Consider the following 115,343-nt stretch of genomic DNA (forward strand, 5'->3'; position numbering starts at 1 on the left):
AAGGCAAGTGAAATTTTCAAAATAGCCCATGGGAATATGGTACTTGCCGATGATTCGGGATTAGCAGTAGAATCATTAAATGGAGCTCCAGGCATTTTTTCAGCGAGGTTTGCGGGGGAACACGGAAATACTAAAGCGAATAATGAAAAATTATTGCACCTTTTAGATGGCAAAACAGAAGAACAGCGAAAAGCTAAATTCATTTGCGCAATGGTACTTATAATTAATAAAGATGAAATAGTAAAAGTACAAGGAGAGTCAAAGGGGATAATCACAGCAGATTTTAGAGGTGAAGAAGGTTTCGGATATGACCCGCTATTTTTTGTGGAAAAATTCAATAAAACTTTTGCACAGATGGAAAGTAATGAAAAAAATGCTATTAGTCATAGGGGAAGGGCACTAGATAAACTAAAAGGTGAGCTTGAAAAATTAATATATGATGTATAATTATTAGGCATCTCAAAAAAAGTCTAAGATGCATACGTTATATTAATGAAGAGGGTGATTTTAAATGAGAATAGGTGTTATAAGCGATACACATGGCATTATTAGCAGCATAGAACGGCTAGGATGCGAAATAAAGGGATTAGATGTGTTGATTCACTTAGGCGATAATGTAGACGACATATCCATTATAAGAAAGCATTATAATGGAGAAATAATTAATGTTAAAGGCAATTGTGATTTTTCTACAAGTACACCTAATGACAGGGTAAAAGAAATTTGCTTGAAAAAAATTTTTTTAACTCATGGACATAGATATAGTGTAAAAGAGAGTTTGGCTAAATTAAGATATAAGGCTTTAGAAACGGGGGCTGACATAGTCTTGTATGGACATACACATATTGGAAAAATAGATTTTGAAGAAGGAATATGGTATATAAATCCTGGAAGTGCGTCACTACCAAGAGATGGAGCTAGGAGCTTTGCTATTATAAGTATCAACCAGGGATGCATAGAGCCAAATTTGATAAGATTCTAGTTGTTTATAGCTAGGTATTTTAAATGTGAACTTCTAAAATTTTAGTTTTTTTAATCAGACTAAAATAAGTTAAAATAAAAAATAACACGTTGATAAGATTTATTTTAATATTAAAATGAGAAAGTTTTAAAAAAAGTATTGACGTATTAAAACATATGGTGTAGAATAATCCATGTCGTCAGAAAAAATCATTGAATTTAAATGGTTATGAGGTCAGGATTAATTTAGGACATTAAATGGTTTTAAAGTTTAATGGGTAGCGGGGTGTAGCGCAGCTGGGAGCGCGCGTGGTTTGGGACCATGAGGTCGCAGGTTCAATCCCTGTCACCCCGACCACTATATGCGGGTATAACTCAATGGTAGAGTGTTAGCCTTCCAAGCTAATTACGAGGGTTCGATTCCCTCTACCCGCTCCAAATATATTAATGTTTATTTAAACACTAATATATAAGCATCTTTAGCTCAGTTGGATAGAGCAACGCCCTTCTAAGGCGTGGGCCAGGGGTTCGAATCCCTTAAGATGCACCATACGGTGGACGTAGTTCAGTTGGTAGAGCGCCAGTTTGTGGTACTGGTTGTCGTGGGTTCGAGTCCCATCGTCCACCCCATTTAATGCTGGGGTATCGCCAAGCGGTAAGGCACCACACTTTGACTGTGGCATCCGTAGGTTCAAATCCTGCTATCCCAGCCAATAAGGTTTACTAGCTCAGTTGGTAGAGCACATGACTTTTAATCATGGTGTCCGGGGTTCGATTCCCCGGTAAGCCACCAAAATAGTAATAATATGCAGGTGTGGCGGAATTGGCAGACGCACTAGACTTAGGATCTAGCGCCTTCGGGTGTATGGGTTCAACTCCCTTCACCTGCACCATTACTATTTACAAATTAATTACTATGTGTAAAAACAATAATATGCGGGGGTGGCTCAGTGGTAGAGCGTCACCTTGCCAAGGTGAACGTCGCGAGTTCGAATCTCGTCTCCCGCTCCAAATATGTTTATACATATTAGTTTAAGTATACAAGCATCTTTAGCTCAGTTGGATAGAGCAACGCCCTTCTAAGGCGTGGGCCGGGGGTTCGAATCCCTTAAGATGCACCAATATGCGTCATTAGCTCAGTTGGTAGAGCACCTGACTCTTAATCAGGGTGTCCGGGGTTCAAGCCCCCGATGTCGCACCATTTTTTAATATATGCCGGGGTGTAGCGCAGCTGGGAGCGCGCGTGGTTTGGGACCATGAGGTCGCAGGTTCAATCCCTGTCACCCCGACCATTAAAATATAATATGCGGGTATAACTCAATGGTAGAGTGTTAGCCTTCCAAGCTAATTACGAGGGTTCGATTCCCTCTACCCGCTCCAAATATGTTAACGTTCAACTGAGCATTAACATATAAGCGTTTTTAGCTCAGTTGGATAGAGCAACGCCCTTCTAAGGCGTGGGCCAGGGGTTCGAATCCCTTAAGACGCACCATACGGTGGACGTAGTTCAGTTGGTAGAGCGCCAGTTTGTGGTACTGGTTGTCGTGGGTTCGAGTCCCATCGTCCACCCCATTTAAAAATAAAGTTACAAATAAAGGGTATTGTATTAGAAAATAATATAACCTTAATAAATTTAAAATTCCCAATACGGTGGACGTAGTTCAGTTGGTAGAGCGCCAGTTTGTGGTACTGGTTGTCGTGGGTTCGAGTCCCATCGTCCACCCCATTAAAAATTGGGATGCCTTTCAAAACCGTAAGGCATCGGACTCTTTACTTAGATGTATAGGTTTGAATTTAACTAATAAGGTTTACTAGCTCAGTTGGTAGAGCACATGACTTTTAATCATGGTGTCCGGGGTTCGATTCCCCGGTAAGCCACCAAAATAGTAATAATATGCAGGTGTGGCGGAATTGGCAGACGCACTAGACTTAGGATCTAGCGCCTTCGGGTGTATGGGTTCAACTCCCTTCACCTGCACCAAATACTATTTATAAAAACAACAATATGCGGGGGTGGCTCAGTGGTAGAGCGTCACCTTGCCAAGGTGAACGTCGCGAGTTCGAATCTCGTCTCCCGCTCCAAACATGCGGGTATAACTCAATGGTAGAGTGTTAGCCTTCCAAGCTAATTACGAGGGTTCGATTCCCTCTACCCGCTCCAATAAAAGTCTTTAGTATTTATACTAAAGACTTTTTAAAAATTATTTTATTATGCGCCCATAGCTCAGTTGGATAGAGTGGCAGACTTCGAATCTGAAGGCCGTGGGTTCGACTCCCTCTGGGCGCACCACCAAAGCCTTGCAAACACTAAGTTTGTAAGGCTTTTACTTTTGCCCTCTTTTGACCCTTATAAAATTTTATGAAAAAATGAGGGTTATTTTGACCCCATATAATTATACAAGTCATTAAGTTTTGTATCAGCCTTCGCCTTCATAATCTCAAGTACATGAGTATAGGTGTTTAAGGTAATAGAAATATTACTATGACCTAGATGACTTTGTACTATTTTGGGCTCTTCTTTAGCTCAAATAGGAGAGTAGCATAGGTATGACTTAAATCGTAAGGTATTAATATAATAAAGATTAAATAGCTATAGTTGTAATTATACTTATTAAAGAAAATAATACAAATGTATTGACAATTTAATAATACGTTTGTATTATTAAATTAAAGGAGGCTTTAATGATGGATTTAAAAAAACTTCCACAAACAGAATTGGAAGTTATGAATTTAATTTGGAGTAATGAAGAAACTTTATCAACAAACCAGGTTGCTGAGATAATCACTCTTCAAAAGGGATGGAAAGCTGGAACAACAGCTACACTTCTAAAACGTTTAATAAAAAAGGATTTTCTTTCAGCAGAAAAACGAGGAAAGCAGTTTTACTATTTTCCAAAGGTAGAAGAAAAAGAATATAAGTCTTTAGAAACAAAGGAATTCCTTAAAAATATTCATGGTAATTCTTTAACTAGCCTTGTATCAATGTTACATGATACTAAGGACATATTATCAGACGAGGATTTAGAAAAACTAGATAGAATGATAAAAAATAGGTGATAATATGGTAAAAACATTGTTTGAATACATTATAGAAGCCTCATTAATAGGAACCTTTTGGATTTTATTGCTATTAATATTTAGAAAAAAGGTACTTAGTAAATATAGTGCAAATTTCAATTACTATATTTGTATAGTTATAATTTTAAAAATGGTTCTGCCCCTTAAAATTTCAATATATGTTCCTAAGAATGTGTTAATGGTAAAAGATAATGTAATTCCTAGTGGTATCTATGATAACATGGCTAAAATTAGTCATGTTATAAGTATAATTCCATATCTTTATTTCATAACATCTACAATAATATTTTTATTTATTATTTTATGTAACAAAAAATTTAATAGCAGTATTAAAAAGACTTCAAGAAATATATACAATGTAAAAATCATGAGAATATATAGCAAATCGAAAAATGAAATGGGTATCAAAAGAAATATTCCTCTTAAATTTTGCAGTAGTATTTCAACACCATTTATTATAGGTATAGTAAAACCAACAATTATATTACCAGAAAGAACATATGAAGATGAAGATTTAAAATGGATAATAAAACATGAATTGATTCATTTTAAAAGAAAAGATTGGATATATAAACTTCTAAGCATTTTAGTTATATCATTACATTTCTTTAATCCTTTAATTTATAAGTTAAAAAATATTTTAAATGAAGATTGTGAATTATCCTGTGATGAAAAGCTCTTAAAATCACTAGGAATAGATGAAAGAAAAAATTATGCCTTAACACTTATAAACTCAATGAAATTTAATAATCAGTTTAAATTATCAAATAGCTTAATATCACCCTTTAATGATGATAAAAATATAATGAATAGGAGAATTGAGAGTATGTTAAATTTGAAATCAAAGAAAAAAGGAATAATCACAGGAGCATTACTACTTGTAATATCAGGAGCATCATTATTTTCAGTAAATGTATTTGCGGATACTCCAGAAGAGCATATTAATGATGATATGAATAAAGTTAAACAGGAATTGCAGGATAATTTAGAGCAAGGAGCCAAAGAGGGGGATTTGAAGATTTTAAATAAAGATGGTACAAAAGTTTATTATAAAACTATTCAAGCATCATCAGAGATATCGCCTGAAGCATATAAATAACTACATAAAAAAAGGTCATTGAAATGAGGCAACTGAAAAAGTCTTGATATTTAAAATTTAACTTATTAAAAAAGTTAAAACTAGAAATTTATGAGCTATGATTTTGTGGTAAATTATGTTGACAGGGATTAAAATATATAGTATTATAAATAAAAGAATAAAGAACCTTTAATTTTGCCCGAGAGGCTGAGAAGGAAGTAGATTTTTTACAGCGATATTACTACGCCTTCTCATAAAAGAGATGGCGTTTTTTGTTTAAAAGAAAATGTAATATTAAAAGTACTATAGTACCTTTAAATTTAGCCCAGAGAGGCTGAGAAGGAGTGGATGTAATATGCTAAAAGGAAGACACTTAATTGAACCAATGGATTTTACAATACTAGAGCTTGAGGAGATTTTTGATTATGCAGATGAAATAATTAAAAAACCTGAAAATTTTTCTCATATCTGTGATGGGAAAGTTTTGGCAACATTATTTTATGAACCAAGCACACGAACAAGATTAAGCTTTGAAGCGGCAATGTTAAGACTTGGAGGTCAGGTTTTAGGTTTTTCTGAGGCGAAATCAAGTTCGGCAGCAAAAGGGGAAAGTGTAGCAGATACTATAAGGACAGTAGAATGTTATGCAGATATTGCAGCCATGAGACATCCCAAAGAAGGAGCTCCTAAAGTTGCATCTATGCACTCTCAAATGCCAGTAATAAATGCCGGTGATGGTGGGCATCAACATCCAACTCAAACATTAACAGATCTTTTAACCATAAGAAATATTAAAGGGTCATTATCAAACTTAACCATAGGAATTTGTGGTGATTTAAAGTTTGGTAGAACAGTTCACTCATTAATAAAAGCCATGTCAAGATATGAAAACATTAAATTTATACTAATTTCACCAAATGAATTAACAATTCCTAAATACATTAAATCGGAAGTATTGGAAAAAAATAATATGGAGTTCCTTGAAGTTGAAAAATTAGAGGATGTTATTGGAGATTTAGATATTTTATATATGACTAGAGTTCAAAAAGAAAGATTTTTTAACGAGGAAGATTATATAAGACTTAAAGATATTTATATACTGGATAAAGAAAAAATGTTAAAAGCTAAGAAAGATATGATAATTCTTCATCCACTACCAAGAGTTAATGAAATAGCTGTGGAAATCGACGCTGATCCAAGGGCATGTTACTTTAGACAAGCAAAATATGGTATGTATGCAAGAATGGCACTTATTGCTAAACTTTTGGGGGTGGATAAGTAATGGTAACAATAAATAGCATAAAAAGAGGAATAGTAATAGATCATATTAAAGCGGGTGTAGGACTCAAAATATTCAACTATTTAGGTCTTGATAATGCTCAATTTACAGTGGCACTTATTATGAATGCACATAGCGGGAAGCTCGGAAAAAAGGATATAATTAAAATAGAAAACGAGATTGATATAGATTTTACAGTGTTGGGGTTTATAGACCCTAACATAACAATAAATATAATAACTGGAGAAAAAATTGAAAATAAAGTTAAACTAAAGCTGCCAGATAAAATTGATAATGTTATAAGATGCAATAATCCAAGATGCATAACATCTGTAGAGCAAGAAATTTTGAATAGTTTCTACTTAGCAAATAGTGAAAAGGGCGAGTATAGATGTATATATTGTGATGAGATTAATAACCATACTACTGTATCGTAATAAAACACATAATTATTAATATAAAGTGTACGGTTTAAATTGTGACTTAGACCGTACAAAAAAATCGTAATGCAGTGTGAAGGGATGGTAGAACTATGGAATTGTTAATTAAGAACGCAAGGGTAGTTGATTCATCACAGGATTTTATTGGCGATGTTTATATAAATAAAGGAACAATATATGAAATAGGAAAAAAACTAGAAAAAGACTGTGAGGTAATAAATGGAGAGGGATATATTTTAGCCCCTTCTTTTATAGATCTTCACAGTCATTTTAGAGAACCGGGGTATACATATAAAGAAGATATACTGTCGGGAAGCCAGGCTGCAGTGCGGGGTGGATATACTGCGGTAAACCTTATGGCAAATACAAAACCAGTATGTAACTCAATGGATACAATAGATAAGGTGCTCAAAAAATCTAGGGAAATAAATCTCCTGGACATTCATCAATGTGCATCTATTACAGAGGATCTATTGGGGAAATCTATAGATCACCTAGGTCAGTTAACCAATGAAGTAAGATTTATATCGGATGATGGTAAAGGGGTTTATGATAGTCGTATAATGCTTGAGGCAATGGTTAAAGCTAAAGAAAAGGATTTAACAGTAATATCTCATGCTGAAAATGAAGAGTTAGTAGAAGTTGATACAAGGCTTGCTGAAAATATGATGACATGGAGAGATATAGCCCTTTCAAAATTCACAGGTTGTAAACTTCACTTAGCTCATGTTAGTACAAAAGAAGCTATGCAAGATATTATAAAAGGAAAACAGCAGGGGGGACGAATAACCTGTGAAGTTACGCCGCATCATCTAGCATTAACAGAAGAAACAAACTATAGGGTAAATCCACCTATGAGGAAAGTTGAGGATGTAAGCTTCTTAATACAAGCTATAAAAGATGGCTTTGTGGATGTTATAGCTACTGACCATGCGCCACATAGTGTTGAGGATAAAATAAAGGGCGCTCCTGGTATATCAGGACTAGAAAGTTCATTTCCTGTATGCTACACTAAATTGGTAGGAGAAGGTCATATTACTTTAAATAAACTTTCTGAATTGATGTCAAAAAACCCAGCTAAAATTATGGGATTTAACAAGGGCGAAATAAAAATAGGTTATGATGGAGACTTGGTACTGTTAGATACTAAATCTAAATATAACATTGATCCTTCGCAGTTTTTATCTAAAGGACACAATTCCCCATTTGAGGGTAAGGCTGTAGTAGGCAGGGTAATGTGCACGATTAAGGCAGGGAGAATAATTTATAAAGATAAGTAGAAACAAACAAAGAGTTGATTTGTAAATAAAACGGTAAAGGCGGAATAATCTTTGATTATAGATAAATTATTTAAAAGTGTAGAAAAAAACGGTCATGTATGCGTTGGGCTTGATACGGATTTAGAATATTTACCAGTAGAGTTTAGGAATAAGTTTATGCATGAGGAGCACGCGTTATACAGATTTAATCAAATGATAATTGATGCTACTTTTGATGTATCAGCTTGTTATAAGGTGCAAATAGCATATTATGAAGCTCTTGGATTAAAAGGTTTAAAAGTATACAAAGACACCTTGAGTTATATAAAAAGCAAAGGTGGCATAGTGATTGCAGATATTAAAAGAGGAGACATTGCAAAAACTGCACAAATGTATGCTAAAGCTCATTTTGAAGGGGATTTTGAAAGTGACTTTATAACTATAAATCCATACATGGGGATGGATAGTATTGAACCATATCTTCCTTATTTAAAAAATAAGGAAAAGGGATTATTCTCACTAGTAAGAACCTCTAATAAAGGAGCAGAAGATATAGAGTACATAGAGAATAAAGAAAATAAAAAGGTTTATGATATTGTGGGGGAAAAGTTATTAAAAATCGGAAGTGAATTTATTGGAGAATGTGGATATAGCTCCATAGGTGGAGTAGTTGGGTGCACGCATATAGATGAAGGATTAAAGATGAGAAATGATCTTCAAAAAATGTTCTTCTTAATACCAGGTTATGGAGCACAAGGTGGAGCAGCGAAAGATGTAGCCATATATTTAAAAAATGGAAATGGTGGAGTAGTAAATGCATCTAGAAGTATTTTGCTTGCATACAAGAAAGCAGAAAATGGGCAAATTCGTTTTGAACAGTGTGCTCGCGAAGAAGCTATAAAAATGAGAGACGAAATAAGAAAAGCCGCAAACCAAAAATAAGATATATTATTTATTAAAATGCTGGAGGGGTTTATTTGATATGTTCAGTAGAAAAGACATATGAAAATGTTGAAATAAGTGATGGTGTGTATAAGCTTTCTATAAAGGGAAAGTTTAACGTAAAACCAGGACAATTTTTTATGTTAAAGGTAGAAGACTCGGAGCCATTATTACCGAGACCTATAAGTGTGTATGATGTGGATGATGAGAAAATAAGTTTTTTATACCAAATAGTAGGTCAAGGTACAAAATATCTTAGTAAGCTTCGCGAAAATGATGAACTTCAGATAATGGGACCACTCGGAAATGGATTTGATGTGGAAAAAATAAAAGGGAAAATTGCTGTTGTATCTGGAGGAATTGGAATAGCACCACTTGTTTATCTGATAAAAAAACTTAGGTCGTGTGAAATAGATTTGTATGCAGGGTTTAGGTCTGTGGATTATTCTGTGGATTCTGTGGAAAAATATGTAAATAAAATTAACTTATCCACAGAAAGTGGTAAAATTGGTCATAAGGGATACGTAACAGACATAATAAATGTAAAAGAATATGAAACTGTTATTTGCTGTGGACCAGAAATTATGATGAAAAAGGTTGTAAATATGTGTCGTGATGCAAAAGTGCCAGTATATGTGTCTATGGAAAACCATATGGCTTGCGGAATAGGTGCATGTCTTGTATGTACTTGTAAAACCGTGGGTGGAAATAAGAGAACCTGCAAGGATGGTCCAGTCTTTGAAGGAAAGGATTTGATTTTTAATGACTAAAGTAGAATTATGCGGTGTGCATTTAAAAAATCCAGTCATAGCTGCATCTGGAACTTTTGGATTTGGCGAGGAGTATAGTAAGTATTACGATATTGGAAGACTTGGCGGCATATCAAGTAAAGGTCTTACGATAAATGAAAAGCAAGGTAATGATGGAATACGAATTTATGAAACCCGTGGGGGAATGCTAAATAGTGTAGGACTTCAAAATCCAGGTATTGAAAATTTTATAAATACACAACTTCCGCAAATGCAACAATATAACACAGCTATAATTGCAAATGTTGGTGGAGGTAGTATAGAAGAATACATGATGGCAATAGAAAGATTAAATAATGAGGCTATAGATATAGTCGAATTAAATATATCCTGCCCTAATGTAAAATGTGGGGGTATGGCTTTTGGAATTAAATCAAAGGTAGCATATGATGCAGTGAAAGAAATTAAGAGTATTTGCAAGAAACCTCTTATGGTTAAGCTTTCACCTAATGCAGAAGACATAGTAGATATGGCATATAAATGCTGTGAAGCTGGAGCAGATGCATTATCTTTAATAAATACTTTTAAAGGTATGGCAGTGGATATACATAAGCGTAAAGCGATTTTTAATAATATATATGCAGGGGTATCGGGACCGGCTATAAAACCTATGGCACTTAGGATGGTGCATGAAGTATGCAAGGTCGTAAATATACCAGTTGTAGGGATGGGTGGTATAACTAGCTTTGAAGATGCTATAGAATTTATAATGGTGGGAGCAGAGGCGGTTCAAGTTGGAACAGCTAATTTCATAAAACCGGATATTTGCAATGATATAATCGACGGAATTGAGAAGTATATGATAAAAGAAGGAATTAAAGATTTAAGTGAAATTAGAGGAATTATATAGGAGGAGATACTATGAATATTAATGTTTTAGATATATTAAAAGAATCAGGTGCCCTACTTGAGGGACATTTTCTGTTATCTTCAGGAAGACACAGCAATAGGTATTGCCAATGTGCAAAATTGCTTCAGTATCCAGACAAGGCTGAAAAGGTGTTAAGTGTAGTAGTTGATAAAATTAAAGATATAGATTTTGATGTTGTAGTAGGCCCTGCTATGGGTGGAATAATAGTAGCTTATGAAGTAGGTAGACAAACAGGAAAGCCTGCTATATTTACTGAAAGAGTAAACGGCACCTTCGAACTTAGGCGTGGATTTGAAATTAAAAAGGGACAAAAGGTTTTAATTACAGAGGATGTAGTGACTACTGGTAAGTCTTCTTTAGAAACAATAAAAGTCTTAAAAGAACTTGGGGCAGAAGTAGTTGGGATATGTTGCATAGTAGATAGAGGAAGTAGCACTATTGATTATCCTATCTATAGCTCAATAAAACTAGATATTGAAAGTTACGATCCATCAGAGTGCCCACTTTGTAAAGCTGGAACAGCTTACATAAAACCTGGTAGTAGAAATATAAAATAAATGTAATCTTTTTTTCTCAGAGAATGCTGTAATAAAGAGTATATATTGCTGAAATGCGCTCACTTTGCCAAGGAATTCTAAAATTAATATTATTTTAAGTTGCTAAAAAATGCAAACTCACTGTAATCTGTACCCTTTGTCAAGGACAATTAGAAAAAACTATATTGAATTATAAAGATGATTTCGGTATTGAACAGGAGTCATCTTTTTCAAATCCCATTGATATCTATATCTATTATAATAGATCATATATTTTTTAATTTCTTTCTTTAACTCTACTAATGTTTGACACTCTTTTATGTTTGCCTCATCTTTGAAATGACCGAAGAATGATTCCTGTGGAGCGTTATCCCAACAGTTTCCACGTCTTGACATAGATTGTCCTAGTCCACAACTTTTAACGAGATTTTGAAGGATTGGACTTGTATAATCGACTAAAGAAAAGGGATTGCTCCCTTCCCCTCGTCTAAGAACCGTACGTGAGAGTTTCCCGCTCATACGGCTCAAGCATTTCTTCACCTTTTCAGGCGGCATTCAGTGATTGTAGTTTCATTCTTCTTTTAACAAAATATTCCTTATGTAAAAAAGGATTTTGAGAGATTTTCAAATTTGGGTGTCGGACTATTTTGATTCGCCTTAAATTAATAAGAGAATAGTCTTCTGTCATAAAAACCCATATTTTGTATCCCTTCTGATGCCAATACTTATTAATTCGCCACCGTTTATTTTTATTTGGGTGTCGATGCTTTGCCCAATAATGTAATAAGTAATAAAGTGTGTTGTTAATGTAAGAAAAAACTTGACTGGCTACCGTGTGTTTATGATAGTTAGTCCAACCTCTTATTACAGAATTGAGTCTACGAATTATATCCGATTGAGTGCATGCTTTCCCTTCTTTAAGAATAATAGTGGAACATTTCCTTATCAAGCTTTTTATTGAACCTTTTGAAGGTTTAACAATAAGTTTTTCTTTGAATTTCCGAAATGTCCAACCTAGAAAGTCAAAACCTTCATTTATATGGGTAATTCTAGTCTTTTCTTCAGATAACACTAGTCCTCGAGTTTCAAGAAACTGACTAACAACTTCTTTAAGTTCTATTGCAACTTCTTTAGTATTTGCAGTTATTATAAAGTCATCAGCATATCGTACTAGATTTACTTTGGTTTTTGCACGATAGTGATTTTCGATATTCCCTTTTGTGTTACGATGGTATTTATCTTGAATCACCTTTTCAAGACCATCAAGTGCCATGTTTGCATAAAGACTTGATATGGCACCTCCTTGCGGAGAACATGTGTCCGTCGGAAATAACTTACCCTCGTATATAAACCCTGATTTCAGAAACTGTTTCATGATTCTTTTATCCATTGGAATGTTTTCTTGTAACCAACTATGGTTGATGTTATCAAAGCATCCCTTTATGTCTCCTTCTAATATCCATGTAGGAGAGCATTTTCTTGCTAGTACATTAAATATTTGTTCACATGCATCTTTGGCACTTCTTCCCTGACGAAACCCAAACGAGATGTTATCACCTTTGGTTTCAGCAATCGGTTCGAGTGCTAATGCATATAAAGTCTGCATTGCTCTATCATACATTGTCGGGATTCCTAAAGGTCGCTTCTTATTCTTGCCTTTTTTTGCAATATAAACTCTTTTGAGTGGTTTTGATTTGTAATGTTTACCATTAAGTTTAAGTACCGCTTTCATTTTTGAGGCAGAAGTGGACCATAGTTTTTTATCAACACCTGATGTCTTCTTTCCTTTGTTGGTGGTTACCTTTTTCACTGCATAGGCTTTTGCCGAAAAAGAATGTGTCAGTAAATATTGTAGCTGTTTTGCTTTGTTTTTATCACCTTTCACTGTTGCCTTAGCGATACGGGACTGTAGCCTATTAACATCATTTTGTACTTGTATCCAATCAATGGAATCCCATTTGTCTGCAAGTGTTTTAGTGTCTTTTAGCCTCTCGGTTTTATCCGTCGTTGAGTTATTAAAATTCATAAGTTTACCGTCCTTTCCTGACAAGAAATACCATAGGACAAGTCAGCACCCTTTCAGGTTAGAGCAAAGTTTGAACTCTTATCTGTTTTTATTACAAAAACGGCTTTCGCTTTTTATCCTTTTCTTCTGCCCTCTATATCATTTCTTCACCTTGCGGGTAGATACCTTATGTTTAAGGAATATATAGGGTTTACCAAGTTCCACGTAATATATAATTATGAATGCCTTAAGAGCCACCTTTAAACCGGGAGTGCTTCATCCAATCGCATTGGTTTAACAGTTGGCCTTTGCTTGACTCCGTACCTTTTGGTCAAAGCGTTTCAGCCTATTTCGCTTTCTCCAGCGTAACGATTCCTACAGTGATTCACTTTACGTTCTCCATAGCATTCTTACCCTAGCAGTTGTTCCAGATTAGGCTTCTCGAACTTCCACATCGTCTCATGAGCTTTCTAACCCAGACGTTACCATCCACGCTAGTCATGATAGGGTTACCCCGAATGGATAGGGTAGTCTTTCGACAATATATTACGCGACTTCTTGTCGCACATGACAACCTTGATCTGAGTGAATAAATGCATCTTTAGATATTTTAATATTTCTATTCTTTTTTAGCTTTAGTATAGTATCAGTGACTATATCCATCTTAATATTAGCTGACACATTATATGCCAGTATTTCATTTGTAGAGGAATCCTTAATCGTTGATAAATACGCCCTATGACCCTTTCCATAAAACAAATAAGTTATATCTGTAAGCAATACCTTGCCAGGTATATTTTGCTTGAAGTTTCTATTTAATAGATTTGGTAAAACAGCATGTTCGAGGGTGGCTTTCATCATCCTTTTATAAGGATTTGCTTTTCTAATAGGACATACAATTTGGTATTTCTTCATTATCCTACGGATACGTTTCAAATTGTAAACGATACCAAATTCGCCTTCTAACGTCATTTTAATTTGTCTAGCTCCTTTTTTGCGGCCTTTAAAGTTATATGCTTTTAAGATAGTATCTCGCACTATTTGATCATGATCGTCACGTTGATTCCTAACTCCTTGTGAACTAACTGAGAAATAGTTGTAGTAGCCTGAACGGGATACCCCCGACACACTGCATAAATGGCTAAGCATATTTCTGAGTTTATATTTTTTAATTTGTGAATTGATAAGAATATATTTTTCTTCTGCTACTAATATTATTTTTTCTTTACCAGCCTTCTTTCTAGGATGTCGATTTTTTTTAGTAATTCATTCTCAGCTTTAAGTAAATTAACTTGGACCTTAAGACGTTTATATCTTTCTTCTATGGGAAGATCTTTCCCACTTGATCTTCCGCACATTGATTTCCTTGTATCATTCAGTCCTATTACACCTTTTTTCTATATGCAGTCCGCCATCTGTAAGCTGCTGATCTAATTCGATCATTTCCAAGAACGTCTATATCAAAACCATATTCTTTAAATATTTCTTTTATAGATTTGCCCTTTTCATTCTCTGTTACAAAAATGCGTTTATATTCATCAGTGTAAGTTATACCTTTAATACTAACATTTGTTACATATTTATTTTTGGATAACACTTTCACTTCTTTTTCTGTAAAATTCTTAATGCTCATTTATTCACCCCTAATCCTTTATTCCATTATACATAGAAAAACCCCATAGGGTAGTTTTTTTTTAATCGTCTACTCTATAGGGTACATTTTACTGCGTTCAAACATGCATTTTTATTTACTCAACTGAAAATAATATTAATTAAGAATTACTAAGGCTTGCTCGAACGCATTCTACGCAATATATACTTTTATTAGCATTCTCTAAGAAAAAAGATATAATTGGGCTGCTAATAGTTGCTTAAGGAGATAACGCACTATGTTACTAAAATTATTCTTCTTTTGTAATTTCAAATATTCGAGTATAATCACATTTTTTCTCACTCAAGACTTTTAGAGAAAATTTTTCAATATATTCTTTTATGTCCAATTGTAAAAACTCTTTAAATCCCTTTGGTTCTAATAGTTTAATAATTAAAAATAGAAGTTTTTGAATAAGTTTTTTAGGTTGAGCCCATTCAACGACAACTATTTTGCCTTTGTTTTTTAATACTCTTTTGGCTTCTTTGATTATTTCATACCTTATATTATCATCAACTTCGTGTAAAACTAATGAAATTAAGACGACATCAAAATAATTGTCATCAAAGTTCATATTTGTTGCATCCATAACAAGGGTTTCGATATTTCTTATTCCCCTTTTTTCTATTTTCTCTTTGGCAAGTGCTAACATTCTTTAGATAAATCAATGCCAACTATTTCAGTGTTTATTCTATTATCTGCAATAATAATACTGTTGGTAACCGTTCCAATACAAACTTCCAATACTTTTGATTTTCCCTCTGATATAAAGTTAATATACCTTTTCTTGGATTGGTATTTGTACAATTAAAGTAGAAAACGTCTACTAAATCATAAAATTTTGAAATAATCCTATATTGTAAATTAATACTTTCCTCCCTTATTGAGTTAATTATATACTGGGTGTTTGTACTCAAATATATTCCTATATCGATTATAAATTCTATAGTTTCATATTTATGAGATACAGAATTAAATAAATGAAAACCTCCAATAACAAAATCTATATTTTTAATAATTCTTTAGATTTAGAATTGAGCAGAATGGAGATAAACTAGGGGATTAATGAGGGAATTGTCTTCTGATGGAGTTTAAGACATTTTTATACAAAATATGATAAGTTTATTTACAAAATTTATTAGATATTGTATAATAATATGCAATAACTCAATATAAAGGAATTAAAGTAAATGTGTTTTATAATTTCTATAATATTATTTATTTTGAGGAGGAAATTTAATGAAATCTTTAATGTCGGGAAATGAAGCAATTGCAAGAGGAGCTTATGAAGCTAGTTGTAAAATAGTATCATCATATCCAGGGACGCCAAGTACTGAGATAAGTGAAGCTATAAGTTTATATAAGGGTGTATATGCAGAGTGGGCACCTAATGAAAAAGTTGCACTAGAGGTAGTTGCAGGAGCATGTTTGGCTGGGGTTAGGAGTCTAACAGCCATGAAACATGTAGGGGTAAATGTTGCTGCTGATCCACTTTTTAATATGACTTATGAGGGGGTTAATGCAGGTTTAGTGATTATTTCCGCAGATGATCCTGGTATTCATTCATCCCAAAATGAACAAGATAATAGAATATATGCAAGCCATGCTAAAATTCCATTAATAGAACCATCAAATTCACAAGAGTGTAAGGATTTTATGATAGAGGCATTTGAAATAAGTGAGTTATTTAATACTCCAGTGTTGCTTAGAACAACTACTAGAGTATCTCATTCTAAGAGCATTGTAGAATTTCAGAAAGATAAAATAGCGGAAGAGGATTATAGAGAATATAAAAAGAATAACTTAGAGAGAATGTTGATACCAGTAATATCTAGAAGGAGACATCTTGAAATTGAAGAAAATTTAAAAGCAATTCAACATTACGCTAATTCTACAAGCTTAAATGAAATGGAATTAAATGAATCTTCAATTGGTATTATAACAAGTGGAATATCTTATCAGTACGTTAAAGAAATATTTGGACAAACGGTATCATATTTAAAGCTAGGAATGAGCTACCCATTTCCAAATATAAAAGCTAAAGAGTTTTCATCAAAAGTAGAAAAAATATATGTAGTAGAAGAAGGAGAGCCTTTTATTGAAACAGCATTAAAAACTATCGGAATAAGTTGTATAGGTAAGGAGATTATTCCTATATGTGGAGAGCTTAATCCGGATATAATAAGGAAAGCTATAAAAGGAGAAGAAAATGAGTGCTTTGATGAGATCAAAATTCCACCAAGAACGCCAAGATTATGTGCTGGCTGTTCATACAGAGGACTTTATCATGTAATAAAACAGCATAAGGATATTATTGCAGTAGGAGATATAGGGTGTTATACACTAGGTGGAATGGAGCCACTAAAAGCTCTAGATACAGTTTTATGTATGGGGGCATCTATATCAATGGCAATAGGAATGCAAAGAACACAAGATTTTAAACCCATGGGGAAAAGAATATTTGCATTTATTGGAGATTCAACATTTTTTCATTCTGGTATAACTGGATTGTTAAATGCGGTATATAATAAAACTCCGATTGTAGTGTGTATTTTAGACAATAGAACTACTTCAATGACTGGGGGTCAAGAAAATCCAGGCACCAGAAAAACTTTACAAGGAGATAGTGTGCAAAAAATTAACATAGAGGATATTGTATTAGCTTTAGGAATTAAAGAAGAAAATCTAAAAATTATAGACCCTGTAAATCTTCAATCAATTAATGAGTGTGTGATGATAGCTAAAAATAGTAAAGAACCTTTCGTCATTATTTCAAGACGTAGTTGTGAGTTGTTAAAAAGAAAAACAGAAAAGACTAAAAAGTATAGCATTGATTCGGAAAAATGCATTAAATGTAGAAAGTGTACAACCATAGGATGTCCTGCTATTAAAGAAGTTAACAATATTATAACAATATATAAATTAGAATGCAGAGGTTGTGGGGTTTGCCAGCAAATTTGTCCTCTTCAATTAATAAGGGAGGAAGAGTAACTATGAATGCTGTGAAAAGTATAATTTTAACAGGTATTGGTGGAAAAGGTGTAATTACCATATCTAATATATTATCTAATGGATTAGTGGCTATAGGATATGATGTTAAGGTTTCAGAAGTACATGGAATGTCTCAAAGAGGTGGTAGTGTACATGCTCAAGTAAGATTTGGAGATAAGATATATTCACCATTAATAGAAAAAGGAACCGCCGATATCATACTAGGATTTGATAGATTGGAAGCTCTAAGATGGGGAAGTTATTTAAAAAAAGATGGACTTATGATAGTTAATAATACTACTACAAATATAGATACCTATAAAGGGGAAATAAATAATAGTTTTGATAGGTACAATAATGTTAAGTTAGTTGAGGCAAGGTTAATAGTTGAGGATTTAGGTAATAATGCAAGTGAAAACTTTTTATTATTCGGAGTCTTATTAAAGTCATTAGATTTTAATTATAGCTTTTGGAAAGAAATATTTAAGGAAAATATAAAAAAGTCATATCAAGAATCAAGTATTATTTCTATATTAAGGGGTATGGAAGAAATTTAGATAGGTAATAACATAAAAATCTCATCTGCAAAATAGGAGGGGAGAAAGAAAATGGAATTAGAAACTAAGAGTAGTGTAAAAAAAACAAGTGAAAAAATACGAAGAAATGATATTGCTATAATTGGGGTAGGATGTAGATTCCCAGAAGCTGAGAATTACGATGAATATTGGGATGTTATGTATAATGGTTTAAATACGGTAAAAGAAATTGGATATGAAAGATGGAAAAATGGAAAGTATTGTTTGAAAAATGAAGCTGATTTAGGATGGGGAAATAGTAAATTTGTTAAATATTGTGGTCAGCTTAATGATATAGATAAGTTTGATAATAGCTTTTTTAATATATCTCCTAGGGAGGCTATTAACATGGACCCTCAACAAAGAATTTTACTTGAGGAAACATGGCATTGTATTGAAGATTCAGGAGTACCTCTTAAAGAACTGCAAAATGAAGTTACTTCAGTTTTTGTTGGTGTTACAGGAAATGATTATAATTTAGTTGCATTAACAAATGGGGAACATGTAGATAACTATGCAAGCTCAGGTAACTTTGAATGCATAATATCTAATAGACTTTCTCACTACTTGGGATTAAGTGGGGAGAGTATATCACTAGATACAGCTTGCTCATCATCTTTAGTTGCTATACATAAGGCTAAGCAAAATTTAATTTCAGGAGATTCAAAATATGCGATCGCAGCTGGTGTATGTCTTGCATATCATCCATGGAGATATATAACATTTTCTAAATCTAATATGATGAGTAAAGATGGAAAATGTAAAACATTTGATGCCAATGCCAATGGATTTGTTCAAGGAGAGGGAGTAGGAGTACTTCTTTTACAAAAATTAGATGATGCTATAAAAGATGGTAATCATATATACGGCATAATTAAAGGATCAGCAGTTAATCATTGTGGAGCATCTAAAACTATTGCAGCACCTAGTATGAAAGCACAAATGAATGTAATTGATAAGGCTTTAAATGATGCTGAGATTGATGCAAGAACAGTGAATTACATAGAGACTCATGGAACTGGTACTGCACTAGGTGATCCTATTGAGGTGGAAGCATTAACTAATGTATTTAGGAAATATACTGACGAAAAAAACTTTTGCACCATTGGTTCAGTCAAGACCAATATCGGACATTTAGCGAGTGCATCAGGAGTAGCTGGAATTATAAGAGTACTACTTATGATGAAGAATAAGAAGATACCAAAGACATTAAATCTTAAGGAACTAAATCCACTGCTTAATTGGGATACAATTCCATTTAAAGTGGCTGTAGAAAATATTGATTGGAAACCAGTAGATGATAATACTCCTTTTAGAACAGGAGTTAGTGGATTTGGGTTTGGTGGAGTTAATGCTCATGTCTTGATTGAGAGCTATGAAGAAAAAATCAATAAGGAAAATAAGAAAACGTTTAGTAAAGGTGAAATATTTGCGTTATCTGCACTGAATACCCATAGTTTGAGTGCAAATGTTAATAAATGGAAAAATTTATTAAAGACAGAAGAAATTAATGATGAAAACCTTGGCGATGTATGTAAGACAATGCTAGCTGGAAGAAGAAATTGTGAAGGCATGAGGATAGGTACTGTAGTCAAAGATAAAGAAGAAATACTAAGATTTTTAGAGTTAGTAAATATAGAGGATATTAAAGCAGGAATGGTAAGTAAAAAATTTGGTGTAAATATCAAAAATACAAATTATCAAGGGTTTGCTTATATAAAGCCATTAATGAGTATTAAAATATTTAAAGATGAATTTGAAATAGTTATAGATAAGATAGAAAAAGAACTAGGTATATTAGATATAAGTATGAGTATTAAAATTGCAAAATGGGATAAGGATAAGATACAAGGAAATTCTTTTATCATTAATTATGCATTATCTAGAACATTAATAAATTTAGGAATAAATGTATCATATATAACTGGTGAAAATCAAGGTGCTTTGATAGCTATGGTAATTTGCTATATGATTAAACCTTCAGCAGCCTATATGCTTTTAACTGGTAGGAATAATATAGCAGATATTAAAATAGGAAGACCTAGAATACCATTTTTAGATCCAATTAACAAAGTAAAAATAATGAGATATAACATTAATAAAGGGTATATTGATGAAAATATATTAGGTATAAAAATAAAAGAGTGTGATAGAGAAGTATTAAAGTGTTATGTAGAAAAAGCAAAAATTCTTAATAAGACACAAATTACATATATGAAATATCTACAAGAGTGGGACAAAGTTCTTAGGACGAAAGATATAACAATAGACTCGTTGTTATATAATGAAGAACTTTTAACTACAAATAATGAAGGGTTTGATAAGAAAAGAGTACTACTATTATTAATTACTTATAGCTCATTAATTAAATTAAATAAAAAGTGGGATTTATCAGTAGACTTAAAAGTTTCAGATGAGAGATTTAATGAACTAGTAGATTTGTTATTAGATGAAGTTGTAACTAAAGAAATGTTGGTAGAACTTTTTATTGAAGGAAGTAGTAGCATAAATGAATTCCAAGAGAAATTCAATGAAAGACAAGGGGAAATTCACAACTATGATAAATATTCTAATCTAAATAGATATAATGATAGTTTAGAAGAAACAGGCAACATTAAAGAGTGGATTGAACAATTAAAAAAGAATATTAAAAAAGCAGAAATTTCAAAATCTAGCGTAGTTAGTATTTTAGATGAAGATAAAGAAATAGTAGCTTTATCAATACTTGATGATGGACTATATAGCTTCAATGAGGCATTAGTTAAGTTATGGGTTTCAGGATTAGATATTCAGTGGAATAAATTATATGTCAAAGGAAGCTATAAGAAATATCCATTACCAGGATATCAATATGATAAAAAATCTTATTGGATGCCATTAAAGAGCGATGAGAGTTTAGATAAATCTCATCCTATGATAGATATTAACAAGTCGAAAATTGGTGAGGGGTTAATTGTTAAGACTCTAAAGGCAAGTGATTTTTATGTAGGAGACCATGTTGTTGATAATGATATCATTTTACCTGGAGTGGCTTATTTAGAAATGGTTAAAGCTGCAGGAGAATTAGTTTCTAAAAAGAAAGTAAGGTCAATTAAAGATGTTCACTGGATAGAGAGAATGGTAATAGAAGTTAAAAAAGATGCCTATATAAAGATATCACAGGAAAAAAATTATATGACATATGAAGTGTATACCATTAATAAAGGAAATAGGGACATACATTCAAAGGGAAAATTAATTTATGGTGAATTCAGCAGTGAAGAAAATAAAAAGTTTAATATAGATGAAATTAAAAAAAGATGTAATGGAAAAATAACTAAAGATTTTTGTTACAATAATGTGTTTAAGGACTACATTGGGTTTGATTATGGTCCGAGCTTTCAAGTTACAACAGAAGCATTTTGTGGAAGTAATGAATCCTTAGAAAAGTTGGATTTACCAGATAATCTTAATGATACCTTTGATGAATTTGCATTACATCCATCTATTATAGATGCCGCATTAAGAGCTATAACCTGGATTGGTGGAACAGAAGCCTATAAAAAATTAAGACTACATATTCCTTTTGCATTAGGGGAAATTAAAATTTTAGGTAAAATTACAAAGAGTTGCTACTCTTATGCAACTATAGTGCCAGAAACTATAGGAAAAGATCCAGGCTCTAAGAGGTTTAATATATATATATTAAATGAAAAAGGGGAAGTAATTATTGAGGTAAAGGACTTTACAATAAGGAAAATAAAAGAGGAGAATACCTTAAATATAGCAAAAGACATTAATTTATATACAGAAGTATGGAAAGAGACACCAATAACAACCAATAATAAAAGTGAAATTAAAAACATTTTATACTTTGGAAAAGATAAATCCATGGTGAAATCTCTTAAGGAAACTATTATTGTTGAACATTCTCAGTTAGAAAGAATAATCTTTGTGGAAAATGGTACAGACTTTAAGGAATCAAATGATTTAGAATATACAATAAATACAAATAGCTATGAAGATTATATAAAGTTAATTGAAGATATTAAGAAGAAGGAAATTAAAGTAGATTACATAATTTATCACTGTAGTAAAGATATCGATGATAATACTGAAAATTTATTGTTCGAAGGGAAAAGCAAATTATTAGGATTTTATTTTATGTTGAATATGTTTAAAGCAGTTACTTCTATAATAAAAGAAGAAAAAGTAAAATGTTTGCTTCTATCTACATGTACTGGTAGAAATTCATTGCCAGAGGTTACTATGATGAAAGGTCTTTCTAAGGCATTTTTTTCAATAAATATAAACGTTAAGACTTCAGTTATACATTTCAGTAGTATAGAAGATATGTTAAAAAATTTACCTAAAGAATTAGTTAGTAGTAGTAATATAAATAATTCGGAAATTTCATATGTGGAGAATATAAGAAGTAAAAAGATTATTGTTCCGTTAGATGAGTTGCCCGGAGAAAAAATGCAGTTTAGTGGATTTAAAAACAAGGGAACTTATTTAATAACAGGAGGCTTAGGTAAACTAGGAATCGCTGTGGCAGAGCTAGCATTAAAGGATTATGAGGCAAATGTTATATTAGTTGGAAGATCAGATCTTAGCGCATCAAAATTAAATGAAATGAAAAGATTGAAGGCTTATAAAGGAAATGTGATTTATTTTAAGGGCGATATTTCTAATTTTGATATTGTAGAGGATATAGTAAATAAATCAAAGCAAAGATTTAATAATATAGATGGAATTATTCATTGCGCAGGGGTGCTCGGGGAAAAACTTCTTTTAGAAGCTAATAGAGAGAACATTGAAGAGGTGCTACTTCCCAAAGTGAATGGAACCACAAATTTAGATGTAGCAACTAAAAATGATAACATAGATTTTTTTATATTGTTTTCTTCGATATCTTCAATAATGGGAGATTTTGACAGAGGTACTTACTCAGCAGCAAATACTTTCTTGGATAGTTTTGCAGTGGTAAGAGAAGAGCTAAGAAAAGAAGGAAAGAGATCTGGAGTATGTACATCAATTAATTGGCCAATATGGAATGGTGGGGGTATGCAATTATCTGAAAAGGAAACAGACCAATACGTTAATCAAGCCGGGATGAGTCAAATGGATATTAAAGATGGATTAGAGATCATGAAAAATGTTATAAAAACTAATTTGTCTAGAGTTATAGTAACTTGTGGAAATAAGAATACGATAAATAGAGTTTTAGGAATAACATTAGGTGAAAAGAAAAATAGGTCTTCAAATATGATAATTCAGAAGAATGTATTAAAAACAAAAGGCAACTCTATTGATATAGAAAAAAAAACTAAGGAGTACTTAAAGCAAGTAGTATCCCAAGGAACGGGAGTACCAGTTAATGAAATTGATACTAAAGCTGATATTTCAAAGTACGGTATAGATTCTATAATGATCATGGATTTTAACTCTATTTTAGAAAAAGATTTTGATGATTTACCTAAAACTCTATTTTTTGAATACAACACTATCGATGAACTATCAGAAGTCTTTATACAAAACTATGCGGACACTATCAAAAAAATTAGCAATATAGAGGCGAGCAGTTTGGTGGAGGAAGAAGAATTAGATATAGATTATGAGTATGAAGAGGTATGTACAGAAGATGAAGAAGATAGAGATGAAACAGAAGACAGGGTAGAAAATAAGAAGGATTATGACATAGCTATAATAGGTTTAAATGGTAGATATCCTATGGCAGATACTTTAGATGAATTTTGGGATAATTTATTGAGTGGAAAAGATTGTGTCACTGAAATTCCAGCAGATAGATGGGATTACAAGAAAGACTTTAATCCTAGTAAAGGAATGAAAAATAAAGTTTATTGTAAATGGGGAGCATTTATAAATGATGTTGACAAGTTTGATGCAGAATTTTTTAAGATTTCACCAAGAGAAGCGGAGTTACTAGATCCTCAAGAAAGATTAATGCTACAAACAACTTATCATACAATAGAAGATGCTGGGTACAATAGAAATAGGCTTTCTGATAAGAAGGTTGGTGTCTTTGTAGGTGTTATGAATTCACATTATCAAATGTTTGGTGTTGAAGAATACTTAAAGGGTAACTTGATTGATGTTCATTCATCATTTGCATCTATAGCAAATAGAATATCCTACTTTTTTAACTTTAAGGGGCCAAGCATAGCTATTGATACAATGTGTTCATCTGCACTAACTGCAATTCATATGGCTTGTGAAAGTATCCGCCATGGCGAAAGTGAGTTGGCGGTTGCAGGAAGTGTCAATACTATTATTCATCCAGCAAAATATATATTCCTTACAGAGCAAGGATTTGGATCCACAGAAGGAAAATGTAGATCTTTTGGAAAAGGTGGAGATGGATATGTTCCAGGAGAAGGAGTAGGAGCTATATTATTAAAACCATTGAAGAAAGCTATTAAGGATGGAGATATAATTTACGGTGTTATAAAGGGTACTGCTATAAATCATGGAGGTAAGGTAAGTGCATATACAGTGCCGAATCCCAATGCTCAATGTGATCTTATTCGGGAAGTTATAAATAAATCTGGAATAAATCCAGAACATATAAATTATATTGAAGCACATGGAACAGGAACTGAATTAGGTGATCCAATAGAAATTGCAGGATTAACAAAAGCCTTTAGAAAGTTTACTAATAAAAATCAGTTCTGTGCAATAGGATCAGTAAAATCTAATATCGGTCACTTAGAATCAGCAGCTGGTATGGCATCGTTAACTAAGGTGTTGTTGCAGATGAAATATAAGAAATTAGTACCGTCTATACTAGCAGAAAACATTAATGAAAATTTAGATTTTGATAATACACCGTTTTATCTTCAAAGATCATTACGAGATTGGAACAATGTAGTTGAAGATGCAGCACATGGAGAAAAGATATATCCAAGATGTGCAGGGATAAGTTCATTTGGAGCAGGAGGAACTAATGTACATATTATTGTAGAAGAATATGAGAAAGAAATAAAGGTTTCAGAAAGTAAAGAAGAAAACTTGATTATATTATCTGCTAAGAGTATGGACAAGTTAAAAGAACAAGCTACTAACTTAGTAAAGTTTATTGATAAAAATAATATTAGAAGAAGTGATTTATCAATAAATGAGAATTCTTGTATGGAAAGTAGTATGGAAGGGTTTGCGAATAAATTTTTAAATGCTATAAGCGATGTAATAGGCATTGAAACTAAATTACTTGATTTAGATGAAGATTTAGTAAGTTTAAGTGTTGACACTGTAAATAGGATTGAAATTATAAGAAAGATGAAGGAATTATATAATGTAGATATTTCAGAGGATGCTTTTTTACTAAGTAAGTCATTAAGAGAAATAATAAGTAAATATGAGACTGTTAGTAATAACACAAAGGACAAAATTATAGGGGATAATAAAAATAGATATAATTTTAATCTGGAAGATATGGCATATACCCTTCAAGTAGGAAGAGAAGTCTTTGAAGAAAGAGTTGCTATTATTAGTAAAGATATTGAAGAGGTAAGAGATATATTAGTTAAGTTCTCCCAAGGAGAGACGAATATATCTAAGTTATATTTATGTAATACTAGCAATAATAACTCAGTGGTATCAACGTTATTTACTAATGAATTAGGAAATGAATTTATTAATAATATAATTAATAGTAAGAATATGCAACAAATTGCTCAGTTATGGTTATTAAAAGTGGATATAGATTGGGATAAATTATATGAAGGAAATAGACCTAATAAAATATCATTAGTAAACTATATATTTGATAAAAAGGCATTTTGGATTGGAAGAAATTCAAAAGATAAAATTATAAAGATAAAGGAACCTATAATAAATCTAATTATAGAAGAGAAAAAAGATAAAGAAATTTGCACGGATTTAACTGAGATGAAGTTATACAAGAAAGCTGGAGTGAAGGAATGTCTTGTAACCACTTTGAGTGAAGTGATTTATACTGATGCAAGAGAAATAAAGGTTGATATACCATTCTCAGATTATGGAGTTACATCTGTATTAACTATAGAATTTGTAAATAAAGTTAATGAAAAGTTAAAAATAGATTTAAATTCAACAGATTTATTTAATTTTAATGATATAGAGCGTTTATCTAAACATATAATATCAAGATTTAATGATGAACTTAGTAACCAGTTCAGTAGCGTTGATAGTAAAGGGATAGATGATGAAATATTTGAGTTATTTACTCAGTTAGAAAATGGGGATATTGATTTAGAAGAAATAGAAATGTTACTGGAGGATAATTAAAAGCTATGATTAATGAAGAAAAGAAAAAGATATTAGCTATGATTTCTAATAATCAAATTACTGCAGAAGAAGGTGTCGAGTTATATAAAAAGATTAGTTCTAAGGAAAATATAACTCATACGACTTGCAATAAGGATTCTTTAAAAAAAGATAATCATCCAGAGCATAAGGAATACTGTGGATGTAGTTTCAATGATATTGCTATTATAGGTATATCAGCCAAATTTGCTAATTCTAACGATGTTGAAGAATATTGGGAAAACTTAATTCAAGGGAAAAAATGTATTGAAGAAATCTCAAAAGAGAAAATAGATTTAACTAATATACAAGAAACTGAAAAAGAGTTTATAAAATATGGAGGATTTATATCAGATATAGATAAATTTGATCCATTATTTTTTAATATATCTCCTAAGGAAGCTGAATACATGGATCCTAGACAGAGATTATTTCTTGAAGAGTCATATAAGGCTATCGAAGATGCAGGATATGCGACAAAAGATTTATCTGGGAAAAAATGTGGTGTCTTTGTAGGAATACAACAAGGTGAGTATTTAGAAAGATTTTTAGGGGGAGTAAATGAAAATGTACCTACTTGTAATAGCTTATCTGTTATACCAGCAAGAATTTCATATATATTAAACTTAAAAGGACCTAGTATAGCTTTAGATACTGCTTGCTCATCATCGCTTGTAGCTTTATCACTTGCTTGTGACAGTATAAATAGTGGCAATAGTGATATGGCAATAGCTGGCGGAATACAACTTATGTTAACTCCTTGGATATATATGTCACTAGGTAAGCTTGGAATGTTAAACAATGATGGTAAATGTAAGCCCTTTGATGATGGTGCAGATGGAATCACCTTAGGTGAAGGTGTAGGCGCCATAATACTTAAGAAGTATAAAGATGCTAAAAGAGATGGCGACCATATTTACGGCATTATAAAAGGAATTGGAGTAAATCAAGATGGAAAAACTAATGGAATAATGGCACCAAATGGTCCATCACAAACGGCTCTAGAATTAGAGGTTTATAATAAATTCAATATAAATCCTGAGGATATAACATATGTAGAGGCACATGGCACTGGAACAAAATTAGGAGATCCAATTGAGATAAATGCATTAACAGAAGCATTTAGAAAATTTACTAATAAGAAGCAGTTCTGCAATGTAAGCTCAGTTAAAGGCAATATAGGTCATACATTATCATCATCAGGAATTGCAAGTGTAATAAAGGTATTATTAAGTATGAAACATGGTAAAATTCCTGCAACTATTAATTATGATAATAATAATAATAAATTAATAAATTTTAATGATAGCCCATTTTATGTAGGCACTAAGAATGAAGAATGGAAAATCAAGGATGGAAAACCAAGAACTGCTGCTATAAGCTCTTTCGGAATGAGTGGAACCAATTGTCACTTGGTAATTAGTGAAGATGATGGTGATATTGTTCAATATGAAGAAAATAATCAAAAAATTCATTTGCTAGCTTTATCAGCTAAAAGTGAATTTGCCTTAGAAAATAAAGCTAAGGAAATGCTACAATATTTACAAAATCAGGGAAGAGAGTATAGATTACAAGATATAGCTTATTCCTCTTTAATAGGAAGAGATCATTATGATTTCAGAAGTATTTTCTTAGTTAAGAATAAGGAAGAGTTACAAAGGGAATTAACAGCATTTATTAATAAACAATCTAGTTCAAATTACATATGTAGCGATAAAACAAATAGTAATAGTACTGTGAACTCGATACTAAAAGAGACAATGGATAAACTTTTTTATCAATTTAATAATAATGATTTTTCTCCTGAAGAGTATGAGAAAGTAGCTAAACTTATTTGTAAATATTATATAAAAGGATATGAAATAGAGTTCAGTAAGATGTTTGAAAATACAAAAAATAGACGAGTTTCACTTCCAACTTATCCTTTTGAATATATGAGATGTTGGTTAGATGGTATTGAAGGTAAAAGAAATAAAGTTACCTTAGATAAAGAAGCAAAAACACACCCATTGCTACTTAAAAATATCTCTACAATGAAGGAGATAAGTTTTGAAAGTGAAGTTGGAAAGGATGATGAAGAGGTTTGGTATAAATCTTTATTCAACACTAAGATGATAAGTGAGGCAGATTTATTAGAGATGGCAATAAAGGCCGCGGAATTAGCCAGTAAAAACACCATTAGCTCGCTAAAGGATATTAAATTTGCTAATCCTATAACAGAAGATGAGATGGTAAGTAAAATTAGAATAGATTTAAGTGGAGACAATGAAAACATAAATTATATTTTATATAATAGCGACAGAAAAGAAAAGGTTTATTCAAAAGGTAATTTAAAGGCTGATTTATCCAATAAAAATAATAGCGGTTATATAGATATAGATAAGATAAAAGGAAAAACAACTGTTTATAAAACAAAGGAAGAGGTTTATTCAGTATTAGAAAATCAAGGTATTAGATATGATGTTAACTTAAAAGTTATTGATGGAATGTATAGCAATATTACAGAAAGCTTAGTATCTATAAAAATTTCCTGTGATGAATACACAGAGTATAAAATAAATTCACGGATTTTAGAAGCCGCGTTACAAATGATAAATATGGATATTGTAAGAGACGGTGGAGTAGCTTCTGTAGTTTATGATATTAAAGAAGTGAATTTCTCAGGAGATTTAAACTCGGCTAGTTACATATATTTTAAAAATATATATGTAACTAGTATTAATTCGAATAATAACTATGATATTTTTGTAATGAATAAAGAGGGAAAAGTGTTAGTAGCTCTAAAGGGAATAAATATGGTTTCTATAGGCACTAATAATTTGGTAGCTAAGGAACAATACTCTGTGCTAAAGAAAGATTGGGTTAGATCACAAAAGACATTACTACCTAAGAAACCAAGAGGTAAATTTATAATTATAATAAATAACGAAATAAATGCAGCTGGGCTAGAAACAATAAAAGCAGCTTTTGATAACACCATAGTAATTTGTGATTGTATTTCTAAAGAAAATAATTGCCAAGGTATAGTAGTAGATTTTAGAAATGAAGATGAAAGTAAAAGGGTTATAGATGAAATTCTTAACATGAACTTAGACATAGAAGGAGTTGTAGATTTTTCAGATATACATAAAAAATCCACGGGTGTTTCAAAGAAGAGTTATGGTAAGATATTATTTCTTCAAGCAATTGTAAAGAAGTTTAGGGGTAAAGGAATAAAGTTAATCCATCTAACAAGAGGAGTACAAGGATTATCTGATAAGGTGGAAAATTTAGCAGGAGCAGATATTGCAGGAGTAATAAGGATGCTTGGTTCAGAGTACAGAAATGTTAAAGCAAAAACAGTAGATATTAATTTTTCTATAAGTGATATAGAAAAGCAAATATCGCTAATATATACAGAGCTTAATATCGAAGATGAGTTTGGAGAGATATGTTATGTGGACGGTATAAGATATGAACCGTATATAGATATCATAAAACAAGAAAATAAATGGATTAGCAGAAATGTAGATAATATAATAAATTTAGACCCTAAAAAGGTTTTTGTGGTGACTGGCGGGACTAGAGGTGTTGGAGCTGAGATAGCTAAACTTTTAGTTAGAAGAGGAGCAAAGAAGTTAGTTATAATGGGAGTCACTCCATATCCTTCTAAAGAAAAGTGGGCAAATACTTTAAGCGATACATCTCATAGTAAAGCAGAAAAAGAGAAGATTAAGAGAATAATAGAGCTAGAAGAGTGTGGAGTTGAGGTTAAGATTTGTGTTGAGTCTTTAACTGATAAGGATGGCTTAAAGAAATACTTTGATAATATAAGAAGCAATATAGGAGAAATAGGAGGAGTAATACATTGTGCTGGTTCTAGCTTAAATAATGATTCTGCATTTATAAGTAAAAATATAGAGGATATAAAGACTGTTTTTGAGCCTAAGGTTGAAGGCGTAGAGATATTACATCAGGTATTAGAGAATAGTAGTTTAGATTTCTTTATTTTATTCTCTTCAATAGCTGCATTATCACCACTGCTGTCAGTAGGATTAAGTGATTATGGAACAGCAAATTATTATATGGATACCTTTGCTAAATACCAATATTCTAATGGAAATAAGTATTATAAATCCATCATATGGCCTAGCTGGTTAGAGGTAGGTATGCTTGTAGACTTAGGTTTTAACTTAAGCCCTGTATATACAAACGTAGGACTTACAGCTCATGGCTTAGCAGATGGATTATTTATGATGGAGGATATGATTAATTGTAAAGAACATCCAAGTGTTATTCCGGTTATTACAGATACAGATAAATTTAATAAAGATAAGTTACTAAAGATAAAAGATAGTAAAGAAGTAAATGTATCATCTTCAAAAGTAAATAATAGTGTTGAAATTCATGATTTAAATGAAAGAATGGAGATAATAAGAGAATTACTTTGCGAAGAGTTAAAGATACCAAAAGATAAAATAAAAGATAATGTAACCTTTGGAGAAATTGGTGTAGATTCGATTGTATTAGTAGAGGTAATAAAGAGATTAGATAATGCACTACATATAAAAATGGATCCTTCACTATTCTTAGAATATCCAGATCTTAAGTCATTTTCTGAGTATTTATTAAAGGATATAAAAATATCCAAAGAAGAAGTAGAATCAAAGGAAAATGTTTTAAGTGATAAAAATCATATTAAAATCAAAGAGAAATTTAACAGAGTATTACAAAATATAAGAGAAGAGTTTGAAGAAAGGAAAATAGAAAAGTACAAGGATGATAGAATAGCAGTTATTGGCATTGGTTGTAATTTCCCAGGAGCAAGAAACAAGGAAAGCTTTTGGAATAATCTTAAAAATGGAGTAAATAGTATAACAGAGGTTCCTAAGAGTAGATGGGATATAGATAAATTATATTCACCAGCCTATGAAGTTGGAAAGAGTACTAGTAAATGGGGAGGTTTTATTGAGGACATTGAACTATTTGATGGTGAGTATTTCGATATAAAAGAAAATGCCGATCAAGTAAGTCCTTTAATGAGACAGTATTTAGAAATCACTACTAATGTAATAAATGATGCAGGCTATGAAAGAGCAGAATTGAGCGGAAAAAAAGTAGGGATTTTTGTTGGAACTCATGCAGGATCATATCCAAGTTGGGTAAAAAAATTTAATAAAAACACAATAGTAGGAATAGGACAAAACTTTATTGCTGCATATGCATCACATTTCTTTAATTTTAAAGGTCCAAGTTTAATAGTAGACAGTGCTTGTTCATCTTCGCTTATGAGTTTACATTTGGCATGTCAAAGTATTAAATTGGGTGAATCAGAAATGGCTATTGCTGGTGGAGTAGATTTAATGTTAGATGAAAGATCATATATGGTTTTCAGTGCATCTAAAGCAATGTCTCCTAATGGAAGATGCAATACATTTGATTTAGAAGCAAATGGTATTGTACCAGGAGAAGGATGTGGAGCTGTATTATTAAAACCTTTAACCAAAGCTATAGAAGATGGAGATAGAATATATGCAGTTATTGAGGCATCAGCATCAAATAATGATGGTAGGACAATGGGGGTAACTACTCCTAATATAAAGTCTCAAGTAGAGGTTATTAACGAAGCTATAAAGAAAGGAAATATAAATCCAAGAAGTATAGGATATGTTGAGGCACATGGGACAGGAACAATGATCGGAGATCCAATAGAACTTAAGGCACTAACTTCAGTATTTAAAAATTATACCAATGAAAAGCAATTTTGCGGAGTTGGAAGTGTAAAGACCAACATCGGACACTGCTTAAGTGCAGCAGGGATAGCAAGTTTTATTAAAACAGCCCTATGTGTATATAATAAGACACTAGTTCCAACTTTAAACTGTAGCAATCCTAATCCTAGATTTGATTTTAAAAATTCACCTTTCTACCCAGTTATGAAAACAGAAAAATGGGAGAGATCTTGTGAAGTTAGAAGAGCAGGTATTAGTTCATTTGGATTTGGAGGTACTAATGTTCATATTATAATTGGAGAATGTGAAGATGCTATGTTAGACAATTACATAGAAAAAAGAAAGCCATTAGAATTAGAACTATTTAATAAAAAAAGAGCGTGGGTTAACGAAGAGGTTAAGGATATTAATAAAGAACAAGAAGAAAAAGATCAATTTATGTTCCTTGATTTTATTGAAGAATAATTAATATTAAAATTAGAGAGGTATATGCTTATGGAGAATTTGAGTGATATGAGATTAAGTACTATTATGAAAAATGACAATTATATAGTTAGAGATCATAGAGTTCATGGCGTAAGAATTATGCCAGGGGTAACTTTATTGGATATGATTTATAGATTTTTGAAAACTAAAGGTATCAACTTAAAGGAAGTGGAATTAAAAAATGTACTATTTAGTGAACCGGTGTCCACTAGCGAAGAGTATGATAAGAAAATCCGAGTTACATTCAAAGAAAAAGGTAATGGCTATAATGTAGTTGCTAAAAGCCAAAAGGTTAAGGATGGTGTAGTACTTAGTGATACCTGGGATGAGAATTTACGTTGTGATGTACACTTTACAATTATGTATAACACGAAATCCATTGATATAGAAAGTATAAAAAATAGTAGCATTCGTACAGAGGATATGGATTATGCATATAATTATGTAAGGAAAATAGATATAAATCATAGAGAATTTATGAAGGTACTAGGTAAACTATATTACGGAGAAAAGCGTATTTTAGCGGAGATCTCATTAGGAGATCTAGCTCATAAATATTTGGATTATTTTTATATGCATCCGGCATATCTCGATGCAGCTACATTAGTACAAGGGTTTGTAGTATTGCAAACAGTAGATTTTTCACAAAATGTAAAAGCATCTATACCTATGTATATTGAATCTTTTAGATCTTATGAAGCAATGAAAGAAAAGATATATGTATATATTAAAGAGGAAGGTTATGAAAATGGATCAATAAAAGATTTAATGTACTTTGATATTGAGATATATAACGAAAAGGGTGAAGAAATAGCTTCATTTAAAAAATGGGGGCTAAAAAAGATACGTTCAAAAGATACTGTAAGCAAGCTTAAAAATATTACCAATTCCAATGATCACAAAGAAAAACCAAGGGCTCATTTAATTAAAGCTAAAGAAGTGAGTTTATTAAAAATAAGTTCTAATAATATAGAAGCGATAGTAACATATTTGAAAAACATAGTAAGTGAAATGGCCGATATAGATGAAGAGGAAATAGACACGAGAGAAGGTTTTTATAACCAAGGGCTTTATTCACAAGATTTATTAAAAATAGTAACAAAATTAGAAGAAAGATTAGAAACAAGTCTATATCCAACTTTACTATTTGAATATACCAACATAGATGAATTAAGTAAGTATATTTTTGAAGAACATAAAGAAAGGTTTTTTGCTCGAAAAGAAGATACATTAGTAGATTTATATGTTAAAAATGAGATAGAAGATATAAAAATATTAGGTTATGCTCCATATTGGAAAGAAAGCACTTTGAAAAACAATATGAAAGAAGAACTAAAAAATGCATTAGTGCTTTGTAGAGATATTAATGATTTACAAAATATAAAAGGTATTGAATTAGGTAAAAACAATATATTTGTATTTCCAGCAGAAAAGTTTAAATCGGAAGGAAATGGTATCTTTAAGATAAATTTAAATAATGAGGATGATTTCAAGAAGTTAGTAGAAGAGTTAAAGGTTTCTGATAAGATACCTAACATACTCATAGACAGTTTTAATTTACATAGTGAAGATGAAAATTACAAAGGCATAAACGATCAGTTGGATAATAGTATATATCCTATGTTTTATATAACAAGAGAATTAATTAAAAGTAAGTTAAAGTCAAAGATAAAGGTTATGTATATTTATGGTTTAGATAAGTCAACTGGTAATAGTAATCCTAAGCATCAAGCTATGGAGGGGTATTTAAATTGTTTAAGATCAGAAAATAATAAGGTTATATATAAATGTATATGTATAGATACAAAAAATAAAGAAAATATTAAAGATATTATATATAAAGAAGCTTATGGAGATTGGAAAGATGAAGATCATCTTTGTTATGAGAATAAAAATAGATTAGTGAAGAGATTTAGAAAAATAGGTAATGTAGATATAAATAGCGCATCAGTTATAAAAAAAGGTGACGTTTACTTAATAACTGGAGGAGCTGGAGGTCTTGGAATTAAGATATCAGAGCATATATTAAAAAATGGAGGAAAGGTAGCATTAATTGGAAGGACTAGTGATGTATCAGATAAGATAAAACTATTACAAAAGGAAGATGATTCTATTGAGTATTTTGCATGTGATATAACAGAGTTAGAAGCTGTTAAAAAATTGTATGAAAAGATAAAAGACAAGTATGGAAAAGTTAATGGAATTATACACTGCGCTGGTATAACTAGAGATTCGTATATAATCAACAAAGAAATACAAGAAATGAAAAAGGTACTTAGCGTGAAGGTGGACGGAACTCTTATTTTAGATGAAGTCTTTAAAGCTGAGAAGTTAGATTTCTTTATCACATTCTCTTCTATAGCAGGAGTTATGGGAAATCCAGGACAAAGTGATTATGCTTATGCTAATTTATTTATGGACTATTATGCAACTGTAAGAGAGTCACTAAGAAAAGAGAAAAGTAGATATGGTAAAACTCTTTCTATAAACTGGCCACTTTGGGCAGATGGTGGGATGAAAAGCGATTCTAATACAGAGGAGTTGCTAAAACTTAAGTTTGGTATAAGTTTATTAGATACTAAAGATGGAATTAATGCTTTAGAATGGGCAATGCAAACTTATGAAAGCAATATAGTAATTTTATCAGGAGATGAGGAGAAAATAAATTCCATATTATTAAGAGATAATGAGATATTAGAGGAGAAAGAAAGTACCGGTGAAAGGAAAAACTTTAAACAAGAATATAGATATGATGAAGATGATGATTTAGCTATTATAGGGGTAAGTGGTAAGTATCCAGGGGCAGATAATATATTTGAGTACTGGAATAATTTAAAAACAGGTAAAGATTCTATTACAGTAGTTGATAATGGAAGATGGGATTATGACAAGTATAAAAAGATAGCTAATGAAGTCTGGAATAGGGATTGTTCAAAATGGGGTGGTTTTATAAGCGATGTTGATAAATTCGATTCATTATTATTTAATGTTGCACCATATCAAGCAATCTTAATGGATCCTCATGAAAGAGTATTCTTGGAAATTGCTTGGGAAACCTTTGAGGATAGTGGACTTATAAAATCAACACTAAAAGGGGAAAAGGTAGGGGTATTTGTAGGAGCGATGTGGATGCAATATCAGCTATACAACAATAGTAGAAATATATCTACAACTACAATATCATCTATTGCTAACCGGGTATCTTATTATTTTGGGTTAAATGGTCCAAGTATGGGTATAGATACTATGTGTTCTTCTACTATGACAGCTATACATATAGCATGCCAAAGTATTAAAAACAAAGATTGCACAATGGCTTTAGTAGGGGGCGTAAATCTATCTATTCATCCAGATAAGTACTTACTATTAACACAAGGAAATTTTACATCTACTGATGGAAGATGTAGGAGTTTTGGAGAAGGTGGAGATGGATACGTACCTTCAGAGGCCGTGGGAGCTATACTCATTAAACCTTTGAAAGAAGCTGAAATAGATGGAGATAGAATTTACGCAGTTATAAAAAGTAGTGCTATAAATCATGGAGGAGAAGCAAGTGGCTTTACTGTTCCAAATCAAAAGGCACAGGAAGAGGTTGTAGTTGAGGCCATTAAGAGAAGCAATGTAGATGTAGAAACTATTAATTATATTGAAGCTCATGGTACAGGAACACCACTAGGAGATCCTATAGAGGTACATGCCTTGAAAAAAGCTTTTAATAGATTTACTGATAAGAGACGTTTTTGTGCAATTGGTTCTGTAAAATCAAATATAGGTCATGCAGAAGCAGCAGCTGGAATTTCAGCTATTACTAAAGTTATATTACAAATGAAGTATAAAAAATTAGTACCATCAATAAATTCAGAAATTTTAAATAAAAATATACATTTTGAAGATTCGGCGTTTTATGTACAAAATCAATTAGAAGAATGGACGCCAGTTGTTAAAGTATTTGATGGACAAAAAGTAGTTTATCCTAGACGTGCTGGTATAAGTTCTTTTGGAGCAGGAGGGTCTAATGCACATATTATTTTAGAAGAGTATATAAATTCAGATTACAGTAAAGAATTATCAAGTAGAAATTATATCTTTGTTTTATCAGCTCAAACTAAAGAGCGATTAAACGAATATGTAAAAAGAATGAAAGTATTCTTTAATAAAGATAAATCAGTAATATCTAAAGAAACAGAAGAAATAAAAGATATGATTATAACTTCAATTTCTACACTGTTAAACATACCAGAAGATAGTATAGGTGAAGATTGTAATATATATGAGCTTGGATTAAGTAATGTAGAATTAGTTAAGTTATGTGAAGAGTTAAACTTAGTATATGATTTAGACGTGAATTTATCAGTGGTATCGAAATACAGCACTGTGGGTGATTTAAGTAAATACATAACAACTAAGGTGATAGGATATGTAGATAATACATGTGAGGTAGATGATTTAGACGGTATTAATATCTCAAGTCTTACTTATACACTTCAAGTATCTAGAGAACCTATGAAACATCGTTTAGCAATTATTACTTCATCATTAGGTGAATTAGTAGAGTTATTAAATAAATATTTAAATGATGAGGTTTCTGATAAGGTTATTATAGGAAAAACTGATGAAATTAGTAAGGGATATGAGTTTTATGAGAATGGCTTTAATAACTGTGGTGATGTTGCAAAGGCATGGGTTATTGGGACTGAAATTAAATGGAAAGAACTTTATGAAAGTAATACTCCGAGTATTGTATCTTTACCACACTATCCTTTTGCAAGGAAGAGATATTGGATAGAAGCAGAGGATCAAATTCAATTTAATACAAGGAATATGATATCTTATGAAAAAGGAAGTAATGAAAAGGAAAATTCCATAGAAATAAAAGATTTAGAATGTGATGTAGTAGAGGAATATACCGGAAATGAAGTAGGACTAGAAATTATTGATGATAACGTAGCAGTGATAAGAATTCAAGATATGGACCATAATAATACCTTTACTGGAGGTGTAATAGAGGGATTGACATATAACTTCCATAAAGTTCAAAGCAATAAAAATATAAAAGTTATTGTAGTTACTGGAAGTGATAGGATATTCTCTATGGGAGGAACTCAAAGTCAATTAATGAATATATCTGATTCAAAGCTTAGATTTACGGATGCTCCGTTCTTGTATAGGGGAATGTTAGAATGTGAAATACCAGTTATATCAGCAATGCAAGGACATGCATCTGGTGGTGGAATGTTATTTGGGCTTTATGCAGATATAGTAGTCATGGCGGAAGAAAGTGTTTATTCAGCTGTATTTGTAAAATACGGATTTACGCCAGGAATGGGAGCTACATTTATCTTAGAAGACAAGTTAGGTAAGAATCTTGCTACAGAAATGATGTTCACAGCAAAAACTTATACTGGAGAACAGCTTAAAAATAGAGCTGCATCAGTTATATTTAGGAAGAGAGATGAGGTTTTAATAGAGGCTATAGCTATAGCTCGTATTATTGCTGAAAAGCCCAGAAATACTGTATCTGTATTAAAGAAAGAATTATCAATTAGAGTTTTAGATAATTTACTAAGATGTATAAAAAGAGAAGATGAAATGCACAAGCTTACTTTTACGACACCAGAAGTTAAGGAAAAAATAAAACATTATTATAGGTATTCAAATGATGAAAGTGCTAATATTTCAGCTAAGAAAGAAAAAGATAAGGTACAGCACAGTAATGATAATGTAGAGATTAAGGATACCGTTGGTGCTAAAAGCGGAGACAAAGATATAAAGTCAAAGTTAATAGAAATTCTTAGTAAGCAAATCTTTATGGAGGCTGAGGATATAGATGTTGAAATGAATTTCAAAGATATGGGTGTTGATTCAATTAGTGGAGTTGAAATAGTAAGAGATATCAACAAAGAGTTTGGTACTAATTTAGATACTATTGATATATATGACAATTCAACAATAAATGATCTATCAGAATATGTAAAAAAGAAGTTAAATACTGTAAGCTATGCTGAAGAAGTAATAGACAATATCCCAGAAGACAGTGAGAATGACATCTTAGATTTACTATCAAAATTAAATCAGGATGACCTATCTATAGATGAAATGGCACAGTTTTTGGAGGCGTACTATGAATAACAATGAGATGTTAAAAGATATTTTAAAAATGATAAAACAAAATAAAATCTCTCCTAGAGAAGGATTAAGAAAAATAAATGAGATAAAGAAAAATCAATTATTAGTAGGGCAACATAATGAAAGTAATACTAATGATGTAGAAAGTAAAGTTAAGGATATAATATGCAAGACTCTAAAGATGGACAAGTATGATTTAAGCATAGATATTTCTTTTAAAGAAATGGGGGTTGACTCCATCAGTAGTGTTGAAATAGTAAGAGATTTAAATAATGTGTTTAATATAAATATGGATGGCATACAGTTATATGACTATCCAACTATACCAGCGCTAACTAAAAGTATATTAGAAGAAATAAACAAAAACAATGTAAATGTTATAGCGAACAAAGTTGTAGAAAAAGAAAGTAATGTAGATAATAAAAGACTTAATCACAGATATGAATACATGAATGATTTGATAGATAAATTTTCAAAGAATCAACCATCCCCAGTAGAAGAGAGTGCAAGAGTAAAGCAAGAAATTCAGTTTAATACTGTAGGAAAGGTGGAAGATTCAAAGAAAAGAAGTCATACAAGTTATACTAAGCCACTTTCATTAAAAATCTTGTCTAAGGATAAGGATAACAATGCAGAAGAGGAAACGGTTAATAAAAGAAAGGGAAAGATAGTGTTATCTGTATTTAGTAAGAATAGCTCTAGTGATAATTCAAGTAGTAAGGTTAAACTCAATATAAAGTCAAAAGAAATTAAAGAGAAAGCTTATACAAAGATAGAACCTATTATAAATACCGAAGTATCAAGGGGCATTGCCATTATAGGCATGTCAGGTAGATTTCCAGGAGCTGACAATACCAGACAGCTCTGGAAAAACATTAGGGATGGAGTATGTAGCATAAGTGATATTCCTAAAGAGAGATTTGATATAGATTCATTCTACGATGAGAATAGAAAAGCTGATCAAAAGACATACTGTAAGGTAGCTGGACTAATTGATAATATAGATGAATTTGATCCATTGTTCTTCAATATATCTCCGAAAGAGGCGGAAATAATTGATCCACAGCAAAGAATATTTTTAGAGGAAGCTTGGAAAGCTATTGAAGATGCAGGATATTCTAATAGTACAATAAAGAATACTAGTTGTGGAGTTTTTGTGGGATGTGCTCCTAGTGATTATATAAAGAATCTAGAAGCTAATATGTTAAATAACACTGCAGAAGCATTTATAGGTGCATCATCGTCTATTTTAGCAGCAAGAATTTCATATTGCTTAAACCTTAAAGGACCAAGTATCTCAATAGATACTGCATGTTCGTCTTCTTTAGTAGCAGTACATCAAGCTTGTGCTAGTTTATGGAATGGAGAATGTGATATGGCACTAGCTGGAGGAATAAGACTTATGTTTACTCCTAATATCATAGTACAAAGTAGTCAAATGGAGATATTATCCACTGAAGGTGTATGTAGACCATTTGATGAGTCGGCAGATGGAACTTTACTTAGTGAGGGTGTTGGAGTAATTGTTTTAAAGTCTTTAGAAAAAGCAATAGAAGATAGAGATTATATTTATGGAGTAATAAAAGGTGTAGGATTAAATCAGGACGGAAAAACCAATGGAATTACAGCACCTAGTGCTATATCACAAACTAATTTAGCAAAGGATGTATACAAAAAATTTAACATTAATCCAAAGGATATAAGTTATATAGAAACTCATGGTACAGGAACTAAATTAGGAGACCCTATAGAGGTAAAAGCACTTACAGAAGCATTTAGGGAATTTACAAATAATAAAAATTACTGTGCTTTAGGATCAATAAAAGCAAATATTGGACATACCACTATGGCAGCGGGTGTTATTAGTATTATAAAAGTACTATTGGCAATAAAGAATAAAAAGATTCCACCACTAATTAATTTTAATTCATTAAATGAAAAGATTAATTTGGGAGAAAGTCCTTTTTACATTAATACTGATTTAATCAATTGGCCAGAAAATAAAGATCATCCTAGGATGGCCGCAATTAGCGGATTTGGATTTAGTGGAACCAACTGTCACATTGTAATTGAAGAGTTTAACTAAACTATTTATTGCCTTATATAGAAATAAGGTGGAGAGGTGCAGGGTAAATTTATGATGAAAAATAAATATTCTTTAGAAAGTAAAAAGCACCCATATTATATATTTCTTTTTTCAGCTAAATCCAATGAGGGGCTATATCAAAAGTTATTAGATATGGAAGAATGGATAAGTGAAGAAGAAGCTAATTTGGGGAATATGTCATATACGTTAACCATAGGTAGAAGTCATTTTAGTGAAAGAGTTGCTATAGTTGCTAGTGATATAGAAGAGTTAAAATTAGAAATAAAAATTAAATATAATGACCTTAAAAATAAGGATAAAAATAAAAGTAATAAAAAGCATAATGAAAGCAAAGACAATGTTTTTATTAAATTAGCTGATAGTTTAGCGTCAAGTGATTTGAGTAATTCTCAATATAAAACAACGTTAAAAAAAGTAGCCAATTTATATATAGAAGGAAATGATTTTGAGTGGGGTGTATTATATAATGATCAACTATATTATAAAATACCTATGCCAACATATCCTTTTAAGAAAGACAAGTATTGGCTAAAGTTAGATGCTGATATAAAAAATGATACTAAAGTAGTTGCAAATAAATTATGTAAAGTGTTAGACTCTAATATTTCAACTATGAATGAGCAGATTTTTGAAAAGGAACTTAAGGGAGAGGAGTTTTTTTTAAACGACCATATAGTATCTAATGATAAAATCCTTCCCGGGGTAGTTCAGCTTGAAATGGCATTAGCTGCAGTAGAATTATCTAATACTTGTATGAAGGTAAAGCAAATAAGGGATGTTATTTGGGGTAATACTATTAAATTAGATAATAATGAAGATAGTAAGACTGTTCAAGTCAGATTATATACTGGTGAAATTGATAATGAGTTTGAATTTGAGATAACAAGTGGTTTACTTGAAGGTATTATTATACATAGTCAAGGAACCATAAGCTGTACACGTAAAGTAATAGAAACGAAGCAAGAGAAACTAGATATAGATAGTTTATGCAAAGGAAAAACCAGAATAAATGGCAGAGAAGTTTATAATAATTTTAGGAGTCATAATTTAAATTTAGGTGCTAGTTTTCAATCTATTACAGAGATTTTTGTTGGGAAAGAAGAAGCTGTTGCATTTATAGAATTACCTATACACCTTAAAAAGGAATTTAAAGAATTTAGTTTACATCCAACAATTATAGATGGAGTTTTAGAAGCGGTAATAGGATTAGTTAGCTCTAATTCAGATGTAGAAGGGTCAGTGGCACTACCTTTTACCTTTGATAATATGGAAATTTACGGGGCTATACCTGAGAACTGTATTTCTTACGTTAAAAAAGTGGAGCTAAGCGATAGAAATAAAGATGATAATTTATTCAATGTTACCTTAGCGGATGAAGCAGGAAACGTATTATTGAAATTCACTAATTTTTTACTGAAAGTATTCTATAAAGGCAGAAAGCAAAATATAGAGGATATGAGGTTCACTTATCAGTGGAAAGAAAGTTTAGTAGATATAAATTCTTATAACAAAGTAAAAAGTGATATTATTATTTTTAATGATAATATGAGTTTGTATAACGAGATAAAAAAGCAATATGATGGCAATGTTTTTATTGTTGAAAGTGGTAATAGCTTTAGAAAAGTTAAAGAAGATAAGTATATAATTGATTTAACTAATAAAGAAGATTATTTTAAATTGTTTAATGAGTTGAAAAGAAATGGGCATTCATTGGATTTAATATTATACAGTAATAACTATAGGAGTGAATCTGCTAAACCTAATTATGTAGAAAATTACTCTTGTAATTTATTCATAGCACAAGCGCTTATAGGTATTAATAATAAATACGCCAGAGTAATAAATGTATGTCCTGGAGATAAGAATAGTATCTTGCCGGAATTTGGTGCTATTAGAGGATTTAATAAAACTGTAAAACTAGAAAATTCAAAATTGAATTTCACTACACTATTTGTAGATGATGGAAGCTCAAAATATTTTTATAATATAATAGCTACTGAGATAGAAGCTACTGATGATGAAGTCTTATACTCAGAAGGAAGAAGATTTGTAAATTCTATAGAAGAGATTAAAAATGAAGTCAATGAAAAAAATAATGAAGTACTTAAGGCTAAAGGTGTATATTGTATCACTGGTGGCTTAGGAAAATTAGGTTTAATTTCTGCAAGGTACTTAGCAGAAAGATTTAATGCTAAACTAGTTATTTTTGGCAGATCTCCTTTAAGCAATGAAAAAAAACGGGAGATAGATTCATTAATACAATTGGGTGCAGAGGTTATTTATGTTATAGCGGATGTTTGTAAAGAAGAGGATGTAGTTGCGGCTATAAATAAAGCTAAGGAAACCTTTGGACATATAAATGGAATTATTCATTGTGCAGGGGTAACTAATGATTCATATATAGTAAATAAAAATGAAAAACATATAGGCGATGTAATTAATACTAAGACTAATGGATTGGTAAATTTAGACATAGCAACACAAAATGAAAAATTAGATTTCATAGTTGCATTTTCATCTATAGCATCGATCATAGGAAATTTTGGTCAAAGTGAGTATGCTTTTGCTAATGCATTTATGGACTATTATGTAAAATATAGAAATAAATTAGTTAACTCTGGAGAACGATATGGTAAATCTATATCAATAAATTGGACATTATGGAAAGATGGTGGAATGTTAGTTGATGATAAAACAATGATGTTCTTTAAGAATACCATCGGACTTAAGCCATTAGAAACAAAAGATGGTTTGGAGTATTTTCATTCAATAGTAAACTCTAATATAGATCAGCTACTAGTATTACAAGGCGATAGGAAAAAAATTACTGATATTTTAGGATTAAATAATAAGTGTAGTGATAAGAAAAGTGCTAAATCAAATGAGAATGTTAATTTAATAGAAAATGTCCAAGATTCTTTATCAAATATTATAAGTAGTATTATGAAAATAGATTTAAAAGATTTACACATGGATGAAGATATGGGCGAATATGGGTTCAATTCAATTACATTTACAGATTTTACAAATGTTATAAATGAGAAGTATAGTATTAGGGTAACACCAGCTATATTTTTTGAGTACCCTACTATAAGATCTTTCGCAGGATATCTTATAGAAGAATATAAAGAAAAACTTTTGGACTACTTTAATCAAGGTAAAGTGAAAGAAAAAGAAATGGTTATAGATTATGATTTTATGGATTCCGCAATACTTAAGATAAGAAGAAATAGAGAAAATTCTAAGAAATTCAAGGGTAATGTGAAAATTAAACAAGACAGTAATGAACCTATAGCTATAGTTGGTATAAGTGGTGTAATGCCAAAGTCAAAGAACTTACAAGAGTTTTGGAGTAATTTAGAGGAGCAAAAGGATTTAATAAGTGAAGTGCCAGAAGATAGATGGGATTTTAATGAGTTAAATAGACTTAAAAGCAATAATTCAGATAAGTTGATATCTAAGTGGGGAGGATTTATTGAAGATGTAGATAAGTTTGATAGAGTTTTCTTTAATATAAATCCAAGAGAAGCAGATTTAATGGATCCACAACAAAGGATATTTCTTCAAACAGTATGGTCAACTATAGAGGATGCTGGTTATAAAACATCAGATTTATCGGAATCAAAAACTGGATTGTTTGTAGGGGTAGCTACAAATGATTATAGCAACCTGTTACAAGATAATGATATTGAAATAGAAGCTTATTCATCAACAGGAATATCACATTGTGTACTAGCTAATAGAATTTCATATTTGTTTAACTTCCATGGTCCAAGTGAGCCAATAGATACAGCATGTTCAAGTTCTTTAGTTGCTATTCATAGAGGGGTAGAAAGTATAAGAAATGGTGATTGTGACCAAGCTATAGTTGGAGGAGTAAATGTAATTGTAAGTCCTATATTGCATATATCCTTTAGTAGAGCTGGTATGTTATCTCCAGATGGCAGATGTAAAACCTTTGATAAGAGTGCTAATGGATATGTTAGAGGCGAAGGAGCAGGAGCAATTATGCTTAAACCTTTAAGTAAAGCAGAAGCGGACGGAGATTACATCTATGCAGTTATAAAAGGAACAGCTATTAACCATGGTGGAAAAGTAAGTTCTTTAACAGCTCCAAATCCTAAAGCTGAGGCAGAGGTGTTAGTAGAAGCTTATAATAAAGCAGGAATTAAAGCAGATACTATAGGATACATAGAAGCACATGGAACAGGAACTAATTTGGGAGATCCTGTTGAAATAAATGCACTAAAGAATGCATTTAAGGAAATGTATACCAAGGATAATACTGACATGGATCAACATAATTACTGTGGAGTAGGTACTGTAAAAACTAACATAGGACATTTAGAGGCAGCTGCTGGCATAGCTGGTGTGTTAAAAGTAGTTTTATCCATGAAGCATAAGCGTATACCTGGAGTGGTTAATTTTAAAGAGCTTAATCCATACATAGAAATTGATAAGTCACCATTTTATATTGTAGAAAAGACAAAAGAATGGGAGACTATAAAAGGTGAAAAAAGAAGAGCTGGGGTGAGTTCTTTTGGTTTTGGTGGTGTGAACGCTCATGTTGTATTAGAAGAGTATGATAATAAATTTAAGAATAATAAAGAGGTACAACTAGGCAATGTAGTAGTACTCTCAGCTAAAAATAAAGAACAATTGTTAGTGAAGGCAAAAGAGTTAAGTACTTATATAAGGGCTAATTCTGAAAAAGAAGAGATGACTTTAGATAATATTGCATACACCTTACAAAATGGAAGAGAAGAAATGGAAGAAAGAATAGCCTTTGTTGTAAAAAATGTAGAAGATATTCTTAATAACCTAGAAAGCTATATAGAGAATCAAACTGGAAAGGAAAGTATTTTAACTAGTAGGGTAACATTATATAAAAAAACTGGGAAAAAGAAAAATATCATAGATAATAGCGATGAAGAAATAAGCTTTGATGGATTAACTAATACCCTAAAGGATTGGATTAATGGTGGAGAAGTTTCTTGGAGTACTTTATATACAAATAGAAAAGGTAGAAAAATACCACTGCCTTCATATCCATTTAGAAAAGAAGTATGTTGGGTTCGAAAGAACAATAGAAAGATAGCACCTAAGCTATCAGCTTCAAAAGAAAAGGTTGTTCTTCATCCAATGGTTGATAGTAATGAATCTACAATGGAGGAAGAAAAGTTTAAAAAGGTACTTAGAATAGAAGAAATGTACCTTAGGGATCATGTAGTTGGAGGAAAAGTATTACTTCCAGGAGTAGCATATCTTGAAATGGTTAGGGCAGCCGCAGTTTTAGCAGGTATAAAATCAGTAACAGGGATAAAGGATGTTAGGTGGATTAAATCCATTGAAATGGATAGTGACAAAAAAGAGATATTTATTTCATTCGAAATGGTAGGTAATGAGATTGGATATAGCGTTTATAGCTTATATGAAGATAGACATATAATACATTGCAAAGGAAAAATTCTACAAGAAATCTTACCTGCTGGTGGAAAAGTTGATATTGAAGAAGTTAAAGCTAGATGTATAACTGAGTTAGATAAAGATAAATGCTACAATACAATCTTTAAAAAAGTAGGGTTTGACTATGGTCCAGCTTTTAGAGTAACAGAGAGAGCTTATTGTTCTGAAAATGAGGGATTATCAAAACTAGTATTACCAGAGTATTTATTAGATGACTATGATAAATATGTATTACACCCATCGATTATAGATGGAGCAGTTAGATCACTTTCTTGGGTTGGGAAACGTACGGATGAAGATTTGACCCTTAGAGTACCAGTTGCTATGGATAGAATTGAAATTCTAGGGAAAGTACCTACGGAAGTTTATGCAAGAGCATGTGAGGGTTTTATAGGAACTGATAGTACTGGAACCAAGAAATATAACATTCAAATTGTAGACTGTGAGGGTAATGAGGTTGTAAGAATATATGGCTTCTCGATAAAACAATACATATCAAGTAACATTGTGAAAAAAGATAATGCTAAATTAGTATTTTATAAGCCTGCATGGATTGAGGAGAGAGTAATTACTGCTAATACTAATATTAAAGCCGTAATAATATTTGGCTTAGATAAACTTACAGCTTCTATCAAAGCGATCTTAAGAAATAAGAACATAAATGAAAATAAAATCATTCAAGTTCTAACTGGAGAAAGGTACCAAGAAATAGATCAATATAAATATGTTATTAATCCTAATAGAGAAGATGACTATAACAAACTATTTACTACATTATTAAATAAAAATATTGATGTGGAAAATATAGTTCACGGATGGAATTTAGAAAATGAAAGTATAGATTTAAGAGATAACTGTGAAGTTTTAGAGAGTTTTGATGTACAGCTAGATAAAGGATTGTATTCAATATTAAATTTATTTAAGAGTGTTACTAAATTAAAAATATCTTCTAAAGTGACATGTTTATATGCATATAAAATAGAAGAAGGAATTAGTACTCCTTTAAATGAAATGATTGCTGGTTTTTCTAAATCTCATGCATCAGAAAATCATCTATTTCAATTATCATCTATAAAATTTAATGAAGATAATTATGATAAAATAGCTGAAAGTATAGTAAATGAACTTGTAAATAAAAATTTAGCTAATGGAACAGAGATAACATATGAAGGAGAAAAGAGATTAAGAAGAAAGTTAATTTCTCATAATATCGTTAACAAAGATGGCGAAGATAAATTTATAACTGGTGGAGTATATTTAATAACTGGCGGGAATGGTGCTTTAGGCATGACTGTTGCTACCTTTTTAGCCCAAAAGTATAAAACAAAATTAGTTATTACAGGAAGAGCAGAGCCATGCGATGATATAAAGGGTAAGATCGGTAAATTAATAGACTTAGGTGCAGAAGCTATATATGTAAAAGGCGATATATCTATTAAAAATGATGTTATAAATATCATACAAAAAGGTAAAGATAGATTTAATAATATAAATGGAATAATTCATTGTGCTGGTATTGGTGATGAGACAAAAGTAATTGATGGAAATAAAGAAAGCTTTAATAAGATAATGTTATCTAAGGTACAAGGGACCGTAAATCTTGATATAGCAAGTAAGGATGAGAAGCTAGATGTATTAGTATTATTCTCATCAACGTCTGTAGAGATAGGGGATATAGGAGTATGTAGCTATGCATCAGCTAATACCTTTATGGACAGATATGTTTCTTATAGGGAGAAATTAAGGAAAGAGAATAAGAGATATGGAAAGACAGTATCCATCAACTGGCCTTTATGGAAAGATGGAAGATACAAAGTAGAAGAAGCACAACAAAAGATATTATATGATTATTATGGAATGTCACTACTAGAAAGTGAAAATGGAGTAAAAGCTCTTAATTTTATAATGAAGGAAAATGTAGGACAAGTTCTAGTGGGATATGGTAACGAAGATAAAATCAACAAAACATTAGGAATTAAAGTGGAAACACAGGTAAGTAATATAACTAAAGATAGTAATGTGGATAACAAAGTTTTATTAGATAAAACTATAGGGTATTTAGTTAAATTATTTGCAAAAACTATGGCTATCTCTAAAGACAAAATAGAGCATGCAGTACCATTTGATGTGTTTGGAATTGATTCTATTATGATAATGGAATTAAATGATTCTTTAAGTAAGGATTTTAATGAAGTATCTAAAACCCTATTTTATGAATTTAATACAATAGATTCCCTTGCTGATTATTTTATTGAGAATTATAGAGAAAGATTAATTGAATTATTAAAGATTGATGAAATCAAAGAAAATAAAGTTATAGCCATAGAAAACAATGATATAGAAACTGAATTTAATCAGTTGAGATCAGAGGATATCTTCGCTAAAAATAGATTTATGGCTAAGCAAGATAATTCAGTTTATATAAAGGAAAGATATGTAGATAGAAAGAATATGGATATAGCAGTTATAGGTCTTGACGGAAGGTTTCCTATGTCTAAAAACATATCAGAGTTATGGGAGAATCTTAAGAGTGGAAAAGACTGTATAACTGAAATACCTAAAGATAGATGGGATTATACTAAAGACTATGATGATGAGAAAGGTAAAAAAGGAAAGATATATACGAAATATGGTGGATTTATAGATGACGTTGATAAGTTTGACCCATTATTTTTCCAAATGACACCGAGAGATGCTCAACTTACAGACCCACAAGAAAGATTATTCTTAGAGTGTGCATATCATACTTTAGAAGATGCTGGTTATACATCGGAAGAAATGTCTAAAAATAAAGTGGGCGTTTATGTAGGGGTTATGTATGGTCATTATCAATTGATTGGTACTGAAGGATATGCAAAAGGTAACTTAGTAGCACCTAACTCTTCTTTTGCATCTATAGCAAATAGGGTATCTTATTTATTTAATTTTCAAGGTCCAAGTATTGCTCTTGATACGATGTGTTCATCATCTTTAACAGCTATTCACCTTGCTTGTGAAAGCATACGTAATGGAGAAAGTGATGCTGCTTTAGCTGGTGGAGTTAATGTTACTATACACCGTAACAAATATATATTTTTATGTAGTCAAAGATTTGCATCAAGTGAAGGAAAATGTAGAGCCTTTGGTGAGGGTGGAGATGGATATGTAGCCAGTGAAGGAGTAGGAGCGGTACTATTAAAGTCATTAAACAAAGCAATTGAAGATGGAGATCATATATATGGAGTAATTAAGGGAACTACTATAAACTCCGGAGGGAAAACCAGTGGATATACTGTTCCAAACCCAAACGCTCAGACATCTGTTATAGATGAGGCTATACAAAAATCAAATATAGATCCTAGAAGCATTACTTACATCGAAGCACATGGAACTGGTACATCTTTAGGAGATCCTATAGAAATAACAGGACTTTCAAAGGCCTTTGGTAAGTATACAAAGGATAAGCAATTTTGTTCAATAGGCTCAGTTAAATCCAATATAGGCCATCTTGAGTCAGCAGCTGGTATAGCTTCTGTAGCAAAGGTATTGCTACAAATTAAGAATAAAATGTTAGTACCATCTATACATTCAGATAATTTAAATCCTAATATTAATTTCAAAGATACTCCATTTCACGTACAACGTACACTGGAAAAATGGGAAAATAATATAGGTGATTTTGATAGTAGCCTAAGAATATCAGGTGTAAGCTCTTTCGGTGCAGGTGGAGCTAATGCACATGTAATAATTGAAGAGTTCACTCCGAAGGATGTTATTAGAGAAATGGACGGCAAAAAGTTAATAGTAATATCAGCTAAGAACAAAGAACGCTTAATGGAAAAGGTAGTTGACCTTAATGACTTCCTTAAGAGATCTTTATCAGAGGAGTATAACTTAACTAATATATCATATACACTTCAATTAGGTAGAGAAGAGATGGAAGAAAGAATAGCTATAGTGGCATCTACTATAGACGAGTTGTTAGAAACATTGGATTCTATAATAAATAAAGAAAGACTTATTGAAAATGTATTTAGTGGAAATACTGCGGTGGCCTTAGAAAATGGAGGCAAACTATTCGGAGAAGAAAGAGAAGATATAGAATTTATAGTTGCGTTAATAAGAAAAAATAGTATGAATAGAGTAGCAAAGCTTTGGATATTAGGTAATAAAATTGACTGGAATAAAATTTACACGAACATTAAACCTAATAGAGTATCTCTACCATTATATCCATTTGCAAGGGAAAGATATTGGCTTGAGAATATGGAAACAGAAGAGGCGGGTAGCTTTAATCTGAGTACTGGAAATAGTAACAAAAAAGTTATACACCCTTTAATAGATGTAAATATTTCTACTTTAAAAGAGCAAAGATATAGAAAGAATTTGTCAGTAGAAGAATTTTTCTTAAGAGATCATATTGTATCAAAACAAATATTATTACCAGGAGTAGCTTATATTGAAATGGCTAGAGCTGCTGGAGAAATTGCAGGAGAAGCTACTGTTAGAGTGATAAAGGATGTAACATGGTTAAAGCCAGTTATAATGACTGAAGATACTAAGGATTTAGATATCATAGTTAAACCCGTAGAAGATGCTGTGGAATATGAAATTTTTAGTAGTGAAAATGATAAGAAGGTTATTCACTCTAAAGGTAAGATACAATACTCAAATGAGGATATTTCTACATTTAAGAATAGACATTTTGACGTAGATACTATAAAAAGTAGATGTACAGATAGAAAAAATAAGGATTATTGCTATGATCATGTATTTAAAAATATTGGGTTTGATTATGGGCCATCCTTCCAAGTAACAAGAGAAGTGTTAAGTGGAGAAAAAGAAACCTTAGCGATGTTATCATTGACACAAGCGTATAGATATACATTAAAAGGTTTTGTACTACATCCATCATTGTTTGATGGAGCAATAAGATCTGTTGCAGTTGGTAATTACGATGAAAGTGATAACGTAACATACATACCATTTTCTCTTGGATACATGGAAATATATGATGTTATTCCAGCAGATTGTTATGTATACACAAAAGTAAAAGAACAGCCGAATGAAAATAATCATGGATTAAATATATTTGATATATCTATTATGGATCTTAAAGGAAAAGAAGTTGTTAGAATTGAGGATTTTGTTGTAAGACCTTTTACTAAAAAGCCTTCAGAAAACAAAGAACAAGAAATATTTTACTACTCCCCAGAATTAGAAAGAAGAGAAGCAAATCTAAATGAAGTAAACGGAGAAAAGAATATTTTAATTTTCGGAGATGAAGGGACAAGAACTATTGAGTTAACGAATTACTTGGAAAACCATTCAGATAAATATGACAACTATATAGTAGTAAAAAAAGGAACAGAGTACAAATCATTAAAGGGAAGCAAGATAGTAATAAATCCATCAGAGGAAGAGGGTTATATAAAGTTAATTAATGAATTAAGACTAATTGGATTTGAGGTTACTCATATTCTACATATGTGGAGTACCTTAAGTGAATTAGTATATTTCAATGATTATAATGAAGATAACATAAAAGACTATATGGAAAAGACTATGGATAGTGGTATATATTCTGTGGTAAATATCTTTAAAGAATATTCTAAGGTAAATGGATTAAAAACAGTTAAATTATTATTTGCTTTTAAAAGAGAGGATGGATATTTTACAGCTCCGAATGAGGTAGTTACAAGCTTTGCAAAATCAATAATAACACTAAATCATAGATTTGAAGTGGTTGTTGCAGCGTTTGATAGAGCTACTTTAAACGCGAATACCTTTAATAAAGTAGTTATAAGTGAATTATTATCTAAAGGAAATACAAATGAGACAGAAGTAAGATATGTAGACAATCAACGTTATGCAAGAAAAATAAAATATTTAAATAAGGATGAAGTAAAAGCTAAAGTTAATCCCATTAAGTTTAAAGAGAATGGTGTGTATTTTATTTCCGGGGGTACAGGGGCATTAGGAATGATTTTTGCACAACATATAGCTAAAAAATATAAGGCTAAAGTAATTCTTACTGGAAGAAAAGCTATTAATGAACATATTGTTGAAGCCATAGAAAAACTTAATTCTTTAGGTGGAGAGGGTATTTATCTTCAAGGCGATGTTTCAAATACAGATGAAGTAAGATACATAATGAATTATATAAAGCATAACTTTGGTAATCTAGATGGAATATTTCATTGTGCAGGGCAAGGGGATACAGTGCCAATTACAGAATCTAATAAAGAAAGAGTTGAAAATATATTAGAAGCTAAGGTACGAGGAGTGATAAATTTAGATTATCTAAGCGAAGATTTCAATTTGGATTTCATGATTTTATTTTCTTCGATTTCTGTAGAGATAGGTGATTTAGGTGTTGGTAGCTATTCTATAGCTAATAGCTTTATGGATAGATTTTCTAAGATGAGGAATGAAATGGTTGAAAAAGGTCACAGGAGAGGGGCAACTATATCCATAGATTGGTCATTATGGAGTGATGGAGGATTTGATATACCCGAAAGTGAAGCTGAATTTTATTTTGACTACTTAGGAATGAAAGCTATGAATGAAACACTAGGGATAAGAGCATTAGAAGAAATTTGTAGTATGGATTTATCAGGCGTAATTGTAGCTAGCGGAGATAAGGATAAGATAGACAAGGCACTAAAAGTAGATAAAAATAATGTGGACAACGCTCTGGAAATGGATAAAAAAGACATGATAATTGATTTACTTACGAAACTTCAAAACGGAGATATAAGCGGAACTGACGTGGAACAGTTTATGGGGGGAATACTATGAGTGAAAGAATAACTGAACTTAATAAGATATTAAATATGATTAAAGGTGAAGAAATCGATCCAGAACAAGGATATGAACTTATTAGTGAAATTAAAAATAAGCATATAAAGGTTGAAGATAAGATTAATAAAAACCCTCAAAAGGATAATGAATTACATGATTATGTAGTTAATTATTTGAAAAATTTGCTTTCACAAGTCATAGGTTTATCTGTGAATAAGATAAATGCAAAACAAAGTCTTGAAGAATATGGAGTAGATTCAGTTGCAATAATGGAAATCAATACTCTATTAGATAATGATTTTGAAACAATTCCTAAAACCTTATTGTTTGAATATACAAATTTATATGAGCTTGCTTATTACTTTGTTGATAATCATAAAGGTATATTGGAAAAAATGGTAGGGGTAAATAATCCTCAAAACCGAGAGTATATAAAGGATTCTGGTGAGGTAGATAAAGTCAATGAGAATAGGTTTGAGGAACTGAGGGGCTATAGAAAATTTACTGATACCAGTAAGTACACAAAGAATGATATGGTAAAGGAAGTCCAAGAAGATGAGGATATAGCTATAGTCGGAATAAGTGGAATGTTTCCAAAGTCTAATAACTTAAATGAGTTTTGGAGTAATTTAAAAAATGGAGTAGATTGTATAACAGAAATACCGTTTGAAAGATGGGATCATAGTAAATACTATGATCCTGAAAAAGGGAAAAAAGGGAAGGCCTATAGCAAATGGGGAGGCTTTATAGATTATTATAATTGCTTTGATCCATTGTTTTTCCAAATGACACCTAAAGATGCGGAATTAATTGATCCACAAGAAAGAATATTTTTAGAATGTGTTCACGGTGCCATTGAAGATGGGGGATATACAAGAAATTCTCTATGGAATACTAAAACAGGAGTATTTGTAGGAATAATGTATGGTCATTATCAATTATATGGAGCAGAAGAATCTGTTAAAGGAAATGTGACGACCTTAAGTTCCTCTTATGCATCAATAGCAAATCGAGTTTCATACTATTTTAATTTTAATGGTCCAAGTATAGCGATGGATACTATGTGCTCTTCTTCATTAACAGCTTTACACCTTGCATGTGAAAGTATCCATAGAGGAGATAGTGAAATTGCTATAGCTGGTGGAGTTAATTTAACTATTCATCCAGATAAATATTTATTTTTATGTAATCAAAGATTTGCTTCTAGTGAAGGCAAGTGTAGAGCATTTGGAAATGGTGGAGATGGGTATGTACCTGGTGAAGGCGTAGGAGCATTATTATTGAAATCAATAAGTAAAGCAAAAAAAGATAATGATAATATATATGGCGTTATAAAAAGTACCTCTATAAATCATGGTGGTAAGACCAATGGATATACAGTACCAAATCCTAATGCACAAGCTGCAGTTATTTTAGATGCATTAAAGAAATCTAAGGTAAATCCTAGGGCGATAAGCTATATAGAAGCCCATGGAACAGGGACCTCTTTAGGAGATCCTATTGAGGTTACAGGATTAACTAAGGCTTTTAGACAATATAAACCAAACAATCAATATTGTGCAATTGGTTCTGTAAAGACTAATGTAGGACATTTAGAATCAGCAGCAGGAGTAGTATCCATAATTAAGGTTTTACTTCAAATGAAATATAAGCAATTAGTACCATCAATACATTCAGAAGTGTTAAACAGTAATATAGATTTTGAAACCACACCATTTTATGTTCAACGTAGTTTAGATGAGTGGAAGGTACCGAAGATTGAAGAAAACGGCATTGTTAAAGAAGTCCCAAGATGTGCAGCAATAAGCTCATTTGGAGCAGGTGGTACTAATGTTCATATAATATTGGAAGAGTATAAAAAAGATATAATTATTTCAGAAGAAGTTAAAGATAAACAATTAATATTCACATTATCAGCTAAAAATAAAGAAAGATTAAGAGAGTATGTGAATAATATTTTAGCGTTTATAGAAGATAATACTACATGTGTAAGAACAACACAAAAGATAAAGTTATATGGGGTAAAAGAAAGTTTAAAAGAAGACATAACAAAAATTATCATAGCTATAACTAAAGCATTACCATCGGATATAAATGTAAATGATAGTATAGAAGAGTATGGTGTATCAAAGGAAGAAATGATATCTATAACTGAGACAATAAATGAATATTATAGCATCAATATTCATATGGGAATGGTTTCAGTTAATAGCACTATCGAATCAATATCAGACCATATATTTAGTAGGTACGAGAGTAGCATCTTAGAAAGATATACTGAGGATGTTAAGTGTATAGAAGATAAAGTTCAAAAATACAATTTTAATTTAAAAGATATGATATACACATTACAAATAGGAAGACAATCTATGGACGAGAGACTTGCCATTATAGTATCTAGTATTAGTGACCTCAAGGAAAAACTAAGTAACTTTATAGAAGGTAAGAAAAACATTTCTGATTTATATTTAGGAAATATAAATAATAGTAGTGATATTTATGATTTATTTTTAGATAGTGAAGAGGGAAATGAATTTTTGAATTCTCTTGTTCATTCTGGGAAATTGGATCACCTGTGTAAGTTATGGACTTCAGGAGTAAATTACAATTGGGATTTACTTTATACAAATAATAAACCTAACAAAATTTCATTGCCAACATATCCTTTTGAAAGAAAGGCATATTGGTATAATAAAAGTACTGATGTAACAGAGAGAATAGAAAACAATAAGGTTAAACCCTTAGCTGCGGTTATAGATTTTAATGAATCAGTATTTGAAGAGCAGTGCTATAAGAAAATTTTAACTAAAGATGACTTATATCTAAGAGATCATGTTGTTAAAGGAAATATGGTATTACCAGGAGTGGTATATCTTGAGATGGTATGGAAAGCAGGAACCTTATCTACAAGAGAGGGTAGAGTACGGGCTATAAGAGATGTAAATTGGAGAAGACCTATAGAGTTTAAATCAGAAAATGATAAAAAAGAAATTTATATTGGATTATATCCAGAAGAAGAGGATGTTAAGGTTAATATATATTCTATTAATGAAGATGGTAATAAAATAATACACTTTACTTGTGTTTTAGATTATGAGGATACAGTTGATGAGGATATATATGATGAGAAGATAGACATTCAACAAATAATAAACAGAAGTAAAGAGCAAATAGATAAGAGTATTTGTTATGGTAGCTTTTCAGATGTAGAAATAGAGTATGGTGAAAATTTTAGGGTTATAGAAAGTTTATATAAAGGTGAGAATGAAACATTATCAAAATTAGTTTTACCTAATAATAGTAAAATGCAACTAAAGGATTTTATTATTCATCCGAGTTTTGCTGATGGAGCAATGCAGACAGCTTTATGTTCAATAATTCTTGATAATAAACAAGGTGGGACATATGTACCATTTGCATTAAAAAAAGTAGAAGTTTGTAGACCAATAACATCTATATGTTATTGTTTTGTAACAACTTCAGATGATATAGAATCAGATGATGATAGTCTGAAACTTGATCTGTTTCTTCTAGATGAATTAGGAAATGTAGCTATAAAATTTAAATGTCTTTCAGGAAAAGATTTTAACACTAATATAATAAAAAAAGAAATTCAACTTACTGTTAATGAGTACAAAGACTCAATAGAGGATATGCTAACAAAGCTTTTAACAGGAGAAGTTGAAATTGATGAAGTTGAAAAACTTTTGGAGGAAATATAATGAATAAAGATGTTACCAAAAATAAAAGAGCAATTATTGAGATGGTTGCTAATGGACAACTTTCTAAAGCGGAAGGATTAAAGAAAATATTAGAACTTAGAGAAGCCAGTAACAACGAAGGAAATCTTGTGTATTACACCAAGGATTTTATGGAGAATAAGGTAGATAGTAAAAAAAAATTACAATTGGGCAATTTGTTAGTTTTTACAAAGGATAAAGCCATTGAGAATAAGATCAAAGAAAATTTCGCACCATTTTTAAATACTCTTACTATAGTTACTGTTGGAGATGAATTTAAAGTAGTTGGAGATACACAGTACCAAATCAGAATAGATAGACTTGAAGACTATCTCATGCTTTTTGAAAAGTTGGTTGAAAAAGGAATGTTTGCAGATAACATACTTCATCTAATATCCGAAGAGGCTATGGATAGTGCAACAATAAATACGAAAATGGAAAGTAGTATATTTTCTATGTTTTCTATATTTAAAGCATTAATGTCTACTAAAAAGGGAGCAAAGGTTAACATTATATTTCAATACAGAGAAAGCAATAACAGTGAAATAAATTCCGCTATAGATGGATTTACAAAGAGTGCTACTATTGAAAATCCTAACCTATTATACAAAACTATCTCTATAGATTGTGATAGAAAAGATTTTAATAAGAATATTTTAGAACAATTGCTACGGGAATTTTATATGGATAAAGGTGAAAATAGTGAGATTTACTACAAAGGATCCAAGCGATTTGTAGTAATACTAAAAGAACACACCATAGAAAATGATGTAAAGGAAAATAGTTTACTAAGACCTAATGGTGTATTTCTAATCACTGGTGGAACAGGGGCTTTGGGATATAGTCTTGCTAAGTATTTAGTTGATAAATTAAATGCAAGTCTTATACTAAGTGGAAGATCTAGTTTGAATGAAAATATTAAGGAAAAAATAAATTCTTTAAAATCTTCAACCAATAAAATTATATATATTAAAGCAGATATTTCTAGCTTATCAGAAACAAAAAATATAGTGAATCAAATAAAAGAACATTTTAATGAAGTAAATGGAATAATTCATTGTGCTGGAACAAAGAAAGACTCATTTATAATAAACAAAGAAAAAGAAGAAGTAAAAGAGATACTAGATACTAAGATATTAGGAACTAATAACTTATATAGTGTATTTAAAGATGAAGACATAGATTTTATGGTATTGTTCTCTTCAATATCAGCTGTTTTCGGAAATGTAGGACAAAGTGATTATGCCTATGCCAATAGTTATATGGATTATTTTGCTAATGAAAAAGGAAAAGGAAAAGAAAATAAGTTTAAGGTATTGTCCATAAACTGGCCACTATGGAAAGATGGAGGAATGAGAGCTACTGATGTAAGTCAAGCAGTTCTAAAGAAGAACTTTGGAATGGATACATTGACAACAGAAGTAGGAATGAAGGCTTTGAAATATTCTATAAGGAATATTTCAAGCAATTCTGTAGTGCTTTATGGTGAAGCTGACAAGATAAAGAATATGATTAATTTAATGAATAATTTAGATCAAGGGGATAAGAAAATAGATAAGATAGAGCAAAAATTAGATATGTCCAACATTGATATAGATTTTTTAAAAGAAAATACACAAGCATATTTGAAAGACATTTTTATAAAAGTTACAAAGATACCACCAAATGCTTTAAGATTAGATGATTCTTTCGAAAAGATAGGATTCGACTCAATTATGGCAATGAGTATAAATGATGAGTTGGAAGTAAACTTTGGTGAGATTGCCAAAACTCTTTTATTTGAATATCAAACATTGAGAGAATTAAGTGAGTATTTCATTGAAAATCACATGGATGTGATTACCAACCTGTTTGAGGTAACTTCGAAAAAGTCAAAGAATGTAAATGTAGAAGATACATTTAGTAATAAAAAGGCTAATAAGGAAAGGGAGATTCCAGATAAGTGGGGCAAGCACTTTGTTGATAAAGGCAGAAAAACTAAAGAAAATAAAAAAATTACCAAAGATGATATTGCTATAATAGGAGTAAGTGGTAAGTTCCCTATGTCTAAAGATCTTCAAGTGTTTTGGAATAATTTAAAGGAAGCGCAAGATTGTATAACAGAGGTTCCTAAGGGTAGATGGAATGTTGATGAATATTATACTACAGACAAAAATGAGTTAGGAAAAATGTATTGTAAGTGGGGTGGATTTGTAGACGATGTAGATAAATTTGATGCGTTGTTCTTTAATATATCTCCGAGAGAAGCAGAAATTATGGATCCACAAGAAAGAATGTTTTTGGAATGTGCTTATAACACTATAGAAGATGCAGGATATACTAGAAACTCATTGGAAAATAAAAAAGTAGGGGTATTTGCAGGAGTAATGTATGGGCAATATCAATTACTTGATGCTGAGATAGATGGAAAGAAAATCGCATTATCATCAGTATACGCTTCAATTGCAAATAGAGTATCCTATCATCTTAATTTAAACGGTCCGAGTATAGCACTAGATACAATGTGTTCATCATCATTAACATCAATTCATCTTGCTTGTGACAGTATTCGTAAAGGAGAAAGTAACTATGCAATAGCAGGAGGAGTAAATGTTTCCATCCATCCACATAAGTATATTTTCTTAAGTCAACAAAAATTTGCTGCCAGTGATGGGCGTTGCAGAAGCTTTGGTGAAGGTGGAGATGGATATGTACCAGGAGAAGGTGTTGGAGCAGTACTTTTAAAGTCTTTAGATAAGGCTATTGAAGATGGAGATAATATTTATGCTGTTATAAAAGGAACTGCTATTAACCATGGGGGTAAAACAACTGGTTTTACAGTACCTAATCCAACCATGCAAGGAGCTGTTATAAATGAAACATTAAAGGAATCAGGAATTAATCCTAGAACCATTAATTATATAGAAGCTCACGGTACTGGTACTTCATTAGGAGATCCAATAGAAATAAGTGGTCTTGTAAAAGCCTTTAAAGAGTACACAAATGATAAGCAATTTTGTGCAATTGGTTCAGTAAAATCTAATATAGGACATTGTGAATCTGCTGCGGGAATAGCTGCAATTATAAAAGTGATTTTGCAAATGAAATATAAAAAGCTTGTTCCATCTATTCATTCTGATGAATTAAATAGCAATATAAACTTTGAAACTACTCCATTTTATGTTCAAAGAACTTTAAGTAATTGGGATAGGTTAATTTTGAAGGAAGGAAATAAGGAAAAAGTTTATCCAAGAAGAGCGGGAGTCAGCTCTTTTGGTGCAGGTGGAGCAAATGCACATATTCTCTTAGAAGAATATATAGGTGAAAAAGAAGATAAGACATCTGGTGAATTAGAAAACGGTAGAATTGTTGTGTTATCTGCTAGAAATGAAGAAAGATTAAAAGTTTATGTAGAGGATATGAAGGATTATTTTGATACAATAGATGATGCTGAAATCTCAGTAGATGATATTGCATACACTTTGCAAATAGGTAGAGAGCCGTTTGCAGAGAGGTTAGCTTTAGTAGTTAGTTCTGTTAAAGAAATTAAAGAGCTGTTAAAGGAATTTTCCGAGGGGAATACTTCAAATAGTAAGATCATAAGGGGAAATATTAAAAATAATAAAGAGTATATTGAGATTTTAAATAGTGGAAAAGAAGGCACGGATTTTTTGGACATACTTGTAAAAGGACAAAATGTAGAAAAAATAGCACAACTTTGGGTATTAGGATTAGAAGTAGAGTGGAGCAAATTATATGAAGAAAATGAATTAAAGAAAGTGTCACTACCAACATATCCATTTGAAAGAAATAGACACTGGGTTAATGAAGTAGAAAGAAAAGAAATATCAGTAAATAATATAAATCCTAATATTAGTAAGTCAAATAGTCTTGTAGAGTTTAACTTATCAAATATTAAGGAGTATAAGTTTTCATCAAGATATTCAAATATAAGTAGTTATTATGATACCTATAAAATTCATGGCAGTGAATATATGAATAGTTTTGGAGTATTAGCGTTTGCTAGAGAAGCGATAGAACTAGTCGGATACAATAATGATATTTCATTAGAGAATATATTGTGGTCAGGAGCTTTATATAGTAATCATGATAATAGTTCTAAAATTAATGTGAATATCATACCAAAGGGCAATGATGCATTATGTGAATTAAAGATAGCTGAAGATAATATTGTACTTCAATGTAATATAACTAAGAGTAGTTCCTTAATAGATGATTTTAAATCTGATACAGAAGTTTTAAAAGATGTGATAAAAGATGATGAGGCAATTAAGAATTTATATAAAAACTTATCTCTATTTGGAATTAATACTTCTTATGAATATGTAAGTAAACTATATACAGATAAAGAGAAGGTAATAGCGCTTATAGATTTAGGGGATAAATTCTATGACTCCTTGTCTTCTAAAGTATTCAATTTAATATGTAATACTTTAATAGCTACGGCAGAAAAGGAGGCAAAGGGAAAAATATATGTTCCATGTTCTATAGAAAAGATGAGCTTTAAACATAAAGAATTAAAGCAATTTATCCTATATATAGAAGGTTCTGAGTCAGAGAAGTATACCTTAAGAATAATTGCAGATAATAACGAAGTAGTATTAGCTATTAATAATATATCTTTTAAGGATATAAATGAAGAAGAAGATAAATCGGATAAGGTTTATTACACAACCAAATGGGTTGAAAGTTCTAAAGATATAAAAGAGAAAATAAATGGAGATCTGGTTATTTTTTTAGATAATGAAGAAGATATTCAAATGTATAAAGATATAGAGAATACAAGAACTTTCTTTGTTAGTAACGCTGATAAATATGGCAGTTATGGAGAAAATAGCTATCATATTAACTTTAATAATAAGGAACACTATAAAGCACTAATAAACTTATTTATGGAAGAGAGCGTGAATATAAATAAGATAGCTTATGTAGTAAATAACATGAAATCTTCTATTAGTGAAAAGATTAATGAAAGCATATATTCCCTTCTATATCTTACACAAACGCTTTTGGAAGCTAAGGTTTCGGAAGACATTAAATTACTTTACATATTTAATGAACAACACAATGCTATTAGTGTACTAGATTCAGCAATTAGCGGATTCATAAAGACCTTAAGGTTAGAAAGTCCAAATTATAAATTTAAGACGGTGGCTATAGATACTACTATACCTAAAGAAAAGTATGTAGCTATTATGGGAAAAGAGTTCTCTATCAATAATAACGAGTTAGAAATTTCATATAGAAGAGGTACAAGATTAGTAAAGAGAATTACTGAAGTTGAGAGTAATAAGTTAACTAATCATATAGAAATAAAACAAAATGGTGTATACATAATTACAGGAGGTACTGGTGCTTTAGGAAGTATATTTGCACAATATTTAGCTGAAAAACATAATGTAAATTTAATACTTTCAGGTAGATCTACTTTAAATAAAGAAAAAATAGAAGCTATTAAAAAATATACTGAAAATGTGGAATATATTGTTTCTGATGCATCTAAAGAAGAAGATTTTGTGGAGTTGATAAGAAAAGTTAAAGAGCATTATGGAAGGATTGATGGAATATTTCATTGTGCCGGTGTAAATAATGACTCATTCATTTTAAAGAAAAGTAAAGAGGAATTTGACAACATAATATCTTCTAAGGTTATTAGTACATTAAATATAGATAAGGCGACAAAGAATGAAAACTTAGACTTTATAGTACTATTCTCATCCATAACAGGAGAAACGGGTAATTTAGGACAAGCCGATTACGCTTACGCAAATAGCTTTATGAATTATTTTGCAAAGTATCGTGAACAATTAGCTATTGCAGGTGAAAGAAAAGGAAAGACTCTATCTATTGCATGGCCACTATGGGAATCAGATGGTATGAATATGTCACAAGATCAAAAGCAAATATTAGAATATCAAACTGGGTTAACACAATTACCTAAGGAAAAGGGAATAGAAGCTTTTGAATTTTTATTGAAAAACGATATAAATCCATTGATAGTCGGATATGGGAAAAAGAATAAAATAAGAAAATTTTTAGAAAATTTTAATAGTGAGCTAGAAGAAGAACTAGTTGTAGAGTTAGAAACTAGTAATATTGATAAATTAGATTTACTAGATAAAACAACAGAGTATTTAATCGAAGTATTTAGTGAGTTATTAAAATTAGATAAATCTGAGATTGATAAAGCTGAAATATTTGAAGAATATGGTATAGAATCCGTTATGATTGGATATTTCAATGGAAAATTTGAAGATGATTTAGGGGCGGTTTCAAAAACACTATTATTTGAATACCAAACTATAGAAAGCTTGGCAGAATATATGGCGAAAAATTACGTTAAGCCATTAATTAAATTATTTAATCTAAGTTCTGATAATGAAGTTATAGAAGAGAAAAAAGATATAGCACGTAAAGTAAGCACTAGTGAAAAACTATTAACATGGAAGAAGCTTGATCCTTTTAAAGATAATAATATCGTATTACCAAATAGCAATTATGAAGAAGATGACATTGCAATTATAGGGGTAAGCGGTAAATACCCTCAAGCTGATGATATATACGAGTTTTGGGATAATATGGTTAATAAAAAAGATTGTATCAGTGAAATCCCTATAAACCGTTGGGATTATAGAAAGTATTTTGATGGTGAGTATGATAAGGTAAAAGAAGGAAAGATGTATAGTAAGTGGGGTGGATTTATTGATGATGTGGACAAGTTTGACCCTACCTTCTTCAATATTTCACCAAGAGAAGCTATTATAATGGATCCACAAGAAAGGGTATTTATAGAAACGGTATGGGCAGCTCTAGAAGATGCTGGTTATACAAGAAAGAGACTTAAGCAATATAATGCTGGTTACGGTTTTAATGTTGGAGTATTTGCAGGAACGACAACTTATAGTTATCAGCTTTGGGGACCAGAAGAATGGGAAAGAGGTAATATATCATCTATGCCAAATGTATCACCTTGGTCAATTGCTAACAGAATATCATATATATTAAATCTCAGCGGACCAAGTATGCCAGTGGATACAGCATGTTCATCATCGCTTACAGCAATTCATTTAGCTTGTGAGAGTTTGAAGAAGAAAGAATGTGAAATGGCTATTGCTGGAGGAGTTAATTTATATTTACATCCATATAAATATGTATTAATGTGTCAAACGAAAATGCTTTCGCCAACAGGGAAATGCTTTAGCTTTGGAGATGATGCTGATGGATTTGTGCCAGGAGAAGGTGTTGGAGCAATAATTTTAAAACCTTTCAAAAAGGCTATAAAGGATAAAGATTATATATATGGAATTATAAAGGCAACAGAGATTAATCATGGAGGGAAAGCTAACGGATATACAGTACCAAATCCTAATGCTCAAGTAAGTTTAATATCTAAAGCATTAAGGAAAGCAAATATTGATGCAAGAACAGTTTCATATATAGAGGCACATGGAACAGGAACTAAATTAGGAGATCCAATAGAGATAAACTCTCTAAATAGGGTGTTTGAAGAATATAAGCCAAGTAAACAATCTTGTTCTATAGGATCTGTAAAGTCAAATATCGGCCACTTAGAAGCAGCTGCAGGTATAGCATCTATAACTAAAGTATTGCTTCAACTTAAGTATAAGAAATTAGTTCCATCCATAAATTCAAGCAAGTTAAATTCAAATATTGATTTTGAAAATTCTTATTTCCATTTACAAAGAGAATTAGAGCCATGGAAGACTACAGTTATAGATGGTAATAAAGAGGTAAGAAGAGCTGGGGTTAGTTCATTTGGAGCTGGTGGAGCAAATGCTTATGTGTTAATAGAAGAATATAAAAATAACTACAAGAATGAAAAGAAAAATAAAGATCAAGTTATTGTTCTTTCAGCTAAGAGTAGCTATTCCTTGAGGAAAAATGCAATGAAGCTATATAAATACCTTAGTTATAATGAAGATTATGATCTTTCTAATATTGCGTATACGCTACAGATAGGTAGAGAAGAGATGAATAATCGCATGGCTTTTTCTTGTAGTAGCATAGAGGAAATAAAAGAAAAGTTAAATAGCTTTATAACAAATATCAATAATGGAGAAGTGTATTTTGGTACTGTAAAAAAAGCAAGAAAGAGTGGACTGGACTTAGTAAATGAAGTTTTAGAGATTGCAGCTAAATGGGTTCAGGGTGTAGACATAGATTGGGAAAAGCTACATAAAGATGAGGACGTACATATAGTTTCTTTGCCAACATATGCATTTGAAAGAGAAAGCTACTGGATATCAAGAACAGAGACAGGTATTAAAGGTGCTGGAGTAGAAAAAATACACTCATTAATAGATAGAAATATATCAAGTCTTAACAAGCAAAAGTATGAAACTAAAATTGAGGAAAGTAATTGTATTTCAATGAAACTCAATAATAAGGAAGTGAAGTATATGGCATATTCTTCATTTATAGAAATGTTCCGTATAGCTTCTGAATTGTCAATAGAAGATAGTTGCTCTGTAATAGAAAATGTAATTTGGGGAAATAGAACAGAATTTAAGGAAGATAGAAAGTTAATTACTTCATTATATGAAAATGAGGATTACATTGAATGTGAAACTGGGTATGAGAATAACGATGGAGAATATATAATTTGTTCTCAAGGACAAGTTGAAATCTCAAGTGAAAAGCTAGAGGAAGTATTAGACATTAGTGAAATTCTTGGTAGTTCTTATAAAGATAAAATTAGTAATAAGAAGAGTTTAATACAACATAGTAAGGTAATAGAAGAATTTAAGAATATTTATGTCAAAGATAATTCATCTTATATAACTGTTAAGTTAAAGGAAAATGCAACATTATTAGATTCAAAAGTTAAATTTAATTGTTCAGTTGTGGAAGAGGTTGTAGAGTGCTTTATTAAGTTATTTAAGAAAGCATATAATTATGAATTCTATAAATTATATAGATGTGTCGTAGCTAAACCTCTTTGTGATGAATTTAGTGTTTATTGCAAGTATTATCAAGATAATGATAGTGAAATTACCTTTAATTTATATTTTATAGATAAAAATGAAAATGTCCTAATTAAAATTGAAAAATTAACACTGAAAGTTATGAAGAATACTAGTGATGCTAATGAGATAGAAGAGATAAGCAATCAAATTAAAACAATGCTTGCTAAACTACAAAATGGAGAAATTGATATAGAACGTATCAAAAGTATTATGGAGGTAAGTAATGAGTAAGGATAAAAGAGATGACAAAAGTGAAGTTTTGGGTGGAGATAAGGGATTGTTATTTTTAAATGAGAAGTGGATTAAATCAGATAAACAAAATAATAATGAGGGTATATCTAATGCAAATGTTATGATGCTATTTATTGAAGAGGATAATCCAGAGTATTTAGATTTAATAAATTCATTGAGCAAGACGGTTAAGGTGATTGTAGTAAAAAAAGGAGCTTCCTTTAAAAAGGAAGCTCAAAGCCTATATGTTATAAATTCATTAGATGGTGAAGATTACATAAGGTTATTAAAGGACATAAAGGAAGATAAATTGCTAGCTAATTATATTGTTTTTATGTGGGATTATCAATTAACGAATTGTAATTTCTATGATGTAGATAAATGCGGCATATACTCAATATTTAACTTATTAAAAGCATATGATTCTCTAAAGATGAAGATGGTTACTACATTTATTTCCTTATTTAAAAGTATAGGAACATCACAGGTAATTGGAAAGGCTTTAGGTGGATATGCAAGATCTTTGGAACTTGTATATCCAAAGCTTAAATTTTCTAATATCGAAGTTGGAAGTTATGATGAAAGCCTAGTAGATATAATTCATAATGAGGTTGTATTAAAACAATATAAATTTTCATATGAAGTAAAATATGAAAATGGAGTAAGATATGGGAAACAGTTAGAAAAATTACATATAATGTCTAAGCAGAGTAGCATTAAAGACGGGGGCGTATATCTAATATCTGGGGGAGCAGGAGCTCTAGGAATGATATTTAGCGAATATCTTGCAAAAACATATAAAGCTAGGATTATATTAGTAGGAAGATCCACTATCAATGAATCTATTGAAGAAAAATTAGATTTATTAAAAGGATATGGAGCAGAGGCTATATATATAAGTTGCGATATTACAAAATCAGTTGATGTGAAAAAACTTATAACTGAAGTAAAGAAATTATTTGGAAGTATAAATGGAGTAATTCATGCAGCTGGGATTGCAAGTAAAAAACTAATATTCCAAAAGAAATTAAACGAATTTAAAGAAATTATTAATCCAAAGATTTATGGAACAATAATTCTAGACGAGGAAACAAAAGATGAGAAACTAGATTTTTTTCTTGCATTTTCATCAAATTCATCTATCATGGGGGATTTTGGTCAATGCGATTATGCTATAGCAAATAAGTTTTTAGATAGCTTTTGTAGTTATAGAAATCAATTAGCTTTAAGTAATGAAAGATGGGGTAGAAGTATAACAATTAATTGGCCACTATGGGAGAATGGAGGAATGCATATGGGGGATAAAGGAGAGCAACTTTATCTACAAACTTCAGGAATGAGTTACTTGACTGCTGATAGTGGAATAAAGGCATTTGAGAAAATCATGAGTAGTGAAGTTTCACAAGTGGCTTTAATATCTGGGGATAGAAGTAAGATAGAGAATATTTTAAAGCTCAAGAAGAATGATGCTGCGCAGCTAAAGGGAAGTGTAACTAATATGGATAATGTTATGGATAAAGAAAAATCTAATGAACAAGTAGTTTTAGAGAATGAAAACAAAAATCAGGATAGGTCCAAATACGATAAGGTTGAATATGATGTTAAAAATGTAATAGCAACTATATTGAAGATTAAAATGAGAAAGTTAGATGTAGAAGAGAACCTTGGAGACTTTGGATTTGATTCTGTATCATTAAAGGAATTTGCTGATAGATTAAGTGATTTGTACAAAATTGAAATATCACCTACAGTTTTCTTTGCTAAAAGTACCATAAAAGATTTGAGTGAGTTTTTGCTTGAGGATTTTAGTGAAGAGGTGGAAAAATTTTATTCTGTAAAAGAAAATCATAATGATGATACAAAAGTACAAGGCAATAACGTGGTTGTTTCTGTAAAAGAAGATAAACCTGTTAAAAACAATATGAAGGTAGAAGAGATTTTAGTTGTTAATTTAAAACCTATAGGAAACAAATACTCTAAGGAAAACAAGAATAAAAAATCAAAAAATAATTCTACTAAAGATGTTGCTATTATAGGTATGAACTTTAAATTACCGGGAGCTGATACTGAAGAGGAACTTTGGAATGTTTTAGAGAATCAAGAAGATGTAGTTTGCGAAATACCCAAAAAAAGATGGGATTGGGAAAAATACTATAGTACTGATAATAATACGGAAAATAAAACCAACTCCAAGTGGGGCGGTTTTATAACAGGACAGGATGCTTTTGATGCAAAGTTCTTTAGTATATCACCAAGAGAAGCAGAACTTATGGATCCACAACAAAGATTGTTTATCCAAGCTACATGGAAAGCTATCGAGGATAGTGGGTGTAAGGTTTCAGAACTTGCTGGTAAAAATATAGGAGTGTTTGCAGGAGTGCAGTTTTCTGATTATAAACAACTACTAGCAACTAATTTGGACAAGGTGTATGCTCAATCAAGTATAGGAAATGCAACAGCTTTATTAAGTAATAGAATATCATTTATGTTTAACTTTAAAGGTCCAAGTGAATCCATTGATACAGCATGCTCTAGTAGTTTAGTAGCATTACATAGGGCTGTAAAATCAATACAATATAATGAAAGTGAAATGGCAATAGCTGGTGGAGTAAGCTTAATGTTAGATCCGAACACCTATGTTGGAGCTGGTGTGATGGGAGTATTTTCACCGGATGGAAGATGTAAGACCTTTGATAGCGGTGCTAATGGATATGTGAAAGGCGAAGGCGTAGGAGTAGTAGTATTAAAGTCATTATATAAGGCTATAGAAGATGGCGATAACATATATGGTGTTATAAAAGGTACCGCTGAAAATCATGGAGGGAAAGCTAATTCGCTTACAGCTCCAAATTCAGATGCACAAGCAGAAGTACTACTTAAAGCATATAAGGAAGCAGAGGTAGATCCATCCACTATTTCTTATATTGAAGCACATGGAACAGGAACAGAATTAGGAGATCCCGTTGAGATAAATGGATTGAAGAAAATGTTTAAAGAATTATATGGTATATGGGATAAGGACTTAGAAAAAGATAAACATATAGGTTTAGGATCTATAAAGAGTAATATAGGTCATTTAGAACCAGCTTCTGGTATTGCCGGAGTAATAAAAATATTGATATCATTAAAGAAAAACAAGTTACCAGGCGTTGTACATTTTAAAAAATTAAATCCTTATATAAAGCTAGAAGATTCTCCATTCTATATAGTAGATAAAACAAAGGAATGGAATGTTTCAATTGATGATAATGGAAATAGAATTCCTAGATGTGCTGGAGTGAGCTCTTTTGGATTCGGTGGAACTAATGCACATGTTGTAATTCAAGAATACATAAATAAAAAGAGTTCCCATAAAGGGTTACAAGAAGAGACTCTCTTCATATTATCAGCAAAAAATAAAGATAGACTAAAAGAATATGCTTTAATATTAAATGAATTTTTAGATAGAGATGTAGACTTAATGAGAGTTGCATATACTCTCCGAGTTGGTAGAGAAGAGATGGATGAGAGATTATCCATAGTCGCCTCTACAAAAAAAGAATTACAAGAAAAGCTTAGCGCATTTTGTAATGGTGAATCAGAAAATAAATTATATGTGGGAAATGTAAAGGACGTTATTGATGGAGAACGCTTAACGGAGCAGATTAATAATGATATCAAAAATGAGGATTATGACAGTATAGCAAAGCTTTGGGTAATGGGTTTTAAAGTACAATGGCAGCTTTTATTTAAGGGGAATAAGCAAAATAGGATTTCAGTACCAACTTATCCGTTTGCTAGAACCAAGTATTGGATTCCAATTAAGTATAATAAGGAAAGTGAAAAAACAGTTAAGGGACTACATGAAGTTATAGATAGCAACATATCTACTATTTATGAACAAGGATTTGAAAAGACTTTTAGAGGAAATGAATTCTATATGGAGGATCATGGACATGTATTGCCTGGGGTAGTTTATTTAGAAATGGCTAGAGTAGCAGGTAACTTAGCTGATGATGAAAATACAGTAACTAAGATAAAAAATGTAATTTGGTCGAATCCTATAATCGTAGATAAAGATGAAAAACAGGTTAGAATTTCTCTCCAGCCTAACAGTAACAGTATTGATTTCAAGGTGTATTCTCAAAATATGGGAGAAAGAGAAGAACATGCACAAGGAAGGCTGGAAGTATCTCCACTTAAAAGCAACGAGAATAATGAATTTATTGATATAGATCAGGTTATGAGAAGATGTAAGGGTGGAGAAGAGGAAGCCAGATCTTATTATGAATTGTTAAGTAATTTAGGTGCAGAGCTAGGAAGTAAATTCAAAGGAATAAAAGAATTTTACTACAATGAAAAAGAAGGTATTTCAAGAATTGATGTAATTGAAAGCTTAGAAGATACTATTAAGGATTTTCTTCTACATCCAACACTTACTGATGGAGGATTACAATCATCTGTAGCCTTTGCTTATAAAACTGGCGTAGCAGATAAAAATATACTTTTTGTACCTTTTATATTAGGAGATATAGAAATTTTTAATACAGAAGTTAGGGCTTTATATGCTTATGTTAAACAGTCACAGGTACGAGGAGTAAAATTTGATATTACTTTTCTTGGACAAAAAGGACAAGTTATAGCCAAGATGAAAGAACTTGTTATAAGACCAGTTCAAATTGAATTTGCTAACAAGATATCAAATGAAAGAGAGAATATAAAAAAAGACCTTGTATATTTCACTTCAAAGTGGATTGAGAGCCCAACAGTATTAATAGATAAAAGCAATTCTATAGATGGTAAGACATTGGTATTTAGTAGAGGAACAAGTTCAGAAGCTGAAATAAAGAAATTATTTAGAGATAAAGCTATATTTATAAACTTTGGAGCGGAATATAAAAAGCATAGCGATGAGAAGTTTATAATAAATCCATTAGATTTAGAAAGCTATAATAAGTTAAGTGAAGAGTGTAAGATTAGTGAAAATGAAAAACTTAATATTGTTTACTTATTAGATGATTCCAGAAGTATAGAAGCTAAAGAGATAATAAAAGAAGAGATTTATCCAATATTCCATCTTTGTAAATGGTTATCGTCACAAAAATTTAAGAGTCAAACAAAGATGCATTGTATTTATAGAAATCTTAATAACGTAGTTGAATATGAAGCACTTGTAGGATTTTTTAAGTCCATAAAATTAGAAAATCAAAAATTATTATGTAAAGTTGTTGAAGTAAGGGACAACACTGATTTAGTAAATATATTAAAGTTGGAACTATCTGATAGTAGTAATAAATGTGAAATAAAATATGATTCTAATACTAGATATATAAAGGAATTAGTAGAAATACAACAATTAGAAGATCAAAAGCAAAAGCTCAAGGATCAAGGAGTATATATAATAACTGGAGGTATGGGTGGCTTAGGAAATTTCTTTGCTAAATATCTAGCAAAGAAATATAAAGCAAAACTTATATTATGTGGAAGAAATCAAAATTGTGATTTAAAAAAAATTAATGAGTTAAAGGATTTAGGAGCAGAAGTTATATATGTACCTGTAGATATATCTAAAAAAGAAGATGTAATTACTCTTATAAATAAAGCAAAGAATACATTTAACAATTTAAATGGAGTAATTAACTGTACTGGAATTATGAAAGATTCCCTACTGATAAAGAAGAACTTAGGTGAGATAGAGGAGGTGTTTAGTCCTAAAATATATGGAACTATAAACTTATATAATGCTTTAAAGAATGAGGATATAGACGTATTTGTTAATTTTTCATCCTCAACATCTTTAATAGGAAATATAGGGCAAGGTGATTATGCATATGCCAACAGTTATATTGACAATTATGTGGCATTGATGAATGAAAAGCTAAATAGAATAGATACAGCTATAAACTGGTCACTATGGAAAAATGGTGGTATGAATGTAGATGTACAAACAGAAAAATTATTATTTTCAAAGTTTGGGATGAGTCCATTATCTGACGAAAATGGTATAAAGGCCTTTGAAGATAGCTTATCATTAAATGAAAGTCAAGTAATGGTAATAGAAGGAGTAAGGGAAAAGATTATAAGCTCCTTAATAAATAATCAAATTAATGCTAACGGTGAAGAAAAGCTAAAGGTTATAGAAGTTGGGGATAATGAAGATACCATAAATAAGTTCACTAATGAGTTAATAGATATAATGTGTGAAATATTAAAAAATGAAAGAGATGAAATAAACATTAATTCTGACTTAAGTGAGTTTGGTTTTGACTCTATAACGTTTACAGAGTTAACTAACAAAATAAATAGTAAGTTTGACTTAGGGATAACTCCTACAGTATTTTTTGAAAATTCTACTCCAATTGCAATAGCAGAGAGTATTTACTTAGAAAATGATTTTACTTTAAATAACTATTTTTCAGTGAAGAGAGTTTCTAAAGGAGTTAGCAAGGTAGAAGAAGTAGCACCAAGCAGAGCTTTAAGAAAAATTATAGATAAAGAGGAATCTACAATTAAATTCGATAAAATAAATAGTGCTAGTAGAGAACCTATAGCGATAATAGGTATGAGTGGAGCAATGCCAGGATCAGAGAATTTAGATGAGTTTTGGAAGTCTATTGAAGAGAAGAGCGATATGATATCTACAATTCCAGAAGAGAGATGGAATTGGGAAAGATTCTATGGAGATCCCATAGCAGAGCCAGGAAAAACAGATATTAAGTATGGTGGATTTATGAAAGAAATTGATGAATTTGATCCGTTATTCTTTAATATATCCCCGGTAGAGGCAGAAAAAATGGATCCCCAGGAAAGAATTATGCTTCAGACAGTATGGAATACTATGGATAATTCAGGGCATAAAATTACCGATCTTTCAGGCACTAGAACTTCAGTATTTATAGGAGTTTCTAATGGAGATTATCAAGAATTATTATTAAAAGATGATATCGCAACAGCAATGACTAGAACGATGTTAACTAATCGTATTTCTTATTTCTTTAACTGGAGTGGACCAAGTGAGCCGGTAGATACCGCTTGTTCTAGTTCATTAGTTGCTATTCATAGAGCTGTAGAATCTATTTGGCATGATGATTGTGAGTTTGCAGTAGCTGGTGGAATAAACTTGATATCTAGTCCGAACTTGTTTATTGCAGGTAGTAGTTTAGGAATGTTAAGCAAGGATGGTAAGTGCAAAACCTTTGATAAGGATGCTAATGGATATGTAAGAGGCGAAGGGGTAGGAGCGATTTTACTTAAACCTTTATCTAAAGCCATAAGAGATAAGGATTATATACATGGTTTAATTAAAGGTACTGCGGTAAATCACGGAGGAAAATCTAATTCTATAACATCACCTAATTCTAAGGCCCAAGCAGATGTTATTGTAAGAGCACATGAAAGAGCTTCAATTGATCCATCTACAGTAACTTATATTGAAACACATGGTACTGGTACAAGTCTTGGAGATCCTGTGGAAATAGAGGGATTAAAGAGAGCGTTTAAAGAACTATTTAAAAAGTGGAATAAAAAAGAAACAGATATTCCTAATTGTATACTTGGATCAGTTAAAAGTAATATTGGACACTTAGAGTCGGCATCAGGTATGGCAAGTATCTTTAAAGTATTATTATCAATGAAAAACAAAAAGATTACAGGTAATATAAACTTTAAAGAATTAAACCCTTATATAAAGTTAGAAGGTAGTGGATTAAAAATAGCAAAGGATACTATCCCATGGGAAGCTTTAGTTGATGAGAATAATAATCTAATACCAAGAAGAGCGGGTATAAGTTCATTTGGTGTTGGAGGAAGTAATGCTCATATAATACTTGAGGAATATGACAATAGAAGCTATATTAATACTAATAATATAGAAAAAGTAAATATTATAACAGTTTCTGCTAAAAGTAAAATTAGTTTAAAGGAAAGCTGCAAAAACCTTAAAAAGTTTATCGGTGATAATGTGATAAATAATAAGGGTGAGGAGAGAACTGATAATAACCTAGAGCTGGCTTTGACTAAAGACATAGTAAAAATTTTTAAGGATGTTATGATATTTGGAAATCAGGATGTTATTTTAGAAGATTCTTTAGAGGAGTACGGAGTAGATTTAGTTAAGTTAATACAAATTATTGAAGTAATTAAGTGTGAGTATAATATTTATATTAATAATCCAGTAGTTAGATTTGTTTCATTAAAGGATATTATTAGATTTATGCTAGAGAACTATAGGTTTAATATAGAACAATATTATTGTTTAAAAGATGTAGACAAGAAAGCATGTTCCAATGGTAATAAAGTTAATATAGATATAAATCAATTAGCATATAATCTTCAAACTAGACGAGTAGAGATGAATGAAAGAGTAGCATTTGTAGTAGACGACCTAAAAAATCTTAGTGAGAAGCTAGAAGCGTTTGTTTTAGACTTAAAGGATCAAGATGGTATTTATGAAGGAACTGCTAATACTAAACGCTCAAAATTTGGGATGCTTATAGAAGGTGAAGAAGGAAGGTTATTTATTGACAAATTATTGGTATCTAGAAAGTTCGATAAAATTGCACAGCTTTGGATTGAAGGCATAGATATAGATTGGTCTAAATTATATGACGATGAGATGTTTAAGATGCCTATGCCAGGGTATGCGTTTGATAAAGAAAGATATTGGCTCCCTAAACCGAGAAATGCTTCCTATGAAATTTATCATAATAATAAGTTAGAAGATAATGAAGTAGGTAAGGAGTTATATAGTAGTAAAGAAGCTATTGATGAATTAGATAGTGAACTAATATACGGTGATGAAGAGGAATTACTTGAATTATTAACAAAGGTTCAAAATGGAGAAATTAGTGCCGAGGCTGTAAATATGTTGGTGGAGGATTTATTATAATGAAAAATTATTCAAAGATGCAATTGTTAAAGATGGTGGAAGATGGAGAGTTATCTCCTAAGGAAGCATTAAAGAAGATAAAACAACTTAAGAAATTAAATGAGAATAAGCCCCAAATTGGTAATAACAATTCTATAAGGCTAGATAAAGAAACAAACTTATTACATATAGTAGAAAAGGAACTTATAGAGGGGGTAGCACAAGTACTGAAGGTACCTATAAATAGGATAAATGTAGATGTAAATATGAGAGAGTTTGGGTTTGACTCGATTAGCTTTACAGCATACAACAACTATATTACAGAGAAGTTTAAAATAAACTTCTCTCCTAATATATTCTTTGAGTATGAGACGATTTATGAATTAAGTGAATATATATCAACTGATTTTCATGATGAAATACTTAAATTGGCTTCTGAAGTCAATTATAGTTCTGAGGAAATAAATCAATATAAACAAGAAGTGCCAAAGAAGAAGAATAGACCTAATAAAGATGTAGAAATAAAACATATAGATAAGAATAGTAAAGATAATTTATGGATAATTGACAGTTCAGATGAATTCCCACTAGAGTTTTGGAAAAAGCTCAAAGATATTGATGTGGATTTAAATAAATATAAAGTTATAACGAATACAGAACTAAATAAGATAAGTAAAAAGTATGTACACCTTTTAGTTAACACATCTATTGGTAAAAAGATGGAGGTTGTATCTGCAGGAAGAGGAAGAACTAAGGTTATTGTTGGAGGAGTTGGAATGGCAACTCCTATGATAATAAATCAGTTGAAGTATTTCTCTAAATACTCTAGAGTTATTTCAATTCATAATCCAGGTTGCGGGCTTAGTGAGGATATAAATGATTACTCCTTAGAAGAAAGGGTAAAGATTATTGCCGATGTTCTAAAAAATTTAGAAATAAATGAGCCTATAGATTTTATAGGTGTATCTTGGGGTAGTATGATTGGTCAATATTTTAGCATTATGTATCCAGAAAAGATATCCAGTCTGATATTAGTTAGTTCAATTTATGAGATTGTAAATGAAAATCCAAATTCGAATGCTGATGACGCGATGAAAAAGGACTTAGAAATTATAAAAAGTGGAGAAGACTATATAAACTTATTAGAGTATGGAACAAGTATAGATACTAAGATTTTTGCTAAGTATATGGAATATTATTTACCTGGGAATTCTAAGAGCTACACAACTTTAGATATACTTGACAAGATAAAAACACCGGTATTTGTAGTATATGGTAAGAGAGATACCATTATAAATACAAGACAATCTAAAGTTATCATAGATCATATTCCGGGTGCTAAGTTTTTAGAGATAGAGGATGGTGCTCACTTTAATTTTATGACTCACCATGAATTGTTAAATGAAGAGATAGAGAAGTTTATATTAGATATTGATAACAATAACATATTAAGCTTAAAAGATAGTGATGACCTAGTTCTAAAGTATGAAGAAAAATGGGAAAAAGAATTAAATATAAAGGGGATGGAATGTTACGATAAATTAGAAGAAAGATTAAAACTGTTATGTACAAGCTATGCTTATACTTACTTGAAAAAGTGTGGTATAGATACAAGCTTTGGAAAGATACATGATAGAAATGAATTAGTAGCAACCCTAAATATATTACCTAATTATAGAAAGATTTTTGATTGTATGATTGAAATGTTAGTAGAAGATAAAGTGGTTAGGGCTTTAGATAGTAAGATACAGTTTATAAAGGCCGAAAGTTTAATAATGGATTCTAAAGTTTTGTATAAGGAATGTATTGAAAACTATAGTGAATTTGCTGGTATGATAAATTTCTTGGATTATTGTGTAAACAGTTATGAGGAATCTCTATGTGGGAAAATAGTACCTATTGGTGTTTTGTTTCCTAAAGGAAGTTCTGATGCTTTGGAAAAAAGCAATAAGGATACTATTGAGTATGGAAAAGAAAGAATATATGCTAGTGTGATAAGTGATATTCTGAAATTGGTAGTAGATAAAAAGGGAGAAAAGGTTAGGATTCTTGAGGTTGGAGGGGGAACTGGTTTATTGACCAAACAAGTTGTTTCAGTAGCTAACTTACCAAATGTTGAGTACTACTTTACTGATATAGGAGAATATTTCATAAATCAGGCAAAAGAGAATGATGACTTTAAGAGTATAAACTTTAAGGCTTTTGATATTACTAAAAATCCAATTGAGCAAGGGTTTGATTACAATAGTTTTGATATAATCTTAGGGTTAAATGTAGTTCATGCAACAAAAGACATAATAGGAACTGTTGTGAATTTAAAACCACTATTAATTCCTAATGGCATAATGATGCTAATTGAAGCTTCTAAGAGCTTAAGATGGGTAGATATGGTTTGGGGACTTGCCGAAGGCTGGTGGTACTTTGAGGATAAAGAATTAAGGGATAAGTCCCCTGTTATAGACATTTATACATGGGAAAAGGTATTTTTAATTGCAAAATTTGGATATGTAAAGGCGTATCCATCAGATGATGCAAAGAGATTTGAAACAAATTGTGCGTTAGTAGTTGCTCAAAAGTAATTCTATTATAATATAAAGTTTAATTCCTGTTTATACATTAAGATGCTAAGCTATTTTAAATACAGATAAAGATACTTCAAGAAAATTTACAAAAAATGATAATGAACTTAATCTTTTTGCTTTGTATTATTAAATAATGTTAACATAGTTATTTCATAATGATATTACAATTTGCATTTTTAATCTTAATAATAAAGAAAAACTAAAAGATTAATGTGAAGGGGATGATAAAGATGACTAATAGATTTGTTTAATGAAGAACTTGTTATAAATGAAATTTTCAAAAGAAAGACCAGAGCATAAGACTTTAAACTACATGATTTAAACTAAAATACTAAAACAGTTGAAATCAACCAAAGTAAAACTTGGTAATATTTTTTTTGGATGGGGGCGAGTCTTACCAATTTTAGGAACCTATCTGTTTTTAAAATAACATAAATTTTATTGAATGCAAAAAATATGGTTTAATATTGGGATTTGTGTTGAACTTATGTATATTTTGTAAAACCATTGTATTATTAACTTCGTTGATATATATTGTTAATATAAATACTAAAATGGTTAGTAATATTTTTAGCTATTTACACAATTTAGATACTTAAAAAGATTTATTTTTCAATGGGTTAATTTATACTTATGTATTATCTTTGAGTAATAGTATAAACAGGAAGAATGTTTTAATAATATGAATAGGAGGAGGAGGAGGAGTAATGGAAGCAACGTATTACTTGTATATAATAAAGACAAGGTGTATGCAGTTTTATAATTATGCGTATTTAGGCGTAGATAAGGCTTCTAAAAATGCATTTGTTGTTGACCCTTCGTGGGATATATCACAAATACTAGAAATACTGGATAAACACGAGGCTAAATTAGAAAAAGTGTTACTTACGCATTCTCACTTTGACCATACTAATATGGTGACAAGGCTAGTTCGTAAATTTAATTTGGATGTATACATGTCGGAAGAAGAAATTGAATATTATGAATATAATTGTATTAATTTGAATTGTATACATGATTTAGAAGTGATAAATGTAGGGGAAACAAAGATAAAATGCTTAGTTACCCCAGGTCATACAAAAGGAAGTACTTGTTATTGGAGTGGAGATAACTTATTTACAGGGGATACTATATTTATGGAAGGTTGTGGGATTTGCGATATACCGGGTGGATCCGCGGAAGAAATGTATCATAGTATCAATAGATTAAAAAAGATTATTCCTTTAGACATATGTGTATATACAGGACATTCTTTTGGTGAAGAGCCTGGTAAAGATATGAGATATTTAAATAAAAAAAATATATATTTTCAGATTGATAATATAAATCACTTTGTAAAATATAGAAATAGAAAAGATAATAAGGGAATATTTAATTTCAAGTAGCTTTAATTATAAATCAAAAAGTTCGTACATAGGAGATTAATAATGGGGAGAGAAATAGTTTTTATGTTCTCAGGTCAGGGGTCACAATACAATAAAATGGGTATTGAATTGTATGAGAATAATAAAGGTTTTAAAAAGTGGATGGATAAACTGGACAAAATTTTTTACAACTTAACAGGAGAATCTGCCATAGATAATTTATACCATAATAATAGGAACAAGGGGTATAAATTTGATGATATATTTTACACACATCCTACGATTTTTATGGTTCAATACTCATTAGCTCAAACAATGATAGAAGATGGAATATATCCTAAGTATTTATTAGGAGTAAGCTTAGGAGAGTATGTAGCAATGGCAGTTGCAAACGTAATAAATGTTGAAAAGATGCTAGAGATTGTAGTTAAACAAGTAGAGTTATTAAAGCAAACCTGTAAAGAGGGGGCGATGATATCTATATTAGAAAATGTGAAATTATATCATGAAAATAGTGATCTAAATACTAGGTCAGAGGTTATTGCAATAAATTATGATGGTCATTTTGTAATAGCTTGCAAAGCGGATGTGGTAAAAGATATTCAAAAATCCTTGAAAGAAAATCATATATCTAGTGTTAAGCTACCGGTACACTATGCGTTTCACTCTAGTGAGATTGAAGGATTATATTCTCCTTATTATAAATATTTAGAAGACATCAAGTATAATAAACCTAATATTAATATGATCTCATCGATGACAGGAAATTTTGTGCAAAATATTAATTCTGAATTCTTATGGAATGTTTTAAGAAAACCAATAAATTTTAGAGACGCGATTAAAGCATTTCATTTCACAGGAGAATATATATATATAGATCTGGGAGTGTCTGGAACACTTCAAAACTTTACTAAAAGTATAATAGGAGGAAATAGTATTAAAAACATTTTATCAGTTATAACTCCATTTGGGAGTGAAGTTAAGAAGTTTAACAAGGTTAATGAATATTGTATAGACAATAATATTATAAGTGAAAAGAGGGGGAAAGTAATGAAGGCATATTTATTTCCTGGACAAGGATCACAGTTTGTAGGTATGGGAGGTGAGTTGTTTAAGGAGTTTCAAGAGTTTACAAAAATTGCAGATGAAGTATTAGGATACTCTATAGAAGAGCTTTGTTTAGAGGATAAAAATAAGCGATTAGGTGTTACAAGGTACACTCAACCAGCATTATATGTTGTCAATGTATTATCTTATTTAAAGGTTATTAAGGAGACAGGCGAAAAGCCAGATTTCCTTGCAGGGCATAGTTTAGGGGAATATAGTGCATTATTTGCAGCAGAGGTTTTTGATTTTGAAATAGGATTAAAAATTGTTAAGAGAAGAGCAGAACTTATGAATACTGCAACTGGCGGGGGAATGGCTGCTGTATTAGGTTTAACAGAAGATGAAGTTAGAGCTATTATATGTAATAATAACTTAGACAGTATAGATATAGCAAATTTAAATACACCAAAACAAATTGCGATTTCAGGACCTAAAGAGGATATTGAAAATGCTAAAGCAATCTTTGAAAAAAATGGTACTCGATCTTATATGATATTAAGGGTAAGTGGTGCATTTCATTCTAGATATATGAATGATGCAGCAAAAGAATTTAAAGAATATATTTCTCAATTTAAGTTCTCAATACCAATTATACCAATAATTTCAAATTTAACAGCAAGACCATATAAGTACTCTGAAATCATCAAAAATATGGTAGACCAAATGGTTAGCAGTGTAAAGTGGACAGAAACTGTATGCTACTTAATGGGGAAAAAAGATGATATTGAAATATCACAGGTTGGTCCTGGAAATGTTATAGCAGGTTTAATAAAACGCATAAAAAAAGAAACTGAGCCTTTGATTATTGACGAATCTGTTGAAGAAGAGGATTCTTTAGCTGAGAAGGATTTAGAGCTTGAACAAGAGGTAGCTATTGAAGAATTAGTAGAAGAAGTAACGGTATCTGTAGAAAAAACCGTTGTCGATGAAACAAAAACTAAAAAAATCTCAGCAGAAAAATTAGGAAATATTGATTTTAAGAATAGGTACGGGTTAAAATATGCATATCTATTGGGTGGCATGAGTGACGGAATTTCATCAAAAGAATTAGTAGTCAAAGCAGGCAAAAGCGGTTGTATGTCATTTCTTGGTGCAAATGGTATGAGTATTGAAGAAATAGAAAGATCAATCACATATATTAGGAACGAATTGAGAAATAAAGGAACATTTGGCGTTAACTTATCATATAATCCTATAAACTCAAACGAAGAGGAAAAATTAGTGGATGCTTTATTGAGATGCGATATTAAGGTTGTTGAAGCATCATCATATATTACTATATCTCCAGCATTAGTTAAATATAGAATAAAGGGATTAAGAAAAGATAAGGGTGGAAATATAGAGTGTACAAATAAAATCATTACTAAGGTATCTAGACCAGATATAGCTAAGATGTTTATGTTACCACCACCTAGTAGAATAGTAGAAAAGCTTCTAAAGGATAATGATATAACAGATGAAGAAGCAAAGATGGCTCAGTATATTTCTGTTGCAGATGATATATGTGTAGAAGGTGATTCAGCAGGACCAACAGATCAAGGAAATGTTTTGAGTTTACTTCCAACAATAATAAGATTAAGAACTGAAGTATCTTTAGAGTTTGATAAGGTTAAAGATATAAAAATTGGGGTCGCTGGAGGTATAGGAACTCCAGAAGCAGCAGCTGGAGTATTTCTAATGGGTGCAGAGTTTATCTTAACTGGGTCTATAAATCAATGTACAGTAGAAAGTGGTACTAGTACTGAAGTAAAGGATTTACTTCAACAAGTAAATGTATATGATATGGCATATGTGCCATCACTTGATATGTTTGAACTAGGTGGAAAAGCTCAAGTAATAAAGAGAGGATTATTCTTTTCTGCAAGGGCTAACAAATTATATGAATTATATAGAAACACGAACTCTGTAGAGCAGTTAGATAGTAAAACTAAGTGTCAATTAGAAGAGAAATATTTTTATAGATCTATTAATGATATTTTAGAAGTGTGTAAGAAAAACATTACGAAAGAAGAATTTAATATTGTAAACGATCCTAAACAAAAAATGGCTTTAGTTTTTAAATGGTACCTCGAGAATTCAAAGAAGTCAGCAATTAGAGGAGAGAAAAGTAATAAAGTAAATTACAACATCATGTGCGGTCCAGCACTAGGAGCTTTTAACCAATGGGTTAAGGGAACCGAAATGGAATTATGGGGAAATAGGAATGTAGATAAAATAGCATTAATGATTATGAATGGTGCAGCTCAAATAATAGAACGCGTTAAAAATGATTTGAAATAAGGAGAGATAATAAATGAAAAAAGAAAGAATATTTGAAATTATGAAGGAAATAATAGTTGATATTTTACCGGAAATTTCAGCAGATAGTATAAAGATAGAGGATAGTATGAAGGATTTAGGTGCAAATTCAATAGATAGATTCGATATTCTTGCAGATACAATGGAAGAGTTAAATATCAAAATGCCATTAGTAAAGTTTGGAGAGCTTAAAAACTTAAAGGAAGTAGTGGAATTGTTCTATGAAAACATCAAATGAAGGAATAGGATATAAATTTAATTCATTTAGAGAAGTAGTTGTAGCTGGTATGGGGATAATAAGTACAGTAGGAAATAGTATTGAGGAGTTTGAGGTATCACTGAGGGATGGGAAAAGTGGGATAAGCTACATTAAGGATCCTATAACTAATAGCATGAATAACTTTATTGGTGCAGAAATAAAAGAAGAAGAATTATTTAGTGTATTTAGTAGATATCAAGGTAAACTAATGAAGAAGTCAAAGCATCTTTTTAAGACCTCAAATAAATCAACTAAAGGAGCTATTTTAGCTGGTGCTCAGGCTTGGATTAATGCCAAATTAGATACCATTAAAATAAACGAAGATAGAATAGGGATAGTTGTTGGAGGTAGTAATATATCGCCATTAACTAGTTTTAATATGATTAATAAATGTAAAGACTCCTTAGAGTCAGTACATCATAGATATGCACTAAATTTTATGGATACGAATCAAGTTAGTGTATTAAGTGAGATCTTTAATTTAAAAGGAGAGGGTTTTACCGTAGGAGGAGCATCTGCTAGTGGAAATATAGCTATACTTAAGGCTGTGCAAATGATTCAGTTAGGAATAGTTAATGCCTGTATGGTTATTGGTTCCATGGCAGAGTTATCTCCAATAGAGCTAAAAGGTTTTGAAAATATTGGAGCCTATGGTGGGAAAAGTTTTATAAAAACTCCGGAAAAGGCATGTAGACCATTTGACAAAGATCATGAAGGGTTTATATATGGACAAGCTACTGCTTGCTTAATATTAGAAGGAATAGAAAGTGCTAAAGAAAGACAGGTAGAGGTGTTAGCAACAGTTGTTGGTGGAGCTGAAACTTTAGATAGCAATAGTTTATCTAATCCTAATGAGGATGGGGAAGTTAAAACTATGGAAATGGCTATTAAATCAGCTAATTTAGATACTTCTATGATTAATTATATAAATACTCATGGGACGTCTACACCATTAGGAGATGTAACCGAATTGAGAGCAATTAAAAGAGTTTTTAAAGGAAATATAAATGATGTGTGGATAAACTCTACGAAGCCATTTACAGGACATTGTTTATACGCTGCTGGGGTAGTTGAAGCTATAGCCACAATTATTCAATTAAGAGCAGGTTTTGTACATCCTCAAATAAATCTAGATAATCCAATAGATAATGAATATAATTTCCCTGGGAATAAGGCTGAGAAGGGGAATTTCATATATGGTCTTAACAATTCTTATGGATTTGGTGGAATAAATACAAGTGTTATTTTAAAAAAAGGAGGAGTATAAATGAGAGTAGGTATTGAAAGTATAAATTTTTATGGAGGACCAGCCTTCATTAAAGCAAAAAGTATTTTTGAGGGAAGAGGGCTAGACATAGGTAGATTTGATAATTTGATGATGGAAAGAAAATCTGTAGGTGTTCCCTGTGAGGATGCTATCACAAATGGAGTTAATGCAGCAAAGTCTATAATAGATTCGTTATCAGAAGAAGAAAAAAAAAGCATAGAGTTGGTAATAACTTCAACTGAATCAGGAGTTGACTTTGGTAAGTCAATAAGTACATATATTCATGACTATTTAGGGTTAAGCAGAAATTGTAGATTATTTGAGGTTAAACAAGCATGCTATGGAGGAACCGCAGCATTACATATGGCTACCTGTTTTGTAGCATCGCAGGTATCACCAGGAGCAAAGGCTTTAGTAATTGCAACAGATGTTGCAAGAGCTGCGGCTAAAAGTACATATGGTGAACCAACTCAAGCTGTTGGCGCAATAGCTATGTTAGTTGGAGAAAATGGAGACATATTAGAGTTAGATTTTGGTGCAACAGGTCAATATAGTTATGAAGTAATGGATACTTGTAGACCCTTACCAGAAATTGAAACGGGTAATCCAGATTTATCATTATTATCTTATTTAGATTGTTTGGAAAATTCTTATAAGAACTATAAAGAAAAGGTAGATGGGGCTGATTTTCAAGAAACTTTTGATTACTTAGTTTTTCATGCACCTTTTGGAGGAATGGTAAAAGGTGCTCATAGAAATATGATGCATAAAGAATTACATATAAAAGGACCAAAAATTAAAGAGGATTTTGATAAAAGGGTAGCACCATCACTTGAATATTGTGTTCAAGTGGGAAATGTTTATTCTGCTACTGTATATTTAGGGTTATGCAGTCTTATTGATAATGCAGAAATAGATGAGACTAAAAGAGTTGGGATATTCTCTTATGGTTCAGGTTGTTCATCAGAGTTTTATAGTGGAATTATTACACCAAAATCTGTTGAAAAATTAAATGAGATGAAAATAAAAGAAAAATTGGATAGTAGATATGAATTAAGCTTCGATGAGTATGAAGATATGTTAGATCAAAATGTTGAATGGTTATTCGGACTAAGAGATAAAAAGGTTGATTTTTCAAAATTTGCAAAGGTATATGATCACTTCTTTAAAGGAAAGGGATATTTAGTATTAACAGACATTGACGATTTTCATAGAAAATATGCATGGAGTTAATCAGATTTGGAGTGTAATATGGATTATAAAACTTTGATAGTAGGCAGGGTAACTGATGAAATATATTCTATAAAACTTAATAGGTGCAAAGAAAGAAATAGCATTAATTCTATTTTAGTACAAGAATTACAAAATGCATTAGATATTTTAGAAGATTTGGATTCTTGCAAAGTAATAGTTATAGAAGGTCAAGATGGATATTTCTGCACAGGTATGGATTTCCAAGCCTTTACTAATAGTAATGTAGCTGGAGCGGAGAGTACAGCCCCAGATCCTAATGAGTTTATAAATACAATGAAGAGAATAAGCGAAATTTCCAAATTTGTAATAGCAAAGGTGGATGGACAGGTTATTGCTGGTGGAGTTGGATTAGTAGCTGCATGTGATTATGTTGTAGCAACACCAAAGTCAATCTTTAGCCTGCCAGAAGCAATATGGGGGTTATTACCTGCACTTGTAACTCCATATCTAATTAGACGAATTGGTTATTGGAAGGCATATAGAATGACTATAACTACATTGCCGATGTTATCAGAGGAAGCTCTTAGTTGCAATCTTATAGATGAAGTTACTACTAATTTAGATAGTAGTATACTAAAACTTTGTAAAAGAGTTAGTCGCATAAATCCTAAAACAGTAAAAGAGATAAAGAGATACTTTAAAAAAATGTGGATTATCAATGACTCGATGGAAAATTGTGCTGTAGAGGAGATAGAAAAGCTAACCTCATCTACAGAAGTTAAAGAAGTCATTGAGAATTATGTATTAAATAAAAAGTTCCCATGGGAAAAATAAATTGTAAAAGAATATATACTAATAAGTCAATTGGAGAAAAGAAAATGTTGTATAAAGAATTTAGAAGTAAAAACAATGCCTTTTTATCTAATGCAGTAAGAAAGATAACCCTTAACTTTCAGCATGAGGAAAACATATATATAATTATAATATGTGTAGCAAATATACATAAGGAAGAGAAGATACCTATAGATTATCTTAATGATAATGAGAAAGAAAAGTATTTGAATATAAAACACCAAAGAAGAAGAGAAAGTTTCTTATTAGGAAAGTTGGTATCAAAGCTTGCTATAGCGGAAGAGCAAGATGATTTAAGTGATATATTTGTAAATCACGGAATTTTTAATCAACCAATAGTAAGTGGAAGAGATGAGAAGGTTACGATTACACATTGTGGGTCCATAGGTGTTGCAGTGGCTTTTGATCAACGATTAATGTTAGGGATTGATATTGAAGCTATTGATGAAAGAAGAATTGAGGCCTTAAGGAGAATTACTACGAGAGGGGAAGAAGCGCTTTTCAATGAGGAAGATATAACGTTCACTGCATTTTTAACGATGCTATGGACCATAAAAGAAGCAATGTCGAAGGTTCTAAATACTGGGTTTACTATTGACTTAGATATACTCGAGGTAAAAGATATCGTTAAAAAAGATTTGGGATTTATCAGTAGTTTAAAAAACTTTTCTCAATTCAAAGCCATTTCAGTTTTGAACAATGAATATGTTTTTACAATAGTAATTCCTAAAAAATTAATAGATGATTCACCGGAAGTGAATATTATTGAAATCATAAGCGAGATTATTTAGAGTTGGAATTTAATATATTAAGGGAGATAAGGGTATGAAATTTAAGAACTATTATATAGCTACAGTAGTATTAATACTTGCATCGGGACTGATTACTTTATTAGCTTTTAATGGAAAGATAGGTTATGTAAAAGCTTATACTGTTATTTTTATAATTACGGTGATTATATCAATGTTTAAACCGTTTAAGATAGAAAGTAAGGAATTTAAGACGATTTGTGGTTCAGCAGCCTTTATAGTTGGGAGTATTATGACATTTCTAACTTTTGGTGTGTTAGCCAATAGATATTTAGGATTTATGCCAGATATGAAGATAATATCTAATTACCAATATTCATTTACATTATTTATGGTCTTTGCTGTAATACAATGGATATTATATATATTTGTTGGTAAATCAAAACTAATTTAGGGGGTAGTTAAATGAGGAGTTTAGTTCTTTATACTAGTGCTTATGGAAGTACAAAACAATATGTTGAGTGGATAGCAGAAGAGGCTAATGCTGATATAGAAACCATAGACGAATTTAATATAGATAAATTTGATGAATATGACACCATAATAATTGGTACATATGTTAGAGTATCGAAGTTGGTTATTAGTGATTACTTAAGTAAGGTTTGGAGTAAGTTGAAAAACAAAAAAGTAATATTATTCTCTGTGTCTAAGACACCGATTAACAGTAAGGCATCTGTTAAGAATTATGAAAAAAGTATACCCGTAAATATAAGATCTCAAATAAAATATTTTCCATTAGAAGGAAGATTTATATTTGAGAAGTTAAGTGAAAAGGATAAAAACATTATGAATCTAGGGCGAAAAATGACCAGGATTTTTATGGGTAAGAAGATGGCCGAAGAGATGGTTAGAGATTGTGACAATGTGAAAAAGGAAAATATTAAAGAGATTTTAAATGAGCTCAAAAATTAATTATTACTTTATTGTACTCTTATGAAGATTGTATTGATTAAAAGCTTAATAACAAAAATAATAGGGGAGATAATGAGTGAATATAGTAGTTTGTATTAAACAAGTGCAAGAATATAACAATGTTAATGTATATATGGATGATAAAGAAAAACAAGTTATAAATCCAGTGGATATATTTGCTCTTGAAGAGGCTCTAAGAATAAAAGATACAATGGAGAGCAAGGTAACGGTGGTAAGCATGGGGATAGAATCAGTTGAAAACACCTTAAGAGAATGTATAGCACTAGGAGCTGATGAAGGAGTACTTTTTACTGATAATACATTTGCAGGTTCAGATACATTAGCCACATCATATCTTCTCTCAAGAGGAATTGCTGAAATAGGAAAACAAGACCTAATAATTTGTGGTACACATTCTATAGATGGCGACACGGCACAAGTAGGACCAGCTTTAGCAGAAAAGCTAGGAGTTTCCCACACTACACATGTAATTCAAATATTAAATATAGGAGAAAATAATATAATATGCAAAAGAATGGTTGAAGATGGTTATGAAATCATAGAGTTAAAACTTCCAGCATTAATTACTGTTGTAAAGGGTATTAATAGTCCTAGAATACGCACCATTAAGGGTGTATTAAAGTCTACTAGAAGTGAAATAAAAAAATATTCATCTAGGGATTTGAACATTGATATAAATTTATGTGGGTTAAAGGGGTCTCCTACCAAGGTAAAAGGAGTTTATACTGTTATCCATGAGAATAAAGGTAAAATCATAGAAGGTAATAGTATAAATGAAAAATTAGATTATCTTGTACAATGCTTATTTTAAGGTTAATGAGAAGTTATGAAAAGGGGAACAGATGGGAGATATTAAAATATCTAAAGAAAAATATGAAGGTATAATGATTTTAGCAGAGTGCAGATTAGGTAAGTTAGAGCCTATTGTTTATGAGTTATTAGGTGGTGCTAATGAAATAAATGAAAAATTAAGAACAGAAATTTCAGTGGTGTTATTAGGTAGCAATATAGGTGGATATTGTGAATCTTGCATACATCATGGAGCAGATAAAATTTATAAAGTGGACTTGCCTATTTTAGCGGAAATAAATGAAGAAATCTATACTGAACTATATTATCAAATAATATCAAAATACAAGCCTGAAATAGTATTAATACCATCTACAATACATAGTAAGTCTATTGCAGCACGCTTGGCATCAAGGCTTAACACAGGATTAACGGCTGATTGCACTAGTTTAGATATAGATATGACAAGAAGAATGCTTTTACAGGTAAGGCCAGCTAGAGAAGGTGCTATAATGGCTACTATTCTTTGCCCAGAGCATAGACCTCAAATGGCAACAATAAGACCCAAAGTAATGAATTGCAAAGCTGTAGATTATAGTCGCCAGGGGCAGATAATAAGTCCAAATATCAAACTACCAAGTAATGTAAAAACTAAGATTATAGATTGTGTTAAGGATATAATAAATCAGAATTATAACCCTGAATCCGAAATTATAGTATCTGTGGGAAGAGGAATTAAAAATAAAGAAAACTTAAGTATTATAGAAGAATTGGCTAATTGTCTCGGAGCAGAAATTGGAGCTACAAGACCTGTGATAGATCAAGGGTGGTTAGAATATAGAAGTCAGATAGGTTTAACTGGTAAAAATGTTAGTAGTAAGATATATTTTTCCATTGGAATATCAGGAGCAATTCAGCATACTGTAGGGATAAATTCAGTAGATAAAATTATTGCAATAAATAATGATAAGGAAGCACCAATATTTAAAATAGCAACTTACGGAATTGTAGGAGATTTGTTTGAAGTGGTGCCATTGTTAATAAAAAAAATAAAAGAATTATAATAAAGTAAGGAGGTAAAAATATGGATAATAGTATAACATTTGAGGATTTTAAGAAGATTTTTTCGGAATATTTAGGTATTGATATAAAAAAATTGACTAGAGATGTAAATATATTATTTGAATTAGGAGTAGATTCCTTAAGTTTAGTGAATTCAATGATAAGATTAGAAAAAGAATATAATGTTAGATTTGAAGGTGAAGATAAGATTATGACTAGAACCTTAGGAGAAGCATATGACCTATTTAATAAATATAGAAATGAATAAACTTTTCGAGAACTAGTAATGAATGTAAAAAGATGGGGGGGTAAGAAGGGGATGTTAAATCTATCTATTAAAGCACTATCCTATTATATACCCAAAGGGCGTATGACTAATGAGGAAGTCGTTGATAAGTTTGCTAAAGAACATTATCAAAATTTACAGAAGGATGACTTAGAATTACTGACTTATGGATGTAAAAGAAAATTGGACTTTTTAGAGATTAAGACTAGATCATATTGCGAAGATTACAATGAAGAAAATTCTATACAGATGGCTACAAAAGTGGCTAGAGATGTTATTAAAAAAGCAAGTATTACAGCTGAAGATATAGACTTATTATTATTTGTTGGAGTATGTAACCCCTTTAGAGAGCCTTCTTATTCTATTATTCTTGCAAATGAAGTAGGAATGAAGAGTGGAAACTACTATGATATAAATGATACATGTAATGGATTTTTAAAAGCAATGGAATTAGCTAGCTTATACATTAATACTGGTAAGTATAGAAATATTCTGCTGGTAACTAGTGAAAGTGCATTAGAAATGATAGATTCTTCTAAATATCGAGGGGATGTTAAAAGTTTAGAGGAAGCTGATTATAAAATGAACTTATTATTTGCAGGGTCTGGAGCAGCCGCAATGATATTAACTAAGGACGTTGGCAACAAAACAATAAAATATTATGGTGAACAAAGGGATAGTAGTGACTGGGATATTTCACTTTATGTATCACCTAAGGTAACCTTGCCTTCTGATAAATTAAATGTTATGGACTTTATTAGCTGGGCAGATGGAAGAGGAATTGCATCTAAGATAATAAAAGAAATGCCTCGATTTGTATATAAATTTTTAGTAGAGAAAGACATTGATAAGGACTCAATAGATTATATTTTCGCTCATCAATTAGGTCGAAACATCACTAACTCAATTTTAAATAAAATAGAGGTAAAGATAGATAAGGTATTCCCTGTTAACACCTTCTATGAATATGGAAATATGGGCAGTGCTAATATTCCTGTTGGACTAGCAATTGCAGAAGAAAATGGTTTATTAAATAAGGGAGATTCTATTTTATTATTAGGAAGTGCGTGTGGATTGACATATGCAGCGGCTTACATTATATGGTAGACGCATGCGCAGAGTTATTAAATAAGCGAGGTGGATTAGATGGAGAGGATAGAAGTTCCAAGGGCTCAATTAATAGTAAAAGAATATAAAGATAGGGATAAGTTAAGAAAGAAAATAGTATATGGAAATTATTCTTGTATAGATAAGATTGTACCCATGGTTAGGGCAAGAGGGACAGTAGTACAAAGTTATAAAGAGGATGGGAAAGTTAGGATAACTGGGTGGCAGAGAGATATTACGAGAATGAAAAAGCAAGATGTTTCTTTGTCATTCATTGTTTATGTTACAGTAAATAGCGAAGGTATTATAGAAGAAGCATCTATAGATAATCTTTTTAATGGTGGAAAAGGAATAATGTGTTCTAAAAGTTATTTGGAGGGTAAGCTAAAGAGTGAATTAGAAGGAGTTAAATTCGATAAAAATATTAGACCTAAGCTAAGATTAGATAAATTTAAGTGCTTTCATATTCATGAAGTAATATCGAGTATATATTCTTCTTATTTAATGTTCAAAAAAGAAAACGAAGAGATAGATGATAGGATATTTTATGAAGAGGAGGTAGTAGATGTTTATGCTTTTAGTGGAAATTTATATCTGACAGGGGTACATGCTTTCAAAGGAAAAGATGAGGTAAAATATACAGTAGTTTTATATGATGTTTTTAATAATGTTACTTTTGATGAAGACGGATATATGAAATTAAAAAATACAATAAAAGCAGAGTTCTATATAAATAACAAGGTTGTTCATGAAGATGAACTCTATCAGAAAGAAAATGATTATATTTATATTAGAATTCAAAAGTTTTTATTAGTTTGCGTAGAGAAAGTAAGAGAGGAATTATTTCCTGGCAATAATGATAAAATGTTGAATAGTAATTTGACTCCTGGAGCATTTGTAGGAGTAATTATGCAGGCGATTGGGATTAGAGCGTTTTCAAATAACTTTAATTATATACAATATGTCATGACTGCAATGCAACGTCCAAGAAAAATACCATGTTGTATAGGGGCTATTTTGAAAGAGGAAGAAGCAGAAAAATATTTCGAGGGCTTTGACTTAAATAATTTATTGTGAAAAGGAGATAAAGTATTATGATGGACTATAAGTGTTTAACAATAGATTGTGTATTAGATACATTAAGAGAAAATTATCCGGATAAACCAGCTGTTGTGTTTGAGGAAGAAAGTGTTACTTTCCAAGAATTATATAACAAATCTATAACCATTGCAGAGAATTTAATAAAATTAGGAGTTAAGAAGAATGATAAAGTGGCAGTACTCTTACCTAATTGTTTAGAATATCTATATGTGTATTTTGCAGTGTTCAAAATCGGTGCATGGATAGTACCAATAAGCACAAGATACGAGCCAGATGAAATTAAAAGGGTATTAGTAGATTCAGATGTAGAAACCATAATATATCAAGATAAGGTAGGTATATTTAATTACAATAACATATTGTTAAATAATATAAACAGTTATTTAACGAAGATAAAGAATTATATAGTTTTAGGAGACGATATAAAAGATGGAGTTATACCTTTTAGCTGTTTATTAGAGAAAAGTGATGTGTGCATAGAAAATATGGATTTAGAAGAAATATATCCAGATGATATTGCAATATTAGGATATACATCAGGTACTACTGGACATCCAAAAGGTGTAATGATTACTCATAAGAACCTTATTCAAACTTCATATTATGGTGGAAAGGTTCTAAAAATAGATGACGAAATAGGTTTTTCAGTTGCACCATTATACGCAGCTCAAGGGTTTAATGCAGTATTACTTTATTTTGTTTCGTGTATAACTATGAAATGGATATCTAACTTCAATCCAAACGATATATTATCACATATAACAAAAAAACATATAAACTTATTTCATACGCAACCTACTATGTGGAGCTTGATTTTAGCAATGCATTATTACAAGTATGGATTCTTTAAGGAGTTAAATAAAGTAGTAGTTTCTGGATCTTTATGTACTCCATATTTAGCACGTAAGATAGAAGATACAACAAAATGCACTTTAATAAATGCATATGGAATTATAGAAGCTACTGGTGTTGTTACCATGACAAGATTAGATGACCCAAAGGATGTAAGACTTAATACAGTAGGTAAACCATTAGAAGGTTTTCAGTTAAAAATAGTAGACAAGGATAGAAAGGAAGTTCCCAAAGGTGAGATTGGAGAACTAGCTATAAAAGGATATCTAATGAAAGGATATTATAAAAACGAAGAAAAGACTAAAGAAGTAATAGATGAGGAAGGTTGGTTATATACTGGGGATCTTGCCTGCTATTATAAAGATGGTGTAAATGTATGTATCGTTGGAAGATGCAAGGATATGGTTATTAGAGGCGGATTTAATGTATATCCTGTAGATATAGAAGAATGTTTGTTAAATTTTGAAAAGGTAGAAGACGTGTCAGTGGTAGGGGAAGATGATGAAATATTAGGGGAATCTCTAGTTGCATTTGTTATACAAAAGCCAGGACAACACATTACTGAAGGAGAAATAAAGGCATTCTGTAGAGGCAAAATTGCTAATTATAAGGTACCAGATAGAGTAATCTTTGTATCTCAATTTCCTACTCTAGAATCAGGGAAGATACAAAAGAATATACTGAAAAAATGGAGTGTAGAAGGAATTCCAGCTGAATGTAAATTTTTATTAAATGACAGCATAGTTAAGGGAATTGCTAAAGATGAATAAATTAGAAACCTAAGGAGTATTTATTATGGATTTTAGTTTTAGTAAGGAGCAAATACAAATCTGTAAGGTTATTGAGGCGTTATGTGATAGATATCTAAATACAGATGTATTTCTAGATGATAAATTATGTAGATTTAGGAAAGATAAATGGGACAAGATAGCTGAAGCGGGGGTATTAGGTCTACCATTTCCAGAAGAATATGGAGGAGCTGGGCAAGGGATGCTAACTACGGCGTTAGCAATAAGAACTTTTGCACAGAAATGCAAAGATGAAGGGCTAACCTTTTCAGTATGTGCTCAAATGACTGCAACTCAAGTACCTATATGGGTATTTGGTACCGAAGATCAAAAGCATAAATATTTAGCTGGGTTAGTAGAAGGAAAATATATAGGCAGTAGTGTGATATCAGAACCAGGTGTTGGATCTGATTCTTCTGCTATGATTACATTCATAGATAAAGAAGAGAATTTTTACATATTAAATGGTGTAAAGAACTTTGCAACCCTTGCTCCAGAATCCAACATTTTAGTGGTTTATGGAAAGCATAAGAATGGAATTAGAATGTTAGATGTATCCTCATTTATTTTAGAAAAAAGTAAAGGTGAATATGAAATAGGACAAATATTTGAAAAGACTGGGTTAAGAAGTAGTCCTATGAGTGAAGTGATATTAAAAGATTGCAAGATATCAAAAGAAAGACTTTTGGGTCGTGAAAGACAAGGAATGAAAATTTTTTTTAAAGCTATGCTATGGGAAAGAATAATGGTAAGTGCATATCATGTTGGTGCTATGGAACAACAATATGAAGAAGTGTTTAAATATGCAAATCAAAGGAAACAATTTAATAAGAAGATCATAGCATTTGAAGGTGTTTATGATAAGTTAGTAAATATGAGAATAAAGATTGAAACTAGTAGGCTTATGCTCTTTAAGGTTTGTGAGGATTATGATAATGGAAACTGTGAGATGTACAAAGCTGCTATGTTGAAATTACATACCTCAGAGTGTAAAGTGCAAAACAGCTTTGATGCAGTAAATATATTGGGTGCATATGGATATGTGAAAGAAAGTATGATTGAAAAGCAAATGAGAGATTCATTAGCTTCAAAGATATATTCTGGAACCAGTGAAATGCAGAAAAAAATAATTTCAGAGAATTTGGAGAAAATTTATGACTGATTTTTTGTTGCAAGATTATCTAAATAATACAACAGAAAAATTTGAAAATAAAATAGCAATCAAGTATGAAAATAAAAAAGTAACTTATAAGGAATTAAAAGAGGCAAGTATAAGAATATCAGATACACTTATAGAAATGGGGCTGGCCTTTAGAGAAGCGGTAGCAATATATCTGGACAAGTCACATAACACAATTGCGGCAATGTTTGGAGTGGTATATGCAACAGGAGTATATATTCCATTAGATTCATGCTACTCACCAGTTATTAGAACCTTATCCATAATGGAACAAAGTAAGGTAAGGTATCTAATTACTAGTGGGGAGAATTTAGAAAGGTTAGTTAAAGAAATTCATGGTAATAAGGAATTGTTAAAGTTAATAAATGTATTGCTCATAGATGATAAATATTCCTTAGATAAAGATATTTTTAATAAATATGTTGAATTTAATTTTAATAAACAAATTAAAGAACTATATAAAGAAAGAGGAAAAAATATAAGTGATGATTTAGCGTACATATTATATACGTCTGGATCTACTGGTATACCAAAGGGAGTAATGATTACCCATATAAATGCAAGGACGTTTATAGAATGGTGTTGTAGTTATTTTAAGCCAAGTCATGAAGACAAGTTTTTAAGTATAGCACCATTTCATTTTGATTTATCTATCTTTGATATATTTGTATCTATTGCAAAGGGTGGAACATTAGTTATATTACCTACAGAAAAGAGTAAAAACCCATTAAATTTAATAGAGGTTATAAAAAAGGAAGAAATAACCTACATATATTCAGTTCCATCACTTTGGGTAGCTATTATAAAATACTCAAAACTTAAAAAAGGTGAACTAACTTCTCTTAAGAAAATATTATTTGCAGGAGAAGTATTCCAACCAGAATACTTGAAGAAAACTATGGAAATATTGCCTGATGCATTATTTTATAACTTATATGGATTAATAGAAACCAATGTATGTACATACTACTTTGTTAAGGATAAGGAATGTGTAAAAGATTGTCCAGTCCCTATAGGATTTCCATGCGATAATACGGAGGTTGTGGTGTTAAACAGCGAAGGTAAGCTTGCTTCTAAAGGCGAACAAGGCGAGCTATGTGTTAGGGGAACTATTGTTATGAAGGGATATTATCGTAATGAAGGGTTAACAGAAAAATCCTTTAAAGTAAGTCCTATTCCGGAGCATAATGGAGAGCGGATATATTGTACTGGGGATATTGTAGTTATAAATGATGAAGGAGCTCTAGAGTTTATTGGAAGAGAAGATTCTCTAGTTAAGAGAGCTGGCTTTAGAATTGAATTATTAGAGATAGAGAGAATATTATATAAGGATGAACATATAGAAGATGTTGCAGTTGTAGATATTAAAGATGAAGAAGGAAATACATTGATTTGTGCTGCTGTAAAGATACATGGAGATAAAATGATATCTATAATAAAATTAAAGCAATTCATAGGAAGTATATTACCTAAATATATGATTCCAGATATTATTAAGGTGATTGAGGAATTACCTAAAGGAGCTAATGAAAAAATTAATCGTCAAGATTTAAAAAAAATATTTAGGAGCAATATATAAAATCACAAGGAGGGAGGGAATACTTTGATACAAGAAAAAATGTTTGAAATTATAAGCGATATTTGCTATTTTAATATAGAAGAAATGAATTTAGATTTGAGTGTAGAAGATGATTTAGCTATAAATTCGGTGATGATTGTTGAGATAGTAGCAATGATAGAAAATGAATTAGGAATTAGTATTGAAGAAAGCGTAAATGAACTAATAGGATGTACTACTTTAGGTGATATGGTTAATCTAATTGAAGGACTTTTAAAAGAGTAGAACTATAAATAGCAATTATAACATATGGTTTTGGAGGGAGAAGCAGTGGTAAGTCGGGAAGAATGTAAAGAGTATCCAAGTAACAAAACAATCCATCAACTATTTGAAGAAAAAGTGAATGAATTTAGGGATAAAGTAGCTATACAATATGAAAATCAAACATTATTTTATTCAGAATTGAATGAGAGGGCAAACGAATTAGCGGACTACTTGATCTCTAGGGGCGTTAAGATTAATGATCATGTAGGTGTTATTGTAAAACCAAGTGTTAATATGATAGTTTCACTTTTAGCAGTTTTAAAATGTGGAGCAATATACGTACCTATTGAGCCAGACTATCCTAATAAAAGAGTCAATTACATTATGGAGAATTCAAAAGCTGTGGTAGCTATAGTAGATGGAGAATATTGTATTCCTTTGGAAAATAAAATTAAGCTACAAGATCTTGAGCTTTCAACGTATTCAAAAGAAAATCCTAATTTAAAAAAGAGTTCTAAGGAATTGGCATATATTATGTATACCTCCGGATCTACTGGTATGCCAAAAGGGGTAATGATAGAGCACCATTCAGCTGTAAATTTAATTAAGTGGGTTAATAAAACCTTTGAAATTAATAGTAGTGATAAAGCATTATTAGTTACATCTATGTGTTTTGATTTATCGGTATATGATATTTTTGGGATGTTAGATGTTGGAGGGACAATAGTAATTTGCCCTAAAAAACATATAATGAATACAAGTATATTAAAAGATATTATGAAAAAAGAAAAAATTACATTTTGGAACTCAGTTCCGATAACCATAAATTCCCTTGTTAGTGCCTTGGAAGAACGAAATGTTGATTTTCAACAAAGCAATTTAAAAAATATATTTTTAAGTGGGGATTGGATACCTCTTAATTTGGTTAATAAGTTAAAGAAATATTTTCCTAATGCAAATATCACTAGCCTCGGTGGTGCTACGGAAGCAACAGTGTGGTCTATCTATTATCCTATTAAGGAGATTAGGAAAGAATGGATAAGCATACCTTATGGAAAGCCAATAGACAATAACTATTTTTATATATTAGATAATGAATTTAAACCAGTACCTAATGGGGAAATTGGAGAATTATATATTGCTGGAGTTGGTATAGCTAGAGGGTATGTCAATGATATAGTTAAAACAGAAAAGGCATTTATGGAGGATATATTTAGAGATTCATCTATTGATAAAATGTATAAAACAGGTGATTTAGGAAGAATGATGGAAGATGGAAATATAGAGTTTATAGGTAGATGTGATGATCAGGTTAAGATAAGAGGATTTAGAATTGAGTTAAAAGAGATAGAAAAGCAATTACTTAATTATGATGACGTAAGAGATGCCATAGTTTTGGCAAAGAATAACACTAAAGAAGAGAAGTACTTATGTGCATATATAGTGACAAATGCTACTATCAATATAAAAGATGTAAAAAAACATTTAGGAGAAATATTACCTCAATATATGATTCCATCTATATTCATTTTCTTAGAGGAGTTTCCTTTAAACGCAAATGGTAAGATTGATAAAAAACTGTTGCCGGATGTTTCTACAGATTCAATAATCACAGATATTGAGTATACAGCATGTTCATGCAAATTGGAAAGAGAGATATGTAGCGTTTGGGAACAGGTATTAGGATTATACAATATAGGAATAAATCATGATTTCTTTGAAATCGGTGGAACTTCAATTGAAGCTACATATTTAGAAAGTGAGTTAAATAAAATTGGAGTAAGGATTACTTATGATGAAATAATTTCAAATAGCACTGTAAAGAAGCAAGCTGATTATACAAAGGTAGACAGGACAGTTAAACGTAAAGACGATAATGAAGAGGTAGCAATAGCTGATAACTGTCATACTAAAAGTCAGCCAATAAAGCCAGATCCTTTTAATAAATTATTTTATAAGAACTGTTTTTATAATTCACTATTCCCAATAATTAATTATTTTAATAGAAATATAAATTCATTTTTATGTAATGATATTTTTATTTATTCAAAGGAAATAAATGAAGAGAATACATATTTAAATTCTTATTATATAGAAGATATAAAGGTAGAAGAGATATTAGAGAAAATATGTGTAGCCGCAATATTTACTAAAGCTTTAAATGAAGATGAACTAATAAAGAAAATATTTGACGGTTTGAGAAAAAAAGAACTACTAATAGTTTGGGTGGACAGTTTTTATCAATCCGCGAGAAGAGATACTTATATGAAAAAACACGTAGCTCATACCTTATTGGTTTATGACTATGATGAAAAAAATGAAAATTTTTATATTATGGATCATAGTCACAAGGATGCTCTTAATTATAAGGAACGAGTGATATCTAAGGAAGATTTAGTAATTAGTTATATGGGATATTTAGATGGATTGATGACTAAAGAAGATAGATATACCTTCGTCGAGTTTTATGATAATAAAGTTTTTTATAATTATGACTTAGAGTTAGATAAAAAGACATTGATAGAAAACTATGATAAATATAAAGATTCAATACTGGATGGAGTAAGATTTATTGATAAGTTTAGAGAAAATTATAGCAATAATTATTTGAATTATAAAGAGATATTTAATAAATATGCTTATAAGGTAATAAGTTATCTCAATAAAATAATAGATTTCAAGAGAGCTGAGAAATACAGAATAGAAACAATGTTTATGGAGAGAAATAGAGTTATATCAAGGATTGACGAGGTAATGAACGGATGGATAGGAATAAGAAATGATTTAGTGAAATTTACTAAAAATATACCGCTTAGTGAAGAAAAGATAAAAGAACACTGTAATAGTATGCAACTTATTTATGTCAAGGAACTTGAGATCTTAGATATGATGGTAAGATAAGTGTAAGTAAAATTTTATAGCGTTTAGTACCGTGTACATTAGATATATTAAGGAGAATTATTAATGAATAATGTGGAGTTAAATAAATTACATTACCTTGCTCAGAAGTATAATGAGTATAACCTTCCGTTATATTTAAGCTACCCAGTTGAGCGTAAGTGGAGAGAATTTGATGAAAAAAATATAATTGGTAATTCATTAAAGAATATTAAAGATGCACAGATATATCTACATTTCCCATTTTGTAAATCTATTTGTTATTATTGCTGTTGTGATAAAACTGTGAGTTTTAAGGATGAGGATAAGGATAGATATATTGACTATGTAGAAAAGGAATTGGATTTTAAGTTATCAAATAGGAGTGAAAAGATTAAGGCTGATAATATTCATTGGGGCGGGGGAACACCTACTTATATGAATTTAAAGCAAATCGCGAGGTTAAATAGAATAATCACAGATAACTTTGAAATCTCAGATGAAGCTAGGATTAAGATTGAAGCATACCCGAATAAGCAGATAGTTACCTTAGAGAAGTTGAATCTATTAAGGGAACAAGGGTTTAATTACATAAGTTTTGGAATACAGGATTTTGATAAAAGGGTTCAAAAGGCTATCAATAGAGATTGCTCATTAGAAGATACAAAGGTGTTAGTTAATATGGCAAAGAAATTAGGGTTTATAATAAACATAGATCTTTGTTATGGATTACCTTTTCAAGGGTTAGGCGAATTTGAAAAAACTCTTAAAGAAGTAATAAATATAGAACCAGATAAAATAGTGATATATCCGTATGCTCATTTTCCTACCGTATATAGTATGCAAAGAAACATTCTACAATTAAGCATACCAAATAATTTTATAAAAGGATTATTATTTAAAATGGCAAATCAATACCTAAGTGGTGGTTACAAGAAAACTGGAATTGACACTTTTATCAGATATAAAGGCAAAGAAGGTGAAAATATAGACCGCGGTACAACAATTAGAGATTTTATGGGTTCATCAGAAGAGACAAGTAAACACCTAGTAGGGATAGGGAGTGCTGCTGTTAGTAAAGTAGATAATGTATACTATAAAAATGTTTCTAATATAGAATGTTATTATAAACATTTGGATGAGGACAAGCTGCCTATAGAAGTTAAAAAAGTACATTGTTTATCAGAAGATGATTTAATAAGAGAAGCTATTATCCAAAAATGCATCTTAGGAAATTTTGAAATAAATAAAGATTATATAAATGATAAATTTCATATAGATTTTGATAAGGTTTTTCATAAAGAAATAGAGTTACTCAAGATTATGGAGAAGGATGGCCTTCTTGAAGGTAAAAGGGATAATGTAATACAATTAACGGATGTGGGATCTTATTTTGCAAGAACAATAGCTCATGTATTCGATAAATATTATTAATAATATGAAAAAGGTGAGGTAGAATTATGGGAGTTGAAATGAAGGTTATGACAATAGTATCAGACTTATCAAAAATACCTATGGAAGAATTAGAATTAAATAGTGATATTTTTGAATCTAATATTATAACATCTTTAGGGTTATTAGAGTTAGTATCAAGATTAGAAAAAGAATTTGATTTAGTAATATTACCAGAAGAATTAATACATGAAAATTTTGGAACAATTGAAATGATTATTAATTTAATAGGAAGGAAGGCATTATAGGGTATGCACAATGAATTGGGAATAAATAGGATGAATAACGATGAACTTAAAGTAGATTTATTATTATTACATGCACCAGCCTATTTTGATTTTAGAAAAGAGCGAAAAATATATTTTCCTTTCATGAGCACAAGCGGAGACGTACCAATAACACCGGTATATGAATTTATTCCATTAGGATTTAAAACTTTACAGGAGTATATTAAACAAGATGGACATGAGGTTAAGATTTTGAACTTGTGTAGCTTAATGCTACAAAATCCTGATATGGATTTAGAAGAGTGTTTCAAAAATATTGAAGCTAAAATTATAGGGATAGATCTACATTGGATGGTTCATGTACAAGGTGCTTTAGAAATAGCGGCTAAATTAAAAAAAATCCATAAGGATACATTTATCTTATTTGGGGGAATCTCCTCAACTTATTATGCTGAAGAATTAATTACATATCCGTTTATAGATATGGTAATGAGGGGATATGATACACATATGCCCATGAGTCAAGTGGTATCAGAAGTCAAAACACATAAAAATTTTCAAAGTGTTCCAAATTTAATATGGAAAAATAAAAAAGGTGAAATAATAGATAATCCAGTAAACCATATGCCTACAAAATGTTCTAATGGTGTAAATTGGTCCGATATTCCACAAAGTAATAATAGCTTAATACCTATGCTAGATATAGTTTCAACCACTAATGTTGGATGTGCTAATAATTGTGGTTGGTGTGGTGGATCTAACAAAGCTTTCAAAAGATTATATAAAGATCAGAATTCACCAATTTTCAAGGATCGAATAGAAATAAATAAAGAATTTGAATCATTAAAATGCATAAAGGATATTAAAAAATATAATTTTTATAGTTGTGGTAATTATAATCAATCTGATGAAAGTTTTATGGAAGGTTTAGATCAAATAGAGAAATATAAATTTAAATCAATAAATTATGAACAATATAGTTTGCAAAGTAAGGCAATGCTAAAAAGAATGGTCCATGCAAATTCTAAAACAATAATAACATTATCGCCAGAAAGCCATGATATACGTATTTCTAAACTCTCTGGAAGAGGTAACTATTCTATGGAACAAATGGAGATATGGATAGATGATGCTCTTAACATAGGTATAGACGAAATTAATATATGGTTTTTTATAGGCATGCCAGAGCAAGATGAAAAATCCGTATTTGAGACAATAAAATATTGTGATCATTTACTAAAGCGATTCAAAGGAAGCAAGGTAATACCACTTATTTGTCCATTAATACCATTTTTGGATCCAGCATCTAATTTTTTTGAAAATTCTAGACAAAATGGTTATAAGATATTTTATAGAACAGTAGAAGAACATAGAAAAGGAATGATGCGAGCTTCAATAATTAACAGATTAAATTATGAAACTAAGTGGTTATCAAGAGAACAAATAGTTAAAGTAGGATACAAGGCTATAAAAGAATTATTTATGCTTAAGGGAGAGTATAATTTAATTTCTAATTCAATAGTAGAATCTTTAATTGATAAACTAGATGATGCATTAGAATTTATAGATGTGGTTCATAAAATTGATAATATTATAAATGAAAAGGATAGAAATATAGAATTACAGGATATCTCAGAAGATATTTATAGAAGAAATCAAGAAGTCTTCTTTAAGGGAGTATTGAATCAGGCTTTTCCGGTTATGAGAAAACACGGACAAAGATGGTTTGATTATGTATAAAAGTATTTAACATGTACGTTTTAATTGCAAATGAAATTAAAACGTACATGTTAAATAGTTAGGATGGGATTTATGATTAAAGTAATGATTGTTGAAGATGATATAAAGATTAGAGATTTAATATCAGGTATACTTAGAAAATATATGTATGAAGTAGTAGCAGTTGAAGATTTCTTACATGTAGAGGAAATATTTTTAAAGGAAGAGCCTCAACTTGTACTTTTAGATCTTAATTTAACTTATTATGATGGATTTTACTATTGTAGAGTATTTAGAAGAAAATCAACTGTTCCTATTATTATAATTTCTGCAAGAGATGGTGAAGCAAGTCAAGTGCTAAGTATGGAACTAGGCGCGGATGATTATATTATAAAACCTTTAAATATACAGGTTTTATTAGCTAAAATCAAGGCAATATTGAGGAGAAACTATGGTGAATATTCAATTAAGGAAGAAGTACAACAAGAGAATTCTTTGATTCATTTGGATGAGAGAAACTTTAAGATATATTATGATGGAATATCAGAGGAATTGAGTAAAAATGAATTTAAGCTTATTAAAAAGCTATTAGAAAAGAAAGATACGATAGTTTCTAGAGAAGAGTTATTGGAAGAATTATGGGATGATATTACATTTGTTGTTGATAACACTTTAACAGTTAACGTAACTCGTATTAAGAATAAACTTGAAAATTTAGGGCTTAACAATGTAATTAAGACAAAAAGGGGAGTAGGATATATTTTTGATTCAACTTCATTTAGAGGAAATGATAATGAATATTAAAGTTTTAAAGAATTTCACACGGGATAATATTAACTTTGTACTTATTTATTTTATTACCCATGTACTTATTAGTTTATATCACTCGTATTTTAACAAATCTCTGAATTACATATATCTAATTAGTATATTTATAATTTTTATAATAATAAAATACATAAAATATTATGTAACTAATAAAGAGATAAGAAAATTAATAGATAATATAGAGGTTGATGATAAAAAATTTACTTGTGATCAGAAGGAAGTAATTGAGCTAATTTATAATATTCATAACAATTATGAGACTAAAATATATGAAAGTAAACTTCAAACAGAGAATACTCATAGATTTATATCTCAATGGATTCATAATATGAAAACACCATTATCAGTAATTGATTTGATTATACAGAAGTATAAAATAAATGAAGTAAAGAGTGCCATTGCAATTGACCATATAGAAGGAGAAAAGGAGATAATTCTAAGAAACTTGAATCAAGTATTAAAGGTATTTAGATTGGAAAGTTTCACCACGGATTATATTCCAGAAAATATTGATTTAATTGTAGTGGTTAGAAAAGTAATAAATGCGAATAAAAATCATTTTCTATACAACAACGTTTATCCAATAATGCAAGGTAAGGACGAAAATGCAGTTATAATGACTGATAGCAAGTGGAATGAAGCAATGCTTGAACAAATAATATCAAATGCAATTAAATATTCAAATGCATCAAAGAAACCTAAGAATGTATATTTTTGCATTGAAGAGTTAAACAATGAAATAATACTTAAAATTAGAGATGAAGGTATTGGTATTCCCTATATTGATTTGGAGAGGGTGTTTGAGCCCTTTTTCACAGGGACTAATGGTAGAAGCAACCATAATGCCACTGGCATAGGATTATATTTTTGCTCTGAAGTAGCAAAAAAATTAGGACATTCAATAAAGATTTCCTCAGTGGTTGGTAAAGGTACGGAAGTTACTGTACAGTACCTTTCAAAATTGAAAGGTACTGTAACAAAAATGACTTTCTAAATAGTTTAGTTTACGATACAATTTATTATAGAATATGGGTTAGATTTAAATGATTAAAGGGTTAGTTAAGCGCATGGACGAACGGTATAGTCATTTTCTGAGTAACCTAGAAAGGATTTCAAACTTAACGGAATATTCCAACTCAATAAATCAATTTGAGTAGTCACGGAAACTAATATGTAAAACTTGAGTTTGTATAAAGTTATATAGAACTAGAGATAGAAGTTTCAAGTTCTATAATTTTTTTAGGAAAAACTTTGTAGAAACATGAGAGAGTTGAAATAATAAATTGCTGATAATCAGCATGGGAGCTCCAATTTTTAAGCATAAAATAATCCTCCTTTTAAAACATGTCTTTAAGAGGAGAAATTCAAAATTTTACAAACTTGTCAAGTGTTTTATGCAAAAAAATGGGGGAATTAATAAAAATTAATGATACTAAAAATGGGTAATCACGGTCTCTAAAGAGTTTCCGTGAGAGCTCAATTTTAAGGAGGAATTATTAATGAGTGTGTTAAATGCAAAAAATATAAAAAAAATATATGGTGGTAAAAATGTATCTAACGTAACAATAGCATTAAACTCAATTAATTTTAAAGTTGAGGAAGGTGAGTTTATAGGTATTATGGGACCATCTGGTAGCGGTAAAAGTACATTGCTTAATATATTAAGTGGAATAGCAAAGCCAAGCTTCGGAGAAGTTAATATAAATGGTAAAAACATAACAGATTTACATAAAGATGAAATGGCTCTTTTCCGTAGAAGAAATCTAGGATTTGTATTCCAGGAATTTAATTTAATGGATAGTTTAACGTTAAAAGAAAATATAATGTTACCAATGATCTTAGATAAAAAAAATAGATCTGAAATGGAATCTAAAAGTAATGAGATAATGGAGCTTTTTGATATTGCTCAAATAGCCGATAAATATCCATGTAGTATATCAGGAGGTCAACAGCAAAGGGTGGCTGTAAGTAGAGCCCTAGTGAATGATCCAATTATCATATTTGCAGATGAACCTACTGGAAATTTGGATTCAAAGTCCTCTAATGCTGTTATGACATATATGAAAAAAATAAACAACGAAAAAAGTAGCACAATATTAATGGTAACACATGATGTATTTGCAGCAAGCTTTTGCAAGAAGATTATTTTCATAAAAGATGGCACTATTAATATGGAAATTATAAGTAATGGAAGTAGAAAGGAATTCTTTGATAGAATACTCGATTGTCTAGCTATTATTGGGGGGGAAAGAGATGACCTTTAAAGATGTTACAATAAAAAATTTTAGAAGCAATATTAGAAGATATTTTTCGTATTTTTTATGCAGTACTTTTTCTATAATGACATTTTTTATTTATGCTACTTTATTATTTAACGATGCAATAAATGAAAAAACGAAGGAAAATCAGATTATTCTCATTTTTATATTAAGTATAGCTGCGTTAACAGTATTTTCAGTATTTTTCATAAACTATGCCCATTCATCATTCATTAAATCTAGAAATAAAGAGTTTGGTATATATATGTCTTTAGGTATGACTAATAAGGATTTAAAGAAAATTATTTTAGGAGAAAATATCATAATATGTTTATCATCAATCATAACAGGGCTGGCTGTTGGAACGGTAGTCTCTAAAATATTCCAAGAAACAGCGATTAATTTGTTGAAATTAGAAGGCGTTAAGTATTCTTTAAATTATAAAAGCTTTATTTTAACACTGTTGGTTTTCATATTAATATTTATAGTTGCACAGGTTATTACTAATATAAAAATTAGTAAATTAGATATAGCGCAGTTAATTAAGGGGTCACGTAAAATTGACGGTGGATTTAATAAAAATGATTATAAGTTTGGCATATTAGGAGTCATACTTGTAGTAGCATCTATAGTAATGCTTTTTGGTATTGCAAGGAGTGAAAAACTTAATGCATATCCACCAATTATTATTGCATATGTATTAATAAGTTTTACTGGTATATATCTTGTTATAGCTAATCTAGGGAATACTATAATATCACTTACTAAAAGGAGTGAATTCTACTATAAAAATATTCTTACTATTACGGAAATAAATTATAAATTCAATCGAAATAAGAAAATTATTTTTATACTAAGTATTTTAAGTTCAATGACCATTTTTTTAGTAGCATCACCATATTCTTTATATAAGATGTCTGAATCAGTAGCTGAAAGAAATATCTATAATATAGAGTTTGTTTCATTGGGTGGCATGAACAATATAGATGGCGGCCAACTAGGAAAGATAATTGGTAATTCATCTACTAAATTAAAGGATAAAAAAGAGAGCGAATTCATAAATTTATATTTTGACTTAGAAGCTAGTAAATATGATTTATTAAAAAGTAAACCAATTATTTCAGAAGAAGAATATAATTTATTAACAGGAAAAAATATAAAAGTTAAAAGTGGGGAGTTAATTAATATTGTTACTACTTGGGAACCTGGAACCCAAGGAATAAATCCAGGTGATACAATCAATTTTACTGATAGAGTTCAAAGCTTTACCTTTAAGGTTAAAGATTCCTATCATGGAGACTGGATATACAGTGTTGGTTCATATCCAACTAGCTCGGGTGGAATCATTAGTAATGAAGATTATACAAATATTAAGAATAAGGTAAAAAGTAATTCTATTGGTAAATATTATGGATTAAACTTTGAATCATGGAAAAATACAAGTGATACAGTTGCAAGTTTAAAGACTGAGTTTGGAAAAATAAATAAGGATGATAGCAGCAAACTGTTTCCATTAGTTTCAACTATAGACACATATAATGAGTTGAAAAAAAATTATTCTCTTTTCGTTTTTGTTACTCTATTAATAGGCATACTTTTCTTTGTTGCTGGGGGGATGGTACTATACTTTAAGCAGTATACTGAATTAAGTCAATCAGAAGACCTTTTCAAAAAGTTATATAAGATTGGTATAAGTAAGAAGGAAGTTAAATCTGTTATTTCAAAAGAACTTCTAATAACATTTTTTACACCTCTTATAATGGGAAGTGTATATGGATATTGTTTTATATATTTAATAACTAATATAGTTAGTGGTTCAGATGTTATAGGAGAATTTATGAAAAACACTACTCAGGTAGTAGTTGTATATTTTATATTCCAATTAGGTTTTTACATTGTAACAAAGAAAAAATATAGTGATGAAATTATAAAAAAATTATAATATGGAAAGGTGAGATTAAATATGATTCAGCTATATTTTGGGAAAATAGAAAGTATAATATCTTCAATATGCATTATTGCATTTATTATATATGTAGGTTGGATTTTTACTCATAGAGATATATATAATAAGTGGGGAAAAGCATCACTAATATTGTTGATATTTGGAACTTTCATGTCTGCAATGGCTGGTACTCGTGATGGGATAGGTTTAGCTGGGGGCTTTTCCCCTAATGGGATATTGTTTATAAGTTTATGTGTACTTGGTGGACTTGCTTTTTTATTGGGTTTCATAAGTTTGATATGCAAATTTATGGGAAGAACTGCTTTTTTCAAGGTGAGTTTCTATGCTTTGTCATTAATTATAATAATTAAAATTGTGATAGTTGAATCTAACAGAATAGCTGAGTTTTTAGCCAAGTAAATAAAGAGCCTAAATTATAGTTAGAAACACATTAAACGCTTATTTTTAATTCTTTTTCTTTAAATAACATTTTACTCTCTATTTTTTTATATCTTCTGTATATAAGCTTTTTTCACGGCAATATCTTGATAATTGAGCTTTAGACATTGTGTATGTTTCCATGATCTTTATGAATTTTTCTCTTGAAGATAAGTTACTTTTTTTATTATATAGGAAACAGTTTGCGGCAATGCCGAATATGAGCGTTTGAGAATTTTAGATTTACAAAAGATTAGAATTCCTTAATGGAATTTCACGTTTCCATCTCTTATTGCAAGTCGATTAGGAGAAAGTTCATATTTTTATTTGATATTAAGTAAATTATCTATTAGTGTTTGGAGCTCTTTAGTTTTATCTTTATCCATTGGTTCTACACCTTTTAACTTATAGGGAATAGATAGAGCTTCATATTTACTTACTCCTAGAACGTGATAGGCAAGGAGCTCTACTTTATCAACATGCGGAACCTCTTCACTAATAATTTTAGCGAGTTTAGTTATATGTTCCACAGAATCTGTAATTCCGGGTACAACAACGTGTCTTACCCAAACTCTAGTTTCTGATTTTCTTAATGATTGTAAAAATATATTAACGTCGTTTGAATCTTTACCCGTTAAAGCAATATAACCCTTTCTAGTTGTATGTTTTATATCTAAAAGTACTAAATCTGTATACTTTAATATCTCAGAATAGTCACCATCACCAAAACCAGCTGTGTCTATGGCAGTATGGATACCATTTTGTTTACATAATTTTAAACACTCAAGTAGAAAGTGTGGTTGAAGTAGTGGGTCGCCGCCAGAGAAAGTAACTCCACCGGAAGATCTATTAAAATATGGTTTGAATCTAATGATTTTCTGAACAATTTCTTCCGCAGTCATTTCCATGCCACCACTTAGCTTCCACGTATCGGGGTTGTGGCAATAGGCACATCTTAGTTTGCAACCTTGAAAAAAAACTACTACCCTTATTCCAGGACCATCAACCAGGCCCATGCTCTCTATAGAATGAATTTTACCTTTTACCATATATACTCCTCCTTCAGATTTGCTACAAGAAATTTCAATGTCAAAACTAGATTATGTTCATTTCATATTAAAACAAAAACAATATTTTTGCTTTAATATAAAATGAAACCCACAATTAGTTTTATATAACTTGAGAAGTGCTTATAATAAGCGCCTCTCAAGTTATATATAAAATTATTTAGATTTTATCATGGAAAGTTCTGCTAATAACTTCAAGTTGTTGTTCTTTTGATAATCTATTGAAATGAACGGCATATCCTGATACTCTTATTGTGAGTGTTGGATATTTGTCTGGATTCTCCATAGCATCAACTAAAACTTCTCTATTTAGTACATTTACATTTAAATGGTGTGCGCTTTGTGCAAAATAACCATCTAAAAGGAAAACTAGATTATTTATTCTTGTAGATTCATCTATTCCAAGTGCAGCTGGTACTATTGAAAAAGTATTTGAAACTCCGTCTTGGCAATAATTTCTATAAGGAATCTTAGCAACTGAATTTAATGATGCTAATGCTCCATTTTCATCGTTACATTGTGTTGGGTTTGCTCCTGGAGCAAGTGCTATTCCACGTTTTCTTCCATCAGGGGTTGAACCTGTCTTCTTACCATAAACTACATTAGATGTAATGGTAAGTGCTGATAAAGTATGTTCCGCTCCCTTATATGCAGGGTGTGTTTTAAGATTATCGCTGAATTCTTTGATAAGATTAACAGCTAAATCATCAACTCTATCATCATCATTTCCGTATTTAGGGAAGTCTCCAACTATTTTAAAATCAGTTGTTATACCATTTTCATCTCTAATTGGGGATACCTTAGCATATTTTATAGCACTTAATGAGTCGGCAGCTACTGAAAGTCCTGCTACTCCAAATGCCATGAAGTATTTAAGATCACTATCATGAAGAGAAAGTTGACCAGCTTCATAAGCATATTTATCATGCATATAATGTATGGTGTTCATTGTATCTACATACATTTGCGCAACATATTTTAAAACTTTTGAATACATTTTTCTAACTGTTTTGTAGTCAAGAATTTCATCAGTTGTCTTTTCAATTCCAGGTACTACAAGTTTGCCTTTTAATTCGTCGACTCCACCATTAAGTGATAGTAATAGTGATTTTGCAAGGTTAGCTCTTGCTCCAAAGAACTGCATTCTCTTACCGATTTCCATAGCAGATACGCAACAAGCTATACCATAATCCTCGCCATATATTGGTCTCATTATATCATCATTTTCATATTGCAAAGCATCAGTTTCGATAGACATTTTAGCACAATATTTTTTGAAAGTTTCTGGTAATTTTTCTGACCAAAGTACAGTCATGTTAGGTTCTGGTGCTGATCCTAGGTTTGTTAATGTATGAAGGAATCTAAAGGAATTCTTTGTTACCATTGGTTTACCATTAAGAGCAACACCACCAATTGATTCTGTTACCCAATTTGGATCTCCACCAAATAAATCATTATATTCAGGAGTTCTAAGATGTCTTGCCATTCTAAGTTTAATTACGAACTGATCAATAATCTCTTGAGCTTCATCTTCAGTTATTAAGCCTTGCGCTAAATCTCTTTCAAAATAAATATCTAGGAACGTAGTAGTTCGTCCAAGAGACATTGCAGCACCATTGTTTTCTTTTATTCCTGCAAGGTATCCTAAATAAACTGCTTGTACCGCTTCTTGTGCAGTGGTAGCTGGTTTTGAAATATCAACTCCATATTTTGATGCCATGCTTTTTATTTGACCAAGTGCTCTTATTTGCATACTTATTTCTTCTCTATGTCTTATTAAATCATCTGTAGTGTGTCCTGTTAATTCTTTTAAATCTTTTTTCTTCTGATCAACTAAAAAATCTATTCCATAAAGGGCTATTCTTCTATAATCGCCTATTATTCTACCTCTACCATATGCATCAGGAAGACCGGTTAATAATCCTACAGTTCTTGCAACTTTTGTTGCATCTGTGTATGCATCAAAAACTCCTTCATTATGAGTCTTCCTATATTTAGGGAAAAATTCTTTTATATCTTTATTTAAAGTATAACCATAAGATTCAAGTGATTGTTCTACCATTCTAAAGCCACCAAATGGATTTACTATTCTTTTGAGTGGTGCATCTGTTTGTAATCCAACAATTACTTCATTTTCTTTATCTATATATCCAGGTGCAAAATTATCTATGCCTGAAACTTCATTAGTTTCAACATCTATAATACCTTTTTTTATTTCTTCTATAATAAGCGAATTAACTTTATCCCAAACTTTATTAGTTTTATCAGTTGTTCCTACTAAAAAACTATCATCACCTTCATATAAGGTATAATTTTTTTGAATAAAGTCTTTTACATTAATTTCATCTTTCCACTGGTCGCCTTTAAAGCCTGTCCATTGTTTAAACATTTGTTTTCCTCCTTATAATACATTAATGCTCTATAAGGCATTAATGGTATGATACTTTTTAAAGTGATTGGTTTTACGTAAAATTACGACAAATTCATAAAATAATCAATATATAAAAGTAGTAATTTAAATTGATTATGTCGATATATATATTGTAATATCAAAAATGAAACAGTTCAAGTGTTTTATAAAAGTTGGAAAATTGAAAATATTCATCTGGCTATGTGAACGTTGAAATCTAACGCTTTATACGTGTTAAATATTTAAAAAAAAAAAACAACAGAATATTTTTAAAATGAAACAACGCCATACTAGATTGGGTTTTTTTAGAAAAATATACTTAATTATTTGAAATTTTAACAAATTATATCAATGTGGATTATTAATTTAAGTCTATGTTTCAGCTTTGCAGAAGATGATTTAATACAGACTATTTGGAGAATATGTATAGCTAAAGGGGTAGATGATATGGGATAAACAAAGAGACATATATGTCATCTTTAAAAAACCATATTATTTTCATTTACAATGATGTATAATTAATAATACTGCATCAATTATAATGGAGGTAAATTATATGAAGAAGCCTAGCATGTTTAGTAAGGATTATGAGAAAGAAGTGAAAAAACGAAGAAAAACAATATTATTATTGATTATTGTACCTATAATAGGGTTGAGCATATTTTTAGCTACAGATTTTGATTTTTTATTAAGTAAACCAGAAATCAATACAAAGGATAAGAAAAGTAAGGCAGCGGAATCACAAAAAAAATCAGAAGAAGCTGTTAAACAACAGGCAGATTCTGAAAAGTCGAAAGCTGCAGAGGCTTCAGCAAAAGAAGAGGCTGATTTAAAAGCGGAAGCGGTTGAAAAAAATGAGATCTTTACTGCTTCATTTTCGGATGGGCAGAAAATTAGCGTTGAATATAATGTAAAATCAGGCGAAAAAAATATAAAAGGTGTATCAAACACTAAAGATATATCATATGACATAAGTCCAAGTAAAAAAGCAATAGTAGTGCAGAGTACGAAAAACCAGGATATGCTATACATTGATGTGAATAAAATCACTAAAGATATCACAAAAAAAGAATATAAATCTAGTAAAGGTGAAGTTTTTCCTAAAGTAAATAAGCTTAAAGAGAAACCAACATATATTTGGTCAATTACACCTAAGTTCATTGATGAAGATAATATTGCATACGTTAGTGAATTACCTTGGATGAAGGAAAAGCAAGTTCAATATATATGGAAGGTGAATTTAAAAAACAATGAGCATACGCAGGTAATGTCATCATCTGGTAAACAAATTACTTTTAAAAACATAACGGCAAAGGGGCTTGAAACAATTGTAGATAGTCAGGTAGTGTATGTAGATTCATTAGGTGAAGTAACGCAGTAGAGAAAAGAGGTTAAGCATGGATATAGGATTATCTTCGGCATGTTTTTATCCTAATTTGAGTACGGAAAGCAGTATAAAAAAGATGAAAGAGTTAGGGTTTAATCATGGTGAAATATTTTTTAATACACCGGGTGAGTACGAGGAAGATTTTTTAAAGATGTTACTTGAAAAAAAAGAAACCTATGAATTCAACGTAAATTCGGTTCATGCATTTTCAAGTTCATTTGAGCCGTATATTTTTGATAAATATGACAGAAGACGCCTGGACATGTTAAAACATTTTAAAAAAGTTTGTAGGGCAGCAAAGATATTAGGTGCAAGCTGTTATACATTTCATGGTATGCGCAGTGCAGATTTTAATGAGCTTGATACTAAATTTGTTATAGATACATATAATGAACTTTCCTATATTGCAATGGAAATGGGTATTAAATTGGCACAGGAAAATGTATCTTGGTGTATGTCGGGGAATCTAAAGTTTTTAACATTTTTGTCTGCTAAGTGTAAGTACCCAATATATTTTACTTTAGATTTTAAACAAGCGTATAAAGCCAATGTTTCTATAGAAAAGTACATTGAGGTTATGGGTGAAAATATAGTGAACCTTCATATTAATGATAGAGATGAAAATTCCCCTTGTCTTTTACCTGGAAAAGGTAATTTGGATTATGAATATATATATAACAAACTTAAGAGCGTTAAGTATAGTGGAAAAGGAACTATAGAAGTTTATAGTAGCAATTATTTAAGTTGCGAGGAACTGACACAAGCAAAGGATTTTGTTATTGAAAAATTTAACAAAAGTTCAGAAGGAAAGTCTCTCACTTCTATAATAGGCAGTTCTATACTATAACAAGGAGAAAAGCTTGGCAAAATTAACTTGTAAATTATAAGCAATTTGGTTATAATTATAGCATTAGACTATTTGAGCAAATATGCTTAAGAATATTTGTAAATACATGAAAAGTTATGTTATAATATTTAAAGTAATAAGCATTTGTGGCGATTAGGAGGAGTAATATAATGAACATTAAAATGGAAAAATTAGAAAAAAATATTATTAAATTAGAAATAACGGTGGAAGCAACAAGATTTAATGAATCTTTGAAAAAATCTTGTGCAAAAAACTCAAAGACTATTAATATACCTGGGTTTAGAAAAGGTAAAGCTCCAATGAATATAATAAAGAAAATGTATGGTGAAGGTGTTTTCTTTGAAGATGCTATAAACTTCTGCTGTGATGATACATATCCAGAAGCTTTAAAAGAGTATGATATAAAGCCATTGGATTATCCTCAAATTGATATTGTTGAAATAGGGGAAGGAAAAGATTTTGTATACACTGCATCAATTGCAGTAGCACCCGAAGTTCAAATTGGAGAATACAAAGGATTAGAAGTTAAGAAAACTGAATATAAGGTAACAGATGATGAAATTGAAAATCAGTTAAAAGGCATGCAAGAAAAAAATGCTAGAGTTGAAGAGAAGCTTGATGGCGCTGTTGCAATGGGCAACATAGCAATTATAGACTTCGAAGGATTTGTTGAAGATGTAGCTTTCGAAGGCGGACAAGGAACAGATTTTGAACTTGAAATTGGTTCAGGATCATTTATTGATACCTTTGAAGAACAATTAATAGGCTTAAAAGCTGGAGAAACTAAAGAAGTTAAAGTTAATTTTCCAGAAGCATATGGAAGAGAAGACTTAAATGGAAAACTTGCAACTTTTAATGTAACTATTAAAAGCATGAAAGAAAAAGAATTACCAGCTATTGATGATGAATTTGCTAAAGAAGTGTCAGAATTCGATACTTTAGAAGAATTAAGAAATAACATTAAAAAATCACT

Annotated in this window: 56 protein-coding genes, 20 tRNA genes and 2 pseudogenes (2 of these 78 running past the window's edge); 72 read left to right on the top strand and 6 right to left on the bottom strand. The window is 30.7% G+C overall.

Features of this window, described 5'->3' with window-relative positions:
• From ACWJKP_RS04250 to pyrE, 31 genes are all read left to right on the top strand, one after another.
• On the top strand, positions 1-447 hold the 3' portion of the coding sequence (locus ACWJKP_RS04250; RefSeq protein ID WP_165412709.1) for an XTP/dITP diphosphatase. It extends 159 nt beyond the left edge of the window; the window shows 447 of its 606 coding nt (coding positions 160-606); the start codon falls outside the window, past its left edge; the stop codon is at positions 445-447.
• A 64-nt stretch (positions 448-511) separates the two neighbouring features.
• Positions 512-982, top strand: a complete 471-nt coding sequence (locus ACWJKP_RS04255; RefSeq protein ID WP_165412710.1) for a metallophosphoesterase — start codon at positions 512-514, stop codon at positions 980-982.
• Between the two features lie 260 nt (positions 983-1,242).
• Positions 1,243-1,318 (top strand) — tRNA-Pro (locus ACWJKP_RS04260).
• A 6-nt stretch (positions 1,319-1,324) separates the two neighbouring features.
• Positions 1,325-1,398: transfer RNA gene (locus tag ACWJKP_RS04265), tRNA-Gly, on the top strand.
• 35 nt (positions 1,399-1,433) lie between these two features.
• Positions 1,434-1,510 (top strand) — tRNA-Arg (locus tag ACWJKP_RS04270).
• Positions 1,511-1,514: 4 nt separating this feature from the next.
• A tRNA-His gene (locus ACWJKP_RS04275) sits at positions 1,515-1,590 on the top strand.
• An 8-nt stretch (positions 1,591-1,598) separates the two neighbouring features.
• A tRNA-Gln gene (locus ACWJKP_RS04280) sits at positions 1,599-1,673 on the top strand.
• Positions 1,674-1,677: 4 nt separating this feature from the next.
• Positions 1,678-1,753, top strand: a tRNA-Lys gene (locus ACWJKP_RS04285).
• Between the two features lie 15 nt (positions 1,754-1,768).
• Positions 1,769-1,853, top strand: a tRNA-Leu gene (locus ACWJKP_RS04290).
• A 43-nt stretch (positions 1,854-1,896) separates the two neighbouring features.
• Positions 1,897-1,971, top strand: a tRNA-Gly gene (locus ACWJKP_RS04295).
• Between the two features lie 33 nt (positions 1,972-2,004).
• A tRNA-Arg gene (locus tag ACWJKP_RS04300) sits at positions 2,005-2,081 on the top strand.
• Positions 2,082-2,085: 4 nt separating this feature from the next.
• Positions 2,086-2,161: transfer RNA gene (locus tag ACWJKP_RS04305), tRNA-Lys, on the top strand.
• A 15-nt stretch (positions 2,162-2,176) separates the two neighbouring features.
• Positions 2,177-2,252: transfer RNA gene (locus ACWJKP_RS04310), tRNA-Pro, on the top strand.
• Positions 2,253-2,266: 14 nt separating this feature from the next.
• Positions 2,267-2,340, top strand: a tRNA-Gly gene (locus ACWJKP_RS04315).
• Between the two features lie 35 nt (positions 2,341-2,375).
• Positions 2,376-2,452 (top strand) — tRNA-Arg (locus tag ACWJKP_RS04320).
• Between the two features lie 4 nt (positions 2,453-2,456).
• Positions 2,457-2,532, top strand: a tRNA-His gene (locus tag ACWJKP_RS04325).
• A 78-nt stretch (positions 2,533-2,610) separates the two neighbouring features.
• Positions 2,611-2,686, top strand: a tRNA-His gene (locus ACWJKP_RS04330).
• Positions 2,687-2,765: 79 nt separating this feature from the next.
• Positions 2,766-2,841: transfer RNA gene (locus ACWJKP_RS04335), tRNA-Lys, on the top strand.
• Between the two features lie 15 nt (positions 2,842-2,856).
• Positions 2,857-2,941, top strand: a tRNA-Leu gene (locus ACWJKP_RS04340).
• A 26-nt stretch (positions 2,942-2,967) separates the two neighbouring features.
• Positions 2,968-3,042, top strand: a tRNA-Gly gene (locus ACWJKP_RS04345).
• Between the two features lie 5 nt (positions 3,043-3,047).
• Positions 3,048-3,121 (top strand) — tRNA-Gly (locus tag ACWJKP_RS04350).
• A 52-nt stretch (positions 3,122-3,173) separates the two neighbouring features.
• Positions 3,174-3,250, top strand: a tRNA-Arg gene (locus ACWJKP_RS04355).
• 392 nt (positions 3,251-3,642) lie between these two features.
• Entirely contained in the window at positions 3,643-4,017 is a 375-nt protein-coding gene (locus ACWJKP_RS04360; protein WP_224579030.1) for a BlaI/MecI/CopY family transcriptional regulator, read from the top strand.
• Positions 4,018-4,021: 4 nt separating this feature from the next.
• On the top strand, positions 4,022-5,137 hold the full coding sequence (locus tag ACWJKP_RS04365) for a M56 family metallopeptidase (protein ID WP_165412711.1): 1,116 nt from the start codon (positions 4,022-4,024) through the stop codon (positions 5,135-5,137).
• A 334-nt stretch (positions 5,138-5,471) separates the two neighbouring features.
• Positions 5,472-6,398 (top strand): aspartate carbamoyltransferase, encoded by a 927-nt coding sequence (gene pyrB, locus ACWJKP_RS04370; RefSeq protein ID WP_165412712.1) that lies wholly within the window; start codon positions 5,472-5,474, stop codon positions 6,396-6,398.
• Positions 6,398-6,832, top strand: coding sequence for an aspartate carbamoyltransferase regulatory subunit (locus ACWJKP_RS04375; protein WP_165412713.1), 435 nt, complete (start codon positions 6,398-6,400; stop codon positions 6,830-6,832). The genes pyrB and ACWJKP_RS04375 overlap by 1 nt, the downstream gene beginning before the upstream one ends.
• 95 nt (positions 6,833-6,927) lie before the next feature.
• Complete coding sequence (locus ACWJKP_RS04380; protein ID WP_165412714.1) at positions 6,928-8,115, top strand: dihydroorotase; 1,188 nt, start codon at positions 6,928-6,930, stop codon at positions 8,113-8,115.
• Between the two features lie 51 nt (positions 8,116-8,166).
• Positions 8,167-9,036 (top strand): orotidine-5'-phosphate decarboxylase, encoded by an 870-nt coding sequence (pyrF, locus tag ACWJKP_RS04385; RefSeq protein WP_165412715.1) that lies wholly within the window; start codon positions 8,167-8,169, stop codon positions 9,034-9,036.
• Positions 9,037-9,071: 35 nt separating this feature from the next.
• Positions 9,072-9,806: a dihydroorotate dehydrogenase electron transfer subunit gene (locus tag ACWJKP_RS04390; RefSeq protein ID WP_165412716.1), complete on the top strand. Its 735-nt coding sequence runs from the start codon at positions 9,072-9,074 to the stop codon at positions 9,804-9,806.
• Positions 9,799-10,695 (top strand): dihydroorotate dehydrogenase, encoded by an 897-nt coding sequence (locus ACWJKP_RS04395; protein ID WP_165412717.1) that lies wholly within the window; start codon positions 9,799-9,801, stop codon positions 10,693-10,695. The genes ACWJKP_RS04390 and ACWJKP_RS04395 overlap by 8 nt, the downstream gene beginning before the upstream one ends.
• Before the next feature lie 11 nt (positions 10,696-10,706).
• A complete protein-coding gene (gene pyrE, locus ACWJKP_RS04400) occupies positions 10,707-11,273 on the top strand; it encodes an orotate phosphoribosyltransferase (protein ID WP_165412718.1) in 567 nt (188 codons plus the stop codon).
• 159 nt (positions 11,274-11,432) lie between these two features.
• Here the strand turns inward: pyrE and ACWJKP_RS04405 are convergent.
• The 4 genes and pseudogenes from ACWJKP_RS04405 to ACWJKP_RS04420 form a co-directional block, all read right to left on the bottom strand.
• Positions 11,433-11,702 (bottom strand): annotated as a pseudogene (locus tag ACWJKP_RS04405) (IS3 family transposase); the annotation flags it as partial.
• Positions 11,703-11,796: 94 nt separating this feature from the next.
• Positions 11,797-13,278 (bottom strand): group II intron reverse transcriptase/maturase, encoded by a 1,482-nt coding sequence (gene ltrA / locus ACWJKP_RS04410; protein ID WP_462961171.1) that lies wholly within the window; start codon positions 13,276-13,278, stop codon positions 11,797-11,799.
• Positions 13,279-13,824: 546 nt separating this feature from the next.
• Positions 13,825-14,890 (bottom strand): annotated as a pseudogene (locus ACWJKP_RS04415) (IS3 family transposase); the annotation flags it as partial.
• A 268-nt stretch (positions 14,891-15,158) separates the two neighbouring features.
• Positions 15,159-15,560, bottom strand: coding sequence for a class I SAM-dependent methyltransferase (locus tag ACWJKP_RS04420; protein ID WP_165412053.1), 402 nt, complete (start codon positions 15,558-15,560; stop codon positions 15,159-15,161).
• 587 nt (positions 15,561-16,147) lie between these two features.
• Between ACWJKP_RS04420 and iorA the strand changes: the two genes are divergently transcribed.
• From iorA to ACWJKP_RS04610, 38 genes are all read left to right on the top strand, one after another.
• Complete coding sequence (gene iorA, locus ACWJKP_RS04425) at positions 16,148-17,899, top strand: indolepyruvate ferredoxin oxidoreductase subunit alpha (RefSeq protein ID WP_165412052.1); 1,752 nt, start codon at positions 16,148-16,150, stop codon at positions 17,897-17,899.
• A gap of 2 nt (positions 17,900-17,901) precedes the next feature.
• The gene (locus tag ACWJKP_RS04430; RefSeq protein WP_165412051.1) at positions 17,902-18,456 is read left to right on the top strand and encodes an indolepyruvate oxidoreductase subunit beta; all 555 of its coding nucleotides are present in this window, start codon (positions 17,902-17,904) and stop codon (positions 18,454-18,456) included.
• A gap of 51 nt (positions 18,457-18,507) precedes the next feature.
• Entirely contained in the window at positions 18,508-26,742 is an 8,235-nt protein-coding gene (locus tag ACWJKP_RS04435) for an SDR family NAD(P)-dependent oxidoreductase (RefSeq protein WP_165412050.1), read from the top strand.
• 5 nt (positions 26,743-26,747) lie between these two features.
• A complete protein-coding gene (locus tag ACWJKP_RS04440; protein WP_462961427.1) occupies positions 26,748-32,936 on the top strand; it encodes a type I polyketide synthase in 6,189 nt (2,062 codons plus the stop codon).
• A 30-nt stretch (positions 32,937-32,966) separates the two neighbouring features.
• Positions 32,967-39,086 carry an SDR family NAD(P)-dependent oxidoreductase gene (locus ACWJKP_RS04445; RefSeq protein WP_165412048.1) on the top strand — a complete coding sequence of 2,040 codons (6,120 nt, stop codon included), beginning with the start codon at positions 32,967-32,969 and terminating at the stop codon, positions 39,084-39,086.
• Positions 39,079-41,169 carry a beta-ketoacyl synthase N-terminal-like domain-containing protein gene (locus ACWJKP_RS04450; protein WP_165412047.1) on the top strand — a complete coding sequence of 697 codons (2,091 nt, stop codon included), beginning with the start codon at positions 39,079-39,081 and terminating at the stop codon, positions 41,167-41,169. The genes ACWJKP_RS04445 and ACWJKP_RS04450 overlap by 8 nt, the downstream gene beginning before the upstream one ends.
• Before the next feature lie 51 nt (positions 41,170-41,220).
• The gene (locus ACWJKP_RS04455; RefSeq protein WP_165412046.1) at positions 41,221-53,436 is read left to right on the top strand and encodes an SDR family NAD(P)-dependent oxidoreductase; all 12,216 of its coding nucleotides are present in this window, start codon (positions 41,221-41,223) and stop codon (positions 53,434-53,436) included.
• Positions 53,433-57,161 (top strand): beta-ketoacyl synthase N-terminal-like domain-containing protein, encoded by a 3,729-nt coding sequence (locus ACWJKP_RS04460; protein WP_462961428.1) that lies wholly within the window; start codon positions 53,433-53,435, stop codon positions 57,159-57,161. The genes ACWJKP_RS04455 and ACWJKP_RS04460 overlap by 4 nt, the downstream gene beginning before the upstream one ends.
• A complete protein-coding gene (locus ACWJKP_RS04465) occupies positions 57,161-66,397 on the top strand; it encodes an SDR family NAD(P)-dependent oxidoreductase (protein WP_462961429.1) in 9,237 nt (3,078 codons plus the stop codon). Before ACWJKP_RS04460 ends, ACWJKP_RS04465 begins: the two co-directional genes overlap by 1 nt.
• Complete coding sequence (locus ACWJKP_RS04470; protein WP_165412043.1) at positions 66,390-75,263, top strand: type I polyketide synthase; 8,874 nt, start codon at positions 66,390-66,392, stop codon at positions 75,261-75,263. The genes ACWJKP_RS04465 and ACWJKP_RS04470 overlap by 8 nt, the downstream gene beginning before the upstream one ends.
• Positions 75,263-77,821: an alpha/beta fold hydrolase gene (locus tag ACWJKP_RS04475; protein ID WP_165412042.1), complete on the top strand. Its 2,559-nt coding sequence runs from the start codon at positions 75,263-75,265 to the stop codon at positions 77,819-77,821. Before ACWJKP_RS04470 ends, ACWJKP_RS04475 begins: the two co-directional genes overlap by 1 nt.
• A gap of 710 nt (positions 77,822-78,531) precedes the next feature.
• A complete protein-coding gene (locus tag ACWJKP_RS04480) occupies positions 78,532-79,209 on the top strand; it encodes an MBL fold metallo-hydrolase (protein ID WP_165412041.1) in 678 nt (225 codons plus the stop codon).
• A gap of 42 nt (positions 79,210-79,251) precedes the next feature.
• A complete protein-coding gene (fabD, locus tag ACWJKP_RS04485; RefSeq protein WP_462961430.1) occupies positions 79,252-82,575 on the top strand; it encodes an ACP S-malonyltransferase in 3,324 nt (1,107 codons plus the stop codon).
• Between the two features lie 13 nt (positions 82,576-82,588).
• The gene (locus ACWJKP_RS04490; RefSeq protein ID WP_165412039.1) at positions 82,589-82,831 is read left to right on the top strand and encodes an acyl carrier protein; all 243 of its coding nucleotides are present in this window, start codon (positions 82,589-82,591) and stop codon (positions 82,829-82,831) included.
• Positions 82,815-84,119, top strand: a complete 1,305-nt coding sequence (locus ACWJKP_RS04495; RefSeq protein WP_165412038.1) for a beta-ketoacyl synthase N-terminal-like domain-containing protein — start codon at positions 82,815-82,817, stop codon at positions 84,117-84,119. Before ACWJKP_RS04490 ends, ACWJKP_RS04495 begins: the two co-directional genes overlap by 17 nt.
• Positions 84,120-85,352, top strand: coding sequence for a hydroxymethylglutaryl-CoA synthase family protein (locus tag ACWJKP_RS04500; protein WP_165412037.1), 1,233 nt, complete (start codon positions 84,120-84,122; stop codon positions 85,350-85,352).
• A gap of 18 nt (positions 85,353-85,370) precedes the next feature.
• On the top strand, positions 85,371-86,147 hold the full coding sequence (locus ACWJKP_RS04505) for an enoyl-CoA hydratase-related protein (protein ID WP_165412036.1): 777 nt from the start codon (positions 85,371-85,373) through the stop codon (positions 86,145-86,147).
• A 44-nt stretch (positions 86,148-86,191) separates the two neighbouring features.
• Positions 86,192-86,956: a 4'-phosphopantetheinyl transferase family protein gene (locus ACWJKP_RS04510; protein WP_165412035.1), complete on the top strand. Its 765-nt coding sequence runs from the start codon at positions 86,192-86,194 to the stop codon at positions 86,954-86,956.
• Between the two features lie 34 nt (positions 86,957-86,990).
• A complete protein-coding gene (locus ACWJKP_RS04515) occupies positions 86,991-87,368 on the top strand; it encodes a hypothetical protein (protein ID WP_165412034.1) in 378 nt (125 codons plus the stop codon).
• 11 nt (positions 87,369-87,379) lie between these two features.
• Positions 87,380-87,886, top strand: coding sequence for a flavodoxin domain-containing protein (locus tag ACWJKP_RS04520; RefSeq protein WP_165412033.1), 507 nt, complete (start codon positions 87,380-87,382; stop codon positions 87,884-87,886).
• Positions 87,887-87,962: 76 nt separating this feature from the next.
• A complete protein-coding gene (locus tag ACWJKP_RS04525) occupies positions 87,963-88,718 on the top strand; it encodes an electron transfer flavoprotein subunit beta/FixA family protein (RefSeq protein ID WP_165412032.1) in 756 nt (251 codons plus the stop codon).
• Positions 88,719-88,749: 31 nt separating this feature from the next.
• Positions 88,750-89,760: an electron transfer flavoprotein subunit alpha/FixB family protein gene (locus tag ACWJKP_RS04530; RefSeq protein WP_165412031.1), complete on the top strand. Its 1,011-nt coding sequence runs from the start codon at positions 88,750-88,752 to the stop codon at positions 89,758-89,760.
• Positions 89,761-89,780: 20 nt separating this feature from the next.
• Positions 89,781-90,026 (top strand): acyl carrier protein, encoded by a 246-nt coding sequence (locus ACWJKP_RS04535; protein WP_165412030.1) that lies wholly within the window; start codon positions 89,781-89,783, stop codon positions 90,024-90,026.
• 51 nt (positions 90,027-90,077) lie between these two features.
• Positions 90,078-91,151 carry a 3-oxoacyl-ACP synthase III family protein gene (locus tag ACWJKP_RS04540; protein ID WP_165412029.1) on the top strand — a complete coding sequence of 358 codons (1,074 nt, stop codon included), beginning with the start codon at positions 90,078-90,080 and terminating at the stop codon, positions 91,149-91,151.
• A 39-nt stretch (positions 91,152-91,190) separates the two neighbouring features.
• On the top strand, positions 91,191-92,228 hold the full coding sequence (locus tag ACWJKP_RS04545) for a hypothetical protein (RefSeq protein ID WP_165412028.1): 1,038 nt from the start codon (positions 91,191-91,193) through the stop codon (positions 92,226-92,228).
• A 17-nt stretch (positions 92,229-92,245) separates the two neighbouring features.
• Complete coding sequence (locus ACWJKP_RS04550; RefSeq protein WP_165412027.1) at positions 92,246-93,874, top strand: class I adenylate-forming enzyme family protein; 1,629 nt, start codon at positions 92,246-92,248, stop codon at positions 93,872-93,874.
• A gap of 25 nt (positions 93,875-93,899) precedes the next feature.
• On the top strand, positions 93,900-95,054 hold the full coding sequence (locus tag ACWJKP_RS04555) for an acyl-CoA dehydrogenase family protein (protein ID WP_165412026.1): 1,155 nt from the start codon (positions 93,900-93,902) through the stop codon (positions 95,052-95,054).
• Positions 95,047-96,651, top strand: a complete 1,605-nt coding sequence (locus ACWJKP_RS04560) for an amino acid adenylation domain-containing protein (RefSeq protein WP_165412025.1) — start codon at positions 95,047-95,049, stop codon at positions 96,649-96,651. Before ACWJKP_RS04555 ends, ACWJKP_RS04560 begins: the two co-directional genes overlap by 8 nt.
• Before the next feature lie 24 nt (positions 96,652-96,675).
• Positions 96,676-96,915 carry an acyl carrier protein gene (locus ACWJKP_RS04565; protein WP_165412024.1) on the top strand — a complete coding sequence of 80 codons (240 nt, stop codon included), beginning with the start codon at positions 96,676-96,678 and terminating at the stop codon, positions 96,913-96,915.
• 45 nt (positions 96,916-96,960) lie between these two features.
• Positions 96,961-99,795 carry an amino acid adenylation domain-containing protein gene (locus ACWJKP_RS04570; RefSeq protein ID WP_165412023.1) on the top strand — a complete coding sequence of 945 codons (2,835 nt, stop codon included), beginning with the start codon at positions 96,961-96,963 and terminating at the stop codon, positions 99,793-99,795.
• A 63-nt stretch (positions 99,796-99,858) separates the two neighbouring features.
• Positions 99,859-101,205 (top strand): oxygen-independent coproporphyrinogen III oxidase, encoded by a 1,347-nt coding sequence (gene hemN, locus ACWJKP_RS04575; protein WP_165412022.1) that lies wholly within the window; start codon positions 99,859-99,861, stop codon positions 101,203-101,205.
• 26 nt (positions 101,206-101,231) lie between these two features.
• Entirely contained in the window at positions 101,232-101,471 is a 240-nt protein-coding gene (locus ACWJKP_RS04580) for an acyl carrier protein (RefSeq protein WP_165412021.1), read from the top strand.
• A 3-nt stretch (positions 101,472-101,474) separates the two neighbouring features.
• Positions 101,475-103,190, top strand: coding sequence for a cobalamin-dependent protein (locus ACWJKP_RS04585; RefSeq protein WP_462961431.1), 1,716 nt, complete (start codon positions 101,475-101,477; stop codon positions 103,188-103,190).
• A gap of 72 nt (positions 103,191-103,262) precedes the next feature.
• On the top strand, positions 103,263-103,973 hold the full coding sequence (locus ACWJKP_RS04590; RefSeq protein WP_165412019.1) for a response regulator transcription factor: 711 nt from the start codon (positions 103,263-103,265) through the stop codon (positions 103,971-103,973).
• Complete coding sequence (locus ACWJKP_RS04595) at positions 103,963-104,991, top strand: sensor histidine kinase (protein ID WP_165412018.1); 1,029 nt, start codon at positions 103,963-103,965, stop codon at positions 104,989-104,991. The genes ACWJKP_RS04590 and ACWJKP_RS04595 overlap by 11 nt, the downstream gene beginning before the upstream one ends.
• 505 nt (positions 104,992-105,496) lie before the next feature.
• A complete protein-coding gene (locus ACWJKP_RS04600; protein WP_165412017.1) occupies positions 105,497-106,261 on the top strand; it encodes an ABC transporter ATP-binding protein in 765 nt (254 codons plus the stop codon).
• Entirely contained in the window at positions 106,251-108,197 is a 1,947-nt protein-coding gene (locus ACWJKP_RS04605; RefSeq protein WP_165412016.1) for an ABC transporter permease, read from the top strand. The genes ACWJKP_RS04600 and ACWJKP_RS04605 overlap by 11 nt, the downstream gene beginning before the upstream one ends.
• Positions 108,198-108,218: 21 nt before the next feature.
• Positions 108,219-108,620, top strand: coding sequence for a hypothetical protein (locus tag ACWJKP_RS04610; RefSeq protein WP_165412015.1), 402 nt, complete (start codon positions 108,219-108,221; stop codon positions 108,618-108,620).
• Between the two features lie 341 nt (positions 108,621-108,961).
• Here the strand turns inward: ACWJKP_RS04610 and pflA are convergent, their stop codons facing one another.
• On the bottom strand, positions 108,962-109,687 hold the full coding sequence (gene pflA, locus ACWJKP_RS04615; protein WP_165412014.1) for a pyruvate formate-lyase-activating protein: 726 nt from the start codon (positions 109,685-109,687) through the stop codon (positions 108,962-108,964).
• A 178-nt stretch (positions 109,688-109,865) separates the two neighbouring features.
• Positions 109,866-112,094, bottom strand: a complete 2,229-nt coding sequence (gene pflB / locus ACWJKP_RS04620; protein WP_165412013.1) for a formate C-acetyltransferase — start codon at positions 112,092-112,094, stop codon at positions 109,866-109,868.
• Between the two features lie 577 nt (positions 112,095-112,671).
• Between pflB and ACWJKP_RS04625 the strand changes: the two genes are divergently transcribed.
• From ACWJKP_RS04625 to tig, 3 genes are all read left to right on the top strand, one after another.
• Positions 112,672-113,496 (top strand): hypothetical protein, encoded by an 825-nt coding sequence (locus ACWJKP_RS04625; RefSeq protein ID WP_165412012.1) that lies wholly within the window; start codon positions 112,672-112,674, stop codon positions 113,494-113,496.
• Positions 113,497-113,512: 16 nt separating this feature from the next.
• Positions 113,513-114,349, top strand: a complete 837-nt coding sequence (locus ACWJKP_RS04630; protein ID WP_165412011.1) for a sugar phosphate isomerase/epimerase family protein — start codon at positions 113,513-113,515, stop codon at positions 114,347-114,349.
• 170 nt (positions 114,350-114,519) lie between these two features.
• Positions 114,520-115,343: the 5' portion of a trigger factor gene (gene tig / locus ACWJKP_RS04635; protein WP_165412010.1), read on the top strand. It continues 469 nt past the right edge of the window; 824 of the gene's 1,293 nt are visible here — the first part of the coding sequence; its start codon is at positions 114,520-114,522; the stop codon falls past the right edge of the window.

Source organism: Clostridium sp. CM037 (assembly GCF_055081095.1).

What these genes read in the sequence shown, in the direction of transcription:
- pyrB (WP_165412712.1), top strand. Translation starts at nt 5,472, where the DNA reads ATGCTAAAAGGAAGACACTTAATTGAACCAATGGATTTTACAATACTA.
- ACWJKP_RS04605 (WP_165412016.1), top strand. Translation starts at nt 106,251, where the DNA reads ATGACCTTTAAAGATGTTACAATAAAAAATTTTAGAAGCAATATTAGA.
- ACWJKP_RS04360 (WP_224579030.1), top strand. Translation starts at nt 3,643, where the DNA reads ATGATGGATTTAAAAAAACTTCCACAAACAGAATTGGAAGTTATGAAT.
- ACWJKP_RS04530 (WP_165412031.1), top strand. Translation starts at nt 88,750, where the DNA reads ATGGGAGATATTAAAATATCTAAAGAAAAATATGAAGGTATAATGATT.
- ACWJKP_RS04470 (WP_165412043.1), top strand. Translation starts at nt 66,390, where the DNA reads ATGAGTAAGGATAAAAGAGATGACAAAAGTGAAGTTTTGGGTGGAGAT.
- ACWJKP_RS04490 (WP_165412039.1), top strand. Translation starts at nt 82,589, where the DNA reads ATGAAAAAAGAAAGAATATTTGAAATTATGAAGGAAATAATAGTTGAT.
- ACWJKP_RS04450 (WP_165412047.1), top strand. Translation starts at nt 39,079, where the DNA reads ATGAATAACAATGAGATGTTAAAAGATATTTTAAAAATGATAAAACAA.
- ACWJKP_RS04500 (WP_165412037.1), top strand. Translation starts at nt 84,120, where the DNA reads ATGAGAGTAGGTATTGAAAGTATAAATTTTTATGGAGGACCAGCCTTC.
- ACWJKP_RS04550 (WP_165412027.1), top strand. Translation starts at nt 92,246, where the DNA reads ATGATGGACTATAAGTGTTTAACAATAGATTGTGTATTAGATACATTA.
- ltrA (WP_462961171.1), bottom strand. Translation starts at nt 13,278, where the DNA reads ATGAATTTTAATAACTCAACGACGGATAAAACCGAGAGGCTAAAAGAC.
- ACWJKP_RS04580 (WP_165412021.1), top strand. Translation starts at nt 101,232, where the DNA reads ATGGGAGTTGAAATGAAGGTTATGACAATAGTATCAGACTTATCAAAA.
- ACWJKP_RS04365 (WP_165412711.1), top strand. Translation starts at nt 4,022, where the DNA reads ATGGTAAAAACATTGTTTGAATACATTATAGAAGCCTCATTAATAGGA.
- ACWJKP_RS04515 (WP_165412034.1), top strand. Translation starts at nt 86,991, where the DNA reads ATGAAATTTAAGAACTATTATATAGCTACAGTAGTATTAATACTTGCA.
- ACWJKP_RS04600 (WP_165412017.1), top strand. Translation starts at nt 105,497, where the DNA reads ATGAGTGTGTTAAATGCAAAAAATATAAAAAAAATATATGGTGGTAAA.
- ACWJKP_RS04560 (WP_165412025.1), top strand. Translation starts at nt 95,047, where the DNA reads ATGACTGATTTTTTGTTGCAAGATTATCTAAATAATACAACAGAAAAA.
- ACWJKP_RS04545 (WP_165412028.1), top strand. Translation starts at nt 91,191, where the DNA reads ATGGAGAGGATAGAAGTTCCAAGGGCTCAATTAATAGTAAAAGAATAT.
- ACWJKP_RS04480 (WP_165412041.1), top strand. Translation starts at nt 78,532, where the DNA reads ATGGAAGCAACGTATTACTTGTATATAATAAAGACAAGGTGTATGCAG.
- ACWJKP_RS04555 (WP_165412026.1), top strand. Translation starts at nt 93,900, where the DNA reads ATGGATTTTAGTTTTAGTAAGGAGCAAATACAAATCTGTAAGGTTATT.
- ACWJKP_RS04430 (WP_165412051.1), top strand. Translation starts at nt 17,902, where the DNA reads ATGAATGCTGTGAAAAGTATAATTTTAACAGGTATTGGTGGAAAAGGT.
- ACWJKP_RS04455 (WP_165412046.1), top strand. Translation starts at nt 41,221, where the DNA reads ATGATGAAAAATAAATATTCTTTAGAAAGTAAAAAGCACCCATATTAT.
- ACWJKP_RS04590 (WP_165412019.1), top strand. Translation starts at nt 103,263, where the DNA reads ATGATTAAAGTAATGATTGTTGAAGATGATATAAAGATTAGAGATTTA.
- ACWJKP_RS04495 (WP_165412038.1), top strand. Translation starts at nt 82,815, where the DNA reads ATGAAAACATCAAATGAAGGAATAGGATATAAATTTAATTCATTTAGA.
- ACWJKP_RS04625 (WP_165412012.1), top strand. Translation starts at nt 112,672, where the DNA reads ATGAAGAAGCCTAGCATGTTTAGTAAGGATTATGAGAAAGAAGTGAAA.
- ACWJKP_RS04395 (WP_165412717.1), top strand. Translation starts at nt 9,799, where the DNA reads ATGACTAAAGTAGAATTATGCGGTGTGCATTTAAAAAATCCAGTCATA.
- ACWJKP_RS04520 (WP_165412033.1), top strand. Translation starts at nt 87,380, where the DNA reads ATGAGGAGTTTAGTTCTTTATACTAGTGCTTATGGAAGTACAAAACAA.
- ACWJKP_RS04460 (WP_462961428.1), top strand. Translation starts at nt 53,433, where the DNA reads ATGAGTGAAAGAATAACTGAACTTAATAAGATATTAAATATGATTAAA.
- pflB (WP_165412013.1), bottom strand. Translation starts at nt 112,094, where the DNA reads ATGTTTAAACAATGGACAGGCTTTAAAGGCGACCAGTGGAAAGATGAA.
- ACWJKP_RS04610 (WP_165412015.1), top strand. Translation starts at nt 108,219, where the DNA reads ATGATTCAGCTATATTTTGGGAAAATAGAAAGTATAATATCTTCAATA.
- ACWJKP_RS04435 (WP_165412050.1), top strand. Translation starts at nt 18,508, where the DNA reads ATGGAATTAGAAACTAAGAGTAGTGTAAAAAAAACAAGTGAAAAAATA.
- pflA (WP_165412014.1), bottom strand. Translation starts at nt 109,687, where the DNA reads ATGGTAAAAGGTAAAATTCATTCTATAGAGAGCATGGGCCTGGTTGAT.
- ACWJKP_RS04420 (WP_165412053.1), bottom strand. Translation starts at nt 15,560, where the DNA reads ATGTTAGCACTTGCCAAAGAGAAAATAGAAAAAAGGGGAATAAGAAAT.
- ACWJKP_RS04375 (WP_165412713.1), top strand. Translation starts at nt 6,398, where the DNA reads ATGGTAACAATAAATAGCATAAAAAGAGGAATAGTAATAGATCATATT.
- ACWJKP_RS04380 (WP_165412714.1), top strand. Translation starts at nt 6,928, where the DNA reads ATGGAATTGTTAATTAAGAACGCAAGGGTAGTTGATTCATCACAGGAT.
- ACWJKP_RS04595 (WP_165412018.1), top strand. Translation starts at nt 103,963, where the DNA reads ATGAATATTAAAGTTTTAAAGAATTTCACACGGGATAATATTAACTTT.
- ACWJKP_RS04465 (WP_462961429.1), top strand. Translation starts at nt 57,161, where the DNA reads ATGAATAAAGATGTTACCAAAAATAAAAGAGCAATTATTGAGATGGTT.
- ACWJKP_RS04540 (WP_165412029.1), top strand. Translation starts at nt 90,078, where the DNA reads ATGTTAAATCTATCTATTAAAGCACTATCCTATTATATACCCAAAGGG.
- ACWJKP_RS04255 (WP_165412710.1), top strand. Translation starts at nt 512, where the DNA reads ATGAGAATAGGTGTTATAAGCGATACACATGGCATTATTAGCAGCATA.
- ACWJKP_RS04535 (WP_165412030.1), top strand. Translation starts at nt 89,781, where the DNA reads ATGGATAATAGTATAACATTTGAGGATTTTAAGAAGATTTTTTCGGAA.
- ACWJKP_RS04440 (WP_462961427.1), top strand. Translation starts at nt 26,748, where the DNA reads ATGATTAATGAAGAAAAGAAAAAGATATTAGCTATGATTTCTAATAAT.
- ACWJKP_RS04630 (WP_165412011.1), top strand. Translation starts at nt 113,513, where the DNA reads ATGGATATAGGATTATCTTCGGCATGTTTTTATCCTAATTTGAGTACG.
- pyrE (WP_165412718.1), top strand. Translation starts at nt 10,707, where the DNA reads ATGAATATTAATGTTTTAGATATATTAAAAGAATCAGGTGCCCTACTT.
- ACWJKP_RS04505 (WP_165412036.1), top strand. Translation starts at nt 85,371, where the DNA reads ATGGATTATAAAACTTTGATAGTAGGCAGGGTAACTGATGAAATATAT.
- ACWJKP_RS04445 (WP_165412048.1), top strand. Translation starts at nt 32,967, where the DNA reads ATGGAGAATTTGAGTGATATGAGATTAAGTACTATTATGAAAAATGAC.
- ACWJKP_RS04475 (WP_165412042.1), top strand. Translation starts at nt 75,263, where the DNA reads ATGAAAAATTATTCAAAGATGCAATTGTTAAAGATGGTGGAAGATGGA.
- fabD (WP_462961430.1), top strand. Translation starts at nt 79,252, where the DNA reads ATGGGGAGAGAAATAGTTTTTATGTTCTCAGGTCAGGGGTCACAATAC.
- hemN (WP_165412022.1), top strand. Translation starts at nt 99,859, where the DNA reads ATGAATAATGTGGAGTTAAATAAATTACATTACCTTGCTCAGAAGTAT.
- ACWJKP_RS04510 (WP_165412035.1), top strand. Translation starts at nt 86,192, where the DNA reads ATGTTGTATAAAGAATTTAGAAGTAAAAACAATGCCTTTTTATCTAAT.
- ACWJKP_RS04585 (WP_462961431.1), top strand. Translation starts at nt 101,475, where the DNA reads ATGCACAATGAATTGGGAATAAATAGGATGAATAACGATGAACTTAAA.
- iorA (WP_165412052.1), top strand. Translation starts at nt 16,148, where the DNA reads ATGAAATCTTTAATGTCGGGAAATGAAGCAATTGCAAGAGGAGCTTAT.